The organism is Aphanothece sacrum FPU1, assembly GCF_003864295.1.
In the GTDB taxonomy this organism is placed as follows: Bacteria; Cyanobacteriota; Cyanobacteriia; order Cyanobacteriales; family Microcystaceae; genus Aphanothece_B; species Aphanothece_B sacrum.
In genome coordinates, this window is sequence record NZ_BDQK01000014.1 from 115,343 (window position 1) to 230,685 (window position 115,343).

The window sequence follows — 115,343 nt, forward strand, 5'->3', positions numbered from 1 at the left end:
TAATAATTCGTCCAGATGGGGCCCTTTCTGTTACTTCCATCCATTGAATTTTATTAAAATTAGCCAGAGGATTTTTACGTCTTTCAAGATATTCTTGTAGGTCTTGACTTAAACTTTGAATAGTTGATTGTCGGTTCCAACGAAATACATTTCTTCCGGTTTCATTGAAGCCATCTTTCATGCTAATAAATTTACGGAATTCTTGTTCATCAGCGAGGGATTTTTGTGAGAGATCCCAAATTTGTTGGGGAGAATCAATAACTGCTTGTAAATAAGGTCTTTCTGCCCCATTCCAAACATCACTAAAGGTAGCGGTAACTCCTCCAGTTGTGGAAGAATAAAGCGCGTCTACTAATTCATTTTTATAAGTTAAAACTAGACCCTTAGTTTCTAAAATTGCTTGATCAGCTTTGGGGCTGGTATCACTTAAACCATAGTATACTTGACAATGGGTTGTAGCACATAATTCATAGTCATCTGCTTTAAATCGTCTAAGATTTCGTAAAGCATAAGTACGAGCAATAATCGTTTGTGCTTTGGCTGCATTCGCGGGAGCCCCACTACCAATTTCATGAGGAACTACACCTCTTAAATAGGTTTCTAGAGGAACATTATTAACAAGACTGTAAGTTCCATAGGCGTTAGGTTGTAATTTTAAACTGCCTCCATAAAGACGAGTTTTTTCTTTACTGTAACTAACTTGAATGGGATTTCTAGTAGCAATAATCTCTAAATTATCCGCTTGATAACGATTACCTGCTACGGTAAAAGTTGCTTGAGGTTTAGCGGCTAAAATAGCTGATTCTAGATAAGGTTGAGTAAATCCTTTTGCTTTAAGATTTTTTAACAGTAAACGTCGCAATAAAGGGGTTTCATAAACATCTCGTTTAGCCCAAACTTGCCATCTTTCGGGTTGGGTAACTTCAACTTTAATCCCTTTTGCTTTCCATTGATTTGCATTATCTTCTGCGGTTTCAAAGGTAGCATGATCACTAAGAATTACTTTTTCTTGAAGTTCAGGAGAAGGTAAGGATTGTTTGAGAATTTCTAGGGTTAATTGTTTACTATTAAGGGTGTTAATTTGACCATTCTTATCACTAAAGCGTAGAGTAAGATTATCCCCATTAGTCGCAGTAATGGACAATTTATCTTTTTCTTCTCCAAATCGCTGTACAATCCCCACTTTTATCTCAATATCTTTAGCTTGAGCGGGGGAACTCAAGACTCCTCCCCACAGAAAAGGAAGGGAACACAAGGCGACAAATAGTTGTTTGTCCCTGATTGGTTTTTGAGTCTTTGTACTTGGCATATTAAGCTAGATTGACAGTTTCGGGTGATTATACTTTGTTATCTTTTATATCAGATATCCGATGCAATCGGCATGGCTTATCTGAGTCGTGATCCTAGGCTTGGGGAAGAAGAACTCTTAAGATAATAGTAACGTAAAAAATAGCTACACTATCGGGATTGTGTGACGAACAGTTGCTCAAAATTGTTGCCGGGAAACTCAAATAATTATACTAAGTACCAAAGCAAAATTAATTGCACAGTCAAGGCGCGGGTTTTGATATAGTCGTAATGGTTGAGTAACAACGGTAATAGGGGCGGGTTGATCTAGTTTTTTGGTGAGAATCATGGATTTATGTAAAAAACCCGCCCCTACAAATTTTGTGTAATTAATTTTGTGTACCTACTTACCAGAGAATAATCCAAAAAGAGAGCAGAAAACCTAATCCCATTAAAGGGTTAAGTTGACACATAGCAATCAGACTTAATATCCAAGCCACACTATTAAAGGTAACACGCTTTTCTCTATCTAAATTCATCATGGTTCCGACTACTTCCTTAATAGTTTATGTTGCTTTACGGTTATTTAACTCTCACACTTCTTAACAGCTTTGATTCTTAGGAATTTTTCTTTAGAGCGGTAACTCTATCAACTCTAATTTATATTATGAAAGATTAGTCACTTTAGAACATCCGAAAATTCTCTTAAATTTGCTTTAATTTTTCTTGACAAAATATCAACAAATCTATATATTATTTACATTTTAGATGTAAAATGTAACCCAGTCTGTCTTCCCTGTCATAAGCAATACTTGTACTGAATTTCTGCTTGTTAGTGACCTAAGTTCTGGGAGTGCGATTGTAAGAAGCATGGTTATGTTAAAGTGTTTACGATTCATTGTCATTTCATTTGTTCGACTACTTATATGCAAAAATTACTTCAAGGAATCAATATTTTTCTCATTGGAATGATGGGAAGTGGAAAAAGTACCGTAGGCAAAGTTTTAGCCGTTAGACTCGGTTATCGTTTTTTTGATACAGATATTTTAATTGAGCGAGTCACTCAACAAACCATTAATGAAATATTTGTCAGTGAGGGGGAAGAAAAATTTCGAGATATTGAAACTCAAACATTAGCAGAAGTAGCATCTTGTACTAAAAGTGTGATTGCAACTGGAGGAGGAATTGTATTACTACCAAAAAATTGGAGTTATCTTCATCATGGCTTAATTATTTGGTTAGATGTTCCCGTAGAATTACTGATACAACGTTTAGCTGAAGATAACACTCGTCCTTTGTTAGATCAACAAGATCTTTCTTTAAAATTACAATCTTTATTAGAACAGCGACAGGAGTTATATGCTCAAGCAGATTTACGGATTATGATAACAGAAAATAACACTCCTGATATGATTGTTGATCAGATTTTTGCTAAGATTCCTGAAGTTGTTATACCTCAGTTATACTCCGAGAATAATAACTAATTTAAGAGAATAATGATTGCTTAATTTTGTCTGATTTTAAGTAAATTTAGCGATGCGATTAAGCAGAATAATACATTAAACTCCTAATAAAGACTTATTAGGAGTAAAGACAAGTTATGAAATATATGATAATAACTGGAGCTTTAATAATGGCTTCAATGATTGTTCCTTCTGAGGCTAAAGCTTCACCCACTTGTTACGGAATTGATCAATCTGGAGCCGCTATAGATTTATCAGCGATTTGTAATTCTTCTCCTAAATTACCATCAACTAATAATCATCAATCTGTTAATTCAGTTCAACCTCAATCAACCAAGTTACCCGACTCAGAAAAAAAGCCTAATTTATCAGAAGATCAAAGGAAAAAAGATATACAAAATTGTTTTAATAGTCCTCGGTGTCGTGAAATTCTTGCTCCTTCTGCTAATGGTAATAATTCAGAAAATACCCCTCATCAAGATCGTATTGAAAGGGTTAGAAATGGTGGTGCTATTAAACATAATTAATGAAAATATTAGTATCGTTATGTTAAATTATCACAAATAATAGATAGGGGTCAACGGCCGTTGACCCCTACAAAACAAACAAGATGCGGCGTGTCACATCTGGAATTTAGCCTGCCTTCGCAGACTTCGTTTTTATAGGATTAGGCTTTAAGTTTTGATTAGGTTAAGGAACCAATTTTCAAGTTTCTTCGTCCTGATTATACGAAAGTAAAACTATTGTCTGTAATCATTTTTAGACCAAAGATGATTACAGACAACTGCACATTGCTATATAAATAAATAGACATTAAAAATGAAAAATCCAAGCAAACATTTAATATCATTAATAGGAATTTCTCTGTTGACAGGAAGCAGTTTATTGTTAACTGAACTCAAGGCAAATAGTCAGAAAGCTTGTACAGCATTTCCGGTGATCGGTGCTAAGGGTACAGAGGTAACTAAGACGGTTTCTCAACCTGGAATTCCTGGCCCTTTTGGTCTACGTATTAATAATAATTGGAATACAGATTTTGCTGTCGTTCCTCTCAAAAAATATAAGCGGTATATAGTTAATTTTAAAGCCCATGATTCAGCAGAATATCGCATTAGAGCTTTTCTTAAATATAATGATAATACATCGGACAATTTTCATGATAAACAACTAGGATTTTCTTCAGGACAAACTTTAGAAATTGTCGGAAGTCCCAGAACTGATACTATTCCTTTTCAAGTTAATGTTTTTGTTGGAGAACCTATTTCTTTAGGTAGAACATACACTATTTCTGTTCAAGGTTGTATGTAGATTTAATAGTTAATTATACCTTTATTTTAGCAGAAATAAAAACAAAGCGATCGCAAAACTCTAATCTAGATTGATTACAATATTTTTGCTCCATTTCTGCTAATCCTTGTTGTAATTGAGTATCATCAAATCTAGAGAGTAAGGACATATATCTATTTTTCACCATGTCAAAATACTGTTCTTTAGGAATAGAAACGGGATATTCAACCCAATCTACAGTTGTTTGAAATCCGATTTTTTGGAATAATTTCACCAGATCATTATAATTAGGTTGGACAGCTTCGTAGGTTCGTAAAGCTTCCGTAAATAAGGGATATTCAATAGTAGGAGGCAGCAAAATTAAAAGTAAACTACCCGTTAAATTTAATCGTTGAAATAACCCTTGTAAAAATTTTTCTTTATCTTCAATATGATGGATCATTTCTTTCATTAAAATTTTATCATATTTTCCTGGTTCATAGACAAATTCGATCCCATCTTTAACTAAGATTTTATACTGACTGTTATTAGGTATTTGCTCAATCATTTTATCAGACGGATCAACACAAATAACAGGATTTTTCAAAGTTATTTTAGAGATAATAGATTTACTATAGATACCAGTTCCACAACCAAGATCAACAAAAATATCGGTTGATTTTAATGCCAAAATGTCAATAATTATTTGACTTAAAAAATCAATAAAATCTGGAGAATAAACCCAAAATTTATCATAGTTTTGAGCTAATTTTTGATAATGTTCTCGGCTTAAATAATTCATGTTTATCAGAAAAATATCGAATCTTAAGTGATCGTAGCCTTAAAATAAAGTAAGTCCCAGTTTCTAAGCGAACCAGGGGGCATGAGAAAACAAACATTACTAATAGGAAACCAATGCACGAAAACCCACTAAAGCGTAAAATCAAGGATTTAACACCAGGAGAACAGGACGCAATCAAGAGTCTTCTTGATACCCTTGGAATTGAAAACACCCTCATTTATAGTAATACACCCAAGCAAATTATCTATGAAGGTTGGATTACAAATAATGACAAGTGACGATAATTAAATCAGTCCCCTAGGGGCAACTAGGGGACATCTCCAAAAAACATATCTAATAGGAGTTTAACTCATGAATGAACCCACTACAGTTACCTATACCATAGCAGAAGTCCTCAAGCGCATTGAGGACAAGCTAGATACCCTTCAAAAAGATGTAACAGATTTAAAGATAGGACAGGCGACCTTAACTGAGAAAGTTGGCGGCATGGATAAGCGACTATCTAAAGTAGAAAGCGAACAAGCTACGATGGTTAAGGCTATTTCCGACTTGCAAGGTTTTCGTTCCCTGATTGTGCCGATTGTTGTGGCAGTATCAACGGCTTTATTGACTTTGCTTTTTCGTCTTGTTCCTAACTTATCCCCTTAAGAACGCGGTCTACGAATATGAGAAAGTACTAGAACATTAAAATAAAGTCAGTCCCCGTCGCTAGGCAACTAGGGGACATCTCCAAAAAACATATCTAATAGGAGTTTAACTCATGACTGAACCCACTACAGTTACCTATTCTATAGCAGAAGTCCTTAAACGCATTGAGGACAAGTTAGACAGGATGGATGAGAAGTTTGAGGGGAAACTAGACACCCTTCAAAAAGATGTCAATCAGAAATTAGACAAGCAATCAGAAGAAATCACAACAATTAAAGCCACTTTACAGGCACAACAGCCATTAATTCAAAAAATCCCCGATTTAGCCGAAAAGGTGGGAGAATTAAAGAATTGGAGACAAATCGTTATCATTGCTGTGACAGCCCTCATTAGTGGTTCAATCACTTGGGTTATTCGAGGGGGAACCTTTAAACCTTAACCTGATAGGACGAGGGTGTCCACCTAGTCACCCTTAATTTAAACAACGCCAAGTATTGATAATATTGATTCTAATAGGAGTTTAACCCATGAGTTCCTTCGGCGCGATTGCACAGACAGCCATCAATCTTACTTACGAAAAAGATTACCATCAATGGACAATAGAACAAGCCCAGGCTTTACGAGAACTTGTTAATACTCATCAGGAATTGAAACATTTTGAGAAATTAGATTGGGACAACATTATTGAGGAGATTGAAGCCTTGGGACGTAGTGAATACAATGCAGTCGTTAGCTTACTCCTCAGACAAATTGAACATTGTTTAAAGATTGACTACGTTTCCTTGCCTGAATGTCGTAATAAGTGGAAGTCTGAAGTCATTGCGTTTAAGGTAGGTATAAATCGAAAATTTGCCCCAAGTATGAAACCAAAACTCGAAAAGCAGTTTGAAGGAATATACAAAGATGCTGTTAGGATTGTCGAGGCCGAATATGAAATCAGTTTACCTAAACAATGCCCCTATAGCTTAGACGACTTGCTGAGTTCATGAACATTAATTTTTCTTGTCTTAGGTTAAAATTTCTCCTCCCATTAATTTTTGATAGCGTTGTTCTAGTTCTTGCTTTAAAGATGATATTCCTTGCATATTTTTATCAGCCATGATAATTTTTTCTGCCGCAGTTCTGGCTAATTCTAATACTTCTTGATCTTCGACTAAACTAGCTAAAGCAAAGTCTGGTAAACCGGATTGACGAGTGCCTAAAACTGTTCCTGGCCCCCTAAATCTTAAATCCATTTCTGAGATAAAAAAACCATCTTGAGACTGTTCTAACACGCTTAAACGTTGACGTGCATCAGGGGTTTTACTACTACTCATTAACAGACAATAAGACTTATGAGAACCCCGTCCAACTCGGCCTCGTAATTGATGTAATTGAGATAGGCCAAATCTTTCAGCATTTTCAATTAACATAACTGTTGCATTAGGAACATCTACTCCGACTTCAATAACAGTTGTAGAAACAATAATTTGATTTTTATTATCCCGAAAATCTGTTAAAACTTCATCTTTTTCTACTGAACTCATTCTACCATGTAATAAGCCAATTGTAAAGTCAGGGAAAACAATTTCTGATAGTTTTTTATGTTCTTCAACTGCTGCGCGAACATCTAATTTTTCTGATTCTTCAATCATGGGAAAAATAATATAAACTTGTCTTCCTTGGGCCACTTCTCTACGAATTAAATCATACGCTTGTGTCCGTTCTTTTCCTGTTAATGCGGTTGTTTGAATCGGTTGTCTTCCGGGGGGTAATTCATCAATTTGACTCACATCTAAATCCCCATGTAGGGTTAAAGCTAAGGTGCGAGGAATAGGAGTAGCTGTCATGGTTAAAACGTGAGGAGATTGACCTTTTGCTAATAATTTGGCCCGTTGGTGTACCCCAAAACGATGTTGTTCATCAATGACAACTAAGCCTAATCTATTAAAGTTTACCGGGTCTTGAATTAAGGCATGAGTTCCTACTAATAAGGGTAATTCTCCAGTTTCTAATTGTCGATGAATTTCTCTCCTTTTGCCTATTTTAGTCGATCCAGTTAACAATTCTACAGGTAAATGTAATAAATTAAACCAACTTACTAATTTACGATAATGTTGTTCTGCTAATACTTCTGTCGGGGCCATTAATGCGGCTTGATAACCTGATTGAAGGGCGGCTAAAATAGCAAATACAGCAACAATTGTTTTACCTGCACCTACGTCTCCTTGAACTAATCTGTTCATAGGAGTTTCTAATGTTAAATCCTCTAAAATTTCGTTAATGACTCGTTTTTGAGCATTGGTTAAAGCAAAGGGTAATAACTCATTAAAATTTTCAATTAGTTGCCCTTGGGGTATAAAAATAGCACTTTTTTGTGTTAATTTTTGTTCTTGACGACGTTGCAAGAATCCTAATTGTAAATAAAAGAATTCATCAAATACTAATCGCCGTCTAGCATGGGCTAATAATTCCGGGTTTTCAGGAAAATGAATATTATTTATCGCATCTTTTAATTTAATTAATCCGTATTCATTTCTTATACTAATAGGTAGAGGATCTTTGATAGTTTTAATTGAGTTTAAACAGGTAATAACTGTCTGTCTAATTAAATCGGCTGGAACCCCTTCAGTTAAGGGATAAACAGGTAAAACTCGCCCAATTTTTAGGGATTCAATATTATCTCCTAAACTATCTAATACTTCAATTTCTGGATTATCTAAAGTTAATCCATATTTGTTTTGTTTAACTAATCCTGAAGCGGCTACAATAGCACCTACAGGATAAAAACGTTTTTGTCTTTCTTGCCAACCTCGGTTATTAAAACGACTGCCAGCAAAAAAGCGATTGAGTTTAATTTCTCCGGTATTATCCCGCAAAATTAATTCAAAAATTGTCAGGTTTTTATTTTTAGGACTACTAAAACAATTACACCTTTTAACTGTTCCTATAATGGTAACGGTTTCTCCTGGATTAAGATTAGTAATACTTATTTGACGCGCATAATCAATATGATCACGGGGATAATAAAAGAGAATATCTTTAACTGTATATAATTCCAAAAGTTTGAGAGATTCACTTTTTTTCTGGTCTAATCCTGGTAAGGTATTTAATGGTTTATCTAAGGTTATATTCTCTAAGGAAGGTTGTTTTTCACTGACAGGAACAATACGAGGTAATTTAGGGGCCGGAGGTTCAGATGAGGTTTCTAATATTAGTCTGAGTTGATGGATAAATTGTCTAGTTTTAAAGACTAAAATTTTCCGTCTCAATACACTTAATTGGGAATAATTTGCGTATTCATTGGCTAAATCATACCAACGAGTACAATCACTGTTAGGGGTTCGAGGAGGAGGGTTTTGACGGAAATTAAGACATAAAAATTCGCTAAACCGATATTGATTACCCTGTAAATCGGTAAATCCTTTTTCTGCTTCAATCGAAAGTGCTTTATCTAAGCGTATCCAATCAGGGGTTTCTCTGTCCATTTTTTCTGCTTTAAAGTTTAGGGAATAGATAATAGATTAGTGAGATATTTAATCAATAAAACTGATACAATACGATTCTACCGAATTTGTTATGTTAAATCAATGTCTACACTACAGACCTTATGTCTGATACTATATGAACGAAGCCTCCCGAAGGGGGCTAGATTAAACCCATGTAGGTGGGTTTTGTCTTTAGACTAAAGTTTGATAATATATGAACGAAGCCTTTCTTCGGAGGCTAAATTAAACCCACGTAGGTGGGTTTTGCCTTTATAGCTTAACCCTTCAGGGTTTAAGTCTATAATTTCTAATCGTCTTACATACTAGATTCGATAGAACCTAAAATACTTCTAACAATTGAGTGATTTATTGTATTATTCAAGCTGTTATTCGTTGTTTTAAGATAATTGTTTTCATTTTTCTGATGATCATTTGAGCAATTTGTTGAGAACTGTACAAAGCAGTATTCACCGCTAAAGTTCGTTCAGGTGCAATCTTTAGTAAACTGTTACGACTTGTTACTATATCATAATTTTGCTGCTCTTTAGCAATAATTTTAACCTTATCTTTTAATTCCTTTATATCTATTTTTCCTTGATTAATCAAGGTTAACCATTTTTGTTGTTGAATGGGAGTTAATAATTTATAGAATTCGGGAATATCTAAGTCTGTTTTATGATTTATATTAGGCAAAGATTCTGACCGATAATTATTAATATAATCAAAGGTATCTTGACGATTGATAAGTCGTTGTAAACGAATATGATTTGAGGCTTCTAAAACAATAAATTGAGCATTAGGAAGCATTTTTGCTGCATAAGTGACCTCATTTTCTCCCCGTAAACCATCAAAAATTAATAGAGAGTTATTTAATGGCTTTTTAACCTGAAGTTGGGACAAAATATAAGCCATTCCTGGAGGATAAAGTTGTTGATACTGTTTAGTTAATTCGAGTCTTTGTATCCGGCAAAGAATGGGATCTTTACTATTGGTAATTGTAGGAAAAATAACCTGATCTGTTAAAATTCTCCGATTAGGTAATAAGCTAAAATTCAATTCAGAGTTTAATAAAGCATCAGTAGTAGTCGTTTTACCAACTCCGGTTAAACCAACTAAAATTAATAAGGGATATTCAGTGATTGATTGCCAATCTTTTGGACTATTATTAAGGGGATTAAATCCAATTTCGGAAGTAATTAGTCGCAAAGACTCAGAGGAAGTCATTAAACTTGTTTTCATATTAATAATAAAGGCAGTTAAAAATTGATTTTTAAGAAAAAAAGCCTTACAGATAATTATTAATCACCTAATTTTAGATGAATTTTAAAAGTCTAAAGCAATAATATTTTTTATTTTCTCTCCTATGTTTCAGTAAAACGAATAATATCATCATCTCCTAAATATTCCCCATTTTGTACCTCAATCATCACTAAAGGAATGACCCCAGGATTTTCGACACGGTGACGACTATTCATGGGAACATAAGTAGATTCTTTTTGTTTAAGCAGTTTTTCTTCTCCATCACAAATTACTTTAGCCGTTCCTGACACAATTATCCAGTGTTCACTGCGATGATAGTGCATTTGTGTACTAATATGTTGACCTGGTTTAACCACAATACGATTAATGCGATAACGAGTCCCTTCTTCTAATACGGTAACGGTTCCCCAAGGTGGTGTACGAGTAAATTCCTCATCCCGTCTTGACCCCGTAACTTCAGATTTTTGAAAGTCTGATTCGTCACTCATTGCTTAACCTCCTTGATCTGTGTTTATTTTATTATAATTACAAAGTGTCTTCTTGAATTGAATTTTATTTAGGTACTTAAAAAGATAAAATGTCAGATTCTGATGATAGGATAACTTAAGACATTCATTAGTAAACATATGGCAGAAACATTATTATTTAATGCACTCCGTCAAGCTATTGACGAAGAAATGGGTAGAGACGACACAGTGTTTGTCTTGGGAGAAGATGTGGGTCATTATGGTGGTTCCTACAAAGTTACAAAAGATCTCTGTAAGAAGTATGGAGACTTGCGGGTTCTTGATACACCGATCGCAGAAAATAGCTTTACTGGAATGGCTGTAGGTGCTGCCATGACAGGGTTACGTCCCATTATAGAAGGGATGAACATGGGCTTTTTATTGTTAGCCTTTAACCAAATTGCCAATAATGCCGGAATGTTACGTTATACTTCTGGGGGCAACTTCAAAATTCCTATGGTAATACGGGGGCCAGGGGGAGTAGGTAAACAATTAGGGGCAGAACATTCTCAACGGTTAGAAGCGTATTTTCATGCGGTTCCAGGGCTAAAAATAGTAGCCTGTTCCACTCCTTACAACGCTAAAGGATTACTCAAAGCAGCTATCCGAGATGATAATCCAGTTCTATTTTTTGAACACGTTCTTCTCTACAATCTCAAAGAAAATTTACCCGATACTGAATATATTGTCCCCTTAGACAAAGCAGAAATGGTACGACCGGGCAAAGATGTCACCATTTTGACCTATTCACGGATGCGTCATCATTGTATGCAGACTATCAAACAATTGGAAAAAGAAGGTTATGATCCCGAAATTATTGACCTAATTTCCCTAAAACCCTTCGATTTACAAACTATTGGGGACTCTATTCGCAAAACCCATCGAGTGATCATTGTGGAAGAATGTATGAGAACTGGGGGAATAGCTGCTGAATTAGTCGCCATCATTAACGAACACTTCTTTGATGAATTAGATGCTCCTGTAATACGTTTGTCTTCACAAGATATTCCTACCCCTTATAATGGCAACCTTGAAAGACTCACCATTGTGCAACCTCCCACTATTATCGAAGCAGTGCAAAAACTGATGACAGGGCGAATTTAAGGCCGATAATACCCCAGGAAAAAGGCAAAAGGCAAAAGTTTACTGCAGGTTTTTTGCTTTTAGCAAGCTATAACAAAGGATTTACTATGCAAAAGCAGCGTGCGGTCATTGGTTTCATTATTATTTTAGTGATCATAGCGATCACCATTTTGGTGACTATTCCTCTGCAACTGGGATTAGATCTCAAAGGAGGGGCCCAATTAACAATTCAAGTCAAACCCACCAAAGACATTAAACAAATTTCTTCCCAACAACTAGGTGACGTAAAAACCGTCATTGAAAATCGGGTAAATGCTTTGGGGGTAGCTGAACCTAGCGTCCAAACTGTTGGACAAGATAAAATTGTAGTACAGTTACCTGGTGTCACCGATCCTCAACAAGCAGAACGAATTTTAGGGGGAACCGCACAACTAGAATTTCGTCAACAACGTCAAGGAACAGAAGGGGAATTTCAAGCTGAATTTACAATTAAAAGGCAGAAAGAAGCAGAATTAGTGATTCTAAGACCTCAAGACGCCGTCGGTCAAAATAAGGAAAAGATTGCTCAATTAACCAAATCCATTGACTCCTCTAACACCATCCTGTTAGGACTATTTGACCCAATTGGATTAACGGGAAAAAACCTCAAAAATGCCCGTCCTAGCCCCACACAAGGCACTAGCTGGGAGGTAGCGATTGAATTTGACGATGAGGGGGGCAAAAAGTTTGCCCAACTGACAAAGGAAATTGCCGGAACTGGCCGCAGTATTGGTATTTTCCTGGATAATAAGGTCATTAGTGCGCCTGTTGTCGGGGCCGAATTTGCTGCTACTGGAATTACGGGAGGAAGTGCGGTCATTACCGGAACTTTTACCGTTGAAACCGCTACCGATTTAGCAGTACAGTTACGAGGGGGATCTTTACCGTTCCCTGTAGAAGTGGTAGAAAACCGTACCGTTGGGGCAACTTTAGGACAAGATAGCATCCGACGCAGTATTTATGCCGGGTTAGCAGGCTTATTATTTGTTGTTGTCTTTATGGCGGTTTATTATCGTTTACCAGGGGTAATTGCTGATATATCCTTGGGCATCTATACTTTGCTTACGTTAGCGTTTTATTCTTTGATAGGAGTAACCTTAACTTTGCCAGGTATTGCTGGATTTATTCTCAGTATTGGTATGGCAGTAGATGCTAATGTCTTGATTTTTGAGCGAACTCGTGAAGAATTAAGGGACGGAAATACTCTGTATAAGTCGGTAGAATCAGGCTTTTATCGCGCTTTTTCCAGTATTTTAGATAGTAATGTCACAACATTAATTGCTTGTGGTGCATTATTTGGTTTAGGATCTGGGTTAGTTAAAGGGTTTGCTTTAACTTTGGCTATGGGAGTTTTAGTGAGTATGTTTACAGCTTTAACTTGTAGTCGTACTCTGTTATTATTAACCGTTTTAGGTGTACCTGCCGTCCGTAAAAAACCTGAACTGTTTTGTCCTAATTTACCTACTGTTACTAAGTCTTAATTATCAAATTTGATCCCCCCAACCCCCCTTAATAAGGGGGGCAAAGAATGGGGAAACAGAAGATAAAGTACCTACCTCTTAATACGGGAGGAACCCAATGGGGAAACAGATGTCAAAGTCCCCCTTTTTAAGGGGGATTTAGGGGGATCGAGAAAGGCTATTACGAGCAAATTACGTTAATATTAATCGGTGATCATATCACAGGAGAATCATGCAGTTAAATGTCATTAAATGGGAAAAATTATGGTGGTCAATCTCAGGATTAGTTATCATAGCAGGATTAATTGGAATGATCATTTCTTGGTCTACTTTAAAATCCCCATTACGTCCAGGATTAGACTTTATTGGAGGAACCAGACTACAACTTCAATTAGAATGTGCGGTGCAAAAAAACTGTGCGCAACCGATTAATACGGGACAAGTAAGGGATATTCTGGCAGAACAAGGATTAGGAGGAAGTACCATTCAGGTATTAGAAGGAGATATTCTCTCCATTCGTACTAAAACTTTAAATGTAGAGGAACGAACTCAATTACAGAAAACTTTAAACGATAAAATTGGCAAATTTGACCCGGAAACTTTACAAATTGATACAGTAGGTCCAGCAGTTGGACAAGAATTGTTTACATCAGGGGTTTTAGCCCTTTTGGTTTCTTTCTTTGGGATTATTGTCTATCTTAGTTTTCGCTTTCAATTTGATTATGCTTTTTTTGCCATTGTCGCCTTATTTCATGATGTCTTAGTGACTGCAGGGGCCTTTGCTATTTTTGGCTTAGTTCTGGGGGTAGAAGTTGATAGTTTGTTTCTGGTTTCTTTATTAACAATTATTGGTTTTTCTGTTAATGATACTGTGGTAATTTATGATAGAATTAGGGAAAATATAGACGAATTTCCCGATGTTTCTATTAAAGAAATTGTCGATACTTCAGTTAATCAAACTCTGACCCGTTCTATTAATACTTCATTAACGACTATATTACCTCTAGTCGCAATTTTTCTTTTTGGTGGAGAAACCCTAAAATATTTTGCTTTGGCTTTAATTATTGGTTTTAGTGCAGGGGTTTATTCGAGTATTTTTATTGCTAGTACCTTATTAGCTTGGTGGCGTAATCGTGTTCAGAAAGAAAAATTAAAGTTAACTTGAATTTTATTAGAATTCCCCGCAGTAAACAGACGGGGAATATATCAATTTAGAAAATCTTTTTTAATCCCGCTTGTTTTAAGGTACCATTAGCTGTATGACGGGATTTAATGGTATTATCAACCACAAAGCGACGATCTGTGATGGGACTGTACCAAATCTCATGATCCCCTTTACCTGCTCGTTCAAAACAACAATTAGCCTGTAAAAGTCGTTTTTTTAACTCAGGGGTAAAAGACTTTGCCATTATTTAAACCACCTGAATTAACTCTTTTCGATGAGTAATTAATTCAAAACTAATCACCTTTTTATTCTCAATAGTGATTCCATGATTTACACTCAATAGTTCTGGAATCATTTGTCTAAGTTTATCCGTTAACTGTTCCAACGTATCTGCTTCCGTCACCAAACCCAGAATATCTGGACTTTCTGCAACCCAGACTCTCCCATCTTCATCCCAAAAAGCCTCTATTTTATAGCAATTATTCATTGATTAAATTACCCAATTAATCTAAATTTTAATCGTTCTACCCGACAAGTTATGCTAAATGATCACAAATAATAGACTTTAACTCGTTCATAGTAGGGGTCAACGGCCGTTGACCCCTACCAAACAAAGGTTACCTGCACAACCTATAATTTAGTCCGCGATCATCGGACTTCATTTTTATAGAATAAGGCTTTAGCCTTTTATTAATTATTAGTTTAGCATAGTTTGTCCGGTAGAACTAAAAGGATTCACCCACAGGTTACAGATTCTCTGAAAATCCCATTCTTGCTAAAATTTTTGCAACATTATGCCCTTTTTTCCTAAAAATAGGGAACAATAGTTGATGAGATAGTTTTCATTAAGGTTACGCAATAGTCATGAATTCCGTCACAGAGATATCCAAAAACCTGACCACACCTGAAGCTATGCCCATAGTACAAACTTGGAACTTAGGCAAAGTGTATCGCACTGGTTTTTGGCTAAATCAACAATTGCGATCGCTAAATGATTGTTCTCTGAGTGTCTATCAGGGAGAGACTTTTGGTCTACTTGGGCCCAATGGTGCAGGAAAAACGACCCTGCTTAAAATATTACTGGGAATAGTGCGTCCGACTCAGGGACGGGCCGTATTATTAGGTCAACCTATCGGTAGACAAGAAGTTAAACAAAAAGTGGGCTATTTACCGGAAAATGCCTATTTTTATGATTATCTGACGGCCTGGGAATTTTTGGAATTTGCCGCAGGGTTGTTTCAACTTTCTACAACTATCCAAAAACAACGAATTCCCCAATTATTAGATTTAGTAGGGTTAGACCAAAAAACAGCCCGTAAAAAGCAATTAAGACAGTATTCTAAGGGAATGTTACAACGGGTTGGTATGGCCCAAGCTTTAATTAATGATCCTGATTTGGTTTTTTTTGATGAACCGATGTCAGGACTTGATCCTTTGGGACGTTATCAAGTAAGAGAAATTATTCTTTCTCTTAAGTCTCAAGGTAAGACAATTTTCTTTAATTCTCATGTCTTAACAGATGTGGAACAAATCTGCGATCGCATTGCTATTTTGGCCAGAGGAAATCTTTTATGTGTGGGTTCTTTAGAAGATATTCTGGGCCGTTCTGATGTTTATCAAGTAATTGTAAAAGGAGGAACTCAAGAAGCATTAGAACCTTGGATTTTAGGAATTAAAAATATTGAAAATTCTTGGCATGGACAACTAGAAGGAGATCCTCAAGAATTTATGGCGGCTTTATCTCAAATGGATGCTCAATTATTAAGTTTAAATCGCGCTCGTGCTTCGTTAGAAGAATATTTTATTGAACAGTTACGAGAACGGGGTATTACTTCAAGTCAATAAGTCAATTGAGTTAAGTAAGTAGACAAAATTAATTACATAAAATTCGTAGTAGGGGCGGGTTTTTTACAAATTTTTATGATCCTCACAAAAAAACTAGATAAACCCGCCCTCCGCCCTGGGTTTTCGGTTCTACCGGACAAATTATGCTAAATTAATAATGAATAAAAGGCTAAAGCCTTATCCTATAGAAACGAAGTCCGACGAGCGCGGACTAGATTATAGGTTGCGCAGGCGACCTTTGTTTGTATAGCTTAACTCTTTAGAGTTAAAGTCTATTATTTATGATAATTTAGCATCACTTGTGGAGTAGAACAAAAAATAGTTTTTACTTACCACCTCTATTATAACAGTTCTTAGAGAAAATCATGAAACTTAAATAATAACCAGCTATCAGCTTTTTACTGATAACTGGTCACTGTTAACTGTCTTTATATGCGTCCATTCCTTCACAAGAACAAACTAAATTTCTATCCCCATAAGCATTATCAATACGTCCCACAACTGGCCAGAATTTATATTCTTTAGTCCAAGGGGCCGGATAAGCAGCTTTTTCACGAGAATAAGGACGGTTCCAGTCATCATTAATGACAGTTTGTGCAGTATGGGGCGCATTTTTTAAGGGGTTATTTTCCGGATCAATTTCACCATTAGCGATCGCGTCTGCTTCATGATAAATTGTAATCATAGCCTCACAAAAACGGTCTAATTCATCAAGATCTTCGCTTTCTGTAGGTTCTACCATCATAGTTCCAATAACAGGCCAAGATACAGTAGGCGCATGAAAACCAAAGTCTATTAACCGTTTAGCAATATCATCAACTTCTACCCCGGCCCGTTTTTTCAAAGGACGTAAATCAATGATACATTCATGAGCAACACAATCAGATGATCCCTTAAACAAAATAGGATAATAATCACCCAAACGATGAGCCATATAATTAGCATTGAGGATAGCAATTTTTGTCGCTTCAGTTAACCCTTGATTGCCCATCATAGCGATATACATCCAAGAAATGACTAAAATACTAGCACTACCCCAAGGCGCGGCAGAAATAGCCCCTATTGAGGGATCTGGGTTACTATTGTCATAGAGAGGATTGGTGTATTTTTCTACTATTGTTGTGGGTAAGAAGGGGATAAGATGAGATTTAACCCCGATAGGCCCCATTCCTGGGCCACCTCCCCCATGAGGTATACAGAAGGTTTTATGTAAGTTTAGATGACAAACATCGGCCCCAAAGTCTGCGGGACGACATAACCCCACTTGGGCATTCATATTAGCCCCGTCCATATACACTTGTCCACCATGACGATGAATGATGTCACATATCTCAATTATTCCTTCTTCAAATACCCCATGAGTAGAAGGATATGTTACCATCAACGCCCCTAAATTTTCGGTGTGTTTTTCTGCTTTTTTCTGTAAATCTGCAATGTCAATATTGCCATCATTATCACATTTTACAGAAATAACTTTCATGCCACACATGACTGCACTGGCAGGATTTGTACCGTGTGCAGATTCAGGAATTAAACAAATATTGCGTTTAGTTTCGCCTCGACTTTCATGATATTGACGAATTACTTGTAAACCCGCATATTCTCCCTGAGAACCCGCATTAGGTTGTAAAGAAATCCCATCAAATCCTGTTATTTCTCCTAACCAGTCTTCTAACTGTTGGAACAGCATTTGATAACCTTCAGTTTGAGATAAGGGTGCAAAAGGATGAAGTTTACCAAATTCGGGCCAAGTTACAGGCATCATTTCAGAGGCTGCGTTTAACTTCATTGTACATGATCCAAGGGGAATCATGGAAGTATTTAAGGCAAGATCTTTAGTTTCTAACTGATGTAAATATCTCAGTAATTCACTTTCGGAATGATGGCGATTAAAAACTGGATCAGTCAGATAAGATGTATCGCGTTTAAAGAAGATAGGAAAGTCAAATTTAACTTGATTAGCAATTTCTTCAACTGTAAAAGGTAAGTTATCTTTTGCTGCAAAAATTTGCCATAATTCAATAACATCATGAACTGTGGTAGTTTCATCTAAACTAATGGTAAGAATGCCTTCTTCTAATAAACGTAAGTTTATTTTACGAGTTTCGGCTGCTTTTATTACGGCTTTGACACTAGCATCACCCACCCCAACTTTTACTGTATCAAAGAAAGGTTCATCATTAACTGTATAGTTAAGTTTTTGCAAGCCGTCCGCTAAAATTATAGCTAATTGATGTATTCTTCGGGCAATATTTTTAATACCTTCTGGCCCATGATAAACCCCATACATTCCGGCAATAACTGCTAATAAAACCTGGGCGGTACAAATATTACTGGTGGCTTTTTCGCGGCGAATATGTTGTTCTCTGGTTTGTAATGCTAACCTTAAAGCTGGTTTCCCTTGTGCATCTTTAGACACCCCGACAATACGCCCTGGTATTTGCCGTTTATAGGCTTCTTGCGTAGCAAAATAGGCTGCATGAGGGCCACCATATCCCAAGGGTACACCGAAGCGTTGAGTGCTTCCTACGGCAATATCAGCCCCAAATTCACCAGGGGGTGTGAGTAAAGCTAAACTTAAGATATCAGCCGCAACGGTAACTAATGCACCTTTATCATGGGCAGTCTGGATAAAGCTACGATAGTCGTAAACTGTGCCATCGGTAGCCGGATATTGTAATAATGCGCCAAATATTTCGGTATCAAATTCAAAGAAGCGATGATCACCGATAATAATGTCAATTCCTAATGGATACGCCCGCGTTTTAATGACTTCGATGGTTTGGGGATGACAATGACGGGAGACAAAAAAGGCATGAGTATTTTTATTCTTACATAGACCATAACTCATAGTCATGGCTTCTGCTGCGGCTGTCCCTTCATCTAACAAGGAAGCATTAGCAATTTCGAGTCCGGTTAAGTCTACTATCATAGTTTGATAGTTTAGGAGAGCTTCTAGTCTTCCTTGGGCAATTTCGGCTTGATATGGGGTATAAGCGGTATACCAGCCCGGATTCTCTAATATATTACGTTGAATAACTGGGGGGGTGATACAGTCAGCATAACCCATGCCGATATAAGAGCGAAATATCTGATTTTTGGAGGCTATTGATTTTAATTGGGCTAATGCAGCGTATTCGCTTTGTGCTACTGGTAAATTCAGGGGTTTACTGAGGCGAATGGGTTGGGGGACTGTTGCATTAATGAGTTGGTCTAGGGTAGAAAATCCTAAGACTTTGAGCATTTTGTCTATTTCTTCGTTATTAGGGCCTATATGTCGGTTAACGAAGCTATCGGTAGGAGCGAGTATGTTTTCGAGAGTAGCGGGTTTATTATCCTTGGTTTTAGTTTGATCTGCGGTAATATCTAAATTAGGCATATCGGTTATTAGGGTTTTGCTATTTAGGGTGTTACGTCCTCTTGACAAGTTATTGTAATCTGTTGTAACAATACTTTGCAATATGGGTGGTAAGTTTTGATTAGCTAAAATCATTTATTGATAAACATCACCTCTAAAACCAATCCTATAAACTTCTATATTTCCTAATGTTAATTCAACGGTAAATATAACTCTAATTGTACCAATATGTAACCGATAAAACCCTTCCCAATTTCCTTTCATTTTCTTAATGTCTAGATCATTAAAAGGGATAATTGCTTGATCATCAACAGAATAAACCAGTATTTTTAGTTTTTGACGAATTTTTTCTCTTGCTTTCTCGTCAAGAGATTCCAGAAATTTGATAGCATTTTTACGAAATTTAAGGGTCATTTTTTAGCCAGTCAGTCATATCGGTTAGTTCTTCGTTTTCGTAGTCTTGGGGTTTACCTAGTTCCGTATCAAGTTCCTGTTGTTCTTGATCACTAACGTAGGGCATTAACATATTACATAATAATAACCTTTCTTCTCTCAAAACTTCTCTAACGCTTTCTTTGATTAGGTTTTTTAATTCTTGAGTTTCCATAAGCGATCGCATTGAATTTTAGATTATATATGAATTTTAACCTATTGTAACAATACTTTGCAATATGTGGGCAGTTTTGATGACGTTAGTAAAAAGAACATTAGGAGAAACTTTAAATCAAATTATTCCTTTAGCAGATTAATCTAGATTGGGCATGGCAAAGCATCAAAGTTTAGGATAGGATAATATAGTTTTCTAATGCCATGCCCCTACAGCAATTCTAATATGGCGATCGCGAATATTTTAGTTATGATAATCGGCTATAAAATTTTTTTTAGTGAATAAAAAAATAAACGATAGAAGATTAAAGGAAAAATAAAAATTAGGTATTTATGCTGAAATTATCCATCTTTATGTTCACTTTTGTAACAAAAAATCCAGATAATCAAAAGAGATGATAAACATTCGAGCTTATATAACCAAAAAATAACCCCAGTTGGATAAGGAGTAGACATAAGAGGAAGGCCAAGAAACATGACCCCTAAAAAAAAAGCTAACTTTTGTCTCATTTTTAGTGATCTTAGGGCTAATCTTCCGCTATAATCGGCATCAGTCAGAATTGTCTATCAACTAACAATGAATAAAGAAGATCTCGTAAATACGATCGCTGCCAAGACTCGCTTAACCAAAAAAGAAACGAGTCAAATTCTCGATGCCTTAACAGAAACCATCATGGAAACAGTTGCTTCCGGTGAAAAAGTGGTCTTAGTGGGTTTTGGTACTTTTGAGCCAAGAGACAGAAAGGAACGCAAAGGTATGAACCCCCAAACAGGGCAACCTATCACCATTCCAGCGACCACGGTTCCTGCTTTCTCTGCTGGAAAGGTGTTCAAAGAAAAGGTTGTGGAGTAAAAACCAATCTCATAAACTTATGGAGTACGATCATCTGGACTGTCTTCTAGAATTCGTATTCTAATAAGGGCGGGTTTTTGACAAAATTGCATGATTCTAACAAATATGTTAAATCAACCCGCCTTGTCGAGATAAGCTGTTAAGCATATAAATTGCTAGTTGAGATTGCAGGGGAGCGCCGGAGCAAAGGGAGCACCGGAGAAGGAGTTTAAGCTTTTGTACTAAACAACCAAATACCCTGTTTAAATGCGTCTTAGCTTATTAAAATATTAACACAACTAGCTTCGTTGTCAATCGACGAACCGCTAACACTCCTGCTGACCAAGATTTTATTAGAGTTTTCTGAAGTCTACGAACTGCTTTAACATCGCCACGACTAGATGCTTGATAAATGCGCTTCTGAAGCTTATAAACCCTCTTTTCTACGGCTTTCCAATCAATCATTATCCAATTTAATTGGGCTGTGATGTTTTCTGCTGTTTCTTGTTGGGTTAATCCCACAATTGACTTTATTATATGTCATGTTGCTCCCACCAGGGGTTTTTACTTGCGATAAAGTTTTATTCATAGAGATTAAGGTATTTTATTATTCCCTATTCTGCTTTAAATTTTCTCAGTAAAATCACTCATATTGCTTCAATAAATAAAATTAATTAATTAAAATTACGGAGAAATATTAGCCTCTTAACTGATATTTAAGCTTAAAGTATTTTTTTTATAAAGTTTGGTATTTCTAGTTGACATTAGAGAAAAAAATGTGCATCATTGAAGATGAAGCCAAAAACAACTCTAGGCAATTATATAAAAAATCATAGCTTAAATGTTCTAGAAGTGTCTTATTTTGGGTCTAAATTAAAATAGTAAAAATCGCTGACTATAATCATAAAATCGGTAAATATCAACCGTTATTTTACGTAGATTATAGCAATTAACTATTTATATGTTTAGTAAAAATACGAGTCTATTATCTTATGAAAAATACTAACCTTATTTCTGCTGTTTTTATCGGAAGTACCTGTACTTTATCCGTTTTAGGCTATGGCATGAGTGCCAAAGCGGCTGCTCTTAAATCAGTTGATATTGAATTAGCCTTTTTAATAGATGGCTCAGCAAGTATCTCTCAAAGCGACTTTAATGCCCAAATTAATACCCTAAGTAAAATATTTAGTGCGACTAATTTTTACGATGTCTTTGTCAAGCCATTATCGACTAAAAAATTAGCCGTTAGTGCCTATCAATTTGGGACACAAGGAACTTTAAACACTCCAGTGATTTCTCAACTTGCCGATTGGGTATTAATTGATGAACAGAATCAAAAAGCAGGTAGAGCATTCAGTCTAGATTTAAGCGATGGAATCAATACTAAACTTGGCAATTTTACTCCCATTGGTGATGCAGTTTCTTTTGTGACTAATGCCTTATTAAAGAATCAATATGATGGGAAGAAAGTTGTTAATATATCTACAGATGGCTTTAATACGCACGAGATCATTAATCCATCAGACGCAGCTGTAAATGCGTTTTTTCGGGAAGTTACGATTAATGCCATCGTTATTCCCGCCACTCAATCAGATATAGGTGGTAAGATTCCAAATCCACTTTATGATCTCGCAAAAATTAAGAGTATTATTGATCCTTATCCAAACTTTCCTTCAGAATATAAAAATAAAAACTTTGATGGGAGTCCAGCATTTATTATAACAGACTATGCTACAGGAAAAATGAGCTTAGAAGATGCACTCCTACTAAAATTAGGGAAAGAAACTATCGGAGAAAAGAAAATTATTTCAGTTCCACCACTTATTTTCGACCCTCCTAAGACCCCTGTTTCAGACCCCTCTACGTCAAATACTCCTGATTCAGAAACTGCTCTTAACTCTGATCAAACAATTCCAGAACCTAACGCTATCTTGGGATTATTGTCACTTGGTATTTTAGGATTAATCAAAAAAATCAAATGTCAATAAAGTCAATTACAATTGATGATAATAGGAGAATAATTGTTTGAGTGCCAAATGAAAGGGGTTAAACTCAAACCGTTTTTCTCCTGCATCAATTGAAGAAAAAGGAATAATTTCCAGCACACTGTTACTGTAAGCGATTACCTTTAAACTTTCAACAAAGTTTGGAGTCCATAAAGTCTGTTCAACAGAAATGTTTTGGTCAGTTAACCAATATAATAATTGTGATCGCCCAATCCCTGGCAAAATACTTGTTTCTAAGGGAGGAGTCCACCATTTCTCTGCTTTCCAACCCCAAAGATTACCAGTGCTGGTTTCTAACCAATTTCCTTGATGATTAACTAAAATTGCTTCTCGATAGCCTAGACTTTTAGCTGTTTGTAGGGCTAAGAATGCCCCTAAATAGTTACCTGTTTTATGAGAGGCTAAAGTACGCTGAAAAAGGACATCATGAGCTACCCATCCCTGAATTCCTTGCTGTTGAGATTGGGCTAAATTTTCCGGCAAAAAACGCCCTGTAATCCATTCTCGTCCGTCAGGAAAGATGGTAATTCTTAAAACCGGATAAGAAGCAATCAAAGCTTCTGCACCTTGACGTACTCTTGGCCAATGAGGTAGATTCCAATTAAACGTTTTGAGACTGTGTTGGAGACGACGACAATGAGCTTCCCACTGAGTTAAGGGATGATCGAGAGAGTTTTGATAAACCCGTAAAGTAGTAAACACTGTTGCCCCATAGATCAACCCAGGATCAGTTATGTTTAAAGAGATAGTATCTTCTTTCGTTAACTTTCCGTCATACCAAAACATAGTGATTGTCCTTATTTTCCTACGTCTTGTCTGTACAAGCTTTTAGATAGGGTTCTACTCCGGTAGAACCCTTTGATTGGCTTTCCGAAGAGTCTGTGAGACAAGAATCTGCGTTGCTTTTAGGGCGCAGATTGTCAAGATTGAGGACTTAAAATAATTAATTGTTGTTGCTGTAAAGCACGAACCCCATCTATTTCTAAAGGAACATTAGCTAAAATCTCCTTAACTGTTAATTTCCCATTACAAGCTTGCATAAATTCATATTCAGTCTCTGTTAAAGTAACGGGTTGATAATCATAATTAAGTAAACTTTGACTGGGCCAACCATACAAACAAGGATGAATTTCAGAAATAGCAAATAATAAGGTTTCATCCTCTGACCAATCTATTTTAATTAAGGGAGGTTTTCCTAAGAAAAATTCGTAATGAGTAATATTCTCAGGGTCAAGTAATTCAATCAGTCGATATCGTTGGCGATCGCTTAATTTTTCTCCCCGTTTCTTTAACTCCTCTGACTTGCCAATTAACCGTTCTAGTTCCCAATATTTTGGATTAGAAAAGCCAATAAATTCTAATCCTGATGCCTCAATTAATTCAAACAAAGTGTCAATATTATAATCTGTTTCTTGGGGATGAACATACATATCCGCAAAGGACTCATCTCGATGATTTTCTAATGACCATCTTTCTTTTTCTCGTTTAAGAATTCGGTTATTTTCGGGCAAACTGGCAAATAATTGACGACCGACAAATACTCCATCTTTGTAGTCTCCTTTTTGCTCCCCTTGAAGTAAGGCGATCGCTTGTTGCATTAACTGAATTTCCCATCTTCCTAATTCAGCATACACAAAAATATGAAAGATTCCACCAGGAGCTAATTTAGGTGCTAAAGCTTTAATTCCAGCAATAGGATCAGGTAAATGATGCAATACCCCTACAGAATTAATTAAATCAAATTCTCCCGATAAAGTAGCCACTTCTTCTAAGTTCAAATGATGAAAACTAATCTTTCCTTGATGTTTACCTGCAACCCCAGATCGTTGACATCTTTCTTGAGCAATTTCTAAAGCTTTCTCACTCAAATCAATACCGACAATTTCAGCTTGAGGGTTCAGTAAAATTAAATATTCTGTCCCGACTCCTGTACCGCATCCAGCATCAAGAATACGAATATTTTCTCTAGTCGGTTTTCTGCCACTACAAAAATTGTACGCAGCAATCCAATTCCATCGCCAATTATATCCTGGTGGGGGTTCGTCTAATAAAGGTTCAGGAGGAAAAGGATAAGTATTGTATAAACGTTGAACCGCAGAAATTTGTTGTGAATTGTTGTTCATACATTGACCAATAATTGCAAGATTTTTTAATAATAATTAATTTATAGCGTTTCTTAGACTCATGAGATACACCTTAATTTATTTTCTTTTGTCATTTTACCATTATCTGCCCCAGACAGATTCGACGAGGCGGTTTGTGAATCACTATGTTCTCAATAAGTTGTACTTATTGCCATTGTCAATTGCTAGTTAAGCAAGTACAATAACAGGTAGATCAAGGACAGAATGAGTCTTAAATGCTCTTTCTCTCTAGAAACTTGTGTTTAAGGAGACATTTATCTCATGAAATTTTCAATATTTTCGATTTTAGCCCTCGGTAGTGTTTTAACAGCGACACCGACTTTAGCTCAGGTTATCGATTTTGAGGATTTGCCTCTGGCTCCAGAGTCTTTTTATAATGGCTCTGATAGTGCAGGTGGTTTTACAAGTCAAGGAGCTTTCTTTAACAATCGTTTCAACTCAACTTTCAATTCTTGGTCTGGCTGGTCTTATTCTAATACTACAGATACAACGACTCCTGGATTCACTAATCAATTTAGTGCTATTACAGGAGGTGGATTTGCCGGATCAAGCAATTATGGGGTAGCTTTTACTTTCTCTCCCGGCAGTTCTTTGATCAATTTGCCTGCCAACACCACGATAGAATCTATGCGCATAACTAACACTACCTATGCAGCTCTATCCATGTTAAATGGTGATCAATTTGGTAAAAAATTTGGTGGTGTCAGTGGCAATGATCCTGACTTTTTTCTATTGACTATTACTGGATTAAATGCCAACAATCAGACGGTAGGAACAGTTGATTTTTATTTAGCAGATTATCGTTTTGCTGATAATTCCCAAGACTATATTGTTAATCAATGGGAGCAGGTTAATTTATCTAGTCTGCAAGGAGCAACTACCCTATCTTTTGCTTTGACTGGCTCAGATGTAGGTGCATTTGGTTTAAATACCCCTGCCTATTTTGCGGTAGACAACTTAGAGCTAAAAACAGTTCCTGAACCTAGTTCGATATTAGGTTTTCTTGCTTTAGCTACTCTAGGAGCATCTTCAGCTTTTAGAAATAAACAGAAAAGAAATAACCTTCAAGTTCAACGTTAATTTAGGAGTCGTAAAATCATGAAAATTCTCAAAGTATTGCTTATATTCCTGGCAATGTTTATTGTCTTCTCAACCCCAGCTTATGCCAAAAGTGATATTCAGGAACAATTACCATCAGTAGTTAATTCTGTCTCTCAAACTGCCCAAGAATCATCACCTCCATGTAGTAAAGTTCCAGGCAGCGTATCCGTTATCGTTCAACTTCCTAATCGTCCACCTTTACAATTAAAGGCTCCTTGGACAGAACAGGCTACGGTGAGCTTAGCTATGAATAATCTTGAGTATCAAAATCTTTTACAATATGATACCGATTTCTCTTGTCCATATGGAAATTTAGTTACTTCAATTAATGGCGTTACTCCATCTCCAACACAATCTTGGTTTTTGTTTATCAACCAAACTTTGTCAAAAGTTGGATTAGATTCAGCCATCCTTAATAACAATGATGTCGTTGTATGGAAACTTTGCCCATCATCAGGGACTTGTTCTCTTTAGGCGATTTCCAATAAATACTATAAGATAAAACGCATTTTAAATGTGTTTTATCTTATACCCCTACTCTAAGTCTCTAATCTATTTATTTTGATACAAAAGTTAATAATTATCCCTTAAAACCATTTTTAGTCAGAAACACGCCTGGGATTATTATTTCCAACTCTATCATAAGTGCCTCAAATGACGCAACCTCGTGAGCAAATTTTTGTCGATTTTGCGCCCCCAAACCTCAATTAAGCATTTTTGAAATAGATTAGATATTTAAAATAGTTTTATATTTAAAGATTAAACTAGCTTATATTAAGCCATTCACCTCAGAGCCTAAATTATTTTTAGTCAGAAACACGCCTGGGATTATCATTTACAATTCTATCATAAGTGCCTCAAATGACGCAATCTCGTTAGCAAATTTCTGTCAATTTTGCTCCCCAAAACCTCAATTAAGCATTTTAGAGAGATATTAGATATTTAAAATAGTTTTATATTAAAGATTAAACTAGCTTATATTAAGCCATTCACCTCAGAGCCTAAATCATTTTTAGTCAGAAACACGCCTGGGATTATCATTTACAATTCTATCATAAGTGCCTCAAATGACGCAATCTCGTTAGCAAATTTCTGTCAATTTTGCTCCCCCAAACCTCAATTAAGCATTTTTGAAATAGATTAGATATTTAAAATAGTTTTATATTAAAGATTAAACTAGCTTATATTAAGCCATTCACCTCAGAGCCTAAATCATTTTTAGTCAGAAACACGCCTGGGATTATCATTTACAATTCTATCATAAGTGCCTCAAATGTCGCAATCTCGTTAGCAAATTTTTGTCAATTTTGCTCTCCAAAACCTCCATTGAGCATTTTAGAGAGATATTAGATATTTAAAATAGTTATAGAGTCAATATAATTAATATTTATGTAAAAAAACAAAACCCTATCTAGACAAGGATTAGAATAGAAGTAACTGATAACTGGTAACTGATAACTGGTAACTGGTAACTGGTAACTGGTAACTGGTAACTGGTAACTGGTAACTGATAACTGATGACTGGTAACGCCAAATGACACAGATAGGTATTCCCACCATTACAAATGATGTCCCGGATGTCCCTAAGCGATTGACATTTGAGGAATATCGCTTTTATCAAGATAATACGGACACCCGATATGAACTGCATCGGGGAAGATTAATTCCTATGCCGACTGCTACTGCATTACATAGCCGAATTTGCCAATTTTTAGTTTATTGTTTGAGAGAATATTTTGCTACCACTGAGCAAAATTTAATTGTCATTAATGATGTGGGAGTCAGAACCGGAATTGATTCTTCACGCATTCCTGATGTGGTGGTCTTTCCTCCCGAACGCTGGGAAATACTCTGTTCTCGCAAAGGGGCAGGGGTTTTAGATTTAGAAGAAACTCCTAATTTAGTGATAGAAGTTACCAGCGAAAATTGGCGGGATGACTATATTCTAAAACGGGCCGAATATGCTATGATTAGCATACCTGAGTATTGGATTGTCGATCCTAATAAAAAACGGGTTCGTATCTTAACTGAGCCTCAACTCGAAGATGGGTATCAAACTCAAGAATTTGTGTTAGGGCAATCTATTCAATCTAAACAATGGGGCAATTTACAACTATCAGTTGATGAAATGCTTTCTCCTCCTATCGTTGAAGATTTAATTAAGGCAGAAAAAGCAAAATTTCGTCAACTACAACAACAAGTCAGTGAAGAACGTCAACGAGCAGAAACTGAACGTCAACGGGCAGACAGGTTAGCGGCTTTATTACGAGAACAAGGCATTAATCCTGAAACAATTTAGGCAATTTTTTGTAGGGACAATTCATGAATTGCCCCTACATGGGATAGCTAAATTATTCCCATTCAATAGTTCCAGGAGGTTTCGAGGTGATATCATAGACGACCCGGTTAACCCCTTTAACCTCATTGACAATGCGGTTAGACATGATTTCGAGTAAATCATAGGGAACTCTGGCCCAGTCTGCGGTCATGCCATCTTCACTGGTAATTAATCGTAAGACAATGGGATGAGCATAAGTCCGTTGATCTCCCATAACTCCCACACTACGGACAGGCAATAGGACAGCAAACGCTTGCCAAAAGTCATGATATATCCCTTGCTTGCTAATTTCATCCCGTACGATAAAATCAGCATCTCGCAATAAGTTTAAGCGTTCGGCCGTCACTTCTCCAATGATACGAATAGCTAACCCAGGACCAGGAAACGGATGACGACGCACAATTTCCTCTGGTAAACCGATGGCACGGCCTAATTTTCTGACCTCATCCTTAAATAACTTTCGTAGGGGTTCTACTAACTTAAAGCGTAGATTTTTCGGCAGTCCTCCCACATTGTGATGACTTTTAATCTTAACGGCAATGCGTTCACCGCTTTTGGGATCAACATTCGTATCAGCAGATTCAATCACATCAGGATAAAGAGTGCCTTGGGCTAAATAATCAAAAGGCCCTAGACGTTCAGATTCTTCTTCAAACACTTTAATAAATTCATGACCGATGCGACGGCGTTTTTCTTCAGGGTCAGTAACTCCCTCAATTTGAGCTAAAAACCGTTCCCTCGCATTGACATATTCCACCGTAATATGAAACTGATTATCAAAAATATCTACTAATCGTTCAGGTTCACCTTTTCGCATGAACCCCTGATCAATAAACATACAAGTAAGCTTATCTCCAATAGCGCGATGGAGAAGAAACGCTAAAGTAGATGAGTCTACCCCCCCAGATAACGCCAGTAAAACCCGTTTATCTCCAACTTTTGCCCGAATGTCTCGAATAGCTTCTTCAACAAAGGCTTCCGTCGTCCAAGTCGGTTCACATTCACAGATATGATAAACAAAATTACGAATCAGAGCAATACCACCGATAGAGTGGACGACTTCAGGATGAAATTGCACTCCAAATAATTGCTTCTCGTGATGAGCGATCGCGGCACAATGAGTATTATCAGTATGGGCTAAAATTTCAAAGCCATCGGGTAATCGAGTACAGGAGTCGCCGTGACTCATCCACATAGTAGCCCCATCTTCCACATTGGTAAGCAGGTCGGTGGGATCATCGATGTGTAGGGAAGCTTTACCATATTCTCCCCGTTCGGCCTTTTCGACTTGGCCCCCTAATTGTTGTACCATCAACTGCATGCCATAACAGACACCCAAAATAGGAATACCCAGTTGCCAAATTTCGGGATCACATTGGGGCGCACGACTATCATAGACGGAATTAGGCCCCCCAGACAGAATAATTCCTTTGGGACTAAGTTGACGAATTTGCTCGGCTGTGGTTCGATAAGACATCACTTCCGAGTAAACTTGTGTTTCTCGGATACGACGAGCAATTAATTCAGAATATTGAGAACCAAAGTCAAGTATTACCAACCTTTGACGGTTTAGTTTCTCGTTAAGAGACTCTGTGGGCAAAGTCTCATCGGGTTGAACAAGGGAGGGGGTTTGGGTAGTCACGTTTGAGATACTAACAAGATAAGGATTGACTTGTAAATCTTTGTTAAGAGTTACAGGGCTAAAGTTAACAATTTTTTTGTTTTCAAGTAAAATGAGAGTGTAACTATATTCGGAATTTTGCGATATTAAATATTCGTATCATTGTAGCATAACTTTTTTGTGAGCATCATGTAATAGGGGACGGGTTGATCTAACTTTTTTGTGAGTAAGCTAAGACGAATTTAAACTGTATATTGGCACATTAGGAAACAAACTATCAAACCATCACCCCATCACCCCATCACTCGAATAGGACTAATTTAGATGCGTAACAGCTTATCCTGTGGTGGGGGGCGGGTTGATCTAACTTTTTTGTGAGTAAGCTAAGACGAATTTAAACTGTATATTGGCACATTAGGAAACAAACTATCAAACCATCACCCCACCACCCCATCACTCGAATAAAACTAATTTAGATGCGTAACAGCTTATCCTGTGGTGGGGGGCGGGTTGATCTAATTTTTTTGTGAGTATCATAACTGCTGTAAAAAACCCGCCCCTACAAAAACCCGCCCCTACAAAAACCCGCCCCTACAAAAACCCGCCCCTACAAAAACCCGCCCCTACAAATTTTATGTAATTAATTGTGTCAATTAAAGGATTTTATCTAGCTGCTACAATAGTTATAAATCATAATCTTTACTGATTACAACAGGTACGGGGGATCTGAACTGATGAAAATTATCCCTTGCTTGCATTTTGTCCCATCTGTTTGCCGGTTGCACAAATTAGGAATGTTGGTATTGGTGTTGTGTTTAGGGTTATCTAACGCTAGTTGTGCTAATACTCCCACAACGGATGCCAAAATTCTACACTTAATCAATCGTCTCAGTTTCGGTCCTAGTCCGGGAGATTTAGAAAAAGTCAAAAGCATGGGAGTTGATCCCTACATTCAACAACAATTGTCACCCCAATCTATTCCTGAATCTTGGAGTGTTAATCAGCGTTTACAATCATTGTCAACCCTCAATCTAACACCAGTGGAATTGCTGGTAAAATATCAAAAACAACCTCAACCTCGACCTCGACCTCTTAATGTTACCCAAAGACAAACTCGTGGTAGGAATCCTCAAGTTTCTCCAACTCCCCAAATAGTTGAAACCCCCCAAAGGATGCAACCGCCTAGTTCTCCCCAAAAACCGGTAAAATCACAGGTAGGAGGCAGATTGATTCTCACACAAGCGGTAGAGGCCCGTCTAGTGAGGGGTATTGAAAGTCCCCGACAACTTCAGGAAGTCATGGTAGACTTTTGGTACAATCACTTTAATGTCTTTGCGGGAAAAGATTTAACACCCTTTTGGGTAGGTGCTTATGAACAAGAAGGGATTCGTCCTCATGTCTTTGGTCGATTTCGTGACTTGTTAGAGGCAACGGCTCGTCATCCTGCTATGTTAGTCTATCTTGATAATTGGCTCAATACTGACCCCAATAGTCCAGGGAGTAAGGGTAAATTTAAAGGACTCAATGAAAACTATGCCCGTGAGTTGATGGAGTTGCATACCTTGGGAGTCAATGGAGGTTATACCCAACAGGATGTGATTGTCTTAGCCAGAATTTTTACAGGATGGGGATTTAGCCATCCTAGTAGATTGAATCCAGCCGGGTACAATTTTGCCTTTGATTCCCAACGTCATGATAGTAGTGCCAAAATCTTTTTAGGAAAAACCATTGCCCCTGGTGGCATAGAACAAGCAGAAAAAGCCCTCGATATTTTAGCCCGTAGTCCGGCTACGGCTAATCACATCAGCTATAAACTGGCCCAATATTTTGTAGCAGATCAACCACCACCGAGTTTAGTGAAAAAGCTTTCCAGACGCTTTCTCGAAACCGATGGCAATATCCGCGCTGTTCTCGAAACTCTATTTCGTAGTGAGGAATTTAATGATCCTAAATACTATAATGCCAAATTTAAGACCCCTTATGAATACATTATTTCTGCCTATAGAGCGACAGGTATTCCGGTGAAAAATACTGGTTCTGTGTTAATGACCTTACGACAAATGGGAATGCCTTTGTACGGTTGCCTCACTCCAGATGGTTACAAAAATACTCAAGAAGCTTGGTTAAGTCCTGATGGCATGACAAAGCGATTAAATTTTGCCACTATGTTGAGTAAGGGAAATAACGATAAGAAAAACACCAATCAAGACATGGTTAATCCTGATCAATTAGCTGCCACTCTAGGGAACCGTTTTTCAAGTAAGACTCAACAAGCGATCGCTTCTAATCCCAAAAATCTGAAAGCGGCTATCATTCTTGGTAGTCCAGAATTTATGTATCATTAGTTTTAATTTTATTATGGACAGACGCACCTTTTTAAAACAAGCCGGACTCATTTCGAGTTCTTCTTTAATTTCTATCGGTTTACATGGATGGGCAGCACCAGTTGAGTCTGCAAATCCTAAACCTAAACGTCTAATTGTCATCTTTTTAAGAGGGGGAGTCGATGGGCTAAATGTGGTTGTTCCCTATCAAGAGGCCGAGTATTATCAAGCTAGGCCAAAGATTGCTATTCCCCATCCAGGAAAAACCGATGGTGTAATTAACCTCGATGGACGTTTTGGGTTGCATCCTGCCTTAAGTTCCCTATCACCCTTCTGGAAAAATAAAAGTTTAGCTTTTGTTCATGCTTGTGGTTCTTCCAATGAAACTAGATCTCATTTTGATGCCCAAGACTTCATGGAAAGTGGAACTCCAGGAATTAAAGGGACTTCTGATGGTTGGATGAATCGTCTGTTGGCTAATCTACCTGGTAAAAATCCTGTCCAAGCTGTTAATGTTGGCACAACTACCCCCCGTATTCTTTCTGGTAAAATAGCTGTGGCCAGTATGCCTCCTAATAAGCCAGGTTCTCGCCGTACCCCCATTGACCGTCCAGAGATTAGTCAAGCTTTTAATGGACTTTATAGTGGCAATGATGACCTCGGTAGAACTTATCGGGAAGGAATGGTCGCCCGTCAAACTCTCAATAGTGATGTAGAAAAGGAAATGAAAATGGCTAATAATGGCGCACCTTTACCTAATGGATTTGTTAAAGATGCCCAAAGATTAGCCCAACTTATGGCTAAAAATTCTAATATTCAATTAGCATTTTTGCCTTTAGGGGGATGGGATACCCATGTTAATCAAGGTAATAGCAAAGGACAATTGGCAAATCGACTGAAAGCTTTGGGTGAAGGATTAGCTACTTTGGCTAATGGATTAGGATCTGTTTATCAGGATACAACTATTATCGTCCTTTCAGAATTTGGGCGTACTTTCCGGGAAAATGGTAATGGAGGAACTGATCATGGCCATGGCAATGTTTTATGGCTTTTAGGAGGGGATATTAAGGGAGGGAAAGTCTATGGAAAATGGACAGGATTAGCCAAATCTCAACTTTATCAAGGACGAGATTTGGCTGTTACTACAGATTTTAGAGATGGGATCACACCTATTTTATCCGGTCATTTACAATTAAATCCTACTCAAATTCGTCAGGTTTTTCCTAACTACAAAATCCAGCAAAACATACCATTAATTTAATGTGAATAAGTGGTCATTTCAGTTATCAGTTATCAGTTACTACCGCCTAAAGTCGGTAGCTTGAAACCTCTTTTTTTGGTCACAACAAATGATAATTGCTGGCTTTAGGTTGAAGGTAGGTTAATCATTAATCGTTAATTTAGGTTGATATTGACTAGCAATTAAAGCGATAGAAAACCACCAAAGTGTATTAATTTGAGGACGATACCAAACCGTATCGACTGTTCCTTGGGCCAATAATCCAACTATAGCCGCGATCGCAGCAATTAACCAAATTCCTTGAGGATTTTGTTTATCTCTTAAACGTTTTAATTGACAAACACCTTGATTAACTGTTACTAAAATCAACCAAATAAACACACTAAATCCAATTAATCCGGTTTCCACTGCTGTTTCTAAAAACACAGAATAGGCACTCAAGGCACTATATTTAGGACTCATATAAAGGGGGTAAATCTTATTAAAAGCACTATTGCCTGGCCCAATACCAATAATTGGGCGATCGCGGATCATATCAATTACCGCTAACCAAACATTCAGGCGAAAATTATTACTACTATCATTGCGTCCAGCAAAGATACTTAATATCCGTAAACGTAAGGGTTCAACTAAGACAATGGCAACTAAAATTAAACCACCTAAACTACCAAAAACAACAGGTAATAACCATTTACGCCAAAAAGGAGATAAATAATCTTTAAACCAAACAAATGATAACAACAAAAATGTAACAGATAAAGCCATCATGGCAATCCAACCGCCACGACTTCCCGTAAAATAGAGACAAGAAGTATTAACTAATAGCATCGTTGTTGCTAACAGTTTCGGCAACCATCCTTGCCAAACTAACAGCGCAGCAACACTTAAAGCGATGGCAGGGACGAGATAAGATGAGAGTAGGTTAGGATTGCCCAAATAGCTATAAACCCTTGTCTGTTGCGCTAGAGGAGAGGTAGGATCGTTCCAAGTAGCTAACTGTTCCACCCCCATAAATTGCTGTCTGACCCCATATGCAGCAACTATTAAGCCGATAAATAGCACAACCGTAATTAACCAATTGGTTAGAGGAGGAGAACGCAAAATACGAGAAGATAAGGCAAAGAATAACATATAAAGGGTTAATTTAACCCATCCAGTCAAGGCAGCCGCTTTCACTGGAGAAAAGGCAACTGCGACCCCCGCAATACACCAATAAGTAAATACTAAAAAGTGAATGGGGGTTAACCCTGGTTTGTGGTTATCGCAGAGGGTGAGAATGGCCCAATAAGCGGCGATCGCAAATAACCAAACACCAATTAAACCAGTGGTAATAAAAGGGCTAAAAATAAAGACAAGGCTTAATAATAACGCGCCTATGGCTTCTCCCCATTGTAGGAGAAAGCTGTGTTGTCGCCATTGACTAAAAATACCGACTAAGCGATAAATATAGCTGGCATTTAGCCATTTAGAGGCTGAGAAATAAGAGAGGGTAATTTGATCCCAAATCAAATTCATGAAACATTACCAATTGAGGATTAGTTATCGATGATCGAGTTAAGTTTTGTCAACTCTTAAGTTATAAAGATGTGATCATATTTAATTCTTTTTTGTTCCCTTGATTGTTATAATTTTTAAGATATTAAAAACATTTTTTGTAGGGGCATGGCATTAACTAATTATTGAACTTATCCATAAATTATAAATTGCCATGCCTAAACTCGCATTTCTCACAAAAAGTGCGGTCACGCTTTGCCTGTGCGGCTGCAACGCCAACCTCAGAACCCTTAAGTGAATTATCTCCATCAGTGTGGCTTAATATACCACGTTGTATCAGCTTTATGTAGCAGTGCTGTTAGTTTTTTGAAAAATAAGGGAATCCTAGAAGTGTAGCTCTGAGATTGGTCACTCAACTCAATATCTAATGATGACTGCTCAATTTTCCCTTCAAAATCCCATTTCCATTCAAGAATTCACGGCCTCCAAACAAGCTGGATTTTTTGAAACCCTCAAACAACCTCGATTTAGCGGTCAACTCGTGTTGACAGATGCTAAGGGAGAGCAGTGGTTTTTCTATCTCTATCTAGGCCGGATTATGTACGCCACGGGTGGTTCTCATCCTGTAAGACGGTGGCGACGACAAATTGCCCTGTGCTTACCCCAGATAACAGCCCTTCTCTCTACTTTACAACTTGATCTGGCCAGTTTAGGTAATCAAGATTTCCGACTCTGTTGGGAATATCAACTACTCTGTTTTTGGGTAGAACAACAAAAAATCAGTCGAGAACAAGCAGCTCGCATGATTCGTTCCGTCATTGTCGAAGTTCTCTTTGATGTGGCTCAAACAACAGAAATTACCTGCGAACTGCGACCAGATAATTTACTTTCAACTCGGTTGGTATTAATAGATGCCGATCAACTCGTCACAGAGTCCCAAAAACTCTGGCAAGCTTGGCAAGGAGCCAAAATCGCTGATCGCTCTCCTAACGCTGCCCCCGTCATCCGACAAGCTGAACAATTGCAACAAAGCACTTCTCCCCAAGTTTATCAAACCTTGCGACAACTCCTCGACGGCAACCAAACCTTACGGGATTTATCGGTTCGCATGAAGCGCGATGTAGTCACAGTTACCAGTTCCTTACTCCCTTATATCCAAATGGGATTAGTAGAACTGATTTCTATTGATGATTTGACTCCTCCTGTTTCACCTCCAACAGGACATCCCACCGCTAATACAACAGGAAACAATAGCGGCCCTTTAATTGCCTGTATTGATGATAGTCCCCTGATGTGCCAAACCCTGGAAAAAATTCTCATGGGAGCTAATTATCAATTTTTGGGGATTAATGATCCTTTAAGAGCGATCGCTATTCTTTTAGCCCGTAAACCGGCTTTAATCTTTTTAGATTTGGTGATGCCTAATGCCAATGGCTATGAGATTTGCCAACAACTGCGTAAATTATCATTTTTTCGTCACACTCCTATTGTCATTTTGACTGGCAATGACGGCATTGTCGATAGAGTTAGGGCTAAGGTGATGGGATCAACTGACTTTATTAGTAAACCCGTGAATCCTGAATTAGTGCTAAATGCAATTCGTAAGCATCTCAAACAAGAAAGTCCGAGTTAAACCCCTCAATTTTCTGGCACTACTGTTGCTTATTGATTCCCAAAATTAGATAACTTTTGTTAGTTTCATCCGATAGAAGGGAATTATAAAAGTAGCAGTTGAACTTGACTTTTCAATACTTATTTAATCGAGGAAAAAAAATGGGAACCGCTCTGGTTGTTGAAGATTCTTTAACCGAAAGAGAAATTATTACTCAATGTTTAAAACTGGCTGGTATTACGGTAGTCATTGCCTCCAGTGGGGAAGAAGCCCTAGAAAAGCTCCTGGGAGATTTACCTGATGTCATTGTACTTGATGTTGTGTTACCTGGGCGTAGCGGATTTGAGATTTGCCGGGAACTCAAAGCCGAAAACCGTACCAATAAGATTCCCGTGATTATCTGCTCCACTAAAGACACCGATATGGATAAATATTGGGGCATGAGACAAGGGGCAGATGCTTATATTCCTAAGCCTATTGATCAGGATTTCTTTCTCAAGACCATTAAACAACTGATCCACCATTAGTAGAGTGAAAAGATGCATTTATTATGGCTTTGAATGGGTTTTCTAACAATTTAACTTTACCTTCCCCCACAGGTGAAACAAGAAATCGCAGTTCCCTCGAACAATTTTTAAGATTTGACTTAGTACCTGATACTACCCTGATGTTACCTGTGGCCCAACTGACGGAAGTATTAACGGTTCCCCTCGGTCAAATCGTCCCTATTCCTCATATGCCCCCTTGGGTGATGGGAATTTATAACTGGCGCGGCGAAATTCTCTGGATGGTCGATTTAGGGCATTTATTGGGCTTAACTCCCTGGCATCAACAAACCCAAAACCTCCTGGTTTATCGGGCAATGGTACTGCATTCAGGGAAATCAACCTCATCCTCTAAGCTTAATCGTCAAATGCTGGGTTTAGTAGTGAGTGGTGTGGAAGATATCGAATGGTGTAACCCTGCCGAAATACAATCCCCACCCGCTTCTGCGGTAACTCCTAGTTTGGCACCTTTTCTGCGAGGTTATTGGTTAAAAACGCAAGGGGATATGTTTGTTATTTTGGATGGAGAAGCCATTATGGCCGCTATGCCTAAACCTTAAACTCTATAGTTTAAAATAAGCGATTTAAATGCACAACAGCTTATGAGAAACCCTATATCTAATTGACTATATTTCTACTATTTTCTGTAGGAGCAAAACATATTTTTAAGCCCCTACGCCAACTCTTAAATCCTATAAGGGCGGGTTTATGGAAAATCTGGGTAAACATCACAAAATTTAGGTAAAAACCCGCCCCTACGCTAACCCCTAACTCTTACTTATTTTATTGAGGCTAATTTCATGACTCAAACTTCCCCTAAACCTACTCCAAACCCTCATCAAAACAATGGCTATGTTTCTGGTAGCACGATCAATAACCCTCAGAAGCAGAACCAAAATCAATTATCCTCTACTCAGCAAATTAGGCGACAGTTGACACCTTCCCTACCCCTTACCTGGTGGCAAACCTTAACTTTACGTTATAAAGCGATGATAGTTGCTACTCTCATCGGAGTAGTTCCTGTCGTGATAGTGGGAACTATTGCTTATCAAGTGGCTAACAGAGCAATTACTCAGCAGATTACTCAATTAAAAACTAGTCAAGGAGTTGAATTAACTAACAAAATTAATCGTTTTATGAGCGATCGCTATCTTGATATTCAAACTATAGCAACTCTCGAAACTTTTACTAATTCTGAATTAAGAAACACTATTTCTCCTTTAGAAAAACAAAAACTTTTAAATAAACTAATCAATATCTATAAATTATATGACAGCATTGCTGTTTTTGATCTTAAGGGAAATGTAATTGGTCAATCAAAGGGAATTTATCTAAAAAATCATAAAGAGCGCAGCTATTTTCAAGAAGTTCTCAAAACCAATGTTCCTATTATGACTCAACCACTTGTCTCCAAGGTTGATGGAACGTTTAATATTTATACGGCTGCTCCTATTAAAGATAAAGCCACAGGCCAAACCGTTGCTATTGTTAGGGCCCGTCTTCCAGTTAAATTCTTGCAAAAACTTCTACCGAACCGAGATATATCACAAGGGGAATTTTATCTAATTAATAATACAAAAGAGGTGTTTTTCGCTCCGTCAGGAGTTCAGATAACTCAACTTAATACTCTGGGTAAAACTAATTTAAAAACAGAAAAAATTGAACATAAAAGCATTAATGTTGATTCAATTTTCCCTAATTTTGCACAATTATCTCAAAATAAACTAGCTACTACCCTTAAATCATCTAAAAATTTTGTAACTTATGTTCCTTTTGAGTCTTTAGAAAATTTACCAGATTTAGGCTGGAGTGTCATTATTACTCTTGATAATGCCATGGCTTTTGCCTCTCAAAAACAACTATTATCGACATTATTATGGGGAACTTTAATCGCATCAGGGATAGTAGGAGTTCTTGCTATGCTTTTAGCTGATCAAGCAACTCGTCCTTTACGCCATATTACTAAGACGATCAAACAAATTAGCGCAGGAGATCTTGATAGACAAGTTCAGATACAAGGAAAAGATGAATTAGCCGTATTAGGCACTAATATTAATCAAATGACTAGGCAGATTAAAATCCTAGTCGAAGAACAAATTATTGCAGTTGAACAAGCCAATCTTTTGGCACAAATTGGGAGTAGTATTATTCCTGATCAGGAAGCTCTTGAACAAATTGTGCAGGAGGCTTTAGAGGGAATCAGAACTATTCTTAAGGCCAGTCGCATCGTTATTTATCGTTTTAATCCTGATTATTCTGGCTATATTTCTCATGAATCTGTGGGCTTAGATTATCCTAAAGCTTTAGAACATCAAATTGGTGATGCCTGTATTTCTGAAGAATTAATTGAGGCTTATAAACAGGGCCGCGTTGTTCCCACTGATGATGTTACCTGCGCAGGTTTTCATCCTCAACATCTCCAATTAATGGAACAATTACAGATTCGGGCTAATTTAGTGGTTCCTGTTCTCAAACAAGGTAATTTATTTGGATTATTAATTGCTCATTATTGTGATGAACCTCATCAATGGAATGAGCGAGAAATCAATTTTCTTAAACAAGTAGGAGAACAATTAACAATTACCTTAGATCGTTTGAGTTTACAACAACAACGACGGGAAGACGTAAAAATGTCCCACATTCTTAAGGATATTACTGTCAAAATTTCGGCAGCCATTAACACAACTGAGCTATTAGAAATTGCGGTTAATCATATGCGTCGTGCTATCAAAACTGATCGCGTTATTGTCTATCGTTTTGAGCCAAATTGGACTGGTAAAATTATTGCAGAATCTGTTGTTAATGGGTTTCCTGCAGCAATAGGAGCAGAAATTTATGATCCTTGTTTTGCCGAAAAATATGTAGATAAATATCAACAAGGTCGCGTTCAAGCAACTCCTGATATTTATAAAGCAGGGTTAACAGACTGTCATTTAAAACAATTATCCCCCTTTAAAGTTCGGGCGAATTTAGTAGCTCCTATTCTCTGTAAAGGTGAATTATTAGGCTTATTTATTGCCCATCAATGTGATCAACCTCGTCAATGGGATACAGCACAAGTAAGCTTCTTTTCTCAAGTAGCGGCTCAAATCGGATTTGCCCTAGAACGGGCGGATCTCATAGAAAAACAGCAAAAATCGGAAGAAGAACAACGTCAAGGTAAAGAACAATTACAAAAACGAGCTTTAGAACTCTTGATAGAGGTTGATCCCGTCAGTCGTGGGGATCTCACCATTCGGGCTAAAGTGACAGAAGATGAAATTGGCACCATTGCCGACTCTTATAACGCCACCATTGAAAACCTACGAAAAATTGTAACTCAGGTACAAGGAGTTGCGGGTCAATTAACTGTCACCACAAATGCCAATGAAGTAGCGGTACGAGACTTATCTGAAGAATCTTTTCATCAAGCACAAGATATTTCTGGGGCCTTGGAAAGTCTGCAAGCGATGAATATTTCTATCCGTGCAGTTGCGGCTAATGCTGAACTGGCAGAAACAACGGTACAAAAAGCTACGGAAACGGTAGAAGCTGGAGAAGAAGCCATGAACCGCACGGTAGATGGAATTATGGCTATTCGCCAAACGGTGGCAGAAACGGCTAAAAAAGTCAAACGTCTAGGAGAATCTTCTCAGAAAATTTCTAAGGTTGTCAACCTTATTAGTAGTTTTGCCGACCAAACGAACCTTTTAGCCTTAAATGCTTCTATTGAGGCGGCTCACGCAGGAGAAGAAGGCCGAGGCTTTGCTGTGGTTGCTGATGAGGTACGTTCTTTAGCCCGTCAGTCAGCCCAAGCTACTTCAGAAATTGAAACATTAGTGGCAAGTATTCAAGCTGAAACTAATGATGTGGTAGCGGCAATGGAAGCTGGAACTGAACAGGTTGTTACCGGAACTAAATTAGTAGATGAAACTCGTAAAAGTCTTAATCAAATTACCGTAGCGAGTGCGCAAATTACTGAATTAGTCGAAGCGATCGCTAAAGCTGCTGTTGAACAGTCTCAAACCAGTCAAACTGTTACCCAAACTATGATACAAGTGGCGGCAATTTCAGATAAAACGTCTCAAGAAGCGGCCCTGGTTTCTGACTCCTTTAAACAATTATTAATGGTGGCTCAATCTCTCGAAGAAAGTGTTCGCCAGTTTAAAGTTATTTAATTACTCTATCAAGGTGTTTGACATGAATGAAATTAGCAATTTTTTTCAATCTATTCGCATTCCTATGAGGTTTATTGTTCTCATTGTTTTGGCAATTAGCAGTTGGTTTATTGTGGTATCTTGTAGTGCCACAAATGCGGGACAATATGCGGATAATATGGCTCCTGATTTAATTGCTGATTATATCTATCGCATTATCAAATCTGAGCGCACGATTTATGGAAAATATGTTGTTCAAAGACTTAAGGATGAAAATGTTATTCGCGCCTCTGAACATTGGGAACAGGATAAGTCTTTACCTTTGCCGGCCCAAATGTTTAGGATGACAGCAGAATTAGCTTCTGAAAATAGTCCTTTTAATTATGGTTCTATTTCTCCTTGGAGTTTGAATGAGGGTAATACGCCTAATACTGATTTCGAGAAAAAAGCAATGGAAAATGTTTTAAATACTGGTCTACCGTTTAAAGATTATCAAACTAAAGATGGTAAAAAATATTTCTCTGCTGTCTATCCAGATAAAGCTGTTGCTGCCAGTTGTGTTGATTGTCATAATAGTCATCCTATCCATAAACAACGTTACCCTGAAAAGATATTTAAGGTGGGAGATGTGATGGGGGGAATTATAATTAATTTGCCTCTAGACAGTCAATGACAATACAATAAATTGTCAAACAAAATATTGTCTTTTATTAATATTAAGGTTCATTAATTATGCAAACTCCAGTCAATTCCGAACTTAATTCTATTGTTAATGAATCTCTTAAGTCTGATCTTTATGAGTCAAAAATGAGAGATACAAAAAGAAAAGAAGAATATGTTTTATCTCGACCCTTACAAGCATTTTATGATCTGCCAATTGCTAAAAAAACTCAGATTATTAGTGCCTTGATGTTTGTTGCTTTTGGCGGTATGGTAGCAGTAGAATCAAGAGCTTTGGTAAGTAATTTACGCTCTCAACTCCACAACCAAAATTTATCTCAATTAACTGTTACCGAACTCAACTATAACACTGAGTTGAAAAATATTGGACTAACTTTTGCCTCACTTGCAGAAAATCCAACTATTATTAAAGCTACTCTTAACGATGTTAAGGGTCAAGTTTCAAACGGAACAGAAAAACAAGAAGTCCAAATAATTCTTGATAATGAAGTAGAAATTCGTAACTTAGAATATGCTACTTTAGTTGGCAAAGATTTACGTATTATTGCTACAGGAAAAACCGATGAAGACAAACAGTCACAACAAAATATTCCAGGGCAAATCTTTAATCCTAGTAATTTAGTCAGTCAAGCTTTACAAACAAAACAGCAAATTCAAACCACTGAATTAAGGATAGACACAGTTAAAAAACAAAAGCCTAAAAATACTTTAATTAGTTATACAATTACTCCCATTAAAGCACCCGGTACTCAAATAGTCATCGGTGTTTTAGTCTCTGGTAATATTATTAATAAAAATATGGCAATTTTCCAGAAAACAGTTGAAGCTTTTCCAGGAATTGGTTATGCTGGTATTTATGCTCATAATCCTATTAATAAACAATTTTCGGTGGCTACATCTTATGCAAAAACAGAACTACGACAAGCTTTTACTAATTTACCATTAACAAATCAATCTATCTTACAAGAAGCTGTTACAGCGAAAGGAAACCGAATTACAAATCGTATTTCTGTTGGCGATCATACTTATACTGTAGCTGCTAAAGCTATTCCTAATTTAAAAGGAGAACCCATAGCTATTTTACTCTATGGTGATCCTGAATTCGCTCTTAATGAGATTCTTAAAGAAGGGTTAGAATTACAAGTCACTCTATCAGTTGTGGTCTTAAGTTTGCTGGTTTTAATTGCATCAACTATCGCCAATAGTATCACCAAACCAATTAAAAATCTTTTCGACGTTACTAAAGAATTTACTCAAGGTAATTATCATGTCAGGGCTAAGGTAAACAGTAAAGATGAAATCGGCCAGTTAGCTGGTAATTTTAATGCTATGGCTCAAACTATCGAGGCTAATATTAATCAAATAGAAGCTAAAATAGAGATGTTTAGATTCTTAAGTGAATTACCTGTTTTAAACAATTTTGATAATTCATCTATAGACCAATGGTTGAATCAAGTTTTAGCCAAAACAAGACAATTAATAAATAGCGATCGCCTTTTTCTTTATCGTGTTCAAACTGATAGCAATGGTCAAATTTCTCAGGAATCGATAAAAACAAAATCTATTTCTCGTTTAGAGGGAAGCAATTTTAATCATAATTGGATACCTGAAGAAATACTCTCAAATAATGATCATAAAAATGTTTGGATAATTAATAATATTTCCGAAAATTCCCTATCTTCTGAATATAAAAAATGGTTAGAACGAGGAAAAGTTAGGGCAAGTCTAGGAATTCCTATTTTTTATAAAGGTACTCTTTTTGGTGTTTTATTTGCTCATCAATGTCTTAATCAATATGAATGGAATGAAACAAAAATTAACTTTTTAAAACAAATAGTTAATTCCCTAGAAATTATCTTAGAAAGAGTTTATTTATTACAAAAAAACACTTTAGAAACAAAACTTTTTGCTTCCCTCAAAGCCATTAGTGTAAATATGGCTAGAGAATTTAAAGCAGATAATTTATTTAATTTAGTCGTAAAAGAAAGTCGAGAGGCATTGTTAACCGACCGAGTAATTATCTATCGTTTTGATCAAAATTGGAAGGGAACAATCATTGCTGAGTCAGTAGATGAACTTTATCCTAATGCCTTAGGGAAAATGATTGCTGATCCTTGTTTTGCCGAAAAATATGTAGAAAAGTACCGTCAAGGACGAGTTCAAGCTACTAATAATATTTATAATGCCGGATTAACTAATTGTCATTTGCAACAATTAGCCCCTTTGAAAGTTAAAGCTAATTTAGTCGTTCCTATTGTGGTACTTGGGGAACTTTTAGGATTATTAATTGCCCATCATTGTGAATGTCCTCGTGAATGGCAACAACCAGAAATTAATTTTTTAACTCAAGTAGGTTTACAAGTAGGAATTACCCTAGAAAAAGCTAACTTATTCGATGAATATTTTCAGTCTGAAGAACAACAAAAACTAGCCAAAGAACAGTTACAAAAACGAGCTTTAGATTTACTCATAGAAGTAGAACCAATTAGTCGCGGAGATCTCACAATTCGCGCCAAAGTTACTCAGGATGAAATTGGTACTATTGCCGATTCTTATAATTCTACGGTAGAAAATCTTAATCGTATTGTTACCAACGTTAAACAAGCATCTGACGAGTTAACAATAACAACTAAAACTAATGAAAATTCTATCACCACCCTGACCACAGAAGCCATGCGTCAGGTGCAAGAAATTGGCTTAGCAAGCGATCATTTAACCGTGATGCAAGATTCTATCAATTCAGTGGCAAATAACGCTGAAACAACCTTAACCGCTTTCTCAGAGGCTAGTAAAACTCTCGAAGCTGGAGACTTAGCCATAAATCAAACTGTTGATAGTATGATGGCAATAGGGCAAACGGTAGCAGAAACCGCTCAAAAAGTGCAAAATTTAGGGGAATCTTCCCAGAAAATTGCTAAAGTTGTTAACTTAATTAGTCGTTTCGCGGCTCAAACCCATTTACTTGCTTTAAAAGCTTCCATTGAAGCAGCACGAGCAGGAGAAGAAGGACGAGGTTTTGCCGTCATTGCCGATGAAGTCAGAAGCTTAGCTGCAAGTTCAGCCGAAGCGACTGCCGAAATTGAAACTTTGGTTAATAGTATTCAACTCCAAACTAAAGAAGTTTCTCAAACTATGAAAACGGGAACTGAACAAGTTGTGATAGGAACTAAATTAGTCGAACAAACCCGTCATAATCTTAACAAAATTACTGTTACCAGTAGCCAAATTGAGCAACTGGTGAACTCGATTGTTCAAGCAACTATTGAACAATCAGCCACATCTGAATCTATGTATCAGGTGATGGGAGATGTTACCTCAATTGCTCAAAATACCTCTGATACAGCTTCACAATTATCGGATTCTATGCAGAAAATCTTATCTTTAGCTCAACAACTTCAAGGGAGTGTAGATAAATTTAAGGTTCATAAATCATAAATTTATAAATTAACTAACATGATGAATTCTGAAATCCGCGACCAAGCTTATCAGTTTTTTATTGAAGAAGCCCCTGATCTTTTACAAATTATTGAATCGGGTTTATTAACTATACGAGAAGACAGAAGCATAGCTAAAGTTCATGAAATTATGCGGGCTGCTCACTCTATTAAAGGGGGGGCCGCTAGTGTAGGACTTGATACTATTAAAACTTTAGCCCATCGTATTGAAGATATTTTTAAAGCTTTTTATGATGAGACAGTTATTATTGATCAGCAATTAGAAAGTTTATTACTCCAAGCTTATGATTGTCTCAAAAATCCCCTTACACAACAACTCAATACGGGCAGTTTTGATCAAGAATTTGCTTTAGAAACCGCCCTACCTATTTTAGAAACTCTTGAAACACTTTTAGGAGATAGTTTAGCCCAAGGAGATCAGTATATTGCCTCTTCTGCTGACTTAGGTGTAGATATTGTCGCTTCTATTTTTGAAGTTGATATTATGCAAGCTTTAGAACAATTAGCAGGTATTATTGCTAAAGCTGATAATTATGATGTAGTTCAAGAATTACGAACAACTGCCGAAATTTTTCAAGGTTTAGCAGAATTACTCAATTTACCTGGATTTGGGGCCATTACTCAGGCTTTAACTACTGCTCTTGATCATCATCCCCAACAAGCTGTAACCATTGCTCATCTAGCTTTGACGGATTTTCGAGATAGTTGCCATCAAGTCTTAGAAAAAGGTGATCGCACTCAAGGGGGACAACCTTCTGCGGCATTATTAGCTTTAACCCAAACCACCTCAAAAACGCCCCCTATTCCTTCTCCTGTCTTCTCCTTAGATAATTTATTTGAAGAAGAACTTGAATTAACCCCTCTGATATCCGTATCCGAAGAGGAACAAGCAATTATCTCCTTATCTGAACCAATTAGCTCTAATTCTTCTGATTTTGGAGATATCCTACCTTTAGATGATATTTTTGCACAAGTCAACCCCGAACTCGATTTCTTTGAGGCGGCCACCTCACCAGAAGCGTCTGTAGATGAGTCGTTCCTGATTCCTTCTTTAGATGATGTTTTTGGCGATTTTGGCAGCCTAGACATTGTTTCTGAAGCCCCAGTATCCCCAGAAAATCTTGATACCCTTATACAGTCGGTTGAAGGCATATTTGACCAACTTCCCCCTCTCCCCACTCCCATAGAGGAGAATGATGATTTGCCCGTACTTTCGAGTAGGGGCGAAAGGCCTTTCGCCCCTACCAATACTTTTGAATCACCCTCTCAACTCATCACTCCTAGTCAAGAAACCCTTACTCAAATACAGGAAGAAACCGCCAAAGAAAAAACAATTCCCGGAGGAAAACTATCGGTTAGAGTAGACTTTAATCGATTAGAAAAAATGAATAATTTGGTGGGAGAATTAGTAATTAATCGTAATAGTTTATCCTTGCAAAATGAGCAAATTCAAGGTTCAGTAAAAGGACTTCTTAATCGATTTAGTTACTTCCAAAAAATAACGAGTAAATTACGAGAATTTTCAGACGAAATGTTAGTTACACCTGAAACTTACCGCTCCGTTAATAATTCCCGTCAGACTGCCAGACAAAGTTTGTCTGTGGCCACAGATTTTGATTCTCTAGAAATGGATTCTTATGGTAATCTTTATTATCTGTTACAAAACTTATTAGAAGAAATGATCCAGTTAGAAGAATCCGTTGATGATATTGTCTTATTTGCCCGTTCTTCTAATCAAACTCTAGAGCAACAACGGCAAATGCTCACCAATCTTCGAGATGAATTAATGTGGGCTAAAATGCTTCCTTTAGGAGAAGTATTAAATCGATTTCCTAGAGTTTTACGGGATCTTTGTACAACGTATAATAAATCTGTCAAACTTAAATTAATTGGAACCGGAGTTTTAGTGGATAAAGCGGCTCTAGAAAAACTTTATGATCCTTTACTTCATTTACTCCGTAATGCTTTTGATCATGGTATTGAAACCCCTGATATTCGCCAACAACTGGGTAAATCACCAGAAGCAAAAATAGAAATTCGGGCTTATCATCAAGGAAACCAAACTATTATAGAAATTCGAGATGATGGCTCAGGACTAAATTTAGAAAAAATTGCTCAAAAAGCTATTATGGTAGGCTTATTAACCCCTGAAGAAATAGCAGTTGCTTCTAAAGAAACCCTCCAAAATTTGATTTTTCAACCAGGATTTTCTACCGCTTCTCAAGTTAGTGAATTATCCGGTCGAGGAGTAGGATTAGATGTAGTCAGGGAGCAATTACATATACTTAAAGGAAACGTATCAGTTAGTTCTATTACCGGTAAAGGAACTACCTTTACTTTGCGTCTTCCTTTCACCCTAACCATTGCTAAATTATTAGTCTGTTTAATTAACCAAGAAGGAAGTTCTCAAACAACTGCTTTTGCTCTACCTTCTGATAGTATAGAAGAAATTATAATGCCCCAAGCAGAGCAAATTAAAACATCAGGAAATAATAGATTTTTATACTGGAAGCAGCAAATTATTCCTATGTATCCTTTACAAAATATGCTGGATTATCGCTGTCCTGTTTCTGAAAGTTTTGCTAGTAAATCTCTCCATAGTATGGCTAATCCTGATGATTGGGGTTTCCCTTTATTAATTTTACGTCGAGGTGATCAATTATATGCTTTAGAAGTTAGTCGTTTGGTTACAGAACAAGAACTGGTTATTAAACCTTTTGGCTCAGCAATGGCGGCTCCAACTTATACTTATGGTTGTACAATTTTGGGAGATGGAACCTTAATTCCAGTTATTAATGGTAGTCTCCTCATTGAATATTTCCTCGATCCTATCGCACCTAATTCTGATTCTAAAACCATCTTACCAAACATCCCAGAAATTGAATCTTCTGTAACAGTTCCCTCCCAAATTACCCCAACCGTTTTAGTCGTAGATGATTCTGCGGCCTTACGACGAACTCTAGCGTTAACCTTACAAAAATCAGGTTATCGGGTAGTACAAGCTAAGGATGGACGGGAAGCTCTAGAACAGTTAGAACAAAGTTCAGGCATTAAATTAGTCATTTGTGACGTAGAAATGCCCAATATGAACGGATTTGAGTTTCTCGGACAACGACGACGTGATCCCGAATTAATGAAAATTCCTGTCGCTATGTTGACTTCTCGTAGTAGTGACAAACATCGTCAGTTAGCAACTCATTTAGGAGCAAGTGCTTATTTTACTAAGCCTTATATTGAACAACAATTCTTAGCATCTGTTAAAAATATGATGAATTAATCAGACATTTATTTTCAATTTATTATCAATAATAATAGGATTAAACTTATGACTACTACCAGTTCTTATTCAGTTTCTACCTTTTCAGAAAATTATGTTGATAAGTTGCGTAAATTACTCATGTTTCAGATGGGTAAACTCAATTTAGCTTTACCTGTAGAATCGGTAAAAAAAATTATTCATTACACCCCCATGCAAGGCAGTGGAACAACTCCAGTTGGAATTATTCATATTGATAATCAAGAAATTACCTCGATAGATCTTCACAAAAGACTTTTTAAAGTCAGTCGAAAAAATCAATCTGAGTCTCGACAGTTTATGATTATAGCCAAAGATAGTACTGACGAATTGTTTGCCCTTGTCGTCGGAGAAACCCCAAGTTTAGTCAATATTCCTATCTCACAAATTCGAGTATTACCGGATTCTTATCGTCGCGGAGACACTTTAGATGTGGCTAGTCATGTTATTATGATTAAACAAGAAGATCAATCTCTAACTGTTTTTATTTTAGACGTAGATCGCTTAGTTACTCCCATTGGAGTTGGAGACTTTATTTCTTAAGAGGTTTTTATTGTTTTCCAGGTGGAGTACTATCACAGCCAAAATATTTCTCACTACGATATCTTAACCAGACTCTTAAGACTTGAGGAATTTTATTTTTTTGGTCTTTATTTAGAGTATTATAAAGATCTAAAGCCTTTTCTCTTTCCCGACGACAAGCTTTATTATTATGAGCATCCCAATAACTTCTCGCTACTCGGATACGACGACAAACTTCTTTGATTAAAGCTTCTTCTGATGGATAATTTTCAGGGGTTTTCATCGTTAATTTAACGGTTATCTAGACTTTGAATTTTCCTTATTTGTTTATTTTAACTACCTAGAGATTTTTTAGTAAACTAATATAAATTTTTGTATAGACATCTCCAGTGCGATCGCTGATCTCGTAGGGTGCGTTAATGTTAATGTAACGCACCACCCCAACTGTAAATGGTGGGTTACGCTGCGCTAACCCACCCTACTGGATTGTTTCAGCTAAAATAGATCTCGTAGGGTGTGTTAATGTAACGCACCACCCCAACTGTAAACGGTGGGTTACGCTGCGCTAACCCACCCTACTGTTCTGATGCTGTCATTTTTTGATTAACTTCTTGAATTTTAGAGATAAAATAATCTTGTTTATAATTAATAGCTTTAGCTAAAACTAACCCTTGTTGAAATGAGGCTAAAGCTTGTGGATATTGTTCTCGTTTAAAGTAAATTTGCCCGACTTGATCATAAACTTTCATCAACCCATAATAATTATAAGATAATTGTTCAACTTGTAGCAAATTTTGGTAAATTTGTAAAGCATAATCGTCTTGTTCATAGTTTTGATAAAGATTACCCAATTTAGTCAAAGCTTCTCCTGCTGCCCCAAATAGTTGTAATGACCAAGCTAAAGAATAAGCCTCTTGATAATTTTGACTAGCTTGTTCGGGTTGATCCATTGCTTCATAATCTTGTCCAATCGATATTTTTAAAGGAGGAATGAATAGAATTTTTTTACTTTTTAAATAATTTTCTACTAACCTTTGTTTGATATTTGCGGCATTTTCGGGCTGTAAAGATTTATTATAAATTTCTGCTAATTGTTGTAAATAAATCCCCTCTTCATAAGCATTGGGTTTAGCTTGCGCCCGATCTAATAACTCCTCATAAATCGTGGCTGAATTAGGATAATCAAATTTAGCCAGATAGAGTTTCCCTAAACCTTTTAATGCTTCTTCCTCCGTCAAAGGAGCTTCATTTTTACGAGCATTTCTCAAAACTTTTTGATAAATATTAATCGAATTATCTAAACTATGTAATCGTTGATATGCTTCGGCTAAAGCTAATAATAATTCTGGACTTAAAGGATCTTCTTGCTCAGATAAATTTTGTAAAGTAACTAATCTTTTACTAATAAATTGAACATCAATTGTTCTGGTTTTATTCCAAGCAATTTCTCCCACCCTTCCTAATGCTTTAATTTCCTCTAAACGACCTAAAACTCTGCGTAATCTTAATTCTCGATACCAAATTTCAAAGGCAACTTCATCATTTCCTTTATCAGATTCAGCCTGGGCTTGAGCATTTAATTCATCCAAAGCTTGTCTAAGTTTTCGCTGTTCAAAAGGTGTTAAAGGACGAGGAAAAGCAGGAATTAGGATATCATCTAAAGGAAGTTCTAAAGGATTAATTTTAGGATCAGGTAGTTGAGCAAATACTGGCCCAGTATTAACCAAAAAACTCACTTGAGTTAAAGTGATTGCCGTTAAAATTAAACCCCAAAATTTACTATTAATTAAATGAAAATGTATCATAATATATTAATCTATATAAATATAATTCAATAATCAAACCAAAAAGAGGAACTAAGACGTGAGGAGAGTGGTAACAATAATTATCAGTTTAACCTTAATGATGCTATTAAGTGCTTGTGGTAATATTCCCCAAATTCGGGCAGAACAGAGGTTATTCTTGAATTTATCCCTAGAATTTTTAGGAGAGTATCAATTACCAAAACAAACCTTTGAGGGAACAACAGTGGGAGGATTGTCCGCCATCACTTATGATCGACAACGCGATCGCTTTTATACCTTATCCGACGATCACTCCGAAAAAGCACCTGCTCGATTCTATACCTTTAAGCTAAAATTAGCTAAGGAGAATAATCCTAAAATTGAAGGAATTACCCTCGAAAAAGTCACCTTTCTCAAAACGGAAACAGGAGAGACTTATTCTCCCCAAACAATTGATCCTGAAGGAATCGCATTATCCCCTAGAGGAACAGTCTTTATTTCCAGTGAAGGAGTTCCCAAAAAAGACGTTGACCCCTTTATCGGAGAATTTGAACTAACGACGGGACAACTTCAACAAACCTTACCCCTTCCTCAAAGATACTTACTCGGAAAACAACCTGATGGTAGTCCCCGTGGAGTTCAGGACAACTTAGGATTTGAAGCATTAACCCTGAGTGCCACCAGTATCCTAAAAGATGATCCCTTTCGCTTGTTTACTGCCACAGAATCCTCTTTAATACAAGATACTGCAGAAAACCTTCCCGACCAAATTCCTGTACGTTTGCTACATTATGTAATTAGTAACATTGGCGCGCCTGTAGTGGTCAGTGAACATTTATACTTGCTTGATCCACCAGTTAAAGGAACCGTTGCCAATGGGTTAAGCGAATTGATAGCCTTACCACAGGAGGGATATTGGTTAAGTTTAGAACGTACCTTTGGAGTCTTTGGTTATGGGGCCAAACTCTTTCAAGTAGTCAATAGTAATGCCTCTGATACGTCTAGTCAGGTCAGTCTAAAAGGAGATTTAAAGGGAGTTTCTGGCTTAAAAAAACAATTATTACTGGATTTACAGTCATTAAACCTAGAATTAGATAATTTAGAAGGAATGACTCTGGGGCCAAGACTTCCCGATGGACAAGATACTTTGATACTGATCAGCGACGATAATTTTAGTCAAACTCAAGTGACTCAATTGCTTGTGTTTGCCATAAAAAAGCCATAAAGTAAACAACTTGGGAAAATTTTCCCAAGTCTTATCAAAATTTTGCATAAAATCAGGGAATACTAACAGTAAACACCCTAAAAACCTCAAGGTTAATAGGACAAGCAAACCTAAAACCAACCATGCCCCATCGCCGTATCGTCATTGGTGACGTTCATGGTCACTATGATACATTATTAAATTTATTAGACGAGATCGCCCCTAATGAAGAAGACAAAATTTATTTTTTAGGAGATTTAATTGATCGTGGTCCCCAAAGTCAGGAAGTGATTAATTTTGTTAAAGATAATGATTATTCCTGTCTTTTAGGCAATCATGAACAAATGTTACTCAATACCCTGGGTGAAGGAGAAATAGACTCCCATCAGTTACAAGGGTGGCTTTATGGGGGAGGATATCCCACCTTACTCAGTTACGAACATCATATTCCTATAGATCATATTAATTGGCTCAAAAGTTTACCTCTTTATCTCGACTTAGGAGATATTTGGTTAGTTCATGCAGGAGTACATCCCACCCTTCCCTTAGAAGAACAGACAACAGAGCATTTTTGCTGGATTCGGGATGCGTTTCACAGTATTAATGAACCTTATTTTCCTGATAAATTGATTATTACGGGTCATACCATAACATTTACCTTTCCGGGGGTGCTTCCTGGTAAATTAGTCTCAGGGGCAGGATGGCTAGATATTGATACGGGGGCTTATCATCCCCATAGTGGATGGTTAACCGCCTTAGATGTTACTAATGAACAGGTGTATCAAATTCATCGCAAGACTAAGACTAAACGAGTTGTCCCTTTAAGCGAGGCAGTAGTATCGATTGATCCCTCAAGTATTATAAAGAATGACCAAAGAACTCTTTGAGTTAACTCTTTTTTACCTGTATTTGTTCCACAATTAGGGCAAATCTGAGAAGTATAATTTTTATCAACTTTGCACAAATAAGTGTCTGTTTGACTACAAACATATTCTAGGATTGTGAAAAGGAGTTTCAAACCCAATTTTCTAATGATTTAACATGGACTTACTGCTAGGGGTTGTTACCCTTCCTTTTGTCTTCGTATTCGGCGCATCTATTGGTAGCTTTCTCAATGTAGTTATCTACCGTCTACCTGCTGAACTTTCCCTACTTTATCCCCCCTCACGCTGTCCTAAATGTCATCATCGACTGGGAAAAACTGAGAATATGCCCGTTTTGGGGTGGTTGTGGTTAAAAGGCCGTTGTCGTTGGTGTCGGGCCCCTATTTCGGCTCGTTATCCCCTAGTAGAAGCTGCCACAGGATTATTATTTTGTTGGGTATTTTGGCAATTTCAGTTTAGTCTGAATACGTTAGGTTATTGGCTATTTGTGAGTTGGTTGATAGCCTTATCCTTAATCGATTTTGATACGATGACCTTACCCGGAGAACTTACCAAATCTGGGTTAATCTTAGGATTAGGGTTTCAACTAGCTATGGGGTGGCAAACAGCCCAAATGTCTAATGGCCTGATGACAGGGGTTGGGGGGGCTGTCTTGGGACTTTGGTTGTTTGATCTTATTGGTATTATAGGATTAATCATCTTAGGACAAGTAGGCATGGGAGATGGAGATTCTCATTTAGCAGCTATGATTGGAGCGTGGTTAGGTTGGAAATATTTACTGGTGACTACTTTTTTGGCCTGTGGGGTGGGAGCGTTATTTGGAGGAGGAGCTAGGGCATTAGGACTCTTAAACCGCCGAGAACCTTTTCCTTTTGGCCCATTTCTCGCATTAGCCGCTATTTTGAGCGTATTTTGGGGAGAGCAAATCATATCAACTTACTTAAACATTTTCTTTCCGTTGATTTAATCTATTCTTATCTAATGAACAGGTAATAATTGATCGCCAAAGACTAATGACTCCTGATAAAATAAACTCTGTATCCTGGATTACTATTAGAACGACAAGGGCTCGTTGGGAAGCTGAGTTTATGCAGCAAATGTTAGCCTCTTATGATATATCAAGTCGTGTCATTGATATCGGTGTTGGCATTTATTGTGGCCACGGTTCTCAGGCAGCGTTACAAGTTCCTTCACCTGATCAGTGGACGGCTTTGTTATTGTTGAGTTCTCCCGAAGATGATGAACACAATGATTGTTAAAATTATTATTGATCTGGTAAATAATCTATGTCTCTTTTTGATTGGTTCGCTAACCGAGAAAAATCTGAACCCCCCATTCAACAACCTCAAGAAAGGGAATTTGCTGATGGGTTATGGACGAAATGTGAAGCTTGTAGTGCCTTAACTTATACTAAGGATCTAACTGTTAATCAATTAGTCTGTACTGAATGTGGTTATCACTTTCGGGTTGATAGTCAAGAACGCATTGCTCAATTAATTGATGGGGATACATGGAAACCCATTAATGAGCATTTACGACCTACTGATCCCCTAAAATTTTATGATCGTAAAGCCTATAGCGATCGCATTAAAGATACTCAAGAAAAAACTGGACTGATCGATGCAGTACAAACTGGAACAGGGTTAATCGACGGTTTACCTATGGCTTTAGGGGTGATGGATTTCCGCTTTATGGGTGGTAGTATGGGATCAGTGGTAGGGGAAAAACTCTGTCGTCTGATTGAACAAGCTACTGAGGAAAGGTTCCCTGTGGTGATTATCTGTGCTTCTGGAGGGGCGCGGATGCAAGAAGGTATGTTAAGTTTGATGCAGATGGCTAAGATTTCTGGGGCTTTAGAACGGCATCGAGAAGCTAAATTACTCTATATTCCGGTTTTAACTCATCCGACCACTGGAGGGGTGACGGCCAGTTTTGCTATGTTGGGGGATATTATTATTGCCGAACCTAAAGCAACGATTGGATTTGCCGGAAAACGGGTCATTGAGCAAACTTTACGGGAAAAATTACCTGAAGGTTTCCAAACGTCAGAGTATCTGCTAAAACATGGTTTTGTTGATGCTATTGTGCCTCGCACACAACTTAAAAAGACTTTAGCTCAATTAATTCGTATTCATCAACCGTTTTTCTCTGTACTTCCTCCCCTAAATATGGAACCTAAACACCACGAATCAGAGGTTATGTTAAAGCTAGATACTAATCAACAAGCTCTCAATCTTTGATAAAATAAGAAAAGTTAAATAAAGGAAGTCAAAAAAAATGAATTTATTTTTGCAGTTATTAGCAACGGCTGGGCAATTTCCCACCTATTTTGTTCTAGTTTATGTGGTGGGGTTTATCGCGACTGTTACCATTGGTTCTCTTGCTTGGTACAATTCTAAACGTCCGGCCGGATGGGAAGATGCTCAACGTCCCGATTTTGTACCCGATATGGAAACAAAGACTAAAGAATCTGAAGAAAAGAAATCTTAATTTACTTAAGTAGCATAAACTTTTAATTAGACCGAGTAAATTGCCGTGAAATCTTCAGATATTGACCAATTATTAAACAACTTACAACAAGCAGATGAATTTGCCCGACATAGGGCCACATCTCAATTGTGGCAGATTTGGTTTGAGCAAAAAGGAGAATTTGGCTTAGAATTACTCAAACGTTCTCAATTTTTCTTAGAATCTGGCGATACGCAAAAAGCGGAAGAAATGTTGACGGAAACTATTAAGAATTATCCTGATTTTGCCGAAGCTTGGAATCGACGAGCAATGCTTTATTTTACTCAGGAAAAATACCAAAATTCTAAACAAGATTGTGAACGAGTTGTACAACTAATTCCTTATCATTTTGGGGCATGGCATGGCTTAGGATTGTGTTTATTAGCATTAGGTCAATATTCAGAAGCAATTCAAGCGTTTAGACAAGCTTTAGAAATTCAACCTTATGCTTTAGTTAATCAAAAGTTAATCTTAGAATGTACAGCTTTACTGAATTAAAACAGATACAATTTTCTAATAAATAGGTGATGGGGACACGGGGATATTAAATTGATGATTCACATTAGATAATTTTTTAATGCCGTGTCCCTACAAAAAACAATTTATCCTCTAAATTGTTTTTCTATGGCACTTGCTAAAAATTCCCTCGGTACAAAACGAGATATATTAACAATAACTTGATTACTCAAACCGCCAGTCACAAGATTAGAAGTGTTACTTTCTAATGCTTTTAGAGCATCTTGAACCACTGATTTGGCCGAGACTAAATTCCCTTTATCTTTACTAGCTAAAGTTGTAGGAAATTCTGCTTCTTTGAAGAAATTAGATTCCGTTGGCCCAGGACATAAAGCTAAAATACGAACCCCTGTCTTTTGATTTTCTGCCCATAAAGCTTCACTAAAACTCAACACAAAAGCCTTAGTAGCGGCATAAGTTGATAAATAAGGTAAAGGCTGAAATCCAGCAATAGAAGCTACATTAATAATAGCCCCACTTTGGCGTTGCTGCATCGTGCCTAAAAATAAATGAGTTAACTCGACTAAAGCGACCACATTGAGTTGAATCATCTCTACCTGTCGAGACAATTTTCGCTCTGCAAATGGCCCATAATCCCCAAATCCGGCATTATTTACCAATAAATCAATCTCTAACCCCTTCTCTATAACTGTCCCATAAACTCTTTGACATCCTTGAGATTCGGTTAAATCTTGGACTATGACCTCAACTTGAATAGAAAATTTTTCTTGTAGCTGCTCGGCAAGTTGATATAGTTTATCTTGAGAACGGGCAACTAAAACTAAATTAGTCTGACGAGTTGCCAATTCTTGAGCAAACACAGTTCCAATACCAGACGACGCACCAGTAATTAACGCTGTTTTCGTTCTCATAGGACTGAATTTTTTAGGAGTTATTACAAATTGTAACGCATACTAAAACTAGAACCTTTAAAATTGTCCATTAGTGGCAAGTGCAACTAATGAGTCAATTTTCCGTCAACTATGAACTAATGGTGGCCCCGTTGCGTTTCCCATGCCGATGAAAGTTCTTAAACCCCTACTTGACTGGTGGCGATCGCCTGTGAAGGAGTTTTCCTTGACCCTAATGGATCGCTATATTACCGCTCAACTGATCCCTCCATTTTTGTTTTGCGTGGGGTTGGTTTCGTCTTTGGGGGTAGCAATTGGCTATTTATCAGATTTAGCCAATAAAATAGTAGATTCTAATCTACCGTTAATACCTGCTCTTGAAATCTTGCTCTTAAAAGTACCAGAATTCACGGCCTACGCTTTGCCTATTTCGATCATGTTAACCACCCTATTAACCTATGGACGTTTGAGTGGGGATAGTGAATTAATTGCTTTACGAGGGTGTGGTTTAAGCCTTTATCGTATTATTGCGCCTGCTTTGGTACTCAGTTTATTGGTAACAGGAATTACTTTTATTTTCAATGAATTAGTAGTTCCTACAGCTAATTATCGAGCTACTAGTATCCTGGTAGAATATCTCAAAGAAGAACATCCTTTTTGGCAAAATAAAGATATTTTTTACCCTGATTATGAAGATATAAGCTTACCTAATGGACAAATAGAAAGACGTTTAAAACATCTATGGTATGCTGAGCAATTTGATGGTAAACAGATGAAAACCTTGACTTTGTTGGTCTGGTTAGGAGAAAAACTTAATAAAATTGTGGTGTCTGACTCAGCCGCTTGGAATGATCAAGAAGATACCTGGGACTTTTTTAATGGAACAGTTTATCAAATTGCTCCTGATGCTTCTTATAGAGAAACTTTTCCCTTTAAACATCGTCAATTACCTTTAGATAAAGCTCCTTTTGAATTTGCTCTACAAGGACGAAATCCTTATGAAATGAATATTGTCCAAGCTCGACAATATATGAAATTATTAAAATTGGTAGGCGATGATAAAAAATTGCTTACATTTGAAGTTAGAGTTCAACAAAAAATAGCCTTTCCTTTTATTTGTTTAGTCTTTGGTTTAGTAGGTTCTGCTTTAGGGGTTCGTCCTCAACATATCAGTCGCGCAACTGGTTTTGGTATTAGTGTAGCGATTATTTTTTCTTATTATCTTTTAGGTTTCTTAATTGGTAGCTTAGGACTAATTGGTATACTTTCTCCTTTTATGGCAGCTTGGTTGCCTAATTTTATCGGTTTTGCTATGGGAATGTGGTTATTGCATCGTTTTTCTCAATCTTAGTGCTTTAGCGATCGCCAATAGAATAATACCCCACAATTGGTATTGATAGCAATCGCGTAGTTAGGCAACAATCAGTTAGGGAACAGTTGGTTAGGGAACAATAAGCCCGCGATCGCCCTTGCCCCGAACACCTCAGAAATAAGCAACAATCGGCTCTCCCGTACCTGTGGTGATAAGTAAAGCTTATAATTTGTAGGGTGGGTTAGACGCGGCTATGATTTTGATGAAAAACCCATAACTTTTAAGGCGCGTCGTAACCCACCATATAAAGTATTGTAGCTGATTATACATTTTATACCAAGATGTCGAGAGAGCCTATGAAATCAGGGGCTAATAGAGATGAATATTGAATCAACCAAAGCATCCGTAGAGTCAATTCATGAATTGACCCTACAAAAATAGTCAATTTAAAACTGACGTAGAAAGCGCAGATCACTATTATAAAGACGGCGAATATCATCAATTTGATGTAACACCATAGCAAACCTTTCGACCCCTAAACCAGCCGCAAACCCAGTATAAATTTCTGGATCATAACCAACAGCTTTAAGGACATTGGGATCAACCATGCCACATCCCATTACTTCTAACCATTTTCCTTTCCATTGTACGTCTACTTCTGCCGAAGGTTCAGTAAAAGGAAAATAACTAGCCCGAAATTTAATAGGTAAATCAGCCCCAAACATTTGTCGTAAAAATTCTTTAATTGTTCCTTTAAGATCAGTAAAAGTTAGCCCTTTATCTACTGCCAAAATTTCCACCTGATGAAAGACGGCTGAATGGGTAGCATCTACTGTATCTCGGCGATAAACTCGTCCTGGGGCTACAATACGAATAGGAGGTTCATGATTCTCCATGTAACGAATTTGTACAGGAGAGGTATGAGTTCGCATTAGTCGGCCATCTGCCAAAAAGAACGTATCCTGCATATCTCGTGCGGGATGATCTGTCGGAATATTTAAAGCCTCAAAATTATAATAATCTGTCTCTACATGAGGCCCCGTCGCCACCGTATATCCTAACCCGACAAAGATGTCTAACACTCGATCAACAGTGCTATTAAGAGGATGAAGACGACCTAAAGGACGATTCACTCCAGGCATAGTAACATCTAGACTTTCGGCTTGGAGTTGGGCTTGTAGTTGGGCTTTTTGTAAGGTTTCCCGTTGTTGATCAAGATGGGTTTGTAAGGCTTCTTTCACCTCATTGGCCAAAGAACCAATACGGGGTCTATCTTCCGGGCTTAATTTGCCCATTGCCCCTAAAATTCGGGAGAGTTGCCCTTTTTTGCCTAGATAGTTGATGCGAAGTTGTTCCACTTCTTCTAGAGTGGTAATAGCCGCGATCGCAACTTGGGCTTCTTGTTGTAAGGTTTGCAGTTCACTTTCTAGGGTATGGGAAATAGTAGCCATAAGTCTGGAATTAGGATAAAAGGGTTGAGCAAAATAAGTTTGAGGTTCTTTTCTTATTGTAATCTTGATATCATTTTGCGTCTATCTAGGCTAAAATCTCAAATAATCGTCTTACTTTTGTTAAATTTTTAAGCTCTCCCGACATCTTGGTATAAAGTTAGCTTGCCCTGCGAGAAGCCCCGCACCGTATCGCTTCTGTCTGTGTCGGGAGGATGTCACTGGTATTAAGTAAGATTATCATCAGGCAACCAATCGTCAATTACCTGTTCAATAACATAAGGACACAACTCAGGAAAAATGCCGATTTCCAAACGAGTTTGTCGGACTGCCTCTCGACGCGCTCTGATATATTCCTTTTCCAGAATTTGTTGGGGATAACTCTGCAAACTAGGACTATCCTCAAGCTTACGGCGAATTTGGGAACGTCCATCATTAATAGAGTCTAGCCAACTATCAGAACGACGTTGAGGCTGATATTGCCATTTAAGCAGATGTACCATGATTCGTTCCATTTGAGAGGCGATCGCGCTTCGTTCACTTTTCCCCAAATCTTCAACTTCCTCGATGAGATGTGTCCAATCGATGGCATCCCAACGACGTTCTCGTAATAGTTGAGCCGTATCTTTTGCCCAGATCGTTAAATCCTTATCATAATTAGTCATCATCAATTGTAACGATTTTGTTAGTTTTATTTTATGGATATTTTAGACTAAGTGTGATAATTTCATTAATCAGTTTCCTGCCAACCTTCAATCATTGCCATGAGAATATTGATCAGAGATAAGTAGGTATACTCTTATCTAAGTTATAAACATACCAAAAGTTAGTTTGAGTATTAAAACTGAACTTTAGCTGTTGATTGCCAATAGCTTGATCTGACATAGGAGTTATAAAATTTCCGCCACTGATCATGATATGTTCTTGGTTAGGTTTAAGCGTCCAACTTTTTCCATCATTTTCCAAAAACAGTTTCAGTGTATACATAAAAATTCAGCCCTTATTTCACTAAATTTTGTGAATGAATAATGACAATAGCAAAAGGAATAAACTATAATAGTATTAAAGTCGTTAGCTCTGAATAGCTAGGTTATGAAATGCCTTCTCGAATCCGAAGCAATCTTACAAGAACGCTACCTGATTACAGAAATTCTGGAAATAACAGAACGCTATAGAATTTATCTTGCCGAAGACCAGCAAGGGGGAAAAGAGAACTGCCTCTTGCGAGAGTTCGTAGCAGGGAACGTCAATGAAGTGGTTAGGGTACGGGAAAAATTCTTCCCCATTCTACACCAGCTTAAAACTCTTAGTCACCCTCAGCTAGAGAAATTTAAAGATTTCTTTACACAAGGAGAAAATTTATACCTCTTCCTATAGGGATAATTCTGGGAATTATGGGTATTTTGTCCGTTTTGACAGTCGGAGGCGTAATTTCTGCACAGTTATGGCAACAACAAGAGCGGCAGAAAGAAGAAAGTCGCTTTCTTGCTGAGCAACAGAAGCAACTCCAAAAGATACAGGAAGAAAATGCCAGACTAGCCAAAGAATTAACCAAAAAACAAGAACAAAATCAGTTTAATATTCCTATTCCACCTCAACCCCCATCCCCCCCAAACCCTCCATCAAGTAGCACTAATGCAACGATTGTAGGAAAACCAGGAGTTAAAAATATTCGCCGAGGTCCCGGACTCGAACATGGTGTTAGACATATTGCCTATCGAGTCTGGCTATTCTATCGTTCAAATCCTCCTGTACCTGCCACCGGAACGACATATACTCCTTTTCCGTCTCCACCTCAGACTATAGCATCATCCCCCATTGTTTCTAATCCTCCTTTGACTTCTCCAAATTCTTCTCTTCAAACTGCGAGGACTCCCCCTAAACTACTTTCGGTTCACGCTTCCCCAATTCCGAAACCTCCTCAATTGACTCAGACTGATGGGACTCCTATTCATTTTCTCTATGCAGAAAATTCCCAAAATTTAGTAGAAATAGGGACTTATTATGATCGAAAAGAATCCCTTAATCAAGAAGCAGCAGAGGCATTTAAACAGATAAAATTAGCGGCTCAAAAAGAGGGCGTTGCAATTATTCCCATTTCAGGATTTCGCTCAGTTGCTGACCAAAAGAAACTGTTTGAGCGACAAATTCAACGTCGGGGCAGTAAGCAAGCAGCCAGTCGTTTAAGTGCGCCTCCCGGCTTTAGTGAACACCATACAGGCTACACTCTAGATGTTGCCGATGGCAAAAGCCCTGATACTGTCCTAAAATTTGCTTTTGACTCGACTGCAGCCTATCACTGGCTAAAAGATCATGCTATTGAGTACGGGTTTGAACTTTCTTTCCCTAAAAATAATCCTCAAGGTGTGAGTTATGAACCTTGGCATTGGCGTTTTGTTGGTTCACCTACAGCAAAAGAAATTTTTCGAGAAGCAAGGACAATGGTAAATCATTAAAGTATTGACTTCATTTTACTTTAAGTAAAAATAAATTAACCTTGGCATCTTTTGTTGTTTAAATGCGTCTGGTGAACTACCCCAACTAATTGCAAGCAATATAGTTGGGGCTTCTAACTTCATCCTTTTTTTGTTAACCGAGCAGTATTGAGCGGTGCAGCCGCACTCGCGGAGCGAGACCGCAAAATCTTTTGGAATTTATAGGTGGGGACTTCTCCCGACATTTCTGTTAAAATCAACACCATCAGTTACATTATTGGGTGAGTGTGTTGGGAGTGAACCAGAATGTTAAGTCAAGAATCTACCTCAAACCGTATTACTCGAAGTCGTTACGATTATCATCTTTCTGAAGTTATTCGTCAACGTGCTTGGGTAGAGATTGATTTAGGGGCTTTAACCCACAATATTAAGCAAATTAAAGGGTTATTATCTCCTAAAACGGGTTTAATGGCTGTGGTAAAAGCGGACGCTTATGGCCATGGTGCTATTAAAGTAGCACAAACTGCTCTCAAAGCGGGGGCCAGTTGGTTGGCGATCGCTACTTTAGGAGAAGGAATTGAATTACGAGAGGCCGGAATTACAGCCCCCATCTTAATTTTAGGGGCTATTAATACACCTCAAGAAATTGAAGCTATTGTCCATTGGCAGTTACAACCCACTTTATGTAATCCTCAACAAGCGTTAATTTTCTCGGAAACCCTTTCGGAATTAGGGGAAAATTTATCAGTTCATCTGAAATTAGATACGGGAATGTCTCGGTTAGGAACTCCTTGGGAACAAGCGACAGAATTTGTTAAATTAGTTCAACAATTACCCCATCTTAATATTGCTAGTATTTATTCTCATTTTGCCACTGCTGATGATCCTGATCCCACTATTATGAGATTACAACATCAGCGTTTTGAAACCGCGATCGCTAACTTAAAAACTCAAGGAATTCAACCTCCTTATCTCCATTTAGCTAATTCAGCAGCAACTTTAACTGATCCTAGTTTACATTATGATTTAGTTCGAGTAGGATTAGCTATTTATGGACTCTATCCTTCTCCTCATTTACGTTCTGAAGTTTCTTTAAAATCAGTCTTACAAGTCAAAACAAAAATTACTCAAATTAAAACTATTCCTCCGGGAACAGGTGTTAGTTATGGACATAAATTTATTAGCGATAATTTGATGAAAATTGCTGTAGTTGGTATCGGTTATGCGGATGGAGTACCCCGTAATTTATCTAACCGAATGGAAGTATTAATTAGGGGGCAACGGGTTCGTCAAATTGGGGCCATTACAATGGATCAATTGATGTTAGATGTGACTAATATTCGTCATTTACAAGTGGGAGAAGTTGTTACTATTATTGGTAAAGATGGAACGGAAGAAATTACGGCTGATGACTGGGCTAATAATTTAGGAACCATTTCTTGGGAAATTCTTTGTGGATTTAAACATCGACTTCCTAGAGTAAGTGTTCATTCTTTTAAGCCTAATTATAACAGTTCTCATTTAGATCCAATATTAACAATTGATAATTAATACTTATAGACTTTAACTCTAAAGAGTTAAGCTATACAAACAAAGATTGCCTACGCAACCGAATAATTGCTGTCGGCGAAGGCGGACTTCGTTTTTATAGAATAAGGCTTTAGCCTTTCATTAATTATTAGTTTAACAGAGTAAGTCAAGTAGAAGCGAAATTATTTTTTTATGTCAGTATAAAGATTAACAATGGGTAATCCTTTTTTGGGCAAACTACTCATAAAAAGATATCTTATGTCATCGATTTTATTAGATAATAAGATGATAATAATTGCTAAAATGGTTGAGACTATTCCCCATTTAATTGAAATAGGTATCAAAATAACAATAAGGGTTATTACCACTAAAATCATAGTTAAGATTTGACCATATTTTTGTAATTTATCTAGAAAGATAACTGCACTCCGACAACTCGGACAATATTGAGTGTGTCGATACCATCTATCATATAATTGTTCATCGGTCAATTCTTGATACTTGTTATTATTATGATTTTCAGAAAAAGGGCCATTATTAGCAAATTCATCTAGCCATTTTCTAAAGGTAATAATCCCAAGATCAGCCGGAGAAGGCAAAAAATAAGCTTTATTCCAAGATTGATCTAAAGTTGACTGAATAACTTCTTGAGAGTGCATGATCGATAAATTTTGATCGCTTAATTTATAGTTAAATAAATGACTAAAACCTGTCCGTAAATTTTTGGGTAAACTGTTTAATAAAATATTATTTGAACTAAAATTCTGATTAGAAATTACTTTACCAATATAGCGACAATATCCAGGTTTTGTGGGAATAAAGTATAATTGAAATAAAAATTTTGCCCCATTAGTATACTCATATATAGTCGTATTACAACAAGGAGGCGTAAATTGCCGCATTGCATCCATATCTTGATTAACGCTATTATAACCTGTATGCTTTAGGGTAAATCCAGTTTCTGCGGATATTTCTCCAACTGTTTCAAAACGACTGATGGGGACTGTTTTCTCAGGAGAAAAACCAGCAATTCCTTCATGTAAAAATTGAGCATGAGACGGATCAAAACTACTTTCTAATGAGACAGTATAACCTACAGGAACTTCCGACATATACCAGTCTGTTGAATTACTATCTAGTCCACATTCAGGAATGGTTGCAGGTTGTTTATTATTAGAGTCTTCAAACGGAGTGATACTATTATCTGGCCACACCCAAAGAAGTCCCTGATTAATTTGAGTGGGATAAATTTTTACCTGAGATCTTAAACTATTACAAGCAGTTTCTAAAGCCTCATTTCCGACTAACATAGGAATAGTTGTACATTGTCCCTCCCCGTTAAAACACCATCCATGATGTCTACACATTAGGGTTCCATCTTCTTTAATAGTTCCCTTAGATAATTGTGCTAATTTATGAGGACATTGATCATCCATAACACTCCATTTATCATTTTTATCTCGCCAAATTACTAACTTTTTATCCAGAATAGTTATGGAAGTAGGAACGGAAGGATCAATATAACTTAAAGGAAAAATAGGATACCAATTTTTTGTCCAAGAAAACTCAGTCATAATCTCAATAATCTCATTAATAATTGAACTATATCTCCCCTAATTATAGGGGAGTTTATCTCATGTTAATCTATTCTCCTGTTACGGATAATTCATTAACCCAAACTCTCGGACAAACACCTCTAGGAGTAACTTCTGCTTCAGTTTCGACACAAATAATTGATTTTAATAACTCTAAATAATCTCCTGCAACCGTTGCCGCATCAATACTAATTAATTCTCCCTTATTAACTAACCAACCATCAAAGGGAAGGGAAAATGAGCCTTGTAACGCATTAACCCCTGCATGAAGTGCCTGTAAACGATCAATTAAGATAACATTTTCAGATTCATCTAAACTATATTGAGGCGCATTTTCTTCAGATGTAAAAACATGATAAAAATGAGAACCTACAGTTACCTTAGACCCAATATTTGCGTGTCCAGTAGGCTTAGAATTCATCCGTTTAGCGGTTCCTGTACTGTGTAATAACCCTGTAAGAATCCCATTTTTAATAATATCTACCGGACGAGTTGGGGTTCCTTCTCCATCAAAAGTTTCTGCTCCGATATTATCAGGATGGAGAGCATTATCGCAAAGACAAAGTAAAGGAGAAGCAATTTCTGTTCCCAAAGACTCAGGAGTTGAAAGACTTTGTTTATCTAAAATATTTTGAGCATTAAATAGATTAGAAAACGCGCTAATGAGACTTAAAAATGCAGTTGGTGAGAAAACAACTCTATATTTTCCAGAAGGAATAGACTGATAATTAATATGACTAATTGTCTTTTCTGTCACTTCTTTTAAACAGCCATCAATATCCAAATCTGATAAACCATGACTAATTTTCATCGCACTTGCACCACGAGGTTTTTTGCCTTCTTGTTCAGTGCGACTATACAAATAAATAGAAGCATAGGAACGAGTTTCTTGTCGTAAAGCTCCATCACTATTAAGATAAAAACGGGCAATATCTTCTTGAGATAACCCATTATAAGGAACTCCCATAATAGCGGGATGAGCTTCTAATAATGTTTTTTCAGCCTTAATTAAAGTCTCCATTAAAACAGGAACTGGGGCCGGTTCAACTACTTCATCAGAGACATTAGGAAGGGGTTCTTTCGCTTCAGGACTAAACTCAGGAGGGTTATCTTTATTACCCAATAAACTAGCTTCCTGGGCTGTTTTTAAAGCTAATTGAAGACCTTGAATATCTAAATCAGTTGTAGTTGTTACTCCTACCATTTCTTGCTCATTCCATACTCGAACAATTACACTAGAACGATTAGAAGCTTGAACTTGTTTTGGTTCACCGTTATCAACTTCAACGCTAGTTTCATCAACAGATGATCCATAAATATCATATTTAGTAATGCCAAGTTCACGGGCAATAGATTGAGCAGAATTAGAAATTTCTTGGGTGTTAAGCATATTTTTAAAGTTAATCTTTTCCCTATTATAGCAGAATAAAGATTAAGCTCAGGCTTTGATTCAGCATGATTTGTAGGGTCAATTCATAAATTGACCCTACAATAACCATCAATTTTTAGTCAATAGAGATGGTTTGGGGGCCACTGCCGTTATCATGAGTACTATCCGTATAAGTAAATGTGGTAACTCCCTGTTTCTCTAACCAACTTTTTAAGGGGTCTTCTGAAAGTTTGAGTCTGAGTGCACCAGAAACAATACCTCCCATAAAAGCTAGAGGTTGTTGCAGTAATTCTTGAACAATTGGCTGAAATTCGTCTAGAAACATGAAAAAAACTCCTAATTACACTAAAAATTTAAGGGAATAAGTCGGGTAATATCTTTCTCTAAATTATCCCCTCTTTAAATGTTAAGTTAATTAAAGTTGATCAGTTAAATTTACGTAACAATTAGGCTATGTCTGTAACTAAGGATTCATCAAAACCCATTAAACCCAGATTCCTGACGATAATTATTTTATTAGGGGTTGTCTTGCTTTGGTTGGGAGTTAGGGTTATTTTTCCTGATAGTCCTACCCTTTTTGTGGGGACACCCCCCAATAATTTGGGCATAATTGAGGGAAAATTGGCAGTTTGTCCCACTACTCCTAATTGTGTTAGTTCTCAAAGTCAAGAGGCAGAACATTCTATTGCACCTTTCTCTTATCAGGGTAGCACTTCTGATGCGATCGCAACTCTTAAAAAGATTATTAATCAGCAAGAAAGAAGTAAAATTATCGCTGAAACTGATCAGTATCTTTACGCTCAATTTACCAGTAAATGGATGGGTTTTGTAGACGATGTTGAGTTTTTTTTAAATCCTGAAAAATCTATTATTGATGTACGTTCAGCTTCCCGTTTAGGTGAGTCTGATTTAGGGGTAAATCGTCAAAGAATTGAAGAAATTCGTCAAGCTTTTGTAGATTATTACTTAAATTAGATGTCAATGTAGAACAGGCAAGATGCCTGTTCTACAATTAATAAAAGGCTAAAGCCTTATCCTATAAAAACTAAGTCCACCTTCGTGGACTGCCATTATAGGTTGCGTAGGCAACCTTTGTTTGTATAGCTTAACTATGAACGAGTTAAGATCTATTATTTGTAATAATTTAGCATAAATTGTCCGGTAAAACCGACAAGGTACCTGTTCCACAATTATTAAATAAAAATTATTAATTACCTATTTTTTATGCAGTTTATTATTGACACCATTCAACAAAGTCCTGAGCAAGCGATTACTTTTGCTGAATTCATGAATTTAGCTCTCTATCATCCTGAACATGGCTATTATTCCTCTGGAAAAGTTGAAATAGGTTCTCAGGGTGACTTTTTCACTGCTTCATCTTTAGGGTCAGATTTTGCTGAATTATTAGCAGAACAATTTAGAGAAATGTGGGAAGTTATGGGATATCCTATTACGTTTACTTTAGTAGAAATAGGGGCAGGATCAGGTTATTTCGCCGCAGATATTCTTAGCTATTTACAAGAAAAATATCATGATTTTTATTCTAAAATTAACTATATTATAGTTGAAAAATCACCTGAATCAATTAAAAAACAGAGAAATTTATTAACAGAATTTTCTAATATTATTTGGCAAGATTGGTTAGATATTAATTATAATTCAATTACTGGTTGTATTTTTAGTAATGAGTTAATTGATGCTTTACCAGTTCATAAAATTATTATTAAAGAGCAACAACTTAAAGAAATTTATGTCACTGTATCTGAAGGAAAACTTCAAGAAGTGGTCAAAGATATTTCAACTCCAAGATTACTAGATTATTTTCAATTAATTAATATTAATCTGCCTTCTGATGATTATCCAGAAAATTATTATAGTGAAGTTAACTTAAATGCGTTAGATTGGTTAACTACAGTCACTAATAAATTAAATCGGGGTTATATATTAACCATTGATTATGGTTATACTGCCCAGAAATATTATCATTCTCAACGATATCAAGGAACTTTAAAATGTTATTATCAACATCGTCATCATGATAACCTTTATGTTAATATTGGAGAGCAAGATATAACTGCTCATGTTGATTTTACAGCCCTAGAAAACCAAGGTAAACTATTAGGATTAGAAACAGTTGGATTAACACAACAAGGTTTATTTTTAATGGGATTAGGATTAGGCGATCGCTTATCAGAATTATCCAATGGCCAATATAGTTTAACAGAAATTTTTCAACGTCGAGATGCTCTACATCAATTAATTGATCCAATGGGTTTAGGAAAGTTTTATGTTTTGATTCAAAGTAAAAGATTAACTGAACAACAAAAACTAAAATCTCTCAAAGGATTAAAAACATAATTTTAATAAAAATTGGTTCTACCGGACTTACTATGCTAAACTAACAATTTATAAAAGGCTAAAGCCTTATCCTATAAAAACGAAGTCCACCTTCGTGGACTGCCATTATAGGTTGCGTAGGCAACCTTTGTTTGTATAGCTTAACTATGAACGAGTTAAGGTCTATTATTTGTAATAATTTAGCATAACTTGTCCGGTAGAACCTAAAAATTTATAGGGGAGGGTTTTTGTAGGGGCGGGTTTTTTAGAGGATTTATGATGCTCACAAAAAAGTTGAATAAACCCGCCCCTCTTTGATGATGCTCACAAAAAAGTTGAATAAACCCGCCCTTTTTCCCTGATGCTAGTGTCCACAAGTAAAAATGTTTATTCCTCAGATTCTTCATATTCTTCATCTCTGAGTTTTTGTCGCTGTTGAACCGATGATTGAAAGGCACCAATCACAAATCCTACAGTTGCTCCTCCAATAATAAGAATAGGTTGACGTTGCTCCCGTTGAGCAATTTTAGCCACAGCCAAACCCATCATAGCACCGATTAGTGCTGTCATAATTCCTGAAAAAATAATCACTCGAAAGTTCATCTTTTTAAACTTGACAAATTGTTTAATAAATGTATTTGATTCCTATTTCTATTATCTCTTAATCCTATCAATTTGCTTAAGATTATAACAATTTGTTTCATTTTACATAAACAGAAAAGAATAGACTAACAATAAGATTGTGCCAATAAATAATAGATGATTCATCCAATCATTAAATGTCCATTTTTTAAACATTATCGTTATTTTCTCCGAAGTTAATAGTCGATAGCTCGTTCTGGATTAAAAATATGTTCTAGAACATCTTGTGTAATGATTTTGATTTGAGATTTTACTGTTGATTTTAGAGTTTGCAGTTTCATATTTAAATTTTAAATTAAAGAAGTGGAACTCAGGTTAAAATAGTTGTAAAAAGTTTCTATTGACAGAAATAATTATACCATGAAAAACTTTTCAAACAAGTCTAATCATTTTGAGAAGAAGCTTTAAAAATGGGGGTTACTTCTTCTTCTTTTTCAACAGGAGTGACAAATGTTTTTTTAGATTTTCTGCGACTCTTTCCAGGAGGTTTAGGCGGTTTTTTACCTCCTTCAAGGATATATTTTTCAAAGTTTTTAATCACAATATAAAGAATAGGAACTAAAACTAAACTTAACACCGTTGCTAATGCTAACCCGCCAAAAATTGCAGTTCCTAAAGACCAACGACTAACCGCTCCCACACTAGACGCACTTAATAGGGGAGCAAACCCAACTAAGGACGAAACTGCTGTCATTAAAATAGGTCGTAAACGTTCTTCAGCAGCACTAATAGCCGCTTGAGCAATAGTCATTCCTAAAGCACGAGCTTGGTTAGCAAATTCAACGATAAGAATCGCATTTTTCGCCGCTAAACCAATTAACATAACCAAGGCGACCTGAGCATACATATCATTGTTTAAAATGGGCCAGATGCCGTTTCCTGGGTTAAACGGAGCAGTTTGTACAAAAGCAACCCGTAACCAAATGGCCCCTAATGCGCCCAAAATAGCCAAAGGAACCGTTAATAAAATGATTGTGGGGTCAACATAGCTTTCATACTGGGCAGCTAGAACCAAAAATACCATGACAAATGCTAGACCAAAAACAATAGGGGCCGCACCACCAGAGGTTTTTTCCTCTGCTGCCGTATTAGTCCATTCATAGCCAAATCCTGGTTGTAATACCTCATTAGCGACTTCTTCCATCACTTTGATCACCTGTCCTGAACTATAACCAGGGGCAGGAGAAGCAATTAATTTAATGGCAGGATAGGTCTTAAAACGGGTTAAAATTGGGGGATAGGTAGTTCTTTCGGGAGTGACTAAATTACTTAATTGAACCATAGTCCCATCACGCGATCGCACATACAAACGACCAATATCTTCAGGGTTGTCTCGATCTTCTGCTTCCGCTTGAGCATAAACCCGATATAGACGACCTTCAAAGACAAATTGATTGACAAAATTTGAACCAATATAGGTTTGTAAGGTTCTTAAAATATCTTGAATGTCAACATTTTGGGCCTTGGCTTTTTCCCGATCAATAGACATGGTGATCAAGGGACTATTAAAGGTAAATGTGGTAAAAGTTCGCCCAATTTCAGGTCGTTTATTAGCGGCGGCTATTACCCTTTGAGTATTATCAATTAAAGCATTCATGCCTTTTAATTGACGATCTTGGATAAAGATTTCTGAACCTTCAAAACTACTTAAACCATCTACTGGAGGCGCATTAGCAGCAAAAACTCTGGCTCCAGAAATTTGTTGAGCAAAGGATCGATTAAGATTTTGGATAATACCAAAGGCTGATTTTTGTGGGCCGGGGCGTTCTTCCCAAGGTCGTAACTTAATAAAAGTCAGAGATTTATTCGCATTTCTTCCTTCAAAAGAAAATCCCGTCAAGTTAATCACATGATCTAAAACTTGATCAGCATTTTCCATGTTTTGAACAATTTTAGTTGTTTGTTGATCAATGGCATAAGTATAGTTAAGAGAAACCCCTGGAGGAGCTTCCGTAAGAGCAAAAAAATAGCCTTGATCTTCAGCCGGAATAAACCCTGATGGCATTGTCGTATATATCCACCAAGTAGCAATTAATCCCCCAATAAATATCGCCATAACGATAATTTTAATGTGGGTAAGAAAGGTGACAAAACGACGATAACCTCCTCGAATAAATTCAAAACATCGGTTAAACCAACGAAAAAAGATCCCTAATGGCCCATGTTGTTCTTCAACAAATAGAGTATTATCTAAGCCAACAATTACTTTTAAACCAGGGGGAAAACTGGGTTCTAATTGTGCCATTTTATCTTTAGCAGCTTGCGCCGTTTCTAAAGCATTGCTTCCAGGTAATTGATAGATTAAAAAAGCCACACCCGGCTGACCATCTACATCTACTAAGGTATCATAGTTTTCCATGCCTAATTCGGCTCGTCCCACATCACCAATGCGGATCAGAGTACCATCTTCTCCGACTTTTACCACCATATTTTCTGCTTCTTCGACGTTAGTAAATCGTCCAGCAACCCGTAAGGGAAATTCAAATTGCTGTTCAGGAGGCGCGGGTTGTTGTCCAATTCTTCCGATTCCCACCTCAAAATTCTGTTCATTAATGATAGCAACTACATCTAAAGCGGTGAGTCCTCTAGCCGCTAATTTATCAGGTTCAAGCCAAATTCTCATAGCATAATTTGCCCCCCCAAACAGTCCGACAGAACCTACTCCTGGCAAACCTTTCATCTCATTGGAGATGTAGCGATCAACGTAATTATAAATAAAAGTTTTGTCATAAATGGGTTTACCATTGGGGCCATTTTCCGCATAAAACCCATAAACAAGGGTTAAACTGGGGGACTGCGTATTGGTTCTGATTCCAGCTTGGTTTACTACCGAAGGTAAAGTCGATTGAGCTTGGGAAACTCGGTTTTGTACTAAAACTTGAGCCGTATTACGATTCATTTCCGTCGGAAACGTCACGTTAACCGAAACATTGCCAGTATTATCGGTAAAGGAATCAATCCATCTTACTTGTTCAGTTCCGTTGATTTCTCGTTCTAAAACAGTCGTCACGTTGTCTTCTGTCGTTTTAGCATCAGCACCGATGTAATTAGCCGTTACAGCCACTTTTTTGGGGGCAATTTCCGGTAACTTATCCAAAGGCAACATAGCCATAGAAATCGTTCCCAGTAGCACAATCACAATACTACAAACGGTAGTTAAAACGGGTCGTTTAATAAAAGCATTAGCAAGGGAAAGTAACATGAGCCTTAGTCAGTCAAAGACTAGCGTTATATTGGTTTTATTAGTTTAAATGACAATCCTAAGACTATTTAGGATGAGTTCACATAACGATAACATACAGTGACGATCGCTTGTTTTTGCTCAACAATGGATAATTATCAACTGATAAGTTTAACTTATGACTCCGACAAGTAATACTATTGTTAAAGCCCTTTACAAAGCGTTACAAATTAGCTAAGATGATATCATCATACAAAAGGCAAACAGCCGCAAGGCAAAAAGCCAACGTTATCGTACCTTGACAAATTAATACAGGAATTATAAGCACATGACCACTACCTTACAACAACGCGAGAGCGTTTCCGTATGGGAACAGTTCTGTCAGTGGGTAACAAGCACCAACAACCGCATTTATGTAGGTTGGTTCGGTACTTTAATGATCCCCACCCTCTTAACTGCTGCCACTTGCTTCATCATCGCTTTCATCGCTGCTCCTCCCGTAGACATCGATGGTATCCGTGAACCAGTTGCTGGTTCTTTGCTTTATGGAAACAACATCATCTCTGGTGCAGTTGTTCCTTCTTCTAACGCTATCGGATTACATTTTTATCCTATTTGGGAAGCAGCTTCTCTTGATGAATGGCTCTACAACGGCGGCCCTTACCAATTAGTGGTTTTCCACTTCTTAATTGGTATTTTCTGCTACATGGGTCGTCAGTGGGAACTCTCCTACCGTTTAGGAATGCGTCCTTGGATTTGTGTCGCTTACAGCGCACCTGTATCTGCGGCAACTGCAGTATTCTTAATCTATCCCATCGGACAAGGTTCTTTCTCTGATGGTATGCCTTTAGGAATCTCTGGAACCTTCAACTTCATGTTCGTGTTCCAAGCTGAACACAACATTTTGATGCACCCCTTCCATATGTTGGGAGTTGCTGGTGTCTTTGGTGGTTCTTTGTTCTCCGCGATGCACGGTTCTTTAGTAACCTCTTCTTTAGTTCGTGAAACCACTGAAATCGAGTCTTTAAACTACGGTTACAAGTTTGGACAAGAAGAAGAAACCTACAACATTGTAGCTGCTCATGGTTACTTTGGCCGTTTAATCTTCCAATACGCTTCTTTTAACAACAGCCGCGCTTTACACTTCTTTTTAGGAGCATGGCCTGTCATCGGTATTTGGTTCACCGCAATGGGTGTGTCCACCATGGCTTTCAACCTCAACGGATTTAACTTCAACCAATCGATTTTAGACTCACAAGGTCGTGTAATCGGAACCTGGGCTGATGTATTAAACCGTGCTGGTATCGGGATGGAAGTAATGCACGAGCGCAACGCTCACAACTTCCCCTTAGATTTAGCTTCTGCTGAACCTATTTCTGCTCCCGCTATCAATGGTTAATTCCTTGATTAAATAAAACTGAATAATTAATAAAAAGCACTCTCTATAAAGGGGGTGCTTTTTGATGTGTTTGAGAATTTTTGTTTTTGTCCAGGTACTTACGGTAGGGGCATGGCATTAGTTATATTGTCCTGAAAACCATCAACTTATTATCGCCATGCCCCTACAAGTTAATAGTGAGCTTGTTTTTAAAATCATTAACTTATTATCGCCATGCCCCGACTTGATCAGATTCTGGTATAATCGACTTAATTACAAGCTATTTTGCTTTTATAGCATATTTTAGTCTATCTGTCAATGGGTAACTCCTGGGTTATTTTGAGAACTTGGACAAGAAAGATAGGTAAATTTTAGTCTTAGTTTGTTACTTTAAGGGAATGTTGGGGAATATTACAAGTAGACGACTCTTAAATCATTATCTTGACCGCATTTTGCATCCGATAGGTCAACGTCAAAACCAATGATATCGGTGAGATTGAATGAGCTACTGTGTAAATCCTTCCTGTCCACAGCCGAAAAACCCCAATAATGTCCAGGTTTGTCAAACCTGTGGCTGTCAATTACGTCTTAACAACCGTTATCAACCATTAGGTATCTTGGGGAAAGGGGGTTTTGGAGCAACCTTTGGGGCCGCTGATTTGACTCTACCGGGGACTCCCATCTGTGTAGTAAAACAATTACGTCCAGCCACAGATGACCCTCAAATTTATAAAATGGCCAAAGAATTATTTGAACGAGAGGCTCAAACTTTAGGCATTGTGGGAAATCATCCCCAAGTTCCCCGATTACTCGACTATTTTGAGCAAAATCAGGAATTTTATCTCGTCCAAGAATACGTCAAAGGTTATAACCTTCACCAGGAAGTCAAAAAGAGTGGAACACTTAGTGAAGCAGGAATTAAACAATTTTTAACCGAACTCTTACCCATTCTGCAATACATCCACTCTCAAAAGGTGATTCACCGTGATATTAAACCCGCTAACCTAATTCGCTCTCATAAAGATCGTAAACTAGTTTTAATCGATTTTGGGGCCGTTAAAAATCAAGTTAACTCTATGATAGCTAACAGTTCCTCTGCTCAAACTGCGTTAACTGCTTTTGCGGTGGGAACAGCTGGTTTTGCCCCTCCTGAACAAATGGCCATGCGTCCGGTTTATGCGAGCGATATTTATGCGGTTGGTGTTACCTGTATTTATTTATTAACGGGACAAACTCCTAAAGATATTGGTTGTGACCCAGAAACCGGAGAAATTGCTTGGAATAATTATGTACGAATCAGTGACTCTTTGACTAAAGTCCTGAAAAAAATGCTAGAAATCACCGTCAAACATCGCTATAAATCAGCACAAGAAGTGTTAGATGCGATGGCAATGGCTCCCTATGATGAAGGGATGCAGCAAGGTATGACGACGATGATCACTGGATTTAGTTCTTCTGCCAGTACACGAATTAATACTGGTGTTATTAATCGTTCGACACAATCCCAAAGTTTTGGCCAACCTAATACTAAGATCTCGTCAGGAATGCCTGTTTCTGCCATTAATACAGAAGTCGGTGGTACTGTTTCTACTTCTATGGGAGCGGGTGCAATGGCTCCTGTGGGTAACGTGGGTTATAATTTCGCCCCTATTGCCCGTCGTCGTGGCAGTTCCAGTAACAATAATGCTTCTGAAAGCTCAATCAAGAAACCTACTAAATGGAATCCTAAAACTATCTTAATGGCTTATGAAAAAGGACGACGAGATTTTGCTCAACAGGAATTAAATGATCTTGATCTTAATAAGGCTTTTCTCCCAGGAATTAATTTTTATGAATCAAAATTAAGCCGTGCTAATTTACAAGGGGCTGAATTATCTCGTGCTGATTTTGGGCGAGCTAATTTAAGTCAAACTATTATGAAAAATGCCAATTTAAGTGATGCTTATCTAGGTTATGCTGATTTGAGTGGGGCGGATTTACGAGGGGCTAATTTGTTTGGTGCTAATCTTAAATATGCTAATTTACAAGGAACTAATCTCTGTGGTGTTGATTTGAGTTCGGCTCAAGTTACTGAATCTCAATTAGCCTCAGCTAAAACTAATTGGAGAACGGTTATGCCTAATGGTAAACGAGGTAGTTGGTAATCTAGATTTTACCGTACAAGTTATACTTTATTATCGCAAATAATAAAGTATAACTCTTTCATAGTTAAGCTATACAAAACAGGCAAGATGCGGCGTTCCACACCTATAAATTAGTCCGCGCTCGTCGGACTTCATTTTTATAGTATAAGGCTTTAGCCTTTTATTAATTATTGATTTAACTATTATCAATTAATTGTTTAATCGCCGAAATAATGATTTCTGGTTCATCTATCCACACAAAATGACTACTATTATAAGCTTGAATTTGTTGAGAATTTGACGAAATATTTAGGATAGCTATCTGCATTTTATCTCTCAATTGATCTGCCGCTTTTAAAGGTAAATAAAAGTTCCAAGGAGAAGACTTAAAAAAGGTTTTTGCTTTAATACTAATTAACGGTAGATCTCCTAAATCATTAGCTTTCCTCATTTGTTGACCACTTAGATCTAAATTAATCATCTCTTGTCCCATGGTTAACCAATGTTGATAATGATAAAAAGAACGTTTAACTTTTGCTAAAATAGTAGGAGAAAATTGTTTTAATTCGGGTTTAATTAATTCAAAGATTTTCAAAGTTCCTAATAATCTAACTAAACCTAATATTGAGCCAAATATAGACAGAAAAAATCCTGAAATAAAAAATAATTTTAGTAACTTTAGTTGAGGAGAAAGAGTTAACATTCCTTCTTCATGTAATCCATCTGTGAAAATAAGTCCCCTTACTTTTTCAGGGAAATAATGAGCATACAGTCGCATATTATAACTGCCAAAAGAATCTCCAACTAAGAGATAAGGTGGTTGAATATTAGCTCGTTGTAAAAGTTCGTCTAATTCTTGAACAATGACTTGACTACATCGTTTTTTCGGACTTGCATCACTCCAACCATATCCCCCTCTATCATAAATACATACTTTAGTTATTTTGGCAATATCTTCTATTAAAAAATAACCATCAATTCCTCCTAAACTATGATCAAGAATAACGGTAATATCTCCTTGTCCTTGACAATAAATATGTAGGTTATATCCTCCCATATCGATTAATTGTCCTGGAGGATTTTTTCGATAAGGATCTCGCCAACTTGCCCAAACATGATAACTTGTTGTTATTCCTAAAAATATAAACTGAATTAACTCATTAATCATAAACTTCAATGAAATCCTTAAATCTTAAGACTAAATAATTATAGCAATAATTAGAAAGAAATAAGATATAATAAAATTATGTGTTGATTAGCATAAAACTAATTCAGCCAAACCAAACAAATTTTGACTTTTTTTTGAGTTATAGATAACAATGTCTGCGAATCAATCCCAACCTGAACCACATTCATCTTCTAGTTTAGAAGAAATTCGCGCTACACGCCTTGAGAAAGTAGAACAATTAAAACAATTAGGATTAAATCCCTACGCTTATAAATGGGAATCAACCCATCAAGCGGGCCCATTACAAGAAAAATATGCTGATCTCGAAAATGGGGAAGAAGTTGAGATAGAAGTAGCGATCGCCGGTCGAATTTTAGCTCGTCGTGTCTTTGGAAAACTTGCCTTTTTTAACTTACAAGATGAAACAGGAACCATTCAATTATATTTAGATAAAACTTGTATTCAAACTCACATGAATGAATTGCCTAATGCCTTTGAAAATGTCAAAAAATTAACTGATACAGGAGATATTTTAGGAGTCAAAGGAACCATTAAAAGAACTGAAAAAGGAGAACTTTCGGTTAAGGTTAGAGACTATACAATTTTAACCAAATCCTTATTACCTTTACCGGATAAATGGCACGGTTTAACCGACACAGAAAAACGCTATCGTCAACGTTATGTAGACTTAATTGTTAATCCTCAAGTACGACAAACTTTTCGTCGTCGGGCTGAGATTACGGCTTCCATTCGTCGTTATTTAGATAACCAAGGATTTATTGAAATAGAAACCCCAGTGTTACAAACAGAAGCTGGAGGAGCAGAAGCTCGTCCATTCATTACTTATCATAACACTTTAGAGATGGATTTATATCTGAGAATTGCCACAGAATTACATCTAAAAAGATTAATTGTAGGGGGATTTGAAAAAGTATTTGAGATGGGTCGAATTTTCAGAAATGAAGGGGTTTCTACCAAACATAATCCTGAATTTACCTCCATTGAATTATATCAAGCTTATGCCGATTATAATGATATGATGGAGTTAACTGAAAATCTAATTACAACTGCAGCAAAAGAGGTATTAGGAACCTTAAAAATTACTTATCAAGAGGTTGATATTGATTTATCGACTCCTTGGCGACGGGTAACAATGCAGGACATTGTTAAAGAAAAAAGTGGCTTAGATTTTACAGAATTTACTACTTTTGAAGAAGCAAAAAAAGCAGCTAAAAAAGCTGGATTAGAAATTCCTGATAGCTGTAAAACTATGGGAAAATTACTCAATGAAGCCTTTGAGCAAACTGTTGAAGAAACCTTAATTCAGCCTACATTTATTACAGATTTTCCGGTTGAAATTTCTCCTTTAGCGAAACCTCATCGGAGTAAAAAAGGATTAGTAGAACGCTTTGAATTATATGTTGTGGGACGAGAATTAGCTAATAGTTTTTCTGAGTTAACTGATCCCATTGATCAACGACAAAGATTAGAAGAACAAGCCGCACAAAAAGCGGCTGGAGATTTAGAAGCCCATAGCGTTGATGAAGATTTTTTAACCGCTTTAGAATATGGAATGCCTCCCACTGGAGGTTTAGGAATTGGCATTGATCGCTTAGTTATGTTATTAACTGATTCTGCTAGTATTAGGGATGTTATTGCCTTTCCTTTGTTAAAAAATCAGAGTGCGGCAGTTAAATCTTTTGACTATGATGCAGAAAAAAAAGTTCTGAGGGTTGAGTTTACTAATGGGAGTATTTATCAATATCATGATGTACCGAAATTGGTGTATCAAGAGTTAGAAAAGTCACCCTCAAAAGGTCAATATTTTAATGCTCAGATTCGAGACAAATTTGGTTTTGATCGTGAAGTATAATTAATCTGTAGGGTGGGTTAGACGCGGCTATGATTTTGGTGCAAAACTAATAATTTTTAATCTGCGTCGTAACCCACCATCTTAATTATTGTAGCTCCGACATAAATTTTATAATCAGATGTCGGGATAGCTATGTTCTGTTGGGTTTCGTTCCTCTTTATACCTAGATGTCGGGATAGATGTGCTGTGTTGGGTTTCGTTCCTCAACCCAACCTACAAAAGAGGGTAGGGTGGGCAATGCCCACCTTTTGGGTTTAAAGAATACCAGAACTCGATAAACCTAAAATAATTCCTGCGCCTAAAATATGGCCAAAGCTACCAGTAGCTAGGAGTTCAGGCAGTCCGAATTGTTTTTTTGCCGCTAACTGAGGCAGAGGTAAATCTGGTCCCGCACCCGTATTTTGGATAGCAAAATAACCAATGATAAAAGCGAAAAGGTTAGCAAAAATCATAATAATACAGACAGACAAATTCCAACTTGCGGTAGTAGGAATAGAGGAGTGAGTCAGAAGCACTAAATTTGATAACATTGAGTTGATGTCTCCTATGAGGATAAACAAGAGGCATTATAAAAATTTATGGCTAAAAAATTACATTTTGTTGAAATACTTAACATTAGGGTGAATTAGTTAATGCGGATTAAAATTTGTGGTATCACGAAACCAGAACAAGGACAAGAGATTGCCGATTTAGGGGCGACTGCGTTAGGATTTATTTGTGTCCCCTCATCTCCTCGTTATGTTACCCAAAGGCAAATTCAAACTATAGTTAAGCAAATTTCCCTTAAGGTTGACTTAATTGGGGTATTTGCTGGGGCGAATTTGACTCAAATTAGGGAAATTGTCCCTAAAACCGGATTAACTGCTGTGCAACTTCATGGGAATGAGTCCCCCGAATTTTGTCGTCATCTTAAACAAGCATTGCCTCATATTGAATTAATTAAGGCCTTTAGAGTAAAAAATGCTGAAGTTTTAATACAAATATCCCCTTATTTTAACTGGGTAGATACCTTACTTTTAGATGCTTATCATCCCCAACAATTAGGAGGAACAGGTTATACTTTAAATTGGGAAAGTTTAACTGGGTTTAATCCTCCTATTCCTTGGTTTTTAGCGGGGGGTTTAACTCCTGATAATGTTATAGATGCGTTAACCCAATTACATCCTACCGGAATTGATTTGTCGAGTGGGGTTGAGCGATCGCCAGGGGATAAAAATTTAACAAAAGTAAGACGATTATTTGAGATTTTAGCCGAGATAGACGCAAAATGATATCAAGAATAACTCCCTGTAAAGATATTTCATTAACCTTTTTTTCAAGGATTTGCGATAATTCAAGGGGAAACTCTTCATCTGGGTAAAAAAGGTCGTAAAAATGCTCTACCAAGCTGATTTCTTCGAGAGAAACAATGGGTTATTGTCACTAATTTGTCAAGTAACAATAATCTCGATAAATTGTGCAACTTTTGCCCAAAGTTTACCCCAATCTCCCCAACCTGACTTTCCGAATACCCCTCTACTTCCCTCGGATACCCCTTTACAATTTCCCCCTGTTACTGTACCTGCGGTGACTCCCCTTCCTGGAAGTTTGCAAGTCACCGGTATTGAATTTATCGGTAATACCGTTTTTAGTCAAGAACAACTGGGGAAAATTGCCGTTTTATCTCCTGAAATAGGGATTAGTTCTATTGACAATCAAAACCTTGAATTTTCCGAATTACTACAAATTGCGACAAAAGTGGCTGAATATTACCATAAAGAAGGATATACAACTTCTGGTGCTGTGGTCGTCATTCCTAAAGCTACCAGAGAAAAGGGAGTTGGAATGATTCAAATTCGCGTGATAGAGGGTATCTTAACAGAAATTCAAGTCAATATCCAGGATGAAAATGTTATTGATACCCGTTTTCATGATTATGTGCGAAGGCGATTAAAAGTAGTAGAAAATCAACCCCTTAATGTAAATACTCTCTTAGAAGCTTTACAATTATTGCAACTTGACCCTTTAATTAAGCAAATTTCTGCCACTTTATCATCAGGAACTCAACCAGAAAGCAGTCGTTTAATAGTTACTTATCAGCCCAATAATCCCCTTAGTTTTCCTGTTATACTAGATAATGGACGTTCCCCCAGTGTGGGAAGTTTTGAGAGAGGATTTTCTGTTAAATACGACAATTTATTAGGATTTGGAGATAAAATTCTGCTTGGATATATCAATACAGATGGTAGCGATCGCCCTTCATTTCGTTATGAAATTCCCTTTAATGCTGATAATGGAACTATACGCTTAGATTATAGTTATAATAATAGTGCTATTATTGAAGCCCCTTTTGATGATGTTAATCAAGACGGTATTAGTGGTGACATTAAATCCCGTTACGAGGCTTATGATTTTACCATTCGTCAACCATTAATTCGTTCTATTCAAAATCAAACTTTAACAGAGTTCGGTATTAGTTTAAATGTCTCTTGGCGTAATACCCAATCTTTTTTATTTGATCAACCCTTTCCCTTTTCTTTGAGTGCGGATGTTTTAGGAAATACCCGTCTTTTTGCCTTAAGATTATCCCAAGATTATTCTCGACAAAATGCGACGGAAATTTATGCGTTTAACTCTCAAATAAGTTTAGGGTTAGGGGTTTTTGGTTCAACTATTAGTCCGCAAATAAGCGGGATTGATATACCTGATAGTCAGTTTATCGCGTGGCGAGGACAGGGTCAATATATAAGGGTTTTAGCACCAAATACCCTATGGTTGGTTAGAAGTAATTTACAAGTAGCAGATCGCCCTTTATTACCCATTGAACAGTTCTCTATTGGGGGATTAGGAAGTGTTAGGGGTTATCGACAGGATCAATTGTTAACGGATAATGGTTTTTTTGCTTCAACGGAGGTACGATTTCCTATTTTAACGTTTCCTGTACTAGAAAAAGAAAGCATCTTACAAGTCATTCCTTTTATTGATTATGGACTCGGTTGGAATACCTCTTTGCCTTCTCCAAATCCGAATAGTTTAGTTTCAGTAGGATTGGGAATATTATGGCAATGGGGCAATTTTAATGCGCGGTTAGATTGGGGAATCCCTTTAACAGATTTTCCCAGAAATCAGAATTCTTGGAATGAAAATGGCTTATATTTTACGATTCAATATGGACTTTAACTCTAAAGAGTTAAGCTATACAAACAAAGGTTGCCTACGCAACCTACAATGAGCGTCCGCGCTCGTCGGACTTCGTTTTTATAGCATAAGGCTTTAGCCTTTTATTGATTATTAATTTAGCATAGTAAGTCCGGTAGAACCATAAAATTGTATTTTTCATGGTGTGTAAATTAACCTTAAATAATATTAACATATCGCAATCAGTAATGATTCATGAGATCTTTTTTCTTCTCTGTTGCCTGTTGCCTTTGACTCAAATTTAATTCTCACAACTGATTACTGATTGCTATATAATCATATTTGTTGAAAATTAGCAAGCATTCAGAACGAGAAGGACTCACTTTCTCCTTAAATAGAGAGAAACGAATGATAATTGGGGTCTGTGTTGAGAATCTATACCGAGAATTATAAAACTAATTCTGTGAGATCGTTGCTTTGCAAACTTTTTCCAAAATGTACAAATCGTGTCGTTCGATAAACTTTTCATTGTTTAATCTCAGGAATCAAGTAGTAAATATTATTAGGAGTTTCTGTTACTCCGTTACCTGGATCTCTGCATTATCGAATTCATTTTATACAAACTTAACAATTCGTTATAAAACTTGATAATTTTGGGTCAAAGTATAGCTTTTTATACCAATTTCCTAAATGTAAGCGAAACATCTTTGTAGGGGTCAACGGCCGTCATTGGTGTCAACTTAAGGCGAAACTTGACGAGGTGCAAGCTTTCTCACTATCCCACCCTCACCCTGCCAAGGGTGGGGTTAACTGTACAAAGCCTGTCTACACAGGCTAATGTTACAGTAAAGTCTGCGCTCGTCGGGCTTTGTTTGTATAGCCACAGGCTTTAGCCTGTCGGCGTTTGGGTTGAAGATATTAATATTACCTGGCCTTGGGGAAATTTTGGACAAAATGTTCTATAATGTCAGTCAAAAACCCCCAAAGCTTACAAAATACTGATGTGTACTTGGTATCGTTCGACTGTCTTTTTCTGTCTTGTTTTCTCTGTGATTTGTCAGGACAAAGCGATCGCCCAAATTATCCCTGATAATACATTAGGGGGTGAAAGTTCGAGTGTCAACCCAATTAACCCCAATTATGACCGTATTGATGGGGGTGCAATACGAGGTAGCAATTTATTTCATAGTTTTCGGGAATTTAATATTCATGAGGGAAATTCAGCTTATTTTAGCAATCCTGAAGTAATTAAAACTATTTTTAGTCGGGTAACAGGAAATAATCCCTCATTATTGTTAGGAAAGTTAGGTGTTTTAGGGAATGCTAATCTCTTTTTTATTAATCCTAATGGGGTGATTTTTGGGCCAAATGCTAGTTTAGATATCTCTGGTTCTTTTGTGGTAACAAGTGCAAAGAGTATTCGTTTTCCTGATGGCAGTGAATTTAGTGCTGTTAACCCCCAAGGTGCGCCATTATTAACTATTGATGTTCCTGTAAGTGTGGGATTAGTGTTTGAGGGAGATACCACTGGTAAAATATATAATCAAGCAGATTTACAAGTAGGAAAACATCTTTCTTTAATTGGGGAAACTATTGTTAATGAAGGGTCAGTTATTGCGACACAGGGAGATGTTACCTTAATTAGTAAAACTAATGGTATTGTTCAATTAGATACTATTGGAAAATATGTTGAAAGTAGCTCACTAACATCAACAGAAAAAGCAATTAAGACTGAGGAAAATAATTCTTTAGAAAATTCTGCAAAAACGGAAGAACAAAGCAATTTATCAAGAAATAGTATATTAACTAATAAAAACCATAATAGTTCCTTGGAGAATCCAGTCTCTAATAGTTCATCAGATGTTCTGACTCCAAAAACTGGAGATATTTTAATTATGGGTTCTTCAGATAAACCATCAATACTGTCTCAGAACTTAATGATTAATGCTGATAATAATTTAACCATTAAAGATGCCAAAATTGGCGCAAGTAAAGATTTAAGTTTAACCGCAGAAAATACTTTAAGAATAAGAGATAGTAAAGAAAGACCTGTTCAAATAATAGGAGGACAAGATTTAACTTTACAAGGAAATCAATCGGTAGATATTTTTGCTTTGAACAACTCAAATAGCGGTTTAGTTTCAGGAGAAGATATGATTGTGCGTTCAGAAAATAATGTGATTGGAGATACACATTATTGGACTGGGGGGAGTTTTCGTGTTGAAAAGTTGGATGGAAGTTTAGGGGATTTGGAGAGTCCTAATGATCCAATTATTCGTTCTCAAGGGGATGTTAATTTCTCTACTTATTTAGGTGCTTCTTTGCATATTTTAGCAGGAGGTTCAGTTAAAATTGGTAGAGTAATTATTACGGGAACCGATACTGTTGGTGATACAATTAATCCAACATCAACACCTAATTTAGCTAATGTGGTTCTCTCGAATGGAGAATCTCTAACTATCAATGGAAACCAAAGTCCAACGCTTGACATTCGTGCTGGAGTTAACCAATCAGTAATTGGTAGTCCTTTAGGAACTATTGGGATTGGTAATAGAGATCTCTTTTTACCTAGTATTCCTACTAACAATTCTACTATAACTAATGCTGACATTACTATCGGAGAAATAATAATTTTTCCTGTGAATGGAGTAGTTTTTCTGACAACTCAATATCAACCCAACTTAAGCTTGACAGGTGGAAATATTAATGTAACAGGTGAAGGGTCACTTTTTAAAGCAGGAATTGAAAATCAAGGCTCTGTTATTCTAGATTCTAGAAATAATATTAATACCAAAAATAGTCCTTTAAACACATCATCAGTTAGTGGTGATGGAGGCAATATTACATTACTAGCAAGGGGAGATATTAATATCAATTCTCCAATAACATCTAACAGTAGTGCTTTTAATGGTAATGGTGGTAATATTTTAATTGAAGCCGCAAAAAATGTTAATCTTAATGCCTCTCTCGATTCTAGTAGTAATTTAGGTAATGGCGGAAGTGTACTAATAGAATCAGGAAATGATATTATTTTGAAATCAGATATAAAATTTTCAACTAAAACAAATGATTTATTTGGGGGAGATATTAGTTTAAATGCTGATAATAATATAATAGTAAATTCAAACGTAGACATTTCATCTATCGCTTTAATAGGAGGCAATATAACTTTTGAAGCTGGCAACAATATATCTATAGAAAGCAATTCTTCTATTGATTCTAGTGGATTTATTGGGGGAAATATTAGCTTTGCCAGCAATGGTAATATTTCAATAGCTACAAGTATTATAAAGAGTGAAAATCAAGAAAATGATTTTAATTTAGATGGTAAGGGAGGGGCTATTAACATAGAAAGTAACTCTATTTTAATTAAAAATAATAGTCAGATTTATACTCAAACTTTTTCAACTTTGAATGCAGGAGATATAAATATTAATGCTATAGATACAGTTGAAATACTCAATAATAATCAAGTAGCCAGTAACGTTGGTACTCAAGATGCTAGAGGAAATGGAGGCAATATTAATATTATATCCAAAATTCTTGAGCTTGATAATTCGTCAGCATTAATTACTAATACAAGTGGAATTGGGGACGGAGGAAATTTTAATATCTTTGTTGATAAATCATTACAAATTTCTAAGGGTTCTCAAATCATAACTTCGACATCTGGCACAGGAAATGCGGGAAATATTATTATTCAAAGTCCTTCAGAAATTTCTCTTTTTGCTTCTAACAATTTGATTCATAGTTCGGCAGAAGCTGGATCAACAGGTAATGCAGGAAATATTGATATAAAAACTCAGTCACTTTCCGTTCAAAATGGAGGACAAATAATATCAATTGTTCGTGAAGCAGACAACAAAAAAAATCTTCCTTCCGGGCGAGGAAATGCCGGTAATATCAATATTACTGCTAGTGATTCTATTATTTTACAAGGAATAAACACTAATGGAGAAGGTAGTTTAATACAATCGAGATCAAGAGGAAAGGGTAATTCAGGAGACTTAAGTATTGAAACTGGGAGCTTATCCTTACAAAATGGTGGAGTTATATCAACAAGAACTGCTAACGAAGGAAAAGCAGGTAATATCAACATTAAAGCAACTGATTCTATTACACTACAAGGAAGAACTTCTAAGAATATAAGTAGTATTATAACCTCTCTATCTTCAGGACAAGGAGACGCAGGAAACTTAAAAATTGAAACTGGCACTTTGTCATTACAAGATGGCGCGTCTATAACGACTTATACTACAAATAAAGGCAAGGGGGGAAACCTCACTATTATTGCTCCTGAATCTATCACTTTGGAAGGAAAGAATTTCAACAATATTAATCAAGGCAGTACGATATCTTCAGGGACAGGAGGAAGCGGAAATGCAGGAAACTTAAGAATAGAAACTGGTATATTGTCCCTCAAAGATGGAGCTTCTATAGACACAGGAGTGATAGGAACTATTAGTAAGGGAAAAGGAGGTAATCTGACTGTTATTGCTACTGATTCTATTCTTCTACAAGGAACAAATGATAGTGGACTAGGAAGTTTTATCACTTCCGAATCTGGAGGAAAGGGAGATGCAGGAGACTTAATACTTGAAACAAATGTCTTATCCTTAAAAGATGGTGCTTATATAACAACAGGAACTCTAAATGAGGGAAAAGGAGGAAATTTAACCATTATTGCTGCTGATTCTATCACCCTAGAAGGAACAAATAAACTTCTAAATGGAGGGGGTAGTCTTATATCATCTGCGTCACAAGGGAATACCTTTAGTGGGTCCCAAACAGGGGGAGATTCAGGAGATATTAGAATAGAAACAAGAAGTTTGTCTCTAAAAAATGGGGCAAGTATATCTACCTTAACCTCAAATAATCCATTCACAGGAGCTTTAAATACAGGCAATGCAGGAAATATTAACATTATTGCCAGCGACTTCATTACTCTACAAGGACTCAGTGGTGATGGGATTGGTAGTTCTATCACCACTAATTCATCAACAGTGGGAAATGCAGGAGACTTGAGCCTAAAAACTAGCACTTTATCTTTGCAAGATGGGGCTTATATAAATACTACAACCTCAAATATAGGAAAAGGAGGTGATATTACTATCATTGCTCCAAACTCTATCACTTTGCAAGGAAAAAGTGGCAATGGAAATAGTAGCATCATTTTTTCAGGAACAATTGGTAAGGGAGATTCAGGAAACTTAAGGATAGAAACAGGTATATTATCTCTACAAGATAGTTCTCATATACTGACAAATACAGTAGGAGAAGGAAATGCTGGTTCGATTATCATTGATGCCAAAGATTTGATTACTCTAAAGGGGCGAAATATTCAAGGACTCGGTAGTAGTATTAGAACGGGTACAGGAGGCTTAGGGAATGCCAACAATATCATCCTCAATACCCCTCAACTTAACCTCTCTGATGGTGCAAGACTCTCTGCACTTACCTCTGGAAAAGGAAACGCGGGGGACATCATTGTTAACTCTACTATCGCGGTTAATATCGGTAATAACAGTCAACTTACGGTAGAAACCAGTGGCGCAGGTAAACCCGGCCATATCGACATCACCACCAATACCCTGAACATTGGTACGGACGCTCAACTCAGTGCCACCACTACTGCCACCGCTACCAACCGTGAAACAGGCGGCAGCATCAACCTTAACGCCAATCAAATCAATCTTTCGGGAAAACTTGGCATCTTTGCTGAAACTCAAGGTGTTGCCCCCGCAGGTGATTTAACCATTAAACCCAATAACACCCAAAATCTCGATATTAACTTTACCGACAACGGATTCATCTCTGCCAGAACCTTTGCTAGTGGCCAAGGGGGAGACATTGAGATTAACGCACCCCAAACCATTGATATTCGGGGACAAGGTAAAATAACCGTCGAAACTCAAGGCAGTGGCAATGCAGGTAATATCACCCTCAGTAGTCAAAACATCAATCTTGCTGATGGTCTAGAAATTGCCGCCTCTACCACTCGAACAGGTAGCGCAGGGAATATTAACCTCAACGCTAATCAAATCAACCTGCAACAAACTAGCGTTAATGCTGTTACTAATAGTTCAGGTAATGCGGGTAGTATTTCTCTCTCCCATCAAGGGAACAATGCCAAGATAATTAATTTAGAAAATTCTCAAATCTCAACTGAAATTCAAAAAAATGGACAAGCGACTCGTCCCAGTAATATTGACATCAAAACCGATAGATTGACCCTTAATAATTCTACGATTACCGCCTCGACTCAGGGAAAAGGAGATGCAGGGAATATAACAGTCCCTAATGCTCAAAATATCAACCTTAATCAATCTGAAATTACCGCGAGTACATCAGGAGAAGGCAACGCAGGAGATATCAACCTCAAAACAGAAACCCTCAACCTCAACAATCAAAGTCAGATTACCAGTACCGCCAACCGACGCGCAACTGGAGATGGGGGCGATATCACCTTACAAACGCGAAATCTTGCACTTAACAACGCTTCTCAAATAAGTACCAGTACCCAAGGAGAAGACACCGCAGACGCAGGAAAAATTGCGGTTACAGCAGAAAATATCACCTTAGATAATAACTCCCAAATAGCCGCCACTACCAATGCAGGGAAAGGGGGAACTATCAACCTTTCTGCTAATACCTTAGATGTAAGTAACAGTAGTCAAATCCGCACTACAACCACCGGAAAAAATAACGCTGGAGACATCACCGCCATCATTCGAGATAATATTACACTTTCTGGCACTAATAGTGGCTTTTTTGCCGATACAGGACTTAATTCTTTGGGCAAAGGCGGTAATATTTTTATCAACCCGATTCAATTTATCATCAAACAAGGGGCTGCCGTTTCTGTCAATAGTCGAGGACAAGGTATCGGTGGCAATATTTTCATAGGTGCGAATAATTTAACCCTCGATAATGGCACGATTTTTGCCCAAACTTTTAGCACTACTGGCGGTAATATTACCCTGAGGATTAGTGATATTTTACTAATGCGAAACGGTAGTCAAATTTCCACTACTGCTGGTACTACAAACGCAGGAGGAAATGGCGGTAATATTACTATTAATGCTAAACTAATTTTAACAAATCTCTATGATAATAATCGCATTACGGCTAACGCTTTTACAGGAAATGGAGGAAATATTAACATTACATCCAGAACAATTTTCGGTTTTGTCGTGGGGGCAGCATTAGAAAAAATTAGTGTGATTGATGCTAGTTCTGCTTTGGGATTAGATGGAATAATTAACATCAATACCACTATTATTGACCCCACCCGTAGCTTAGATAAGCTACCCGATACCAATATTAACCCCAATATTCAACAAGGCTGTCAAGCATCTAGAAAAGCAGCAACCGTTGAATTTTATGATATTGGTAGCGGTGGGATTCCTATTAACTCAGAGCAACTATTTACCCCTTTTCCTCTCCATTCTACAGGCTTAATCCCCTTGGAAACTATTACCGCGCCCTCGTCTTATTCTCAGATTAATGTAAATAACAATTATCGTTTTAGTCCGTTAAAATTTAATTGTCAATTGTAAGTTTTTTGGGCTTTGCTGATTGATGTAAAAAAACCTCCGGCGGGTTGATCTAGTTTTTTGGTGAGAATCATGGATTTATTTAAAAAACCCGCCCCTACAAATTTTGTCTGTCTACTTAGTTTGATTATCATGAAAAACTTGCTTATAAGGATTTAAAAATAAATGAAATTTAAACAAGTTAATAAATTCTATCAACAATTAATTTTAACTTTTCTCTTAGGACTATTTTTTAGTCTTTATCCAATAATTATTAGCGCACAAACAACCATATCTCCTGAAGAATTTGTTCGACAAGCTGAAAGTCTGTATCAAAAAGGACAAATATTAGAATCAGCCAATAACCTAGAAAAAGCTCTTAATATGTTTCAAGAACAAACATCTGAAAATATTGCCAAAATAGCGATTACAGCAACTAACCTTTGTCGTATACAAATTGAATTAGGACAAGGAGAAAAAGCAATAAATACTTGTGATTTAGCTATTAATAATTACCGTCAAACTAATAATTTGTTAGGAATTAAACAAAGCCAACTCTATCAAACTTACGCCCTTCAAAACCTGGGTTTATATCCCCTAGCTTGTCAGAAAATAAGCGAAATTATTAACATAGATTCAGAGAATTGTCAAGCATTTAAGTATCTCGAAGACCTAAAAGACCTTGAATCTTTTAAATCTATTCAGATAGGAGATATACTCACCATTGAAGCTTGGCGAAGTTTGGCAGAAATCTTGCGAGTTATTGGACAATTTCCTGCCTCTCAAACTATTCTCGAAACCTTATCTAAAGAATTAGAGCAAAACCCTAATATAGCCTCAGAACTATTCTTAAGTTTAGGCAATATTTACACTGTGCGTGGTAACTTAGAAAGGGAAAGAGTAGCTGATACAAAATATAATTATATTCCTTGGGAATATGAAAAAGGAGAAATTTATCAAAAAAGTTTAACCGACGAAAGTTATTACAAAAAAGCTCAAGAATCTTATCAAAAAGCTTCTCAAAGTTTAATCAAAGAAACCCAACTTAAAGCACAACTCAATCTCAGCCAATTATTATTATTACAAAACAAGGTTGAACAGGCTGAAAAATTACATAATGAGCTTAACTTAACTCAAATTCCTTTAACTCAATTTCGGATTTATGCTAAAATTCAATATACAAAACAACAACAATGGATTAACTCTCTTAAAAATCAACATAATTATACAAAAATTATTGAACTTCTAGAAGAATCTGTTCAAGAAGCGAACAGCATAGAAACCGAAAAAAGTCAATATTTAATTTCATATACTTTGGGCAATTTAGGAAGTTTTTATGAATATTTAAGTTATCAAAAAAATGATAATAATGCACTTAAAAAAGCCCAAGAGTTAACGCAAAAAGCCCTCTATTTAAGCCAACCTCAAGTTAATCCTTCTTTAGCTTATCAATGGCAATGGCAACTGGCAAGACTAGAAAAGGCAGCAGGAAATCTCAATCAAGCAAAAGACTATTATGAATCAGCGATCAAAACCTTAGAAACAGTTCGCAAAAACATCTTAATCATCAGACAAGATATTCAATTTTCCTTTCGAGATAATATAGAACCTTTATATAGAGAATTTATTGACAGCTTATTAGAGTTAAATCAAAAAAACAATGATCCAGAAATTCTAAAAATAGTCTTAAAACAATTTAATTCTTTACAACTTGCTGAATTAGAAAACTTCTTACAATGTGATTTATCATCCGCAACTGGTATTAAAGAAATCGGAGATTCTCAAGTAATGATTATTTCTCCTATTTTTCTGAAAGATAAACTTGCGCTTATTTATCAAATACCAGCAAAAAATAATTATATTAACTATCAAAAAATTAATATTTCTAATCAAGAAGTAACCAAAATATTGAAGAACTTACAAAATTATTTAGGAGAAGTAGGCAATGGTTGTTCAAAATGCGAAATTCCTAGAGAATCGCAAAAAGTTTATCAATGGATTATTAAACCTCTTGAACCAATTTTACAAGAAAATAAAGATATTAAAACTTTAGTTTTTATTCTCGATGGATTGTTAAGAAATATTCCTATGTCTGCCTTATATGATGCAGAAAAACAAGAATATTTACTGCAAAAAGATTACGCGATCGCTATTGTTCCCGGATTAACTTTATTGCAACCTCAATCATCATCAAAAACCCCAACAGTTTTGCTTGGAGGATATGAATTAGAACAAAAAATCAATAATTTATCCTTTCCTCCAATCAAATATTTAAGAGAAGAACTAGAAAACATAGCTAAAATTTTTCCCACCAGTTCGCTATTACTCAATCAAGACTTCACAGAAGCGAATCTTCAAAAAGAATTGCAAACAAATCAATATTCAGTAATTCATTGGAAAACTCACGGAATCTTTAGTTCTAATCCTGATGATACCTTTATTGTTGCTTCTAATCAAGTTATTAAACCTAATGAACTCAGCCAATTAATTAACACTGGAAGTCAAGAAAAAACAAGTCCTATTGACTTATTAGTTCTCAGTGCTTGTCAAACAGCAAAAGGAGATAATCGAGCAGTTTTAGGATTAGCTGGAATTGCAGTTAAAGCAGGTACTAGTAGTACCTTATCAACCTTGTGGAGAGCAGAAGATAAAGCAAATACTAAGCTAATGACAGACTTTTATCAAGCTTTATCTCAACCTAATATGACCAAATCAAAAGCACTTCATCAAGCACAATTATCTCTATTTACCTATGGTATAGAATATAAAGATCCACACTATTGGGCTAATTATATTTTAGTAGGTAATTGGCAATAATTTACAGCTTGTAATTTTTACTTTGTTTCTTGAAAATGCGACCTTACGGACGAATCACTTGCACATCTAAGATCAAAGGGAGGGTAGCCCAAATGCGGTCGCAGGTCAAAACAGAAACATTCAACTTCAAACCCAGGCTCAAACAAGCACGATCTCCCAATGACAAACCTGCCTGCTTGGTTTGCAGCCAGAGACGACCAGCTATTTCCCCATCTTCAGGGGTGAAGATAGCAATTTTCAGACCAAGTGCCTCCAAATCTTCCCGCATTCCATCGACGTTCACATCTGCCGCCACCGACTTCTGCACCACCTCAGCCCAATTCACACTCGACATTACCGCTTCAACCAAAACCTCTTCAATTACCTGGCCCCCAGGCTCATCGTGCAAGTAAGCAAGCAACGCCGACGCATCGAGAACTACCGTCATTCGTCCACTTCCTGTAGGGCTTGTTCACGCCGTTGAGCTATCAATTCATCTGCCAAACTAGTTCCTTTCGGCAATTGCGAAAACCGCGCTTTCAGTCGCAGTTTAATCGTTTCGGGTTTTTCCAAAATCAATCGCCCCTCTTCTGAACGAGCCACCAGTGTATCTCCTTCCTCAAAGCCCAACAATCGTCGCAAAGCGGCGGGAATTACCAATCTTCCTTGCCTACCCAAATGAACTTGCGTTTGTCTAGATGAATTAGTCATAGAATCTCTTTTGTGCCATACTACTTTTATATATGCCACAAAAGCCTGTTATGTGTCAACATTGAATAGCCCAAAGTCCTATTTCCCGATTATCAAGATATCTAGTATTAATAAATTGGTTGATTAACTAAATCTTCAGCTTTGATAGTTTTTAATAATTGAAACCAACGATTTTTGAGCATTTCATTATTAGGATTATTTTGTAAATTTTGTGCAGTATTTGCCCAAACATCGTACGAACTTTCTGGTTTTTCTGCTTCAGGTATTAAAGTAACTCGATAAAACCAACCATATATAATCATGCTACGATTATTTTTACAGGTAATTTTAAAGTACCAAGGGGTATATTCATTAAGTTCTAAAGTAATTGGAGTTTTCACTTGAATAATTCCTGACTTAACAGGAATTGTCACATTACTTATGTTTTTACCTTGAGAAGTATTAACCCAAAATTCTCCTTTACTAATACTTGTGTTATCATCAGGAAGATAGATTAAAACCACAGGTTTTTCTGAGGTCGTGAACACAGCATTTTCTTCAGGAATTAAGGCAGTAAGTGTTCCATTTTTTGAATCACAAGCTGTGAGTTCAGGATCTAATCCTCCCCCTGGTTTAGTTTTGTTGCGCGGGGGTGAAGTCTGAGGAGGAGGAGGTAATTTAGCGGAATTCTGTGGGAAAGCCTCCTTTATTCTATAATTTTTGGCTAAACTAATAGGATATAGGAAATTAATTAAGGCAAAAATTAGACTGATTGAACCCAAAAAGTATTGATTAGATTTCATGATTGTTCTTTAATCTATTCTGTAATATACAAGCCAATAAACTAGCTAAAATTGAAGGAATAAACGGTAGCCATAAACCAAATTCTAAACAAGCTAAACAAATCTTAAATAAAGGGATAGAAAATATTATAATTAGAAATATTTGTAAAAATAAAGCATCAGGGTAAAATCCCTTAATCCCTAAAATGACCATAGTTGTAACCGTTGAAAAACCAAGCACTAATAAAAAATCACCCCATTGAGAAAAAGCCCAAATAAGCGGTCGCTTATCTAATACTGTACTAATTACTTGACTTGTCATCTGTGCATGAATCCATACCCCAGGAATTTCTCCCATAGGAGTAAGAGAATAATCTTTAGCTGTGGGGGAGGAGTATCCTATTAAAATAATCTTATCTTTAATGAATTGAGGATCAATATTATCCGCTAAAACATCAGACATTGTAAAACTTTTCATACTTCTAAAACGCATATCAGGAGAATCTTGATAGCGATAATTAATCATAATTTGACTACTCCCATCTAACTTTTGATACCCTCCAAAACGAGCAGGTAAGCGGGGTAAAATTGTCTCTCCCAATTGCCAATTATTTTCTGAGTTAGTTTTAATTGGCTGAATATTTTTATGTTTGAGATAAGAATAGGCTAATGTCAAACTTAAACTATAAGGAATCATGCAAGAAGAAGAAGATTGAGCTAACTTAGGATCATAAGATAATAATTGACGACGTACTTTTTCTCCAGATAAAGGAAAATCATCAAACATTAAATTACTAAAGGCTAATTGTGATGGGTTGACTTCTGGTGGTGGGGCATAATTCTTATCTTGAGTATCAAAAGTACAAACAGTAATAACTTGCGGATTTTTGTTAAATAATTCTATTAATTTCTCTCTTCCTTTTCCTCTTGGATAATACCGATGAAGATCAACTCCCACAGCCACAGATTGATCAAGATTTAATTTGTTGATCGCTTTAGCTAAGATATCGTCAGGGATAGGATACTGATAACGACTGGTATCTTCTTCAGTTATTTCAATGACAACAATTCGCTGATCAATTAATTCTGGAGAACGTAATTGCATCATAGTATCATAAACAATTAATTCTACCCCTTGTAACCCTCCTAACGAACGCATTCCCATCACGATTCCTGTAGGCAGTAAAATGCAAATAAAGATGAATCTTAAGCTTTTCCACAAGGGTTTAACGATTGAATTTTTCCAAACGGGAGGAGAAGCGTTAGGATTTTGATAGATAAGAGGAAGCCAACTAGCACAAGGAAAATCTGTCTCTAACCCCTGTAATCTTTGTTGGGGCTTGTTGAAAGGCAAGATAAAAAGGAATTCCTTGAGTAAAATTATCTAAAAAATAGGCTACAAATTTATGAGCAACTTGATCGGGAATTAAGTCCCGCATCACAATAATATAGGGAATATTACAATGTGCTAATTGATTGATTAATCCAATGCCATCACAGGAATTAAAAATTACCACTTGTAATCCATTTTCGACAGCTTGCCTCATAGCATTTTCCAATTGATTAACAGTTAAACTCTCCTGGGAATTATGATAAATTCGCCCTTGATCTCCTTCGGTTTCGCTATGTCCAGCAAAAAAGATCATATCCCAAGATTTTTCCCATAATTTATTATTTATCTTTTCATGTCTTGGTTCTTTAAGGAATTCAACATTTTCATTAAACCGATGTTGTAATTCATTTTCATCCTCATTAACACTAATTTCTTCTCTCGCATTACAATGACCTAAAATCGCTAAAACTTTTTGACACTGGGGCTGATTTTGGTTGTTTACAGAAGTAACACTGTTAAAATTTAAGGGACAAAAAATAACCAGGGGTTGCCTATTTGCTTGTTGCAATTGCCATTGATGCCAAGGTAGTTTATAAAGAAGATAATCTTCTGTTGCTATCAAAATTTGATAGTATTGATACGGCTGTAAATAACTTCTAAGTAGTTGATCAATGGGTTGAAATAAGGGATATGTTAACCATTGTTGAAAACGAACACTTAACTGTTGTTCGGATTCTTGACATTGGGGAATTCTCATACCACGATCAATCTCCAAAGGTTGAATGCCCCTAATTCTTTGATATGGCGCACAGACTTGACGATAATTCTGCCAATGTTGGGTTAAAATGCTAACTAATTCAGGATCTGCGGGTAAATTCCCTGATTGTCTTGAATGATGAGAACCCTCTCGAATTTCTCCAAAAATCCGAAATCCTTGATGTTCTAATTTTCCGTCGAATTTGAGAGTAATTACCATTGCCTTTGTCTTAACTCAATCTTGGCAGAATTATTGAATATGCTATCACATTAAAGTTAGAAAATTGCTAAAATGTGGCAATAGATTTTCAATGATTTCTTTGATTTGGTGGGCAGTGCATCAGCCTACTAATGCACCAAATTAGATGAAACAGTCCAGTAGGTTGGGTTGAGGAACGAAACCCAACGGATCTCCCAATATTTTGGTATAAAACGTATAATCAGCTACAATACTCAATATGGTGGGTTACGACGCGCCTTAAAACTTATGAGTTTTTCATCAAAATCATAACCGCGTCTAACCCACCCTACGAATTATAAGCTTTACTTATCACCACAGGTACGGGAAAGCCCAGTAGGTTGGGTTGAGGAACGAAACCCAACGGCTCTGCCGACATCTTGGTATAAAATGTATAATCTGCTACAATATTTAATATGGTGGGTTACGACGCGCCTTAAAACTTATGAGTTTTTCATCAAAATCATAGCCGCGTCTAACCCACCCTACGAATTATAAGCTTTACTTATCACCACAGATACGGGAGAGACATTGTGTATTTTAAACCATAAAGTTTTCTACAAAAAATACACCTTCAAAAGTAATTTTAGCCGAAAAGCTATCACCTATATTCGCCAAAAAAGAAAATCGTAAATAAGGACTAATTTCGTTAGTATTAGCCTGCATTAAAGATTTTCCTGTTTCATCTAAAATCTGCATTTCAATTCCTTGTGGTAAATATTTATGTCCAGAAAAAGGATAGAGTTCAATGGAAATAATCAATTCTCTGCCCTCAGTAGGTTGAAAAGCAAATCCCAAAATTAAAGGTTCTCTCAAAGAGGATAATTTAATATTTTTCCCTTTTTCAATCCATTCAGATTGTTTAGGAAAAACTAAATTATTTCTCGTTCTTACAGCAACTTGCAATTGTGGATTAATTAAACTTGTTAATTCTCGCCAATTATCTACAATTTTATGACTTAATTTTTGAACTGTTAAGAATTGAGTTATCTGAGTTACTACGCCTGAAGTTATTGTCCCACCAATTGGTTGACTTAACTTATCTATTAATTCCTCGATGGGTTGAAAATTAGAGAGGATTACTTCTTCCGTATTGACAGTTTCAAGAAAACCTATTAATTTAGCTTCGGTTAATTCTTGATTTAGCTGAACAGCTACATAACCAATTCTATCTGACCAAACTTCCCCAGGAATTGAGCAAGTATCAGCATCAGGTAAAACTATACGACATTCTATTCTACCATAATCTTTGATGACTAAATCAGCTACATTTGAAAGAGTTTGCATAACTATATCCCAACTATCACTAGCTTCTAAATCTGTCTCAATATTCAAGCAGTTGAGATAATAATCAACAGCATAAACAGCTAAGGTATTTAGATAAACCTCTTTAGCTTTTTCTGGATTGGATTGCTGTCGATAGAATTCTTCAGCGATTTCGTAAGCCATCGCATTTAAAAAAACTGGAAATCCTGATAATGTTTGTACGTTCATTTTTGATACCTCTGTTTTGTGAGAAACTGAATTAATAGAAATAATTAATGTTCTAAATATTCTTTTATTTTAGGTTTAAATTTTTCAAGCGATCGCTGATAAAAATTGCTAATAGCTGAAACGTTGACATTTACTTCTTGGGCAATTTCTTCCCATGAATATCTCTCGATCCGTTTTCGTACCAGCCATCTAAAATTTACTTCAGGATTACTTCTCATTTTTTTTTCCTTAAATAATCCTTCGGGATCTTCTTGAATACATTGAACAATTTGTTCTGATAAACTCATTGTTTCATTATTTGTATTTTCAATATTTTCTTTCGGAGAACTATTTATATCATCTAGAGAACGTCTTTTGGTGTTAGACCAATTTCGATTTCTACCAGGATTAAAAATTTCCCCAATGGCATCAGGAAACTTCTTTTTTAACAGAAACTTAAACCACCTCATTACCTCTGCTTTTTCTGGTTGATAACTATCTATATTTTCGCAGATATACCGATAAGTTCTCTGTAGGGCGACAGCATAAATCTCTCTATAACTACCTTGATAGTCAGAAGGACAATCTAGGTGTATTTGTTGACTTAATTGTTGAATCTCAGAGATTAACTGATGTAAATATTTTTGTCGTTCTCGACTTTTTGACGGATGGCGTTTTGCTTCTAAAGCTAACTTTCTTAACCGTGCATCTAGTTCACTCATAACTCATATCAGACTCAGTATGACGATTGTTCTATTCTTGTTTCTACAATTCTGCCTGAGTTTTACACAAATGACATTTTTTAGATGCTCAAGAAAATTTTAATAAAACTTAACCGTATTGTTACTATTTTTGAGTAAAAGGTAGAAAATTTTAAGAATACGGATATATAGGAATCTAGTAAAAGAGTCACTCCTCCCATGAATAGAGAAACTTTGAATGACTTATCCGAGAAGATAACTCAATTGCAAACGGCTTGTCTAGCAAAATTTTCTCTGGATACCGAGATAGAAACGATATTTCGGCAGGTATTGACAGAAATCGAAACTTCTCAAAACCATGGGGAATGTCAACAAGACCTATTCTTATATGTGGAACTTCTGCGTTACTTCGATAAAATCAATTCTTGTCTTAATAGTCAGTTCCCCCGTTCTTTATCCTCAGAGGAGTTAATTAATTTAAGCAATAGACCTCTCTATAATACTATAAGATTAAAATTATAGAGTATAATTGAAGTGAAAACTAATTTAGTAACACCGACCAATGGACAATTACACTTGGAAACATATCCAGAAACATCCTCAAGAAACAAAAAGATTATTAGGAATTGATTATCACCAATTAAGGCAACTGATAGAACAAGGAAAAATTCTGCGCCAAAGAAAACAAGATGAAATCGAAAAAAAGAAAATTAGAATTATCAAAGCAGGAGGAGGAAATCATCCTAAACTCTCTGAGGAAGAACAAATTATTTTAATGTTAGTTTATCTAAGACATCACTTAAGTTTTCAATTGTTAGGCTTACTTTTTCAGATCAGTGAATCATCCGCTCATAAATTCTTTGATTATTGGCAAAAAATATTTCAAGATGAGTTACCACCAAGTCTCTTAGAACAAGTAAAAAAGTGTCAAGAAGAAATGGAAAAGATTCGGGAAGAATTAACCAATCATGAATTGATAGTAGACAGTGCTGAGCAAGTCATAGAAAGACCTTCCGACTATGAAATTCAGAAAAAATATTATTCAGGAAAACAAAAAAGACATACTTTTAAAAGTCAGTTTGTGGTTTTACCAAAGGGAGCGGATATTGTGGATGTAGTTGTAGGAAAACCCGGTCCTATGAGTGATATTAGAATCTGTCGCCAAACCCTAAATAAATTTGATTCTCAACAAGCTTTCAGTGGAGATAAAGCTTATGTAGGAGAATCTCAAATAACTACCCCACAGAAAAAGCCTAAGAACGGGCAATTAACTGAAGAACAAAAAGAAGAAAATAAAATTTTATCATCGAAGCGAATTTTTGTTGAACATCTAATTAGAGTCGTGAAAATATTTAAAATTATTCAAGAAAGATTTCGTTTACATAAAAGTCGATATGATTCAATTATTCTAACCGTTTGTGGCTTAGTAAGATTAAGAATTGGTTCTTTAATTTTAGAAATAATAGAATCGGCTGATACTGGTCAAGTAATTGACGTTGTAATGAGTCATAATTTTTCTGCAAAATTAGATTTTGATACTTGAAACTCTAATTAAATCGTTCTTGAGTCCAAATTTTCAATTAGGTCTTAACCCACTTACTTCCATTGCTGTAACTGGATTATAGATTATTGGAGATGTCTAATAAGGCAGAGGAATTATTAGAAATTGTATCCTGTGAGGAGTTTGAAAGGATAGCACATTACTTTATGATATAGTTACTATTGTCAACTAGTTTCAGTTAATGACAAAAAGCCCGCGATCGCGAGCTTCATTGATTCTTTATTGAGAATATGGCTCTCCCGTACCTGTGGTGATAAGTAAAGCTTATAATTCGTAGGGTGGGTTAGACGCGGCTATGATTTTGATGAAAAATGCATAACTTTTAAGGCGCGTCGTAACCCACCATATTAAGTGGGGAGTATGTCAATCCATTTCATCAAATAATAATTCTTCTAGAAGCGGTTGCATTCGTTCATCTTCAGGAGACACTAATTCAACCTCTCCTAGTAAATTGTATTTAGCTAAAAACAATAAAGGAGCTAAAGGAGTATAAATCGAGTATTTTTGGTCTTGATGATAGAAACTGACTAAGAACTGCAATTCTTCTGATTCTAAAGATTCGCCTTCCGTATCTAACTCTAAAGTCAGAATCCCATCATCTTCAATGGGGGGCAATTCTCCCTTAACAGTCAGGGTAAAAGCTGTCAACATTAAGGTCAGATCGAGTTCAGCTAAAACTGCTTTAGCATCAGGAAAAATTTCTTCAATTTCTTGCTTATCTTCTAAGAGAATAGCATCAGAAACCTCCTGTTCTTCTTCAGTTTCGTCATCCCAAACCAAGATTACAATAGGAATATCGACGGGCATCAGAAGGAGGAAAGTTCCGTCTTCTGCCTCTAGGGCGTTTTCCACATAACAGTCTAAAGTGCGACCATCCTCATCAGTCAAGGTCACACTATCAACTTCGTCTGGCTCGTTTTCTTGATTGAATTGGAACGAGGACATAGTTTTGAATAGGGCTTGCGATTGTTCAGAATATCATAAATTGTCATCACTTACTGACGGAAATTCCGAAAGATAGTTCGCTAACCAATTCGTTTGCTGTAAATCGCCAAAACTAGCCACATCAGTTAAATTGTATTGTAGGGGCGTGATGGTGATGTAATTCTGTTGAATGGCCTGGACATCGGTGAGAATATCAGAGGAAAGATAAATATGGTCAGGTTGTTCAATTTCCTGGACCACTTCTCCGGCCAACCAATAATAAGTTTTCCCACGGGGATCAATACGCTTTTGAAAGGTCTCTACATAACGACGTAACCCTTGACGAGTTAGCATCACTCCGGCGATCGCTTCTGGTTGAACTGGGGGAACATTAACATTAAGTAGGGTAATTTTGGCCAAAGGATGACTAACCAGTTGAGCAATGAGCGTCTGAGCGAAATTAGCGGCAGTTTGAAACTCATGAGAGGAAAAACTCGCTAAACTAAGGGCAATACTGGTAATCCCTTCTATAGCCCCTTCCATGGCCGCTGAGACAGTCCCCGAATACAAGACATCTGTGCCTAAATTAGAGCCGTGATTGATCCCAGATACCACAAAATCAGGAGGAGTATCAAGAACCGCGCTTAAGGCGAATTTAACGCAATCTGAGGGGGTTCCTGAACATGACCAAGCCTTGACTTGGGGATGAAAAAGTCCTTCAAAAATTTCGGCGCGTATGGGACGATGAATGGTTAAACCGTGGCCGGTTGCCGATCTTTCTCGATCTGGACAAACGACGGTTACGTCATAACCGGCCTCAGCGAGTGTATTAGCTAATGTACGAACACCGAGGGAAAAAATACCGTCATCATTGCTAATTAAAAGCGTTGGGACTTGGGAACTCGTCATGAGAAAATTAATTAGAAACCCCAATAATCTTAAGATTAAAGAGTAAATTGACAGACCAAGCTGGTGACGGGATTTGAACCTGCGACCGGCTGATTACAAATCAGCTGCTCTACCACTGAGCTACACCAGCAATAAAACTAGCATAGCAAATTTTGTCACCCTTTAATCAAATTTTATCATCAGGCCATATTACTTTCCATAGCCCAACGAGCTAATTCAGTGCGATTATGTAAATTAGTTTTATTGAGCATATTAGAAACATGACTTTCAATAGTTCGTTGACTGACGTTCAATTTTTCGGCGATTTCTCGATTTGCTAATCCCTGAGCCACTAATTGTACTACTTTTAATTCAGTAGGGGTTAACTCAACATTACTCGGAACCTGAATTCTGGTGCTATCATCTAGAGATGTCTTCGTCTTATGGCGCATCAGACGGCTGGCTTGTTTAAGAGAAGACTCTACTTGAGCGACTAATTCTTCAGGTTCAAAGGGTTTTACCATATAAACATCGGCCCCGGTATTAAGTCCCTTAACCCGATCTTGACTTTGTCCTTTAGCAGAAAGAAACATCACAGGAATCCAACTGGTACGTCCATCCTGTCGAATTCTATCTACTAAAGCATAACCATCCATTTCTGGCATCATAACATCACAGATAATCATATCTGGTATTTGTTTTTCTAATATTTCTAATGCTTCTCGACCATTTTCTGCGGTAGTAACTTCATACCCCTGGAATTCTAAATAATCTTTGACGAGTAAGATTAAATTGGGGTCATCGTCAACCAGCAGTAGGTGTTTATTATCTTTGTTGGGATTTTCTTTAAGCGATGGCATTCTTTTTCTCAGTTTAAGGGTTAGATAAGTTGTTATTGATGATAATTTAAAAATGGGAAAATTTCTCCATAGATCAATACTATCTTAAATCAAGCTTGTCTACTGTCTCAGCTTTGAGTAAAGGTTTATTGGATTTTTTTCCCATTTATTACAAAATGAGCTTGAAACTTGACAAATTACCTAAATTTATTCCCTGTTTAAGTCAGTTAAGGTAACGTATGGATCATAAAAGCATAATCTTCTACTATTTTATTGCCAATGAGGTGTTCTTGGATGATTCTTTCTAGAACTTCTGGGGTCGCTTGACGATACCATACTCCATCAGGATAAACAACCAGTATAGGGCCATCCATACAAACCCGTAAACAATTAGCTTTAGTACGAAAAATAGAGCTTGGTTGATCAAGAGTTGGTTGATCGAGTCCTAATTCTTTTAAGCGACGTTTAAGATAGTCCCAAGCTACTAAACTAACATCTTTAGAACAGCATTTAGGTTTAGTTTGATCCGCACATAAAAAAATATGCCGTTGAATTTGATTTAATCCCAAGGTTTGAATACATTCTTGAAGGGGATCTCGGATAATATCAGCCAGTTCTTCAACTTGATTAATTTTGGGTTCTATAACCGATTCTTTCATGGAGTTTAGAGAAAAAATAATTTTAGTTTTAGGGTTAATTATTGAGGAAAATGAAAGCAATTTAGACAAATTTTAAATTCAAGGATGAGGGGATTTTTGACTTAAGTTCTTAAGCAAGTTTAATTGCTCTAGGGCCGCTTTATATCCTTCGTGATCTCCCTGTTTTTGCCAAAGTTGGGCTGCTTTACGAAAATCAGAGATCGCGTTTTTGGGTTGTCCAAGATCTAGATAAGCTAAACCACGATTAAAATAAGCTTCTCCATAGTTAGGATCAATTTGAATAGCTTCGGTAAAATCTTCTTGAGCTAATTTAGGTCGTTTCGTATTCAAATAAGCTAATCCTAAATTATTATGAGCAAAGGCATCTTTTGGATTAAGTTCAAGGGCCTTTACATAGTCCTCGATGGCCATTTGATCCTGTCCCATTTGTAAATAGACATTGCCTCGGTTGACGTAAGCTTCTACCATTTTGGGATCAAGTTTAAGGGCCTGGGAAAAATCCGCTAACGCTTCTTCAAATTGCCCTAAATTACTATAAGCAAAACCTCGATTATAGTAAGCATAAACATCTTCGGGATTGCCTTTAAGAACGGTACTAAAATTAGCCGCGGCCCCTTGATAATCTCCCTGACGACTTTTTTCGATGCCCTGTTGTACCAATTCTACCCCATTAACAGTCATGACTGAGGACTTAGAGTCCGACTGTTCCTGACAAGCGACCACAGAAGTTAACACAATTAGGGATAGACCCAACAAGGAAAGATGACAAGGAAACTTAGCCGTCCTAGTTGGGAGTTGTGTCAGATATTTAAACATTGTTTTGAGGGATTTTTTTTATAAGGTGAATAGGACACGAAGCAGAATTAGGAACGGAATACATATCTTAGACCAGTATGGGAGTTCAGGGGCGATCAAGTGCAGCTAGGGGCGGGTTTTGCCGAAATTTTGGCAATTATCATCAATATGTTAGATAAAACCGTCCGTACACCTAAACAACCCATCAAAGCTTCCAGGGGGAATGGTCTTAATGCTTTGCTGTGAGCTTATATTAGCCTGTTTGCTAAAGGTCAACTGGACAAATTCAAAATAAATAGGTATATTGGCTTATACAGGTTCCCTTGTGAGGAGTTAGTAAGAATGAAAAATTTAGGATTGGCTATCTTGATGATAGCGTTGACTTCTATTCCTGGACACGCTCAAACAGCAACTTATTATTCTTCTGGTCTTCATGGCCGAAGAACCGCTTCAGGTGTTCGGTTCAGCAACCACCAACCTATGGCCGCTCATCCTTCCTTACCTTTGGGGACTAAAGTTAAAGTGACTAACCCCAGAAATGGCAGAAGTGTTATAGTTCGTATTGTTGATCGCTGTCGTTGTAGTATTGATTTATCTCAAGGGGCTTTTCGAGCTATTGGTTCGTTAGGGGCCGGCAGAATTCCCGTTAGACTTAAAGTGTTAAGATAAATTATGAATTATGAATTATAAATTATGAATTATGAATTATGAATTATAAATTATGAATTATGAATTATGAATTATAAAGGAAATGACTTAACCATTAAGGATTTGAGTCTATAATTCATGATTTTGATGTCTAATGAATTATCCCCCAATTCATAATTCATAATTTATAATTCATAATTTATAATTCATAATTCATAATTCATAATTTTCTGTAAGGTGGTGATAAATTGGGGATAGGATACGGCCGCCGCTTCGGCCCGCTCAATTTGAGTTGCTCCCTTGGCATTTAAAGCCGCGATCGCTAAACTCATGGCAATACGATGATCGGTATAACTATCCACTGTGGCCCCGTTTAATGGGGTTCCTCCCGTAATTTCTAAACCGTCGGGTAATTCAGTAATTTTTGCCCCCATACGGTTTAATTCGGTCGCCATTACCGCTAAGCGATCGCTTTCTTTGACTCGTAATTCGGCCGCATCTTTAATAATAGTAGTACCTTGAGCAAAGACAGCCGCCACCGCTAAAATGGGAATTTCATCGATTAAACGAGGAATTAAAGCCCCTTCCAGGGTACAAGCTTTAAGTTTACTGTATTTAACCCGTAAGTCGGCCACGGGTTCCCCTGTGACTATTCGTTCATTTTCTAAGGTAATATCGGCCCCCATCATAGCTAAAGCTTCTAAAATTCCGGTACGAGTGGGGTTAATGCCTACATTGTCAATTAGTAATTCCGATCCGGGAACAATAGAGGCAGCGACTAACCAAAAGGCCGCAGAACTAATATCACCAGGGACGATCACCTTTTGTCCAGTTAAAACATGGCCTCCACTAATGGTGACACTATTAGTGGTAGGATCTATGATAATGGTAGCTCCAAACCCTTGTAACATCCTTTCACTGTGATCACGGGATAAAGCAGGTTCGGTGACTGTGGTTTCTCCTTCACTCATGAGGCCGGCCAACAAAATACAAGATTTAACTTGGGCTGAAGCGATGGGAGAATGATAATGTATGGGTTTGAGGCTTTGTCCTTGGATAGCAAGCGGGGCCAAGGAATTTTGATTCCGTCCCCAAATTTTCGCGCCCATTTGTTCTAAAGGTTTGATAACACGGGACATAGGCCGCGATCGCAAAGAATCATCCCCCGTAACACAGAAAAAGCGGCCCGGATGAGAAGCAAGTAAACCTAACATTAAGCGTATAGTTGTCCCTGAGTTACCTGCATTGAGTATATCTAAGGGTTCTTGTAGTTTTCCTAGACCAATGCCTTTAACGATGACTTTTTGCGAGTTTAGGGGGGAAATTTCCGCTCCCATAGCCCGAAAACATTCGGCGGTACTGCGGGGATCTTCTCCTAATAATAACCCTTCGATTATGGTTTCTCCTTGTGCGATCGCCCCTAACATTAAAGCGCGATGGGAGATAGATTTGTCTCCAGGTATTTGTAAGGTTCCTTGTAATGATAGACCAGTGACAGGGGGTTCAATAATTAAATTTTCTTGTTTAGGAGTCTTGTTGAGGGTAACAATAGCAGTCGCCATAAAGGTTAAGAATAGTGGTTAAATAGTAATATTAACTTAAACTGGTGTGCTTTTTAAGAAGCACTGAAGCAGATACAAAACCGAGATTTTGGTAGTCTACTCAGATGTAATACATAGCGATTGTTAACCCATAAACCATTTTAAATACCCCTTTTTTAGGCTTTATTATCACAAATAATAGACTTTAACCTGCTCAGAGTTAAGCTATACAAACAAAGGTTGCCTACGCAACCTATAATGGCAGTCCGCACTCGTTGGACTTGGTTTTTATAGGATAAGGCTTTAGCCTTTTATTCATTAGACATCAATTATGTGGCTGGACTCTATATACAAGTCATAACGAGTATGAGTTATATTTAAAGACGCTGTGACCAAGTTAAGGTAAACTCAAAATGATCGTAATCAAAGATATTCTGCTAGAGAAACCTATATTATGGGTTTTCTGGTTGCCACCGTTTTGAGGCTCACTAACGCCTGGGTAAAGAAACGATTAAGTGTCGGCTACGTCGTGCGCCTCCGTCGGTTTTGGCAAAACTTTTGTCCTAGTTATTGGTAATAATGGATTTTTTATGAATCAGACAACGACGTACCACACCAACCGCCAAACCTTGTTTCAATTGATGGGACAAGCTCAAATCAATAGTTTTGACGAATTGAGCGAAATTTCAGGAGTGTCTCAGTGGCAGCTAAACCGACTGTTAGTGGGATTAATTGCTAAAATGTCCCTGGAAACCTTACTTAAACTCGCTAAGACCTTACAAATTTCCCTAGAATACTTACTTAGTCAATTTTGCACTGATGAGTCCTTAGTGGATATGGTAGCAATTTCACAGGAGTCATCACCAGGGGTCAACAGTAGACAATTAGAACATCTTAAACAAGAATACCAACACCTAGAACAGCAATTAAGTCAACAGCGAGACATCCTACAACAAGAGTTTCAGGAAGCAAGTTTACAGGTATTAGAATCTTGGTTATTGCAATGGCCAACTGCAGCAGCAGTAGCGAAAAAAAATCCCCAACTCTCGGCAATAAAATTATTACCTCTGGTTAAACCTATCACCGAATTACTCAAACAATGGGGTTTAGAAATGAATGGTACAGTTGGTGAACAAGTATCTTATGATCCTCAATATCATCAATTATTAGAAGGCAGTGGAGAAGCTAACCCAGGAGATGCAGTTATGGTTCGTTACGTGGGTTATCGTCAAGCAGACAAGTTGCTTTATCGCGCTAAAGTGAGTCCGGTTAACCTAGAATCTGTAAGTTAAAAAAGACTCCAAGGCAGGATTTCAATGGGTTGTGAGGCATGAAGTAATCAACAAAGAAGTTAAAGTAAATCTTTAATTTAATTTCATCTTAGCAAACAGTTACATATCCAACGGATTAACCCTAATTTAAGACGATTTTTGTCAAAGTTAGATAACATTGAGCAAAAAAGCCCTTTTTCGTTACATTGGATACGAAAAGTAAGGGGCATCCCTCTTTATGCTTAATGAGCAAGAAGTCTAATCAGGGTTTTCTGTGATGACTCAATAGTTAAATTAATTGGGTAATAAAATTATGGTCTCTCATTCAGTCTTGCTGCTTTTAGAAAAACACCCTCAACTGAGACCGATGATTAAAGAAAATCGCTTTCTGACGGGTTATACTAATGGAAGTGGTGACGGGAAATTAGTTCCTGTCTTTCTGTTAAGATCGCCTTGGGCCCAATTTTGTCTTCAAGCGACTGCTTGTGAGTCTCTCACCCCTGGAGGAGTGTTAGTGGTGACGGATGACCCCCAATGGAGTCTAGAAAGCAACTGGAAGGCTTATAGTCTAGTCAATAATAGTCCCACTGGTAAATATCAGAGAAACCTCAAAGCTAAGCATCCATCAATGAATGGTGGGGTAAAAAAAACTGTGTCACCTATGACCGCTTTAGCGGCTGAAATTGCCACAGAAGAAGCAAAAACAATAACAACTCGTCACAGAGATCTTAGTTTCGCGCAGTCTAAGTAAATCAGGTCACACAAGGCCATCCGTAGGGGTCAACGGCCATTGACCCCTACCCTGTTAACAAATTCTGGGTAATTGTTCCCCGCTTAACATATCAACAATGCGACTTGCGCCAATTTTACTCTTGACTGTTACTAACCCCATTCCACTCCCTTCTCCGGTTACTTGACCAATGATACAAGAAGACTGATCATGCGCTCGCATAATTTCTAAGGCAGTTTCGACAGAGTTGGGGGGAACAAAAGCCACAAACCTCCCTTCATTAGCCACGTATAGGGGATCAAATCCCAAAATTTCACAAGCACCCTGTACATCCTCCCTAACTGGAATTACTGTCTCATCAATTTTCAGGGTTACACCTGCACTGGTGGCAATTTCATTTAAGGCACTGGCTAACCCACCTCTGGTAAGATCCCGCAGACAATGAACACTAACCCCTGCCTCTATCATTTCTAAGATTAAATGAGCAAGAGGGGCGCAATCACTTTCTATGGTAGTTTCAAATTCCAAGCCTTCTCGGACTGCCATAATAGCGATACCATGACGGCCTAGATCTCCACTAAGCAATATTATATCACCCTGTTGAACACTTTGGGGAGCAATGACCTGATTATGTTCAATAATTCCTATTCCGGCAGTATTAATAAAAATACCATCGCCTTTACCGCGATCAACTACTTTTGTGTCTCCAGTAATAATTTGAACTTGGGCAGTTAGGGCGGTTTCTTGTAAAGATTTAACCACACGCCATAGAGTTTCCATGGGCAGTCCTTCTTCTAATATAAATCCTACACTTAAATATAGAGGTTTGGCTCCGCTCATGGCTAAATCATTAACGGTTCCATTGACAGCTAAACTACCAATATTTCCTCCTGGAAAGAATAGGGGATGTATAACATAAGAATCCGTTGTAAAGGCAATTTTAGAGGTAGGAAGGTTGACTACTACGGAGTCATGAGGAGGACTAGGATTAGTGGTTTTGAAGGCAGGAAAGAACATCTTTTCGATTAACTGCTGCATTAGTTTACCCCCTCCACCATGAGCAAGTAAAATTTGAGGATATTGATCGAGGGGAATGGGACAGGAGAGGGTAAAGTCAGTCATTTCAGTTATCAGTTATCAGTTATTAGTTATTAGTTATTAGTTATTAGTTAAGTAGGTAGACAAAATTAATTACACAAAATTTGTAGTAGGGGCGGTTTTTTTACATAAACCCATGATTCTCAGCAAAAAACTAGATAAACCCGCCTTGGTTTTTTACATGAATCAATGATTCTCGAATTTAACTCGCTCAGAGTTAAGCTATAGAAACAAAGGTTGCCTACGCAACCTATAATGGCTGTCCGCGCTCGTCGGACTTCGTTTCTATAGGATAAGGCTTTAGCCTTTTATTCATTATTAATTTACCATAGTAAGTCTAGTAGAACCCATTTTGACCGTGGCAACCCTTATAATGTAAGTAAGGCTGTAACAAAACTTTACGGATTAGGAATATGCCACGCATCGTCGTCATTACCGGGTTTGAATCGTTTAATATTGACTTGTACCGTCAAGCAGCACAATTAGCTCAATCGCGTTGTCCTGACTTAAATATACAGGTATTTAGCGATCGCTCACTCACCCAAGAACCGGAAATCATCGAAAATGCGCTAAAAGATGCAGATGTCTTTTTTGCTAGTTTAATCTTTGATTATGATCAAGTAATTTGGTTAAGAGAAAGGGCAAAAAATATACCCATTCGCTTAGTTTTTGAATCAGCATTAGAACTGATTAGCTTAACACAATTAGGTAAATTTGTTATTGGGGATAAACCCAAAGGAATGCCTAAACCTATTCAATTTATTTTGAGTAAATTTTCTAGTGGGAAAGAAGAAGATAAATTAGTGGGTTATTTAAGTTTTCTGAAAACTGGCCCCAAACTATTAAAATTTATTCCGGCAAAAAAAGTTCAAGACTTACGCAACTGGTTAATTATTTATGGTTATTGGAATGCAGGTGGAACCGAAAATTTTGCCGCCATGTGTTGGACTATAGCTGATAAATATTTAGGCTTAAAGATTGAAGAAATTCCCGAACCTATTGAAACCCCAAATATGGGGTTACTCCATCCTGAATATGACGGTTATTTTACCTCTCCCCGTGACTATTTAAACTGGTATCAACAACAAAAATCATTAAAGTTACCAATTATTGGCATACTGTTATATCGTAAGCACGTTATTACAAAACAACCTTATATTGCTCAATTAATTAATTCCTTTGAAGAACAAGGATTAATACCAGTTCCCATTTTTATTAATGGAGTTGAAGGTCATGTAGTTGTGAGAGATTGGTTAACCACAACTTATGAAACTCAACAACGACAATTAGGAAATATAGAAATTAGATCTTTAGCAAAAGATGCCATAGAAGTAGATGCAATTGTTTCTACCATAGGCTTTCCTCTAGTGGGAGGTCCCGCAGGTTCAATGGAAGCAGGGCGACAAGTAGAGGTAGCTAAACGCATTTTAACAGCCAAAAATATCCCTTATTTGGTAGCTGCACCTTTATTAATTCAAGATATTCATTCTTGGACAAGACAAGGAATTGGAGGTTTACAAAGTGTTGTTTTATATGCTTTACCTGAGTTAGATGGGGCAATAGATACAGTGCCATTAGGAGGGTTAGTCGGTAATGATATTTATCTGATTCCTGAACGAGTTAAACGGTTAACGGGAAGACTTAAAAGTTGGATTAGGTTACGTCAAACTCCGTCTAAAAATAGAAAAATTGCTATTATTCTATATGGGTTTCCCCCTGGATATGGGGCAACAGGAACGGCAGCTTTATTAAATGTTCCTCGTAGTTTGTTAAAGTTATTAAATGGTTTAAAAGAACAGGGTTATAATGTGGGGGAATTACCGGAAGATGGAGAGGTTTTGATTGAGAAGGTTAAGATAGCCGATGAGGGAATTATCTCGCGCAAAGACAGGGAAGATGGCGCAAGTGTTAGTGTTAAAAAGTTGGAAAAATGGTTGGGATATTTGTTAATAAGTCGGATTGAAAAGCAATGGAAATCCTTAACAGAGACGGGAATTAAAACTTATGGGGATGAGTTTCAAATCGGGGGAATTCAATTAGGAAATGTTTGGATAGGAGTACAACCACCATTAGGTATTTCAGGTGATCCCATGCGATTAATGTTTGAAAAAGATTTGACTCCTCATCCTCAATATACAGCCTTTTATAAGTGGTTACAAAATGAATTCTGCGCTGATGCTATCGTCCATTTTGGCATGCACGGAACCGTTGAATGGTTGCCAGGTTCACCTTTAGGAAATACGGGATATTCTTGGTCTGATATATTATTAGGTAATATGCCTAATTTGTATATTTATGCGGCTAATAATCCCTCAGAATCGATATTAGCAAAACGCAGGGGGTATGGAGTATTAATTTCTCATAATGTACCTCCTTATGGACGAGCAGGGTTATATAAAGAGTTGATGACAATGCGAGATTTAATTGCTGAATATCGAGAAGATACCGAAAAAAATGAGATTCTTAGAGAAGGTATTGTTCAGAAAATTGTAGACTCAGGTTTGCCCTCTGATTGTAAGTTTGAAGAAGGGCAAAAATTAGGCATTGATTTTACTATTGAAAATGCTAAATTATTTAGTAAGCACGCATTAAATGATTATTTTGTCAAGATCTATGAATATTTACAAATTGTCGAACAAAGGTTATTTTCTTCAGGTTTACATACTTTGGGAGAAATGCCTAATGAAGAACAGTTAGACTCTTATTTAGAAGCTTATTTTGCGGAAAAATTAACAGAAAGGGAAAGACAGGCTATTACATCTGAATTGCCAGAATTACAGTATATTTTAGAATCAGCTAATGGACGGTCAGAAACGATACAAGAAGCTATTTATATTCGAGATTTACTCAAGCAAACACCTGCAGAATTAACCAATTTATTACGAGGTTTAAATGGAGAATATATTCCCCCTGCACCTGGTGGAGATTTGCTTAGGGATGGCACAGGAGTGTTACCTACAGGACGAAATATACACGCCTTAGATCCTTATAGAATGCCGTCTCCTGCTGCTTATGAAAGAGGAAAAGAAATTGCCAAGAAAACCATACAACAACATCTAGACGAACATCATAATTATCCTGAAACAATAGCAGTTTTATTGTGGGGTTTAGATGCTATTAAAACCAAAGGTGAATCTTTAGGTATTTTATTAGAATTAGTGGGTGCAGAACCCATTAAAGAAGGGACTGGCCGAGTTGTTCGTTATGAATTAAAACCCTTAGAAGAATTAGGACATCCCCGCATTGATGTATTAGCAAACTTATCAGGGATTTTCCGAGATACTTTTGTCAATATTATTGAATTATTGGACGACTTATTTCAACGTGCAGCAACAGCAAATGAACCCCCAGAAAAGAACTTTATTCGTAAACATTATTTACAGTTAAAACAACAAGGGGTAGAAAATGCTTCAGCGCGATTATTTTCTAATCCTGCGGGAGATTTTGGATCGTTAGTTAATGATCAAGTAGTGGACGGAAACTGGGAATCTGGAGACGAATTAGCTAATACTTGGGAAAAACGCAATGTGTTTAGTTATGGACGACAAGATAAAGGACAAGCAAGACCAGAAATTCTCAATCAACTATTAAAAACCAGTGAAAGAATTGTACAAGAAATTGATTCAGTAGAATATGGTTTAACAGATATTCAAGAATATTATGCTAATACAGGTGGATTAAAATTAGCGGCAGAAAAACAAAGCGGTAAACAAGTAACTGCGAGTTTTGTTGAAAGCTTTTCTAAAGATACTAATCCCCGCAAATTAGAAGACTTATTAAGATTAGAATATCGTAGCAAATTATTAAACCCAAAATGGGCAGAAGCAATGGTTAATCAAGGTTCAGGGGGTGCTTATGAAGTTTCTCAACGCATGACGGCCTTAATAGGATGGGGAGGAACAGCTAATTTTAAAGATAATTGGGTATATGATCAAGCTGCACAAACTTACGCTTTAGATAAAGAAATGGCAGAAAAATTACGCAAAGCAAACCCCGAAGCTTTTCGTAATATTGTGGGAAGAATGATCGAAGCAAATGGACGAGGTTTCTGGGATACAGATGAAGAAATTATCGAAAAATTGCGAAATTTATATGATTTGACTGAGGAAGAATTAGAAGGAGTTACAACAAATTAAAAGTCAAAACTTAGTTTTCATAATATAGCAATCGCCAAGGCGATTAGGACATAGAATAAAGAAAAACCCCATTACCCCATCTCTATGGCAAATTCAGTATTTTTGAGCAAAATTTTGCTTGACTAGGTTGACTTGACATGATATTATATAGATAATGGAAAATGTGTGCGCCTGTAGGGTGCTGTCAGAAAACACAAATAAAGACAATTAAAACAATAGATTATCAACGCCATGCCATGGCCAAATCAGAGAATAAATGTAGGGGCATGGCAATGATAACCTGTTGATAAAACCAAAATTTTCAAAATGCCATGCCCAAATCAAAATAATTTTCATTGAATAGGGGGCATGGCAACATTAATATTATGGTAATTTTCACAGATTGTTAATGCCATGCCCCTACAGGGTTAAATCGGGTTTTTGATATCAGGTGTAAGATTTGAGTAGGACACATCACGGGTACAGAAATACGGCTCAGGGTGAGGCAAAATCTATGCCCCACCAAGAACCAGAACAGCCTGTAATCCTAGATGTTGACGAAATCGGCCGCAATTAGGGTCGTGGTATTAATACCAGTCAGGGTTGCCAAAATTTCATTAGTGGAAGCCACCCGAATAGTGCTTCCTGAGAAATTCAGTTGCCCGAAGCTCAAACCGTTATACAGTCCGATTTTATCTTCACCCCTAACGAAGTCAGTAATGGTATCAGAACCATCCCCACCAGTATAGGCAAATACATCTTGAGCGTTGCCACCGGTGAGGGTATCACTGCCAAGACCACCATAAAGGGTATCTTTGCCATTATCGCCGTTGAGGACATCGTTGCCAATACCGCCATACAAGAGGTCCTCACCATTACCGCCGTTGAGGGTATCGTTGCCGCTACCACCATAGAGGATATCGTTGCTATTATCGCCGTTGAGGATATCGTTACCATTACCACCGTCGAGGGTATCGTTACTATTGCCACCGTTGAGGATATCGTTACCATTACCACCAACCAGGTTATCTGGTTTGTTAGTACCTGTAAGGCTGCCACCGACAGCCACCGTAACGGTAGCAGTACCAGTCAA

General features: G+C 37.0%; 96 protein-coding genes, 1 tRNA gene and 2 pseudogenes (2 of these 99 running past the window's edge). 53 read left to right on the forward strand and 46 right to left on the reverse strand.

The genetic code is table 11. From position 1 onward, the window contains the following. Both AsFPU1_RS17075 and AsFPU1_RS23340 read right to left on the reverse strand, forming a co-directional pair. Positions 1-1,309, reverse strand: partial view of a SpoIID/LytB domain-containing protein gene (locus AsFPU1_RS17075; RefSeq protein ID WP_125061145.1) — the 5' portion only. The gene continues 302 nt to the left of window position 1, outside the view; 1,309 of the gene's 1,611 nt are visible here — the first part of the coding sequence; its start codon is at positions 1,307-1,309; the stop codon falls past the left edge of the window. A 385-nt stretch (positions 1,310-1,694) separates the two neighbouring features. After that, entirely contained in the window at positions 1,695-1,829 is a 135-nt protein-coding gene (locus tag AsFPU1_RS23340) for a hypothetical protein (RefSeq protein ID WP_265415812.1), read from the reverse strand. Positions 1,830-2,213: 384 nt separating this feature from the next. On the opposite strand from AsFPU1_RS23340, the gene AsFPU1_RS17080 reads away from it, so the two are divergent. The 3 genes from AsFPU1_RS17080 (at position 2,214) to AsFPU1_RS17090 (ending at position 4,058) form a co-directional block, all read left to right on the forward strand. Further along, a complete protein-coding gene (locus tag AsFPU1_RS17080) occupies positions 2,214-2,771 on the forward strand; it encodes a shikimate kinase (protein WP_124971429.1) in 558 nt (185 codons plus the stop codon). A 149-nt stretch (positions 2,772-2,920) separates the two neighbouring features. Beyond that, positions 2,921-3,277 carry a hypothetical protein gene (locus AsFPU1_RS17085; protein ID WP_227873360.1) on the forward strand — a complete coding sequence of 119 codons (357 nt, stop codon included), beginning with the start codon at positions 2,921-2,923 and terminating at the stop codon, positions 3,275-3,277. Between the two features lie 292 nt (positions 3,278-3,569). Next, positions 3,570-4,058, forward strand: coding sequence for a hypothetical protein (locus AsFPU1_RS17090; RefSeq protein ID WP_124971435.1), 489 nt, complete (start codon positions 3,570-3,572; stop codon positions 4,056-4,058). A 13-nt stretch (positions 4,059-4,071) separates the two neighbouring features. Here AsFPU1_RS17090 and AsFPU1_RS17095 read toward each other — a convergent pair whose 3' ends face one another. Beyond that, positions 4,072-4,818: a methyltransferase domain-containing protein gene (locus AsFPU1_RS17095; RefSeq protein ID WP_124971438.1), complete on the reverse strand. Its 747-nt coding sequence runs from the start codon at positions 4,816-4,818 to the stop codon at positions 4,072-4,074. Between the two features lie 113 nt (positions 4,819-4,931). Here AsFPU1_RS17095 and AsFPU1_RS22740 point away from each other — a divergent pair, with 113 nt between their 5' ends. The 4 genes from AsFPU1_RS22740 (at position 4,932) to AsFPU1_RS17110 (ending at position 6,455) form a co-directional block, all read left to right on the forward strand. Further along, positions 4,932-5,096, forward strand: a complete 165-nt coding sequence (locus AsFPU1_RS22740; protein ID WP_172957430.1) for a hypothetical protein — start codon at positions 4,932-4,934, stop codon at positions 5,094-5,096. Positions 5,097-5,169: 73 nt separating this feature from the next. Then, on the forward strand, positions 5,170-5,466 hold the full coding sequence (locus AsFPU1_RS17100) for a shikimate dehydrogenase (protein ID WP_124971441.1): 297 nt from the start codon (positions 5,170-5,172) through the stop codon (positions 5,464-5,466). Positions 5,467-5,578: 112 nt separating this feature from the next. Then, on the forward strand, positions 5,579-5,905 hold the full coding sequence (locus AsFPU1_RS17105) for a hypothetical protein (protein WP_124971444.1): 327 nt from the start codon (positions 5,579-5,581) through the stop codon (positions 5,903-5,905). Positions 5,906-5,993: 88 nt separating this feature from the next. Beyond that, the gene (locus tag AsFPU1_RS17110) at positions 5,994-6,455 is read left to right on the forward strand and encodes a DUF29 domain-containing protein (protein WP_124971447.1); all 462 of its coding nucleotides are present in this window, start codon (positions 5,994-5,996) and stop codon (positions 6,453-6,455) included. An 18-nt stretch (positions 6,456-6,473) separates the two neighbouring features. On the opposite strand, the gene recG is transcribed toward AsFPU1_RS17110, so the two are convergent. From recG to AsFPU1_RS17125, 3 genes are all read right to left on the reverse strand, one after another. Further along, on the reverse strand, positions 6,474-8,933 hold the full coding sequence (recG, locus tag AsFPU1_RS17115; protein WP_124971450.1) for an ATP-dependent DNA helicase RecG: 2,460 nt from the start codon (positions 8,931-8,933) through the stop codon (positions 6,474-6,476). 378 nt (positions 8,934-9,311) lie between these two features. Next, a complete protein-coding gene (locus AsFPU1_RS17120; RefSeq protein ID WP_124971453.1) occupies positions 9,312-10,172 on the reverse strand; it encodes an AAA family ATPase in 861 nt (286 codons plus the stop codon). A 122-nt stretch (positions 10,173-10,294) separates the two neighbouring features. Further along, positions 10,295-10,681 (reverse strand): phosphomannose isomerase type II C-terminal cupin domain, encoded by a 387-nt coding sequence (locus tag AsFPU1_RS17125; protein ID WP_124971456.1) that lies wholly within the window; start codon positions 10,679-10,681, stop codon positions 10,295-10,297. 138 nt (positions 10,682-10,819) lie between these two features. Between AsFPU1_RS17125 and AsFPU1_RS17130 the strand changes: the two genes are divergently transcribed. From AsFPU1_RS17130 to secF, 3 genes are all read left to right on the forward strand, one after another. After that, a complete protein-coding gene (locus tag AsFPU1_RS17130; protein ID WP_124971459.1) occupies positions 10,820-11,803 on the forward strand; it encodes an alpha-ketoacid dehydrogenase subunit beta in 984 nt (327 codons plus the stop codon). 86 nt (positions 11,804-11,889) lie between these two features. After that, on the forward strand, positions 11,890-13,302 hold the full coding sequence (secD, locus tag AsFPU1_RS17135) for a protein translocase subunit SecD (RefSeq protein WP_124971462.1): 1,413 nt from the start codon (positions 11,890-11,892) through the stop codon (positions 13,300-13,302). 211 nt (positions 13,303-13,513) lie between these two features. Further along, a complete protein-coding gene (secF, locus tag AsFPU1_RS17140; RefSeq protein ID WP_124971465.1) occupies positions 13,514-14,446 on the forward strand; it encodes a protein translocase subunit SecF in 933 nt (310 codons plus the stop codon). 46 nt (positions 14,447-14,492) lie between these two features. Here secF and AsFPU1_RS17145 read toward each other — a convergent pair whose 3' ends face one another. After that, a complete protein-coding gene (locus AsFPU1_RS17145) occupies positions 14,493-14,690 on the reverse strand; it encodes a type II toxin-antitoxin system HicA family toxin (protein WP_124971469.1) in 198 nt (65 codons plus the stop codon). A gap of 3 nt (positions 14,691-14,693) precedes the next feature. Then, on the reverse strand, positions 14,694-14,933 hold the full coding sequence (locus tag AsFPU1_RS17150; protein ID WP_124971472.1) for a DUF1902 domain-containing protein: 240 nt from the start codon (positions 14,931-14,933) through the stop codon (positions 14,694-14,696). A gap of 377 nt (positions 14,934-15,310) precedes the next feature. Here AsFPU1_RS17150 and AsFPU1_RS17155 point away from each other — a divergent pair, with 377 nt between their 5' ends. Continuing rightward, entirely contained in the window at positions 15,311-16,291 is a 981-nt protein-coding gene (locus AsFPU1_RS17155; protein ID WP_124971475.1) for an ABC transporter ATP-binding protein, read from the forward strand. A gap of 418 nt (positions 16,292-16,709) precedes the next feature. On the opposite strand, the gene gcvP is transcribed toward AsFPU1_RS17155, so the two are convergent. The 3 genes from gcvP to AsFPU1_RS17170 form a co-directional block, all read right to left on the reverse strand. After that, positions 16,710-19,670: an aminomethyl-transferring glycine dehydrogenase gene (gcvP, locus tag AsFPU1_RS17160; protein ID WP_124971646.1), complete on the reverse strand. Its 2,961-nt coding sequence runs from the start codon at positions 19,668-19,670 to the stop codon at positions 16,710-16,712. Between the two features lie 114 nt (positions 19,671-19,784). Further along, positions 19,785-20,063, reverse strand: coding sequence for a type II toxin-antitoxin system RelE family toxin (locus AsFPU1_RS17165; protein WP_124971478.1), 279 nt, complete (start codon positions 20,061-20,063; stop codon positions 19,785-19,787). Beyond that, positions 20,053-20,256, reverse strand: coding sequence for a hypothetical protein (locus tag AsFPU1_RS17170; protein ID WP_124971481.1), 204 nt, complete (start codon positions 20,254-20,256; stop codon positions 20,053-20,055). Before AsFPU1_RS17170 ends, AsFPU1_RS17165 begins: the two co-directional genes overlap by 11 nt. 558 nt (positions 20,257-20,814) lie before the next feature. On the opposite strand from AsFPU1_RS17170, the gene AsFPU1_RS17175 reads away from it, so the two are divergent. Continuing rightward, a complete protein-coding gene (locus AsFPU1_RS17175) occupies positions 20,815-21,108 on the forward strand; it encodes an HU family DNA-binding protein (protein ID WP_227873365.1) in 294 nt (97 codons plus the stop codon). A 288-nt stretch (positions 21,109-21,396) separates the two neighbouring features. Here the strand turns inward: AsFPU1_RS17175 and AsFPU1_RS17180 are convergent. Further along, positions 21,397-21,552, reverse strand: a pseudogene (locus AsFPU1_RS17180) (reverse transcriptase N-terminal domain-containing protein); the annotation flags it as partial. Between the two features lie 527 nt (positions 21,553-22,079). Between AsFPU1_RS17180 and AsFPU1_RS17185 the strand changes: the two are divergent. Further along, positions 22,080-23,075: a DUF1194 domain-containing protein gene (locus tag AsFPU1_RS17185; protein WP_124971487.1), complete on the forward strand. Its 996-nt coding sequence runs from the start codon at positions 22,080-22,082 to the stop codon at positions 23,073-23,075. 6 nt (positions 23,076-23,081) lie between these two features. Here AsFPU1_RS17185 and AsFPU1_RS17190 read toward each other — a convergent pair whose 3' ends face one another. Together AsFPU1_RS17190 and AsFPU1_RS17195 are read right to left on the reverse strand one after the other, a co-directional pair. Then, on the reverse strand, positions 23,082-23,879 hold the full coding sequence (locus AsFPU1_RS17190) for an aminotransferase class IV (protein WP_124971490.1): 798 nt from the start codon (positions 23,877-23,879) through the stop codon (positions 23,082-23,084). A gap of 134 nt (positions 23,880-24,013) precedes the next feature. After that, complete coding sequence (locus AsFPU1_RS17195; RefSeq protein WP_124971493.1) at positions 24,014-25,216, reverse strand: class I SAM-dependent methyltransferase; 1,203 nt, start codon at positions 25,214-25,216, stop codon at positions 24,014-24,016. Between the two features lie 282 nt (positions 25,217-25,498). Between AsFPU1_RS17195 and AsFPU1_RS17200 the strand changes: the two genes are divergently transcribed. The 3 genes from AsFPU1_RS17200 (at position 25,499) to AsFPU1_RS17210 (ending at position 28,637) form a co-directional block, all read left to right on the forward strand. Next, positions 25,499-26,317, forward strand: a complete 819-nt coding sequence (locus tag AsFPU1_RS17200; RefSeq protein ID WP_124971496.1) for a DUF4465 domain-containing protein — start codon at positions 25,499-25,501, stop codon at positions 26,315-26,317. An 18-nt stretch (positions 26,318-26,335) separates the two neighbouring features. Then, complete coding sequence (locus AsFPU1_RS17205) at positions 26,336-26,812, forward strand: DUF4430 domain-containing protein (RefSeq protein ID WP_124971499.1); 477 nt, start codon at positions 26,336-26,338, stop codon at positions 26,810-26,812. Positions 26,813-27,872: 1,060 nt separating this feature from the next. After that, positions 27,873-28,637, forward strand: a complete 765-nt coding sequence (locus AsFPU1_RS17210; protein WP_124971502.1) for a Uma2 family endonuclease — start codon at positions 27,873-27,875, stop codon at positions 28,635-28,637. Positions 28,638-28,689: 52 nt separating this feature from the next. Here AsFPU1_RS17210 and guaA read toward each other — a convergent pair whose 3' ends face one another. Next, positions 28,690-30,318 carry a glutamine-hydrolyzing GMP synthase gene (gene guaA / locus AsFPU1_RS17215; RefSeq protein ID WP_124971505.1) on the reverse strand — a complete coding sequence of 543 codons (1,629 nt, stop codon included), beginning with the start codon at positions 30,316-30,318 and terminating at the stop codon, positions 28,690-28,692. Positions 30,319-31,031: 713 nt separating this feature from the next. Here guaA and AsFPU1_RS17220 point away from each other — a divergent pair. Both AsFPU1_RS17220 and AsFPU1_RS17225 read left to right on the forward strand, forming a co-directional pair. Continuing rightward, positions 31,032-32,642 carry a DUF1800 domain-containing protein gene (locus AsFPU1_RS17220; RefSeq protein ID WP_227873361.1) on the forward strand — a complete coding sequence of 537 codons (1,611 nt, stop codon included), beginning with the start codon at positions 31,032-31,034 and terminating at the stop codon, positions 32,640-32,642. 13 nt (positions 32,643-32,655) lie between these two features. Continuing rightward, positions 32,656-33,882, forward strand: a complete 1,227-nt coding sequence (locus tag AsFPU1_RS17225; protein ID WP_124971508.1) for a DUF1501 domain-containing protein — start codon at positions 32,656-32,658, stop codon at positions 33,880-33,882. Positions 33,883-34,002: 120 nt separating this feature from the next. Here AsFPU1_RS17225 and AsFPU1_RS17230 read toward each other — a convergent pair whose 3' ends face one another. Next, positions 34,003-35,376, reverse strand: a complete 1,374-nt coding sequence (locus AsFPU1_RS17230; RefSeq protein ID WP_124971511.1) for an IctB family putative bicarbonate transporter — start codon at positions 35,374-35,376, stop codon at positions 34,003-34,005. 406 nt (positions 35,377-35,782) lie between these two features. Between AsFPU1_RS17230 and AsFPU1_RS17235 the strand changes: the two genes are divergently transcribed. The 8 genes from AsFPU1_RS17235 (at position 35,783) to AsFPU1_RS17270 (ending at position 49,622) form a co-directional block, all read left to right on the forward strand. Next, positions 35,783-36,988, forward strand: a complete 1,206-nt coding sequence (locus AsFPU1_RS17235; RefSeq protein WP_124971514.1) for a response regulator — start codon at positions 35,783-35,785, stop codon at positions 36,986-36,988. A gap of 140 nt (positions 36,989-37,128) precedes the next feature. Continuing rightward, a complete protein-coding gene (locus tag AsFPU1_RS17240) occupies positions 37,129-37,494 on the forward strand; it encodes a response regulator transcription factor (RefSeq protein WP_124971517.1) in 366 nt (121 codons plus the stop codon). Positions 37,495-37,517: 23 nt separating this feature from the next. Next, the gene (locus AsFPU1_RS17245; protein ID WP_125061146.1) at positions 37,518-38,072 is read left to right on the forward strand and encodes a chemotaxis protein CheW; all 555 of its coding nucleotides are present in this window, start codon (positions 37,518-37,520) and stop codon (positions 38,070-38,072) included. 240 nt (positions 38,073-38,312) lie between these two features. Next, positions 38,313-41,669 carry a methyl-accepting chemotaxis protein gene (locus AsFPU1_RS17250; protein WP_124971520.1) on the forward strand — a complete coding sequence of 1,119 codons (3,357 nt, stop codon included), beginning with the start codon at positions 38,313-38,315 and terminating at the stop codon, positions 41,667-41,669. Positions 41,670-41,691: 22 nt separating this feature from the next. After that, complete coding sequence (locus tag AsFPU1_RS17255; RefSeq protein WP_124971523.1) at positions 41,692-42,321, forward strand: Tll0287-like domain-containing protein; 630 nt, start codon at positions 41,692-41,694, stop codon at positions 42,319-42,321. A gap of 59 nt (positions 42,322-42,380) precedes the next feature. Next, positions 42,381-45,764, forward strand: a complete 3,384-nt coding sequence (locus AsFPU1_RS17260) for a methyl-accepting chemotaxis protein (protein WP_124971525.1) — start codon at positions 42,381-42,383, stop codon at positions 45,762-45,764. Positions 45,765-45,782: 18 nt separating this feature from the next. Next, a complete protein-coding gene (locus tag AsFPU1_RS17265) occupies positions 45,783-49,061 on the forward strand; it encodes a hybrid sensor histidine kinase/response regulator (RefSeq protein WP_124971528.1) in 3,279 nt (1,092 codons plus the stop codon). 48 nt (positions 49,062-49,109) lie between these two features. Then, positions 49,110-49,622, forward strand: coding sequence for a chemotaxis protein CheW (locus tag AsFPU1_RS17270; RefSeq protein ID WP_124971531.1), 513 nt, complete (start codon positions 49,110-49,112; stop codon positions 49,620-49,622). A 7-nt stretch (positions 49,623-49,629) separates the two neighbouring features. Here AsFPU1_RS17270 and AsFPU1_RS17275 read toward each other — a convergent pair whose 3' ends face one another. Next, positions 49,630-49,884 carry a Precorrin-3B methylase gene (locus tag AsFPU1_RS17275; RefSeq protein WP_124971534.1) on the reverse strand — a complete coding sequence of 85 codons (255 nt, stop codon included), beginning with the start codon at positions 49,882-49,884 and terminating at the stop codon, positions 49,630-49,632. A 292-nt stretch (positions 49,885-50,176) separates the two neighbouring features. Beyond that, entirely contained in the window at positions 50,177-51,406 is a 1,230-nt protein-coding gene (locus tag AsFPU1_RS17280) for a tetratricopeptide repeat protein (RefSeq protein WP_174715387.1), read from the reverse strand. A gap of 97 nt (positions 51,407-51,503) precedes the next feature. On the opposite strand from AsFPU1_RS17280, the gene AsFPU1_RS17285 reads away from it, so the two are divergent. Further along, the gene (locus tag AsFPU1_RS17285; protein WP_172957431.1) at positions 51,504-52,610 is read left to right on the forward strand and encodes an esterase-like activity of phytase family protein; all 1,107 of its coding nucleotides are present in this window, start codon (positions 51,504-51,506) and stop codon (positions 52,608-52,610) included. 122 nt (positions 52,611-52,732) lie between these two features. Then, a complete protein-coding gene (locus AsFPU1_RS17290) occupies positions 52,733-53,476 on the forward strand; it encodes a metallophosphoesterase family protein (protein WP_124971540.1) in 744 nt (247 codons plus the stop codon). Here AsFPU1_RS17290 and AsFPU1_RS23590 read toward each other — a convergent pair. After that, positions 53,377-53,613: a zinc ribbon domain-containing protein gene (locus AsFPU1_RS23590; RefSeq protein ID WP_438357497.1), complete on the reverse strand. Its 237-nt coding sequence runs from the start codon at positions 53,611-53,613 to the stop codon at positions 53,377-53,379. The two genes, AsFPU1_RS17290 and AsFPU1_RS23590, sit on opposite strands and share 100 nt — an antisense overlap. 17 nt (positions 53,614-53,630) lie before the next feature. On the opposite strand from AsFPU1_RS23590, the gene AsFPU1_RS17300 reads away from it, so the two are divergent. Genes AsFPU1_RS17300 through AsFPU1_RS17320 form a run of 5 tightly spaced genes read left to right on the forward strand, consistent with a single transcriptional unit; the run spans position 53,631 to position 56,479 of the window. After that, a complete protein-coding gene (locus tag AsFPU1_RS17300; protein ID WP_124971543.1) occupies positions 53,631-54,440 on the forward strand; it encodes a prepilin peptidase in 810 nt (269 codons plus the stop codon). A gap of 46 nt (positions 54,441-54,486) precedes the next feature. Then, positions 54,487-54,732 (forward strand): hypothetical protein, encoded by a 246-nt coding sequence (locus AsFPU1_RS17305; protein WP_124971546.1) that lies wholly within the window; start codon positions 54,487-54,489, stop codon positions 54,730-54,732. A gap of 27 nt (positions 54,733-54,759) precedes the next feature. Beyond that, positions 54,760-55,713: an acetyl-CoA carboxylase, carboxyltransferase subunit beta gene (accD, locus tag AsFPU1_RS17310; protein ID WP_124971549.1), complete on the forward strand. Its 954-nt coding sequence runs from the start codon at positions 54,760-54,762 to the stop codon at positions 55,711-55,713. A 37-nt stretch (positions 55,714-55,750) separates the two neighbouring features. Further along, positions 55,751-55,963: a photosystem II assembly protein Psb35 gene (gene psb35 / locus AsFPU1_RS17315; RefSeq protein WP_124971552.1), complete on the forward strand. Its 213-nt coding sequence runs from the start codon at positions 55,751-55,753 to the stop codon at positions 55,961-55,963. 45 nt (positions 55,964-56,008) lie between these two features. Next, on the forward strand, positions 56,009-56,479 hold the full coding sequence (locus AsFPU1_RS17320; RefSeq protein WP_124971555.1) for a tetratricopeptide repeat protein: 471 nt from the start codon (positions 56,009-56,011) through the stop codon (positions 56,477-56,479). Between the two features lie 104 nt (positions 56,480-56,583). Here AsFPU1_RS17320 and AsFPU1_RS17325 read toward each other — a convergent pair whose 3' ends face one another. Continuing rightward, positions 56,584-57,369 carry an SDR family NAD(P)-dependent oxidoreductase gene (locus AsFPU1_RS17325; protein WP_124971558.1) on the reverse strand — a complete coding sequence of 262 codons (786 nt, stop codon included), beginning with the start codon at positions 57,367-57,369 and terminating at the stop codon, positions 56,584-56,586. Between the two features lie 148 nt (positions 57,370-57,517). Here AsFPU1_RS17325 and AsFPU1_RS17330 point away from each other — a divergent pair, with 148 nt between their 5' ends. Beyond that, on the forward strand, positions 57,518-58,699 hold the full coding sequence (locus AsFPU1_RS17330; RefSeq protein WP_227873362.1) for an LptF/LptG family permease: 1,182 nt from the start codon (positions 57,518-57,520) through the stop codon (positions 58,697-58,699). A 407-nt stretch (positions 58,700-59,106) separates the two neighbouring features. Here the strand turns inward: AsFPU1_RS17330 and pheS are convergent, their stop codons facing one another. The 3 genes from pheS to AsFPU1_RS17345 form a co-directional block, all read right to left on the reverse strand. Further along, positions 59,107-60,111, reverse strand: a complete 1,005-nt coding sequence (gene pheS, locus AsFPU1_RS17335; protein ID WP_124971564.1) for a phenylalanine--tRNA ligase subunit alpha — start codon at positions 60,109-60,111, stop codon at positions 59,107-59,109. Between the two features lie 224 nt (positions 60,112-60,335). Next, a complete protein-coding gene (locus tag AsFPU1_RS17340) occupies positions 60,336-60,776 on the reverse strand; it encodes a DUF29 domain-containing protein (protein ID WP_124971567.1) in 441 nt (146 codons plus the stop codon). A 109-nt stretch (positions 60,777-60,885) separates the two neighbouring features. Further along, positions 60,886-61,095, reverse strand: a complete 210-nt coding sequence (locus tag AsFPU1_RS17345) for a hypothetical protein (protein WP_124971570.1) — start codon at positions 61,093-61,095, stop codon at positions 60,886-60,888. A 105-nt stretch (positions 61,096-61,200) separates the two neighbouring features. On the opposite strand from AsFPU1_RS17345, the gene AsFPU1_RS17350 reads away from it, so the two are divergent. The 3 genes from AsFPU1_RS17350 to alr all read left to right on the forward strand — a co-directional run bounded on the left by AsFPU1_RS17350 (position 61,201) and on the right by alr (position 64,094). Beyond that, positions 61,201-61,485 (forward strand): hypothetical protein, encoded by a 285-nt coding sequence (locus AsFPU1_RS17350; RefSeq protein WP_124971573.1) that lies wholly within the window; start codon positions 61,201-61,203, stop codon positions 61,483-61,485. 17 nt (positions 61,486-61,502) lie between these two features. After that, positions 61,503-62,564 (forward strand): M15 family metallopeptidase, encoded by a 1,062-nt coding sequence (locus tag AsFPU1_RS17355; protein ID WP_124971577.1) that lies wholly within the window; start codon positions 61,503-61,505, stop codon positions 62,562-62,564. A 285-nt stretch (positions 62,565-62,849) separates the two neighbouring features. After that, entirely contained in the window at positions 62,850-64,094 is a 1,245-nt protein-coding gene (alr, locus tag AsFPU1_RS17360; protein WP_124971580.1) for an alanine racemase, read from the forward strand. A 161-nt stretch (positions 64,095-64,255) separates the two neighbouring features. Here alr and AsFPU1_RS17365 read toward each other — a convergent pair whose 3' ends face one another. From AsFPU1_RS17365 to AsFPU1_RS17375, 3 genes are all read right to left on the reverse strand, one after another. Continuing rightward, positions 64,256-65,647 carry an aromatic ring-hydroxylating dioxygenase subunit alpha gene (locus AsFPU1_RS17365; protein ID WP_227873363.1) on the reverse strand — a complete coding sequence of 464 codons (1,392 nt, stop codon included), beginning with the start codon at positions 65,645-65,647 and terminating at the stop codon, positions 64,256-64,258. Between the two features lie 70 nt (positions 65,648-65,717). After that, positions 65,718-67,058: a TldD/PmbA family protein gene (locus AsFPU1_RS17370; RefSeq protein WP_124971586.1), complete on the reverse strand. Its 1,341-nt coding sequence runs from the start codon at positions 67,056-67,058 to the stop codon at positions 65,718-65,720. A 115-nt stretch (positions 67,059-67,173) separates the two neighbouring features. Next, complete coding sequence (locus AsFPU1_RS17375) at positions 67,174-67,383, reverse strand: ssl0294 family protein (protein WP_124971589.1); 210 nt, start codon at positions 67,381-67,383, stop codon at positions 67,174-67,176. A gap of 128 nt (positions 67,384-67,511) precedes the next feature. Here AsFPU1_RS17375 and AsFPU1_RS17380 point away from each other — a divergent pair, with 128 nt between their 5' ends. Both AsFPU1_RS17380 and AsFPU1_RS17385 read left to right on the forward strand, forming a co-directional pair. Next, a complete protein-coding gene (locus tag AsFPU1_RS17380; protein WP_124971592.1) occupies positions 67,512-68,033 on the forward strand; it encodes a DUF1499 domain-containing protein in 522 nt (173 codons plus the stop codon). Between the two features lie 249 nt (positions 68,034-68,282). Further along, the gene (locus AsFPU1_RS17385) at positions 68,283-69,416 is read left to right on the forward strand and encodes a class I SAM-dependent methyltransferase (protein ID WP_124971595.1); all 1,134 of its coding nucleotides are present in this window, start codon (positions 68,283-68,285) and stop codon (positions 69,414-69,416) included. Between the two features lie 366 nt (positions 69,417-69,782). Here the strand turns inward: AsFPU1_RS17385 and AsFPU1_RS17390 are convergent, their stop codons facing one another. Together AsFPU1_RS17390 and AsFPU1_RS17395 are read right to left on the reverse strand one after the other, a co-directional pair. Next, a complete protein-coding gene (locus tag AsFPU1_RS17390; protein WP_501162113.1) occupies positions 69,783-69,965 on the reverse strand; it encodes a hypothetical protein in 183 nt (60 codons plus the stop codon). A gap of 454 nt (positions 69,966-70,419) precedes the next feature. Further along, positions 70,420-73,239, reverse strand: a complete 2,820-nt coding sequence (locus AsFPU1_RS17395; protein WP_124971601.1) for an efflux RND transporter permease subunit — start codon at positions 73,237-73,239, stop codon at positions 70,420-70,422. 307 nt (positions 73,240-73,546) lie between these two features. Between AsFPU1_RS17395 and psbA the strand changes: the two genes are divergently transcribed. Together psbA and AsFPU1_RS17405 are read left to right on the forward strand one after the other, a co-directional pair. Beyond that, positions 73,547-74,617, forward strand: a complete 1,071-nt coding sequence (psbA, locus tag AsFPU1_RS17400) for a photosystem II q(b) protein (RefSeq protein ID WP_124971604.1) — start codon at positions 73,547-73,549, stop codon at positions 74,615-74,617. Positions 74,618-75,096: 479 nt separating this feature from the next. Then, a complete protein-coding gene (locus tag AsFPU1_RS17405; protein WP_124971607.1) occupies positions 75,097-76,740 on the forward strand; it encodes a serine/threonine-protein kinase in 1,644 nt (547 codons plus the stop codon). A 175-nt stretch (positions 76,741-76,915) separates the two neighbouring features. Here AsFPU1_RS17405 and AsFPU1_RS17410 read toward each other — a convergent pair whose 3' ends face one another. Next, positions 76,916-77,884 carry an alpha/beta fold hydrolase gene (locus AsFPU1_RS17410; RefSeq protein WP_172957433.1) on the reverse strand — a complete coding sequence of 323 codons (969 nt, stop codon included), beginning with the start codon at positions 77,882-77,884 and terminating at the stop codon, positions 76,916-76,918. A gap of 154 nt (positions 77,885-78,038) precedes the next feature. On the opposite strand from AsFPU1_RS17410, the gene lysS reads away from it, so the two are divergent. Then, positions 78,039-79,760, forward strand: coding sequence for a lysine--tRNA ligase (lysS, locus tag AsFPU1_RS17415; protein ID WP_124971613.1), 1,722 nt, complete (start codon positions 78,039-78,041; stop codon positions 79,758-79,760). A 254-nt stretch (positions 79,761-80,014) separates the two neighbouring features. On the opposite strand, the gene psaK is transcribed toward lysS, so the two are convergent. Next, positions 80,015-80,290, reverse strand: coding sequence for a photosystem I reaction center subunit PsaK (gene psaK, locus AsFPU1_RS17420; RefSeq protein ID WP_124971616.1), 276 nt, complete (start codon positions 80,288-80,290; stop codon positions 80,015-80,017). A gap of 102 nt (positions 80,291-80,392) precedes the next feature. Here psaK and AsFPU1_RS17425 point away from each other — a divergent pair, with 102 nt between their 5' ends. The 4 genes from AsFPU1_RS17425 to AsFPU1_RS17440 all read left to right on the forward strand — a co-directional run bounded on the left by AsFPU1_RS17425 (position 80,393) and on the right by AsFPU1_RS17440 (position 93,229). Further along, complete coding sequence (locus tag AsFPU1_RS17425) at positions 80,393-81,031, forward strand: phosphoribosylanthranilate isomerase (protein ID WP_124971619.1); 639 nt, start codon at positions 80,393-80,395, stop codon at positions 81,029-81,031. A 103-nt stretch (positions 81,032-81,134) separates the two neighbouring features. Continuing rightward, positions 81,135-82,919 carry a ShlB/FhaC/HecB family hemolysin secretion/activation protein gene (locus tag AsFPU1_RS17430; RefSeq protein WP_124971622.1) on the forward strand — a complete coding sequence of 595 codons (1,785 nt, stop codon included), beginning with the start codon at positions 81,135-81,137 and terminating at the stop codon, positions 82,917-82,919. A gap of 959 nt (positions 82,920-83,878) precedes the next feature. After that, on the forward strand, positions 83,879-90,436 hold the full coding sequence (locus AsFPU1_RS17435) for a two-partner secretion domain-containing protein (RefSeq protein ID WP_125061147.1): 6,558 nt from the start codon (positions 83,879-83,881) through the stop codon (positions 90,434-90,436). Positions 90,437-90,598: 162 nt separating this feature from the next. After that, the gene (locus AsFPU1_RS17440; RefSeq protein WP_124975976.1) at positions 90,599-93,229 is read left to right on the forward strand and encodes a CHAT domain-containing protein; all 2,631 of its coding nucleotides are present in this window, start codon (positions 90,599-90,601) and stop codon (positions 93,227-93,229) included. 43 nt (positions 93,230-93,272) lie between these two features. Here the strand turns inward: AsFPU1_RS17440 and AsFPU1_RS17445 are convergent, their stop codons facing one another. The 7 genes from AsFPU1_RS17445 to AsFPU1_RS17475 all read right to left on the reverse strand — a co-directional run bounded on the left by AsFPU1_RS17445 (position 93,273) and on the right by AsFPU1_RS17475 (position 99,202). Continuing rightward, positions 93,273-93,656 (reverse strand): type II toxin-antitoxin system VapC family toxin, encoded by a 384-nt coding sequence (locus AsFPU1_RS17445; RefSeq protein ID WP_124975978.1) that lies wholly within the window; start codon positions 93,654-93,656, stop codon positions 93,273-93,275. Next, positions 93,653-93,919 carry an AbrB/MazE/SpoVT family DNA-binding domain-containing protein gene (locus AsFPU1_RS17450; protein ID WP_124975980.1) on the reverse strand — a complete coding sequence of 89 codons (267 nt, stop codon included), beginning with the start codon at positions 93,917-93,919 and terminating at the stop codon, positions 93,653-93,655. Before AsFPU1_RS17450 ends, AsFPU1_RS17445 begins: the two co-directional genes overlap by 4 nt. A 107-nt stretch (positions 93,920-94,026) precedes the next feature. Beyond that, the gene (locus tag AsFPU1_RS17455; RefSeq protein WP_124975982.1) at positions 94,027-94,701 is read right to left on the reverse strand and encodes a DUF928 domain-containing protein; all 675 of its coding nucleotides are present in this window, start codon (positions 94,699-94,701) and stop codon (positions 94,027-94,029) included. After that, complete coding sequence (locus AsFPU1_RS17460) at positions 94,691-96,034, reverse strand: CHASE2 domain-containing protein (RefSeq protein WP_125061148.1); 1,344 nt, start codon at positions 96,032-96,034, stop codon at positions 94,691-94,693. The genes AsFPU1_RS17455 and AsFPU1_RS17460 overlap by 11 nt, the downstream gene beginning before the upstream one ends. Continuing rightward, positions 95,973-96,989 carry a CHAT domain-containing protein gene (locus tag AsFPU1_RS17465; RefSeq protein ID WP_125061149.1) on the reverse strand — a complete coding sequence of 339 codons (1,017 nt, stop codon included), beginning with the start codon at positions 96,987-96,989 and terminating at the stop codon, positions 95,973-95,975. The genes AsFPU1_RS17460 and AsFPU1_RS17465 overlap by 62 nt, the downstream gene beginning before the upstream one ends. Positions 96,990-97,547: 558 nt before the next feature. Beyond that, positions 97,548-98,501, reverse strand: a complete 954-nt coding sequence (locus AsFPU1_RS17470) for a DUF1822 family protein (RefSeq protein WP_124975986.1) — start codon at positions 98,499-98,501, stop codon at positions 97,548-97,550. Between the two features lie 44 nt (positions 98,502-98,545). Then, positions 98,546-99,202 carry a hypothetical protein gene (locus AsFPU1_RS17475; protein WP_124975988.1) on the reverse strand — a complete coding sequence of 219 codons (657 nt, stop codon included), beginning with the start codon at positions 99,200-99,202 and terminating at the stop codon, positions 98,546-98,548. Between the two features lie 198 nt (positions 99,203-99,400). On the opposite strand from AsFPU1_RS17475, the gene AsFPU1_RS17480 reads away from it, so the two are divergent. Beyond that, positions 99,401-99,703 carry a hypothetical protein gene (locus AsFPU1_RS17480; protein ID WP_124975990.1) on the forward strand — a complete coding sequence of 101 codons (303 nt, stop codon included), beginning with the start codon at positions 99,401-99,403 and terminating at the stop codon, positions 99,701-99,703. A 40-nt stretch (positions 99,704-99,743) separates the two neighbouring features. After that, positions 99,744-100,724: a transposase family protein gene (locus AsFPU1_RS17485; protein ID WP_124972709.1), complete on the forward strand. Its 981-nt coding sequence runs from the start codon at positions 99,744-99,746 to the stop codon at positions 100,722-100,724. A gap of 381 nt (positions 100,725-101,105) precedes the next feature. Here AsFPU1_RS17485 and AsFPU1_RS17490 read toward each other — a convergent pair whose 3' ends face one another. From AsFPU1_RS17490 to AsFPU1_RS17515, 6 genes are all read right to left on the reverse strand, one after another. After that, a complete protein-coding gene (locus AsFPU1_RS17490) occupies positions 101,106-101,687 on the reverse strand; it encodes a DUF3727 domain-containing protein (protein ID WP_124975992.1) in 582 nt (193 codons plus the stop codon). A gap of 33 nt (positions 101,688-101,720) precedes the next feature. Next, entirely contained in the window at positions 101,721-102,575 is an 855-nt protein-coding gene (gene surE, locus AsFPU1_RS17495; protein WP_124975994.1) for a 5'/3'-nucleotidase SurE, read from the reverse strand. Between the two features lie 58 nt (positions 102,576-102,633). Then, a tRNA-Thr gene (locus tag AsFPU1_RS17500) sits at positions 102,634-102,705 on the reverse strand. A 49-nt stretch (positions 102,706-102,754) separates the two neighbouring features. Next, on the reverse strand, positions 102,755-103,414 hold the full coding sequence (locus AsFPU1_RS17505) for a response regulator transcription factor (protein WP_124975996.1): 660 nt from the start codon (positions 103,412-103,414) through the stop codon (positions 102,755-102,757). A gap of 206 nt (positions 103,415-103,620) precedes the next feature. Continuing rightward, positions 103,621-104,052 carry a (2Fe-2S) ferredoxin domain-containing protein gene (locus AsFPU1_RS17510; RefSeq protein ID WP_124975998.1) on the reverse strand — a complete coding sequence of 144 codons (432 nt, stop codon included), beginning with the start codon at positions 104,050-104,052 and terminating at the stop codon, positions 103,621-103,623. 78 nt (positions 104,053-104,130) lie between these two features. Next, positions 104,131-104,868 carry a tetratricopeptide repeat protein gene (locus tag AsFPU1_RS17515; RefSeq protein WP_124976000.1) on the reverse strand — a complete coding sequence of 246 codons (738 nt, stop codon included), beginning with the start codon at positions 104,866-104,868 and terminating at the stop codon, positions 104,131-104,133. 321 nt (positions 104,869-105,189) lie between these two features. Between AsFPU1_RS17515 and AsFPU1_RS17520 the strand changes: the two genes are divergently transcribed. Continuing rightward, positions 105,190-105,516 carry a septal ring lytic transglycosylase RlpA family protein gene (locus AsFPU1_RS17520; protein ID WP_124976002.1) on the forward strand — a complete coding sequence of 109 codons (327 nt, stop codon included), beginning with the start codon at positions 105,190-105,192 and terminating at the stop codon, positions 105,514-105,516. A 185-nt stretch (positions 105,517-105,701) separates the two neighbouring features. Here AsFPU1_RS17520 and aroA read toward each other — a convergent pair whose 3' ends face one another. Further along, entirely contained in the window at positions 105,702-107,057 is a 1,356-nt protein-coding gene (aroA, locus tag AsFPU1_RS17525) for a 3-phosphoshikimate 1-carboxyvinyltransferase (RefSeq protein ID WP_124976004.1), read from the reverse strand. Positions 107,058-107,486: 429 nt separating this feature from the next. On the opposite strand from aroA, the pseudogene AsFPU1_RS23180 reads away from it, so the two are divergent. From AsFPU1_RS23180 to AsFPU1_RS17540, 3 genes and pseudogenes are all read left to right on the forward strand, one after another. Next, positions 107,487-107,603: pseudogene (locus tag AsFPU1_RS23180) on the forward strand (chromosome partitioning protein ParB); the annotation flags it as partial. 23 nt (positions 107,604-107,626) lie between these two features. Next, positions 107,627-108,328, forward strand: a complete 702-nt coding sequence (locus tag AsFPU1_RS17535) for a helix-turn-helix domain-containing protein (RefSeq protein ID WP_124976006.1) — start codon at positions 107,627-107,629, stop codon at positions 108,326-108,328. A 292-nt stretch (positions 108,329-108,620) separates the two neighbouring features. Continuing rightward, positions 108,621-109,058 carry a hypothetical protein gene (locus AsFPU1_RS17540; RefSeq protein ID WP_124976008.1) on the forward strand — a complete coding sequence of 146 codons (438 nt, stop codon included), beginning with the start codon at positions 108,621-108,623 and terminating at the stop codon, positions 109,056-109,058. 54 nt (positions 109,059-109,112) lie between these two features. On the opposite strand, the gene hypE is transcribed toward AsFPU1_RS17540, so the two are convergent. After that, positions 109,113-110,159, reverse strand: a complete 1,047-nt coding sequence (gene hypE, locus AsFPU1_RS17545) for a hydrogenase expression/formation protein HypE (protein WP_124976010.1) — start codon at positions 110,157-110,159, stop codon at positions 109,113-109,115. A 389-nt stretch (positions 110,160-110,548) separates the two neighbouring features. On the opposite strand from hypE, the gene bchH reads away from it, so the two are divergent. After that, positions 110,549-114,271 carry a magnesium chelatase subunit H gene (gene bchH / locus AsFPU1_RS17550; RefSeq protein ID WP_124976012.1) on the forward strand — a complete coding sequence of 1,241 codons (3,723 nt, stop codon included), beginning with the start codon at positions 110,549-110,551 and terminating at the stop codon, positions 114,269-114,271. A gap of 526 nt (positions 114,272-114,797) precedes the next feature. On the opposite strand, the gene AsFPU1_RS17555 is transcribed toward bchH, so the two are convergent. Then, positions 114,798-115,343, reverse strand: the final stretch of a protein-coding gene (locus AsFPU1_RS17555) for a cadherin-like domain-containing protein (protein WP_124976014.1). Its footprint extends 2,259 nt past the window's final position; the window shows 546 of its 2,805 coding nt (coding positions 2,260-2,805); its start codon lies off the right edge, out of view — the gene reads right to left on this strand; the stop codon is at positions 114,798-114,800.

Coding starts and splice junctions, on each gene's coding strand:
- AsFPU1_RS22740 (WP_172957430.1), top strand. CDS start 4,932: ATGCACGAAAACCCACTAAAGCGTAAAATCAAGGATTTAACACCAGGA.
- AsFPU1_RS17110 (WP_124971447.1), top strand. CDS start 5,994: ATGAGTTCCTTCGGCGCGATTGCACAGACAGCCATCAATCTTACTTAC.
- AsFPU1_RS17250 (WP_124971520.1), top strand. CDS start 38,313: ATGACTCAAACTTCCCCTAAACCTACTCCAAACCCTCATCAAAACAAT.
- psaK (WP_124971616.1), bottom strand. CDS start 80,290: ATGTTATCAAATTTAGTGCTTCTGACTCACTCCTCTATTCCTACTACC.
- AsFPU1_RS17350 (WP_124971573.1), top strand. CDS start 61,201: ATGAAATGCCTTCTCGAATCCGAAGCAATCTTACAAGAACGCTACCTG.
- AsFPU1_RS17475 (WP_124975988.1), bottom strand. CDS start 99,202: ATGAGTGAACTAGATGCACGGTTAAGAAAGTTAGCTTTAGAAGCAAAA.
- AsFPU1_RS17220 (WP_227873361.1), top strand. CDS start 31,032: ATGAAAATTATCCCTTGCTTGCATTTTGTCCCATCTGTTTGCCGGTTG.
- AsFPU1_RS17490 (WP_124975992.1), bottom strand. CDS start 101,687: ATGTCCTCGTTCCAATTCAATCAAGAAAACGAGCCAGACGAAGTTGAT.
- AsFPU1_RS17260 (WP_124971525.1), top strand. CDS start 42,381: ATGCAAACTCCAGTCAATTCCGAACTTAATTCTATTGTTAATGAATCT.
- AsFPU1_RS17155 (WP_124971475.1), top strand. CDS start 15,311: ATGAATTCCGTCACAGAGATATCCAAAAACCTGACCACACCTGAAGCT.
- AsFPU1_RS17105 (WP_124971444.1), top strand. CDS start 5,579: ATGACTGAACCCACTACAGTTACCTATTCTATAGCAGAAGTCCTTAAA.
- surE (WP_124975994.1), bottom strand. CDS start 102,575: ATGACGAGTTCCCAAGTCCCAACGCTTTTAATTAGCAATGATGACGGT.
- AsFPU1_RS23340 (WP_265415812.1), bottom strand. CDS start 1,829: ATGATGAATTTAGATAGAGAAAAGCGTGTTACCTTTAATAGTGTGGCT.
- AsFPU1_RS17080 (WP_124971429.1), top strand. CDS start 2,214: ATGCAAAAATTACTTCAAGGAATCAATATTTTTCTCATTGGAATGATG.
- aroA (WP_124976004.1), bottom strand. CDS start 107,057: ATGGCGACTGCTATTGTTACCCTCAACAAGACTCCTAAACAAGAAAAT.
- AsFPU1_RS17305 (WP_124971546.1), top strand. CDS start 54,487: ATGACTCCTGATAAAATAAACTCTGTATCCTGGATTACTATTAGAACG.
- AsFPU1_RS17355 (WP_124971577.1), top strand. CDS start 61,503: ATGGGTATTTTGTCCGTTTTGACAGTCGGAGGCGTAATTTCTGCACAG.
- secD (WP_124971462.1), top strand. CDS start 11,890: ATGCAAAAGCAGCGTGCGGTCATTGGTTTCATTATTATTTTAGTGATC.
- AsFPU1_RS17210 (WP_124971502.1), top strand. CDS start 27,873: ATGACACAGATAGGTATTCCCACCATTACAAATGATGTCCCGGATGTC.
- AsFPU1_RS17125 (WP_124971456.1), bottom strand. CDS start 10,681: ATGAGTGACGAATCAGACTTTCAAAAATCTGAAGTTACGGGGTCAAGA.
- AsFPU1_RS17510 (WP_124975998.1), bottom strand. CDS start 104,052: ATGAAAGAATCGGTTATAGAACCCAAAATTAATCAAGTTGAAGAACTG.
- accD (WP_124971549.1), top strand. CDS start 54,760: ATGTCTCTTTTTGATTGGTTCGCTAACCGAGAAAAATCTGAACCCCCC.
- AsFPU1_RS17255 (WP_124971523.1), top strand. CDS start 41,692: ATGAATGAAATTAGCAATTTTTTTCAATCTATTCGCATTCCTATGAGG.
- AsFPU1_RS17480 (WP_124975990.1), top strand. CDS start 99,401: ATGAATAGAGAAACTTTGAATGACTTATCCGAGAAGATAACTCAATTG.
- AsFPU1_RS17230 (WP_124971511.1), bottom strand. CDS start 35,376: ATGAATTTGATTTGGGATCAAATTACCCTCTCTTATTTCTCAGCCTCT.
- AsFPU1_RS17240 (WP_124971517.1), top strand. CDS start 37,129: ATGGGAACCGCTCTGGTTGTTGAAGATTCTTTAACCGAAAGAGAAATT.
- AsFPU1_RS17325 (WP_124971558.1), bottom strand. CDS start 57,369: ATGAGAACGAAAACAGCGTTAATTACTGGTGCGTCGTCTGGTATTGGA.
- AsFPU1_RS17245 (WP_125061146.1), top strand. CDS start 37,518: ATGGCTTTGAATGGGTTTTCTAACAATTTAACTTTACCTTCCCCCACA.
- AsFPU1_RS17365 (WP_227873363.1), bottom strand. CDS start 65,647: ATGACTGAGTTTTCTTGGACAAAAAATTGGTATCCTATTTTTCCTTTA.
- AsFPU1_RS17435 (WP_125061147.1), top strand. CDS start 83,879: ATGTGTACTTGGTATCGTTCGACTGTCTTTTTCTGTCTTGTTTTCTCT.
- AsFPU1_RS17195 (WP_124971493.1), bottom strand. CDS start 25,216: ATGAACAACAATTCACAACAAATTTCTGCGGTTCAACGTTTATACAAT.
- AsFPU1_RS17200 (WP_124971496.1), top strand. CDS start 25,499: ATGAAATTTTCAATATTTTCGATTTTAGCCCTCGGTAGTGTTTTAACA.
- AsFPU1_RS17520 (WP_124976002.1), top strand. CDS start 105,190: ATGAAAAATTTAGGATTGGCTATCTTGATGATAGCGTTGACTTCTATT.
- AsFPU1_RS17455 (WP_124975982.1), bottom strand. CDS start 94,701: ATGAAATCTAATCAATACTTTTTGGGTTCAATCAGTCTAATTTTTGCC.
- AsFPU1_RS17330 (WP_227873362.1), top strand. CDS start 57,518: ATGAAAGTTCTTAAACCCCTACTTGACTGGTGGCGATCGCCTGTGAAG.
- secF (WP_124971465.1), top strand. CDS start 13,514: ATGCAGTTAAATGTCATTAAATGGGAAAAATTATGGTGGTCAATCTCA.
- AsFPU1_RS17265 (WP_124971528.1), top strand. CDS start 45,783: ATGATGAATTCTGAAATCCGCGACCAAGCTTATCAGTTTTTTATTGAA.
- lysS (WP_124971613.1), top strand. CDS start 78,039: ATGTCTGCGAATCAATCCCAACCTGAACCACATTCATCTTCTAGTTTA.
- alr (WP_124971580.1), top strand. CDS start 62,850: ATGTTAAGTCAAGAATCTACCTCAAACCGTATTACTCGAAGTCGTTAC.
- AsFPU1_RS17165 (WP_124971478.1), bottom strand. CDS start 20,063: ATGACCCTTAAATTTCGTAAAAATGCTATCAAATTTCTGGAATCTCTT.
- recG (WP_124971450.1), bottom strand. CDS start 8,933: ATGGACAGAGAAACCCCTGATTGGATACGCTTAGATAAAGCACTTTCG.
- psbA (WP_124971604.1), top strand. CDS start 73,547: ATGACCACTACCTTACAACAACGCGAGAGCGTTTCCGTATGGGAACAG.
- AsFPU1_RS17375 (WP_124971589.1), bottom strand. CDS start 67,383: ATGTTTCTAGACGAATTTCAGCCAATTGTTCAAGAATTACTGCAACAA.
- AsFPU1_RS17085 (WP_227873360.1), top strand. CDS start 2,921: ATGGCTTCAATGATTGTTCCTTCTGAGGCTAAAGCTTCACCCACTTGT.
- AsFPU1_RS17430 (WP_124971622.1), top strand. CDS start 81,135: ATGCTCTACCAAGCTGATTTCTTCGAGAGAAACAATGGGTTATTGTCA.
- AsFPU1_RS17370 (WP_124971586.1), bottom strand. CDS start 67,058: ATGCTTAACACCCAAGAAATTTCTAATTCTGCTCAATCTATTGCCCGT.
- AsFPU1_RS17470 (WP_124975986.1), bottom strand. CDS start 98,501: ATGAACGTACAAACATTATCAGGATTTCCAGTTTTTTTAAATGCGATG.
- AsFPU1_RS17275 (WP_124971534.1), bottom strand. CDS start 49,884: ATGAAAACCCCTGAAAATTATCCATCAGAAGAAGCTTTAATCAAAGAA.
- gcvP (WP_124971646.1), bottom strand. CDS start 19,670: ATGCCTAATTTAGATATTACCGCAGATCAAACTAAAACCAAGGATAAT.
- AsFPU1_RS17190 (WP_124971490.1), bottom strand. CDS start 23,879: ATGTTTTGGTATGACGGAAAGTTAACGAAAGAAGATACTATCTCTTTA.
- AsFPU1_RS17285 (WP_172957431.1), top strand. CDS start 51,504: ATGATGCTATTAAGTGCTTGTGGTAATATTCCCCAAATTCGGGCAGAA.
- AsFPU1_RS17390 (WP_501162113.1), bottom strand. CDS start 69,965: ATGACAGCACTAATCGGTGCTATGATGGGTTTGGCTGTGGCTAAAATT.
- AsFPU1_RS17290 (WP_124971540.1), top strand. CDS start 52,733: ATGCCCCATCGCCGTATCGTCATTGGTGACGTTCATGGTCACTATGAT.
- AsFPU1_RS17145 (WP_124971469.1), bottom strand. CDS start 14,690: ATGGCAAAGTCTTTTACCCCTGAGTTAAAAAAACGACTTTTACAGGCT.
- AsFPU1_RS17445 (WP_124975978.1), bottom strand. CDS start 93,656: ATGACGGTAGTTCTCGATGCGTCGGCGTTGCTTGCTTACTTGCACGAT.
- AsFPU1_RS17485 (WP_124972709.1), top strand. CDS start 99,744: ATGGACAATTACACTTGGAAACATATCCAGAAACATCCTCAAGAAACA.
- AsFPU1_RS17535 (WP_124976006.1), top strand. CDS start 107,627: ATGAATCAGACAACGACGTACCACACCAACCGCCAAACCTTGTTTCAA.
- psb35 (WP_124971552.1), top strand. CDS start 55,751: ATGAATTTATTTTTGCAGTTATTAGCAACGGCTGGGCAATTTCCCACC.
- AsFPU1_RS17270 (WP_124971531.1), top strand. CDS start 49,110: ATGACTACTACCAGTTCTTATTCAGTTTCTACCTTTTCAGAAAATTAT.
- AsFPU1_RS17130 (WP_124971459.1), top strand. CDS start 10,820: ATGGCAGAAACATTATTATTTAATGCACTCCGTCAAGCTATTGACGAA.
- AsFPU1_RS17505 (WP_124975996.1), bottom strand. CDS start 103,414: ATGCCATCGCTTAAAGAAAATCCCAACAAAGATAATAAACACCTACTG.
- AsFPU1_RS17450 (WP_124975980.1), bottom strand. CDS start 93,919: ATGACTAATTCATCTAGACAAACGCAAGTTCATTTGGGTAGGCAAGGA.
- AsFPU1_RS17515 (WP_124976000.1), bottom strand. CDS start 104,868: ATGTTTAAATATCTGACACAACTCCCAACTAGGACGGCTAAGTTTCCT.
- AsFPU1_RS17280 (WP_174715387.1), bottom strand. CDS start 51,406: ATGATACATTTTCATTTAATTAATAGTAAATTTTGGGGTTTAATTTTA.
- AsFPU1_RS17150 (WP_124971472.1), bottom strand. CDS start 14,933: ATGAATAATTGCTATAAAATAGAGGCTTTTTGGGATGAAGATGGGAGA.
- pheS (WP_124971564.1), bottom strand. CDS start 60,111: ATGGCTACTATTTCCCATACCCTAGAAAGTGAACTGCAAACCTTACAA.
- AsFPU1_RS17095 (WP_124971438.1), bottom strand. CDS start 4,818: ATGAATTATTTAAGCCGAGAACATTATCAAAAATTAGCTCAAAACTAT.
- AsFPU1_RS17090 (WP_124971435.1), top strand. CDS start 3,570: ATGAAAAATCCAAGCAAACATTTAATATCATTAATAGGAATTTCTCTG.
- AsFPU1_RS17100 (WP_124971441.1), top strand. CDS start 5,170: ATGAATGAACCCACTACAGTTACCTATACCATAGCAGAAGTCCTCAAG.
- AsFPU1_RS17205 (WP_124971499.1), top strand. CDS start 26,336: ATGAAAATTCTCAAAGTATTGCTTATATTCCTGGCAATGTTTATTGTC.
- bchH (WP_124976012.1), top strand. CDS start 110,549: ATGCCACGCATCGTCGTCATTACCGGGTTTGAATCGTTTAATATTGAC.
- AsFPU1_RS17425 (WP_124971619.1), top strand. CDS start 80,393: ATGCGGATTAAAATTTGTGGTATCACGAAACCAGAACAAGGACAAGAG.
- AsFPU1_RS17540 (WP_124976008.1), top strand. CDS start 108,621: ATGGTCTCTCATTCAGTCTTGCTGCTTTTAGAAAAACACCCTCAACTG.
- AsFPU1_RS17170 (WP_124971481.1), bottom strand. CDS start 20,256: ATGGAAACTCAAGAATTAAAAAACCTAATCAAAGAAAGCGTTAGAGAA.
- hypE (WP_124976010.1), bottom strand. CDS start 110,159: ATGACTGACTTTACCCTCTCCTGTCCCATTCCCCTCGATCAATATCCT.
- AsFPU1_RS17380 (WP_124971592.1), top strand. CDS start 67,512: ATGTCTGTAACTAAGGATTCATCAAAACCCATTAAACCCAGATTCCTG.
- AsFPU1_RS17300 (WP_124971543.1), top strand. CDS start 53,631: ATGGACTTACTGCTAGGGGTTGTTACCCTTCCTTTTGTCTTCGTATTC.
- AsFPU1_RS17185 (WP_124971487.1), top strand. CDS start 22,080: ATGAAAAATACTAACCTTATTTCTGCTGTTTTTATCGGAAGTACCTGT.
- AsFPU1_RS17440 (WP_124975976.1), top strand. CDS start 90,599: ATGAAATTTAAACAAGTTAATAAATTCTATCAACAATTAATTTTAACT.
- AsFPU1_RS17340 (WP_124971567.1), bottom strand. CDS start 60,776: ATGATGACTAATTATGATAAGGATTTAACGATCTGGGCAAAAGATACG.
- AsFPU1_RS17235 (WP_124971514.1), top strand. CDS start 35,783: ATGATGACTGCTCAATTTTCCCTTCAAAATCCCATTTCCATTCAAGAA.
- AsFPU1_RS17405 (WP_124971607.1), top strand. CDS start 75,097: ATGAGCTACTGTGTAAATCCTTCCTGTCCACAGCCGAAAAACCCCAAT.
- AsFPU1_RS17465 (WP_125061149.1), bottom strand. CDS start 96,989: ATGGTAATTACTCTCAAATTCGACGGAAAATTAGAACATCAAGGATTT.
- AsFPU1_RS17385 (WP_124971595.1), top strand. CDS start 68,283: ATGCAGTTTATTATTGACACCATTCAACAAAGTCCTGAGCAAGCGATT.
- AsFPU1_RS17225 (WP_124971508.1), top strand. CDS start 32,656: ATGGACAGACGCACCTTTTTAAAACAAGCCGGACTCATTTCGAGTTCT.
- AsFPU1_RS17395 (WP_124971601.1), bottom strand. CDS start 73,239: ATGTTACTTTCCCTTGCTAATGCTTTTATTAAACGACCCGTTTTAACT.
- AsFPU1_RS17345 (WP_124971570.1), bottom strand. CDS start 61,095: ATGTATACACTGAAACTGTTTTTGGAAAATGATGGAAAAAGTTGGACG.
- AsFPU1_RS17120 (WP_124971453.1), bottom strand. CDS start 10,172: ATGAAAACAAGTTTAATGACTTCCTCTGAGTCTTTGCGACTAATTACT.